At 36.1% G+C, this 86,432-nt stretch carries 88 protein-coding genes and 1 other RNA gene (1 of these 89 running past the window's edge); 41 read left to right on the top strand and 48 right to left on the bottom strand.

Going from position 1 to position 86,432, the window contains the following annotated elements:
* The first annotated feature begins 155 nt into the window (after positions 1-155).
* Positions 156-1,493, top strand: coding sequence for an amidohydrolase family protein (locus Q0874_RS11310; RefSeq protein WP_299163219.1), 1,338 nt, complete (start codon positions 156-158; stop codon positions 1,491-1,493).
* On the top strand, positions 1,493-2,119 hold the full coding sequence (locus tag Q0874_RS11305; RefSeq protein WP_367275438.1) for a hemolysin III family protein: 627 nt from the start codon (positions 1,493-1,495) through the stop codon (positions 2,117-2,119). The genes Q0874_RS11310 and Q0874_RS11305 overlap by 1 nt, the downstream gene beginning before the upstream one ends.
* On the opposite strand, the gene Q0874_RS11300 is transcribed toward Q0874_RS11305, so the two are convergent.
* The gene (locus Q0874_RS11300; RefSeq protein ID WP_299163216.1) at positions 2,116-2,787 is read right to left on the bottom strand and encodes a ZIP family metal transporter; all 672 of its coding nucleotides are present in this window, start codon (positions 2,785-2,787) and stop codon (positions 2,116-2,118) included. The two genes, Q0874_RS11305 and Q0874_RS11300, sit on opposite strands and share 4 nt — an antisense overlap.
* An 82-nt stretch (positions 2,788-2,869) precedes the next feature.
* Between Q0874_RS11300 and Q0874_RS11295 the strand changes: the two genes are divergently transcribed.
* Positions 2,870-4,036 carry a THUMP domain-containing protein gene (locus Q0874_RS11295; protein ID WP_299163214.1) on the top strand — a complete coding sequence of 389 codons (1,167 nt, stop codon included), beginning with the start codon at positions 2,870-2,872 and terminating at the stop codon, positions 4,034-4,036.
* A gap of 67 nt (positions 4,037-4,103) precedes the next feature.
* Here the strand turns inward: Q0874_RS11295 and Q0874_RS11290 are convergent, their stop codons facing one another.
* From Q0874_RS11290 to rlmD, 3 genes are read right to left on the bottom strand one after another with little or no spacing between them, the layout of a single operon-like run.
* Complete coding sequence (locus Q0874_RS11290; protein ID WP_299163212.1) at positions 4,104-4,889, bottom strand: DUF6048 family protein; 786 nt, start codon at positions 4,887-4,889, stop codon at positions 4,104-4,106.
* The gene (locus tag Q0874_RS11285) at positions 4,870-5,373 is read right to left on the bottom strand and encodes a DUF6452 family protein (RefSeq protein WP_299163209.1); all 504 of its coding nucleotides are present in this window, start codon (positions 5,371-5,373) and stop codon (positions 4,870-4,872) included. Before Q0874_RS11285 ends, Q0874_RS11290 begins: the two co-directional genes overlap by 20 nt.
* Positions 5,374-5,414: 41 nt before the next feature.
* The gene (rlmD, locus tag Q0874_RS11280) at positions 5,415-6,830 is read right to left on the bottom strand and encodes a 23S rRNA (uracil(1939)-C(5))-methyltransferase RlmD (protein ID WP_299163206.1); all 1,416 of its coding nucleotides are present in this window, start codon (positions 6,828-6,830) and stop codon (positions 5,415-5,417) included.
* 118 nt (positions 6,831-6,948) lie between these two features.
* Between rlmD and Q0874_RS11275 the strand changes: the two genes are divergently transcribed.
* The 3 genes from Q0874_RS11275 (at position 6,949) to rocD (ending at position 9,290) form a co-directional block, all read left to right on the top strand.
* Positions 6,949-7,497: an RNA polymerase sigma factor gene (locus Q0874_RS11275; protein WP_299163203.1), complete on the top strand. Its 549-nt coding sequence runs from the start codon at positions 6,949-6,951 to the stop codon at positions 7,495-7,497.
* Positions 7,490-7,873 carry a DUF6768 family protein gene (locus tag Q0874_RS11270; RefSeq protein WP_299163201.1) on the top strand — a complete coding sequence of 128 codons (384 nt, stop codon included), beginning with the start codon at positions 7,490-7,492 and terminating at the stop codon, positions 7,871-7,873. Before Q0874_RS11275 ends, Q0874_RS11270 begins: the two co-directional genes overlap by 8 nt.
* A gap of 124 nt (positions 7,874-7,997) precedes the next feature.
* Positions 7,998-9,290 (top strand): ornithine--oxo-acid transaminase, encoded by a 1,293-nt coding sequence (rocD, locus tag Q0874_RS11265; protein ID WP_299163198.1) that lies wholly within the window; start codon positions 7,998-8,000, stop codon positions 9,288-9,290.
* Between the two features lie 71 nt (positions 9,291-9,361).
* On the opposite strand, the gene rplS is transcribed toward rocD, so the two are convergent.
* From rplS to Q0874_RS11235, 6 genes are all read right to left on the bottom strand, one after another.
* Positions 9,362-9,712, bottom strand: a complete 351-nt coding sequence (rplS, locus tag Q0874_RS11260; RefSeq protein ID WP_299163195.1) for a 50S ribosomal protein L19 — start codon at positions 9,710-9,712, stop codon at positions 9,362-9,364.
* 137 nt (positions 9,713-9,849) lie between these two features.
* On the bottom strand, positions 9,850-10,527 hold the full coding sequence (trmD, locus tag Q0874_RS11255; RefSeq protein WP_299163192.1) for a tRNA (guanosine(37)-N1)-methyltransferase TrmD: 678 nt from the start codon (positions 10,525-10,527) through the stop codon (positions 9,850-9,852).
* Between the two features lie 30 nt (positions 10,528-10,557).
* The gene (locus Q0874_RS11250; protein WP_299163190.1) at positions 10,558-11,001 is read right to left on the bottom strand and encodes a GNAT family N-acetyltransferase; all 444 of its coding nucleotides are present in this window, start codon (positions 10,999-11,001) and stop codon (positions 10,558-10,560) included.
* Positions 11,002-11,042: 41 nt separating this feature from the next.
* Positions 11,043-11,663: a tRNA (guanine-N1)-methyltransferase gene (locus Q0874_RS11245; RefSeq protein WP_299163188.1), complete on the bottom strand. Its 621-nt coding sequence runs from the start codon at positions 11,661-11,663 to the stop codon at positions 11,043-11,045.
* Between the two features lie 139 nt (positions 11,664-11,802).
* Positions 11,803-13,251: a glyceraldehyde-3-phosphate dehydrogenase gene (locus Q0874_RS11240; RefSeq protein WP_299163185.1), complete on the bottom strand. Its 1,449-nt coding sequence runs from the start codon at positions 13,249-13,251 to the stop codon at positions 11,803-11,805.
* A 116-nt stretch (positions 13,252-13,367) separates the two neighbouring features.
* Positions 13,368-14,759: a trypsin-like peptidase domain-containing protein gene (locus Q0874_RS11235; RefSeq protein WP_299163183.1), complete on the bottom strand. Its 1,392-nt coding sequence runs from the start codon at positions 14,757-14,759 to the stop codon at positions 13,368-13,370.
* Positions 14,760-14,887: 128 nt separating this feature from the next.
* On the opposite strand from Q0874_RS11235, the gene dapF reads away from it, so the two are divergent.
* The 4 genes from dapF to Q0874_RS11215 all read left to right on the top strand — a co-directional run bounded on the left by dapF (position 14,888) and on the right by Q0874_RS11215 (position 18,008).
* Positions 14,888-15,664 carry a diaminopimelate epimerase gene (dapF, locus tag Q0874_RS11230; RefSeq protein ID WP_299163181.1) on the top strand — a complete coding sequence of 259 codons (777 nt, stop codon included), beginning with the start codon at positions 14,888-14,890 and terminating at the stop codon, positions 15,662-15,664.
* A complete protein-coding gene (locus tag Q0874_RS11225; RefSeq protein WP_299163178.1) occupies positions 15,661-16,182 on the top strand; it encodes a GNAT family N-acetyltransferase in 522 nt (173 codons plus the stop codon). The genes dapF and Q0874_RS11225 overlap by 4 nt, the downstream gene beginning before the upstream one ends.
* A complete protein-coding gene (gene mltG / locus Q0874_RS11220; protein WP_299163175.1) occupies positions 16,182-17,225 on the top strand; it encodes an endolytic transglycosylase MltG in 1,044 nt (347 codons plus the stop codon). The genes Q0874_RS11225 and mltG overlap by 1 nt, the downstream gene beginning before the upstream one ends.
* A 186-nt stretch (positions 17,226-17,411) precedes the next feature.
* Positions 17,412-18,008 carry a hypothetical protein gene (locus tag Q0874_RS11215; protein WP_299163173.1) on the top strand — a complete coding sequence of 199 codons (597 nt, stop codon included), beginning with the start codon at positions 17,412-17,414 and terminating at the stop codon, positions 18,006-18,008.
* 52 nt (positions 18,009-18,060) lie between these two features.
* Here Q0874_RS11215 and Q0874_RS11210 read toward each other — a convergent pair whose 3' ends face one another.
* Genes Q0874_RS11210 through dnaA form a run of 3 tightly spaced genes read right to left on the bottom strand, consistent with a single transcriptional unit; the run spans position 18,061 to position 20,681 of the window.
* Positions 18,061-18,780, bottom strand: coding sequence for an SAM-dependent methyltransferase (locus tag Q0874_RS11210; RefSeq protein WP_299163171.1), 720 nt, complete (start codon positions 18,778-18,780; stop codon positions 18,061-18,063).
* A complete protein-coding gene (locus Q0874_RS11205) occupies positions 18,770-19,249 on the bottom strand; it encodes a low molecular weight protein-tyrosine-phosphatase (protein WP_299163169.1) in 480 nt (159 codons plus the stop codon). Before Q0874_RS11205 ends, Q0874_RS11210 begins: the two co-directional genes overlap by 11 nt.
* Positions 19,250-19,256: 7 nt before the next feature.
* On the bottom strand, positions 19,257-20,681 hold the full coding sequence (dnaA, locus tag Q0874_RS11200) for a chromosomal replication initiator protein DnaA (protein ID WP_299163168.1): 1,425 nt from the start codon (positions 20,679-20,681) through the stop codon (positions 19,257-19,259).
* 208 nt (positions 20,682-20,889) lie between these two features.
* Between dnaA and Q0874_RS11195 the strand changes: the two genes are divergently transcribed.
* The gene (locus tag Q0874_RS11195; protein WP_299163165.1) at positions 20,890-21,318 is read left to right on the top strand and encodes a thioesterase family protein; all 429 of its coding nucleotides are present in this window, start codon (positions 20,890-20,892) and stop codon (positions 21,316-21,318) included.
* A 26-nt stretch (positions 21,319-21,344) separates the two neighbouring features.
* Here Q0874_RS11195 and Q0874_RS11190 read toward each other — a convergent pair whose 3' ends face one another.
* The 4 genes from Q0874_RS11190 to ribD are packed head-to-tail and all read right to left on the bottom strand — an operon-like array spanning position 21,345 to position 24,475.
* Positions 21,345-21,962: a YigZ family protein gene (locus Q0874_RS11190; protein ID WP_299163163.1), complete on the bottom strand. Its 618-nt coding sequence runs from the start codon at positions 21,960-21,962 to the stop codon at positions 21,345-21,347.
* Positions 21,962-22,825, bottom strand: a complete 864-nt coding sequence (locus Q0874_RS11185) for an EamA family transporter (protein WP_299163161.1) — start codon at positions 22,823-22,825, stop codon at positions 21,962-21,964. The genes Q0874_RS11190 and Q0874_RS11185 overlap by 1 nt, the downstream gene beginning before the upstream one ends.
* Complete coding sequence (locus Q0874_RS11180) at positions 22,819-23,430, bottom strand: HAD family phosphatase (protein WP_299163158.1); 612 nt, start codon at positions 23,428-23,430, stop codon at positions 22,819-22,821. The genes Q0874_RS11185 and Q0874_RS11180 overlap by 7 nt, the downstream gene beginning before the upstream one ends.
* Positions 23,423-24,475 carry a bifunctional diaminohydroxyphosphoribosylaminopyrimidine deaminase/5-amino-6-(5-phosphoribosylamino)uracil reductase RibD gene (ribD, locus tag Q0874_RS11175; protein WP_299163155.1) on the bottom strand — a complete coding sequence of 351 codons (1,053 nt, stop codon included), beginning with the start codon at positions 24,473-24,475 and terminating at the stop codon, positions 23,423-23,425. Before ribD ends, Q0874_RS11180 begins: the two co-directional genes overlap by 8 nt.
* Before the next feature lie 102 nt (positions 24,476-24,577).
* Here ribD and prmC point away from each other — a divergent pair, with 102 nt between their 5' ends.
* Genes prmC through ligA form a run of 3 tightly spaced genes read left to right on the top strand, consistent with a single transcriptional unit; the run spans position 24,578 to position 28,071 of the window.
* Complete coding sequence (prmC, locus tag Q0874_RS11170) at positions 24,578-25,432, top strand: peptide chain release factor N(5)-glutamine methyltransferase (protein WP_299163152.1); 855 nt, start codon at positions 24,578-24,580, stop codon at positions 25,430-25,432.
* Between the two features lie 60 nt (positions 25,433-25,492).
* Positions 25,493-26,074 carry a TIGR00730 family Rossman fold protein gene (locus Q0874_RS11165; protein WP_299163149.1) on the top strand — a complete coding sequence of 194 codons (582 nt, stop codon included), beginning with the start codon at positions 25,493-25,495 and terminating at the stop codon, positions 26,072-26,074.
* Positions 26,074-28,071: an NAD-dependent DNA ligase LigA gene (gene ligA / locus Q0874_RS11160; RefSeq protein WP_299163146.1), complete on the top strand. Its 1,998-nt coding sequence runs from the start codon at positions 26,074-26,076 to the stop codon at positions 28,069-28,071. Before Q0874_RS11165 ends, ligA begins: the two co-directional genes overlap by 1 nt.
* Positions 28,072-28,124: 53 nt before the next feature.
* Here ligA and Q0874_RS11155 read toward each other — a convergent pair whose 3' ends face one another.
* The gene (locus Q0874_RS11155) at positions 28,125-28,892 is read right to left on the bottom strand and encodes a hypothetical protein (RefSeq protein ID WP_299163143.1); all 768 of its coding nucleotides are present in this window, start codon (positions 28,890-28,892) and stop codon (positions 28,125-28,127) included.
* Between the two features lie 135 nt (positions 28,893-29,027).
* Here Q0874_RS11155 and Q0874_RS11150 point away from each other — a divergent pair, with 135 nt between their 5' ends.
* Positions 29,028-29,351, top strand: a complete 324-nt coding sequence (locus Q0874_RS11150; protein WP_299163141.1) for a hypothetical protein — start codon at positions 29,028-29,030, stop codon at positions 29,349-29,351.
* Between the two features lie 26 nt (positions 29,352-29,377).
* Here Q0874_RS11150 and Q0874_RS11145 read toward each other — a convergent pair whose 3' ends face one another.
* From Q0874_RS11145 to Q0874_RS11135, 3 genes are read right to left on the bottom strand one after another with little or no spacing between them, the layout of a single operon-like run.
* Positions 29,378-29,824, bottom strand: coding sequence for a hypothetical protein (locus tag Q0874_RS11145; RefSeq protein ID WP_299163138.1), 447 nt, complete (start codon positions 29,822-29,824; stop codon positions 29,378-29,380).
* A gap of 31 nt (positions 29,825-29,855) precedes the next feature.
* Positions 29,856-30,767: a bifunctional UDP-sugar hydrolase/5'-nucleotidase gene (locus Q0874_RS11140; protein ID WP_299163135.1), complete on the bottom strand. Its 912-nt coding sequence runs from the start codon at positions 30,765-30,767 to the stop codon at positions 29,856-29,858.
* 1 nt (position 30,768) lies between these two features.
* The gene (locus Q0874_RS11135) at positions 30,769-31,533 is read right to left on the bottom strand and encodes a 5'-nucleotidase C-terminal domain-containing protein (protein ID WP_299163132.1); all 765 of its coding nucleotides are present in this window, start codon (positions 31,531-31,533) and stop codon (positions 30,769-30,771) included.
* A 66-nt stretch (positions 31,534-31,599) separates the two neighbouring features.
* Between Q0874_RS11135 and Q0874_RS11130 the strand changes: the two genes are divergently transcribed.
* From Q0874_RS11130 to Q0874_RS11070, 13 genes are all read left to right on the top strand, one after another.
* Positions 31,600-32,139, top strand: coding sequence for a hypothetical protein (locus Q0874_RS11130; RefSeq protein WP_299163130.1), 540 nt, complete (start codon positions 31,600-31,602; stop codon positions 32,137-32,139).
* Positions 32,140-32,146: 7 nt separating this feature from the next.
* Positions 32,147-33,037, top strand: a complete 891-nt coding sequence (gene dapA, locus Q0874_RS11125) for a 4-hydroxy-tetrahydrodipicolinate synthase (protein ID WP_299163127.1) — start codon at positions 32,147-32,149, stop codon at positions 33,035-33,037.
* A 171-nt stretch (positions 33,038-33,208) separates the two neighbouring features.
* Positions 33,209-34,051, top strand: coding sequence for an outer membrane protein assembly factor BamD (locus Q0874_RS11120; RefSeq protein ID WP_299163124.1), 843 nt, complete (start codon positions 33,209-33,211; stop codon positions 34,049-34,051).
* On the top strand, positions 34,048-34,383 hold the full coding sequence (locus Q0874_RS11115; protein ID WP_299163122.1) for a DNA-directed RNA polymerase subunit omega: 336 nt from the start codon (positions 34,048-34,050) through the stop codon (positions 34,381-34,383). Before Q0874_RS11120 ends, Q0874_RS11115 begins: the two co-directional genes overlap by 4 nt.
* Before the next feature lies 1 nt (position 34,384).
* Positions 34,385-35,590: a bifunctional phosphopantothenoylcysteine decarboxylase/phosphopantothenate--cysteine ligase CoaBC gene (gene coaBC, locus Q0874_RS11110; protein ID WP_299163120.1), complete on the top strand. Its 1,206-nt coding sequence runs from the start codon at positions 34,385-34,387 to the stop codon at positions 35,588-35,590.
* Entirely contained in the window at positions 35,583-36,476 is an 894-nt protein-coding gene (locus Q0874_RS11105) for a DUF4835 family protein (protein WP_299163117.1), read from the top strand. Before coaBC ends, Q0874_RS11105 begins: the two co-directional genes overlap by 8 nt.
* Before the next feature lie 60 nt (positions 36,477-36,536).
* A complete protein-coding gene (gene recN / locus Q0874_RS11100) occupies positions 36,537-38,189 on the top strand; it encodes a DNA repair protein RecN (RefSeq protein ID WP_299163115.1) in 1,653 nt (550 codons plus the stop codon).
* Between the two features lie 126 nt (positions 38,190-38,315).
* Positions 38,316-39,128 (top strand): SDR family oxidoreductase, encoded by an 813-nt coding sequence (locus tag Q0874_RS11095; protein ID WP_299163112.1) that lies wholly within the window; start codon positions 38,316-38,318, stop codon positions 39,126-39,128.
* Positions 39,129-39,196: 68 nt separating this feature from the next.
* Positions 39,197-40,213, top strand: a complete 1,017-nt coding sequence (locus tag Q0874_RS11090) for a glycosyltransferase (protein ID WP_299163110.1) — start codon at positions 39,197-39,199, stop codon at positions 40,211-40,213.
* The gene (locus Q0874_RS11085) at positions 40,213-41,169 is read left to right on the top strand and encodes a YbbR-like domain-containing protein (RefSeq protein ID WP_299163109.1); all 957 of its coding nucleotides are present in this window, start codon (positions 40,213-40,215) and stop codon (positions 41,167-41,169) included. The genes Q0874_RS11090 and Q0874_RS11085 overlap by 1 nt, the downstream gene beginning before the upstream one ends.
* On the top strand, positions 41,166-41,753 hold the full coding sequence (coaE, locus tag Q0874_RS11080) for a dephospho-CoA kinase (protein WP_299163107.1): 588 nt from the start codon (positions 41,166-41,168) through the stop codon (positions 41,751-41,753). The genes Q0874_RS11085 and coaE overlap by 4 nt, the downstream gene beginning before the upstream one ends.
* Before the next feature lie 78 nt (positions 41,754-41,831).
* Positions 41,832-43,412 carry a sensor histidine kinase KdpD gene (locus tag Q0874_RS11075; RefSeq protein WP_299163104.1) on the top strand — a complete coding sequence of 527 codons (1,581 nt, stop codon included), beginning with the start codon at positions 41,832-41,834 and terminating at the stop codon, positions 43,410-43,412.
* Positions 43,413-43,418: 6 nt separating this feature from the next.
* Positions 43,419-44,126 carry a response regulator transcription factor gene (locus Q0874_RS11070; protein ID WP_299163102.1) on the top strand — a complete coding sequence of 236 codons (708 nt, stop codon included), beginning with the start codon at positions 43,419-43,421 and terminating at the stop codon, positions 44,124-44,126.
* Between the two features lie 50 nt (positions 44,127-44,176).
* Here Q0874_RS11070 and Q0874_RS11065 read toward each other — a convergent pair whose 3' ends face one another.
* From Q0874_RS11065 to Q0874_RS11030, 8 genes are all read right to left on the bottom strand, one after another.
* A complete protein-coding gene (locus Q0874_RS11065) occupies positions 44,177-44,677 on the bottom strand; it encodes a gluconokinase (RefSeq protein WP_299163099.1) in 501 nt (166 codons plus the stop codon).
* A 1-nt stretch (position 44,678) separates the two neighbouring features.
* Complete coding sequence (gene miaA / locus Q0874_RS11060) at positions 44,679-45,593, bottom strand: tRNA (adenosine(37)-N6)-dimethylallyltransferase MiaA (protein ID WP_299163097.1); 915 nt, start codon at positions 45,591-45,593, stop codon at positions 44,679-44,681.
* Complete coding sequence (locus tag Q0874_RS11055; RefSeq protein WP_299163094.1) at positions 45,593-46,429, bottom strand: ion transporter; 837 nt, start codon at positions 46,427-46,429, stop codon at positions 45,593-45,595. The genes miaA and Q0874_RS11055 overlap by 1 nt, the downstream gene beginning before the upstream one ends.
* A complete protein-coding gene (locus Q0874_RS11050) occupies positions 46,426-47,547 on the bottom strand; it encodes an exonuclease domain-containing protein (RefSeq protein ID WP_299163092.1) in 1,122 nt (373 codons plus the stop codon). Before Q0874_RS11050 ends, Q0874_RS11055 begins: the two co-directional genes overlap by 4 nt.
* Before the next feature lie 42 nt (positions 47,548-47,589).
* Positions 47,590-48,243 carry a YggS family pyridoxal phosphate-dependent enzyme gene (locus Q0874_RS11045; protein ID WP_299163090.1) on the bottom strand — a complete coding sequence of 218 codons (654 nt, stop codon included), beginning with the start codon at positions 48,241-48,243 and terminating at the stop codon, positions 47,590-47,592.
* Positions 48,244-48,339: 96 nt separating this feature from the next.
* Entirely contained in the window at positions 48,340-49,590 is a 1,251-nt protein-coding gene (locus tag Q0874_RS11040; protein ID WP_299163088.1) for a DUF1015 domain-containing protein, read from the bottom strand.
* Positions 49,591-49,594: 4 nt separating this feature from the next.
* On the bottom strand, positions 49,595-50,485 hold the full coding sequence (locus Q0874_RS11035) for a 3-hydroxyacyl-CoA dehydrogenase family protein (RefSeq protein ID WP_299163242.1): 891 nt from the start codon (positions 50,483-50,485) through the stop codon (positions 49,595-49,597).
* A 57-nt stretch (positions 50,486-50,542) separates the two neighbouring features.
* Positions 50,543-51,508 carry a Gfo/Idh/MocA family oxidoreductase gene (locus Q0874_RS11030; RefSeq protein ID WP_299163085.1) on the bottom strand — a complete coding sequence of 322 codons (966 nt, stop codon included), beginning with the start codon at positions 51,506-51,508 and terminating at the stop codon, positions 50,543-50,545.
* A 117-nt stretch (positions 51,509-51,625) separates the two neighbouring features.
* Here Q0874_RS11030 and Q0874_RS11025 point away from each other — a divergent pair, with 117 nt between their 5' ends.
* Positions 51,626-52,267, top strand: a complete 642-nt coding sequence (locus tag Q0874_RS11025; RefSeq protein WP_299163082.1) for a protein-L-isoaspartate(D-aspartate) O-methyltransferase — start codon at positions 51,626-51,628, stop codon at positions 52,265-52,267.
* Positions 52,268-52,302: 35 nt separating this feature from the next.
* Here the strand turns inward: Q0874_RS11025 and smpB are convergent, their stop codons facing one another.
* Positions 52,303-52,764, bottom strand: a complete 462-nt coding sequence (gene smpB, locus Q0874_RS11020) for an SsrA-binding protein SmpB (protein ID WP_299163080.1) — start codon at positions 52,762-52,764, stop codon at positions 52,303-52,305.
* A 112-nt stretch (positions 52,765-52,876) separates the two neighbouring features.
* Between smpB and Q0874_RS11015 the strand changes: the two genes are divergently transcribed.
* Positions 52,877-53,626, top strand: coding sequence for a DUF6503 family protein (locus Q0874_RS11015; RefSeq protein ID WP_299163077.1), 750 nt, complete (start codon positions 52,877-52,879; stop codon positions 53,624-53,626).
* Here the strand turns inward: Q0874_RS11015 and Q0874_RS11010 are convergent.
* A complete protein-coding gene (locus tag Q0874_RS11010) occupies positions 53,604-54,149 on the bottom strand; it encodes a histidine phosphatase family protein (protein WP_299163075.1) in 546 nt (181 codons plus the stop codon). The two genes, Q0874_RS11015 and Q0874_RS11010, sit on opposite strands and share 23 nt — an antisense overlap.
* A gap of 93 nt (positions 54,150-54,242) precedes the next feature.
* Here Q0874_RS11010 and Q0874_RS11005 point away from each other — a divergent pair, with 93 nt between their 5' ends.
* The gene (locus Q0874_RS11005; RefSeq protein ID WP_299163073.1) at positions 54,243-55,925 is read left to right on the top strand and encodes a PorP/SprF family type IX secretion system membrane protein; all 1,683 of its coding nucleotides are present in this window, start codon (positions 54,243-54,245) and stop codon (positions 55,923-55,925) included.
* Between the two features lie 4 nt (positions 55,926-55,929).
* Here the strand turns inward: Q0874_RS11005 and Q0874_RS11000 are convergent, their stop codons facing one another.
* Together Q0874_RS11000 and clpB are read right to left on the bottom strand one after the other, a co-directional pair.
* A complete protein-coding gene (locus tag Q0874_RS11000) occupies positions 55,930-56,526 on the bottom strand; it encodes a TetR/AcrR family transcriptional regulator (RefSeq protein ID WP_299163070.1) in 597 nt (198 codons plus the stop codon).
* A gap of 121 nt (positions 56,527-56,647) precedes the next feature.
* Entirely contained in the window at positions 56,648-59,248 is a 2,601-nt protein-coding gene (gene clpB, locus Q0874_RS10995) for an ATP-dependent chaperone ClpB (protein WP_299163068.1), read from the bottom strand.
* 163 nt (positions 59,249-59,411) lie between these two features.
* On the opposite strand from clpB, the gene ytxJ reads away from it, so the two are divergent.
* Positions 59,412-59,807 (top strand): bacillithiol system redox-active protein YtxJ, encoded by a 396-nt coding sequence (ytxJ, locus tag Q0874_RS10990; RefSeq protein ID WP_299163066.1) that lies wholly within the window; start codon positions 59,412-59,414, stop codon positions 59,805-59,807.
* 29 nt (positions 59,808-59,836) lie between these two features.
* Here ytxJ and Q0874_RS10985 read toward each other — a convergent pair whose 3' ends face one another.
* Both Q0874_RS10985 and fahA read right to left on the bottom strand, forming a co-directional pair.
* On the bottom strand, positions 59,837-61,024 hold the full coding sequence (locus Q0874_RS10985; RefSeq protein WP_299163064.1) for a hypothetical protein: 1,188 nt from the start codon (positions 61,022-61,024) through the stop codon (positions 59,837-59,839).
* A 123-nt stretch (positions 61,025-61,147) separates the two neighbouring features.
* Positions 61,148-62,434 (bottom strand): fumarylacetoacetase, encoded by a 1,287-nt coding sequence (gene fahA, locus Q0874_RS10980; RefSeq protein ID WP_299163062.1) that lies wholly within the window; start codon positions 62,432-62,434, stop codon positions 61,148-61,150.
* A 112-nt stretch (positions 62,435-62,546) separates the two neighbouring features.
* On the opposite strand from fahA, the gene glyA reads away from it, so the two are divergent.
* The gene (glyA, locus tag Q0874_RS10975; RefSeq protein WP_299163059.1) at positions 62,547-63,824 is read left to right on the top strand and encodes a serine hydroxymethyltransferase; all 1,278 of its coding nucleotides are present in this window, start codon (positions 62,547-62,549) and stop codon (positions 63,822-63,824) included.
* Positions 63,825-63,878: 54 nt separating this feature from the next.
* On the opposite strand, the gene Q0874_RS10970 is transcribed toward glyA, so the two are convergent.
* From Q0874_RS10970 to Q0874_RS10935, 8 genes are all read right to left on the bottom strand, one after another.
* Positions 63,879-64,550, bottom strand: coding sequence for a hypothetical protein (locus Q0874_RS10970; RefSeq protein ID WP_299163056.1), 672 nt, complete (start codon positions 64,548-64,550; stop codon positions 63,879-63,881).
* 164 nt (positions 64,551-64,714) lie between these two features.
* Complete coding sequence (locus tag Q0874_RS10965) at positions 64,715-65,386, bottom strand: response regulator (protein WP_299163029.1); 672 nt, start codon at positions 65,384-65,386, stop codon at positions 64,715-64,717.
* The gene (locus tag Q0874_RS10960; protein WP_299163026.1) at positions 65,383-67,485 is read right to left on the bottom strand and encodes an ATP-binding protein; all 2,103 of its coding nucleotides are present in this window, start codon (positions 67,483-67,485) and stop codon (positions 65,383-65,385) included. Before Q0874_RS10960 ends, Q0874_RS10965 begins: the two co-directional genes overlap by 4 nt.
* Before the next feature lie 119 nt (positions 67,486-67,604).
* Complete coding sequence (locus Q0874_RS10955; protein WP_299163023.1) at positions 67,605-67,751, bottom strand: hypothetical protein; 147 nt, start codon at positions 67,749-67,751, stop codon at positions 67,605-67,607.
* A gap of 147 nt (positions 67,752-67,898) precedes the next feature.
* On the bottom strand, positions 67,899-68,630 hold the full coding sequence (locus Q0874_RS10950) for a LytTR family DNA-binding domain-containing protein (RefSeq protein WP_299163021.1): 732 nt from the start codon (positions 68,628-68,630) through the stop codon (positions 67,899-67,901).
* A gap of 142 nt (positions 68,631-68,772) precedes the next feature.
* Positions 68,773-70,320, bottom strand: a complete 1,548-nt coding sequence (locus Q0874_RS10945; RefSeq protein ID WP_299163018.1) for a hypothetical protein — start codon at positions 70,318-70,320, stop codon at positions 68,773-68,775.
* A 6-nt stretch (positions 70,321-70,326) separates the two neighbouring features.
* Positions 70,327-70,737 (bottom strand): acyl-ACP thioesterase domain-containing protein, encoded by a 411-nt coding sequence (locus tag Q0874_RS10940; RefSeq protein ID WP_299163016.1) that lies wholly within the window; start codon positions 70,735-70,737, stop codon positions 70,327-70,329.
* Position 70,738: 1 nt separating this feature from the next.
* Entirely contained in the window at positions 70,739-71,785 is a 1,047-nt protein-coding gene (locus Q0874_RS10935) for a glutaminyl-peptide cyclotransferase (RefSeq protein ID WP_299163013.1), read from the bottom strand.
* Positions 71,786-71,931: 146 nt separating this feature from the next.
* Between Q0874_RS10935 and ffs the strand changes: the two genes are divergently transcribed.
* From ffs to fsa, 3 genes are all read left to right on the top strand, one after another.
* Positions 71,932-72,030: signal recognition particle sRNA small type (gene ffs, locus Q0874_RS10930), an RNA gene on the top strand.
* 124 nt (positions 72,031-72,154) lie between these two features.
* Entirely contained in the window at positions 72,155-72,964 is an 810-nt protein-coding gene (locus Q0874_RS10925; protein ID WP_299163010.1) for an SDR family oxidoreductase, read from the top strand.
* 65 nt (positions 72,965-73,029) lie between these two features.
* A complete protein-coding gene (gene fsa / locus Q0874_RS10920; RefSeq protein WP_299163007.1) occupies positions 73,030-73,683 on the top strand; it encodes a fructose-6-phosphate aldolase in 654 nt (217 codons plus the stop codon).
* A 73-nt stretch (positions 73,684-73,756) separates the two neighbouring features.
* On the opposite strand, the gene Q0874_RS10915 is transcribed toward fsa, so the two are convergent.
* Complete coding sequence (locus tag Q0874_RS10915; protein WP_299163004.1) at positions 73,757-75,136, bottom strand: transaldolase; 1,380 nt, start codon at positions 75,134-75,136, stop codon at positions 73,757-73,759.
* A 176-nt stretch (positions 75,137-75,312) separates the two neighbouring features.
* Between Q0874_RS10915 and Q0874_RS10910 the strand changes: the two genes are divergently transcribed.
* The gene (locus Q0874_RS10910) at positions 75,313-76,941 is read left to right on the top strand and encodes an ABC-F family ATP-binding cassette domain-containing protein (RefSeq protein ID WP_299163001.1); all 1,629 of its coding nucleotides are present in this window, start codon (positions 75,313-75,315) and stop codon (positions 76,939-76,941) included.
* 29 nt (positions 76,942-76,970) lie between these two features.
* A complete protein-coding gene (locus Q0874_RS10905) occupies positions 76,971-78,113 on the top strand; it encodes a hypothetical protein (RefSeq protein WP_299162998.1) in 1,143 nt (380 codons plus the stop codon).
* Between the two features lie 55 nt (positions 78,114-78,168).
* On the opposite strand, the gene Q0874_RS10900 is transcribed toward Q0874_RS10905, so the two are convergent.
* A complete protein-coding gene (locus Q0874_RS10900) occupies positions 78,169-78,885 on the bottom strand; it encodes a hypothetical protein (protein WP_299162995.1) in 717 nt (238 codons plus the stop codon).
* A 202-nt stretch (positions 78,886-79,087) separates the two neighbouring features.
* On the opposite strand from Q0874_RS10900, the gene Q0874_RS10895 reads away from it, so the two are divergent.
* Positions 79,088-79,639: a fasciclin domain-containing protein gene (locus Q0874_RS10895; protein ID WP_299162992.1), complete on the top strand. Its 552-nt coding sequence runs from the start codon at positions 79,088-79,090 to the stop codon at positions 79,637-79,639.
* 1 nt (position 79,640) lies between these two features.
* On the opposite strand, the gene pheT is transcribed toward Q0874_RS10895, so the two are convergent.
* Complete coding sequence (pheT, locus tag Q0874_RS10890; protein ID WP_299162989.1) at positions 79,641-82,067, bottom strand: phenylalanine--tRNA ligase subunit beta; 2,427 nt, start codon at positions 82,065-82,067, stop codon at positions 79,641-79,643.
* Positions 82,068-82,194: 127 nt separating this feature from the next.
* Here pheT and Q0874_RS10885 point away from each other — a divergent pair, with 127 nt between their 5' ends.
* Entirely contained in the window at positions 82,195-83,415 is a 1,221-nt protein-coding gene (locus Q0874_RS10885; protein WP_299162987.1) for a peroxiredoxin, read from the top strand.
* Between the two features lie 44 nt (positions 83,416-83,459).
* Here Q0874_RS10885 and leuB read toward each other — a convergent pair whose 3' ends face one another.
* Positions 83,460-84,578, bottom strand: a complete 1,119-nt coding sequence (leuB, locus tag Q0874_RS10880) for a 3-isopropylmalate dehydrogenase (RefSeq protein WP_299162984.1) — start codon at positions 84,576-84,578, stop codon at positions 83,460-83,462.
* The gene (locus Q0874_RS10875) at positions 84,579-85,751 is read right to left on the bottom strand and encodes a 2-isopropylmalate synthase (RefSeq protein ID WP_299162980.1); all 1,173 of its coding nucleotides are present in this window, start codon (positions 85,749-85,751) and stop codon (positions 84,579-84,581) included.
* Between the two features lie 145 nt (positions 85,752-85,896).
* Here Q0874_RS10875 and Q0874_RS10870 point away from each other — a divergent pair, with 145 nt between their 5' ends.
* On the top strand, positions 85,897-86,432 hold the beginning of the coding sequence (locus tag Q0874_RS10870) for a hypothetical protein (RefSeq protein ID WP_299162977.1). Its footprint extends 1,009 nt past the window's final position; 536 of the gene's 1,545 nt are visible here — the first part of the coding sequence; the start codon lies at positions 85,897-85,899; its stop codon lies off the right edge, out of view.

The following is an 86,432-nucleotide window of genomic DNA, read 5'->3' as shown; positions in this document are numbered from 1 at the left end:
AACTGGTGGGAGAGTAGGCCGCCGCCTTCTTCGAGGATCCCGATCATTCATTTGGTCGGGATCCTTTTTTTTGATCAATAATTTCTCTTCTGGCTCACCAAAAAAGTAAAAACACACTATATGTTTTTCCTATCTTTATAAAAAGAAACAAAACGATGCACAAACAAGCACTGACAATAATAATCTGCCTATTTACATTAATAATTTCTTCTCAAGAAAATAAAATTAAAGCCTTAGTTGGTGGAACTCTTATTGATGGGTTCGGTTCTGATCCAATTAAAAATAGTGTTATCATCATTGAAGGCCAAAAAATAAAGAACGTAGGAACAAAAGGTAACATCACCATACCGGCCAATGCAGAAATTATTTCTACAGAAGGAATGACAGTACTTCCTGGCCTATGGGATATGCATGTCCATACCATGATCAATGGCCACGCCGACTATGCCTATTGGGATAAAACCTATCCTCCACTATTTGGAGATGTTATTATGCCATCTTCTGCCCATCAATTACTCATGGCCGGAGTTACCAGTGCCAGGGATTTAGGAGCCCCTCTTAAAGAGAGTATAGCGGTAAGAGACGCGATTAATAACGGAGAAATCCCCGGTGCCACTCTTTATGTTTCGGGACCTTTTATTCAGCATAAACCCTATCCAGGGACAGAAGATTTTAGATGGGGGGTGGACAGCCCTGAGGATGGAAGAAAAAAAATTCGAAAGTTAGCCGATGCAGGGGTAGATGTCATCAAACTTATTGATCAGGACCAAATGACTATGGAAGAGCTAAGGGCTGTTGTGGATGAAGCCCATAAAAATAATTTAAAAGTTGTGGCACATGGGCATAGGCCGGAAGAAATTAGAAGAGGATTGGAGGTAAATGTGGATTGTTTTGAACATACCGGATTGTCTTCCGCACCCAAATACCCGGATGATATCATGGAAATGATTAAAGAGAGAACCGCTCAAATGAATATGGGACCCCTTTTCTGGTGTCCAACAGTTGAAGGTCTATATAATTATGAATATGTCCGTGATAACCCAGAAAAACTGGATAATGATTCCTGGCATCTTGGGCTACCAGATAGTATTGTAACCGATATTAAGAGAAGTCTGGCTCACCCGGATAGACTACCTTATTATCAATTGACACCTTCTAGAAAACCTACATTAAAAACTAAAATTAACCAATTACTTGATGCAGGTGTTGTTCTTCTCGTCGGTACTGATAGTGGAATACCAACAAAATTTCATAGTCAATCTACCTGGAATGAATTAGATGTTTGGGTTAATGAATTTGGAATAGACCCCATGTATGCTATTAGATCTGCAACTTACTGGCCGGCCTTATGGATGGGAGTGGCGGATGAAGTGGGGACCATAACCCCAGGTAAATACGCAGATATTATTGCTGTAAATGGAGACGTTTTGAGATATATTAGTTTATTGCAAGACGTGGATATGGTTATAAAGCGTGGAAAGCGCTATAAATAGTGAAGATAGATTATCACAAAGAAGAAAAGCTAAATGCCATATCCCACGGAATTGGGATTTTACTGGGTATAATTGGATTCTATTTGCTTTTAAAGTTTGATACTCAAAAAACTGAGTATTCAACTATCTCCCTAGTTGTTTATAGCATCTCAATAATCCTCCTGTTCCTTGCATCGACACTTTATCATTATGTTTCTACCCAATCAGTAAAGATGAAACTCAGGGTTTTGGATCATATATGTATCTACTACTTAATAGCAGGGACTTATACACCCGTGGCCCTAATCACTTTAGAGGATGGGAATGGATGGTTAATTTTTTATACTATTTGGGGAATTGCTATAGCAGGCACGATGCTCAAGCTATTTTTTACAGGAAAATTTGAGGTGTTGTCTCTTATACTATATCTTTTTATGGGTTGGTTGGTAGTTTTTGACCTTCAAAATCTGCTTTCAAATACCTCCAAAGCTGGCCTTTATTTACTGATGCTGGGAGGTTTTTTTTATACAACAGGTATTTTTTTCTATGCTTTTAAACGTATACCGTATAACCATCTCATATGGCATTTCATGGTATTGGGCGGTGCCATAAGTCATTGGCTGTATATTGCCTTTGCAGTAATCTAGATAAAATATGCTATCGCTGTTCCAAGTACAATGGCCGTTAACTTTCTAATATTGAAGGTGTGACCTTCAGAGCTCTCAAAAAGGATAACAGTAGAAATATGGAGAAATACACCTATAACTAATGCTGTAATTGGAGCGCTATAATCTGAGATAAAATCGAACTTTGAGGCTGCATAACTTCCCAGAGGTGTCATTATAGAAAAGAATACCATAAACAATGACCCATAGAAAATATTAATTTTGGAACCTACGAGGAAGATACTTAGAATAATGGCTATTGGTACTTTATGAACCAAAATGCCATATATTATATCATTGTTCTCGTTTATAGGAATACCTTCTAAGAATGCATGAAGGCAAAGACTTATAAAAAGTAACCAAGGAAAATTACTTTCTTGGCTATTTAGATGTACATGACCATGTTCCGCACCTTTTGAAAAGAACTCTAAAAAAATCTGAAGGAGAATCCCAAGCATAATAAATATCCCAATTATCTTAGGATCAGCTTGTTTGTAGACTTCCGGCAGAAGTTCAAAAAGTGTAAGCGCTAATAAAAATGAACCACTGAATGCCAGTAACAAGCGAAGGCCTTCTTTCTTTTTAGGTCTTGTAAGGACCACAAACCCAAAACTTAATAGAACAGCAATGATCAGTAAAATATAAGTCATGTTTAATTTAAGTGGTATTAGGTTTACTGAAAAACAATGTGGATAAAATTAATGTATTTTTGTGGCATTCTTTAAATGTACTATGGGTAATAATTTTAAAATGGTTGCCAAGACCATGTTTGGTTTTGAGGAAATATTAGCAAAGGAATTGCGAAACCTGGGAGCGGTAAATGTTGTTGAAGGCATAAGGATGGTTTCTTTTGAAGGCGATACCGGTTTTATGTATAAAGCCAATTTATGTCTTCGTACCGCAATAAAGATATTAAAGCCTATTCACTCATTCTATGTAAAAGATGAAACAGATCTTTATAAGAAGATATATGAGATGGAATGGTCCAAATACCTAAATCCGGAAATAACTTTTGCCATTGATGCGACGGTTAATTCAGAAAACTTTACACATTCACTTTATGTGTCTCAAAAAACAAAGGATGCCATAGTAGATAAATTTCGTGATACTGTTGGTAAGCGACCTGATGTGGATATTAAGTTTCCGGAATTACGTTTAAATATCCACATCCAAATGAACCAGTGTAATGTATCCCTTGATACTTCCGGTCGCTCATTGCATCAAAGAGGTTACAGAACAGCAACCAACATTGCTCCAATCAATGAAGTTTTGGCAGCGGGGCTTCTTCTCTTAAGCGGATGGGATGGGCAGTCTCATTTTTTAGATCCGATGTGCGGCAGTGGGACATTCTTAACAGAAGCGGCGATGATCGCATGCAATATACCGGCAAATATAAATCGCAAGGAATTTGCATTTGAAAAATGGCAGGATTTTGACAGTGAACTTTATGAGAAAATAGTTGAAAGTAGCCTAAATAAAACAAGGGAGTTTCATTATAAGATCACTGGTTATGATAAAGCACCTTCGGCAGTACAAAAGGCAATTGATAATGTAGAAAATGCCAATCTCTCAGAATACATTTCTATTGAACGTAAAAATTTCTTTGAATCAGAAAAATTCACAGAAAACCATTTACATATGGTGTTTAATCCTCCTTATGGAGAGCGGTTAAATATTGAAATGGAAGAATTTTATGGGAACATAGGGGATACTTTAAAGAAAAATTATCCCGGAACAGATGCATGGTTCATTACATCTAACCTTGAAGCTTTAAAATTTGTCGGGCTTCGTCCTTCACGGAAAATAAAAGTATTTAACAGTCATTTGGAATCTCGCCTGGTAAAGTATGTTATGTACAAGGGTAGTAAAAAAGCTAAATACAACAATCAGGTCGAGTAAATAAATCCTAAGATTAAAGCTTTTGTACTTAAGTATTTTGATTCAAAAGAAATCAGGAAAATTTGAATTATTCTTCCGGAGGGTTTTCATTCTTCTTTTTATTGGCCTTTTTCCTGTATAAAGGGATGAAGTAAGAAATGGAATAGTTATATCCTGCTCCAAATTTACTATTATCATTTACCTTATTGAAACCGGGTATCCATAAGTTTGGTAAGAAATCAGCTTCTTTATTCGTGAATAGATATGCGAGCCTAACACTGGCGCCAAGATATATATTTGCAAATAGTTCAACTTTAATTCCTAAAAGAAACTCTAACCAAGTAGCAGTTAAACCGCTGAATTCTTCTGACGAACCAGATCCCGGAGCAAAATTAGTTGGATTCCAATACCTGTTGCTGTCATAAATTGTATAATTATTTAAAGTCTGGCTAAAAGAGCTTCCCGCATATCTGGCGCCAAAAACTATAGCATTAGTCATGCCGAACCAATTCTCGTAGGTGTTAAAATCAACTCCAAGCTTAACATAACTTCCAGAGGTAGTATAGTTATATAACTCAACTCTATTAATGTCATCTATATTTTCAAGAGCTTCAAAACTCGTTTTTTCTTCGTTACCAAACTCAGCTGCAATGTAAAGTTTTTTAGTAATTCGATAGTCCGCTACGAATTCCAGGCCAGAATAATCACTATCTAAAAGTGCTCTAATCGGTTTGCTTAAATCAACACCAATGCGCAGTCCATAACGTTGGCCAAAACTTGTTGAATCTCTGGAACCTAATTGCAAAGAATCCGACTGTGCTTCACTTAAACAGAAGCTGAAAAGAAAAAAACAACTAATGAAATATCTTAACATGGGCGCTGTCTTGCTGTTGTATTAAAGGCGAAACTATTTCGATGTTTTGGATCCAGTTTTCACTGTCTGAAGTAAGTAATTCACCTAAGTCATCATAATTTGCAATATAACCACAGGCCCTCGAAATAAAAACTTCCAGCGTACTATAGTCAAAAGTGAGTGTATCATTGTTGCCTGTTTCCAGGTCGTCTTCATCAGCTGAATCAGAAATCAATATAAACCCGGTGTTGGCTTCATTTATTCTTAAAGGCAGCGCAATTGAATCTAAAGAAGTTCTATCAGCAAATGTGTTAACCGTGGAAGATTGACCTAAACCAACAACTCTTAAACTGGGTACGGCTTTCAATTCACCCGGGTTTTCACTATCATAAAATCGAATGATCAGTAGAGGTGTATTGCCATCCACGCAGATATCGTCTTTTTCACAGGCAGTAAAGGAAATAATCACTATTAGAACAAGTAGGAGAATCCTTATTTTTTCCATACCTAGTTGGTAAATTTATTAAGCATATCAGACTTTCTTTATCAATGGATCCGTTTTTCCAAAAGTACAACATTTTCTACGTGATGTGTTTGTGGAAACATGTCTACCGGCTGTATTTTTTTTATTTGATATGCCTCGTTCATAAGTTCCAGATCACGTGCCTGGGTGGCACTATTACAGCTAACATAAACAATTTTTTCCGGTGCAATTTCAAGTATTTGACTGACCACATCTTTATGCATCCCATCTCGCGGCGGATCAGTTATTATTATGTCTGGTCTTCCGTTAACGACCACAAACTCATCACTAAGTATGTTTTTCATATCTCCTGAGAAAAAAGTTACATTGTTAATGTTATTCTCCTGAGCATTTGTTTCGGCCGCTAAAATGGCTTCCGGTATTGCCTCAATTCCTATAACTTTATAAGCTTCAGCAGCAATAAATTGTGCAATAGTACCTATTCCAGTATAAAGGTCATAAACCAGCTCCGTTTTATTTAAACCTGCAAATTTTCTAACTACTTTGTAAAGCTCATAGGCCTGAAGAGAATTGGTCTGATAAAACGACTTTGCAGTGATCTTAAATTTAAGACCCTCCATTTGTTCGTAGATATATTCTTTACCGTAATGGCAGTTAATTTCCTGATCATAAATTGTGTCATTACCCTTGCGGTTAATAACATATAATAATGAGTTAATTTGTGGGAATTTAGTCTTCAGGTGATTTAACAATCCATTTCGTTTGTTCTCATCATCATCATAGAATTGGATGAGGACCATGACTTCTTTAGTAGATGACGTTCTTATCATCAGTGTTCGCAAAAGCCCCTTTTGATTTCTCGGATTAAAAAAGCTAAGTTCATTTGACAGAGCATATTTTTTTATTTCCAGGCGTATGTCATTGGAAGGATCTGATTGTAAATGACATTTTTTAATATCCAGTATCTTATCCCACATTCCCGGAATATGAAAACCAATTGCATTTTTATCTGTTATTTCATTTTTTGAATTGATCTCTTCCTGGGTTAGCCACCTGCTGTCAGAAAATGAGAATTCCATTTTATTACGGTAAAAATATTTTTGATCAGACCCAATTATTGGAGTAATATCTGGAATTTCCAAATGACCTATTCGTCTTAAATTGTTTTCAACTTCTTTTTGTTTGTAGAATAATTGGTGCTCGTAACCCATATGTTGCCATTTGCATCCTCCACAAGTTCCAAAATGCTCACATTCAGGTTTCGTACGCTTATCAGACAAGGTGTGAAAAGTTGTAGCTACGCCCTCAAAATAAGCCTTTCTTTTTTTTGTGGTACAAACATCCACAACATCCCCTGGTACAGCGTTGGAGATGAAAATAACTCTGCCATCTGGTGCTTTACCAATGGCTTTTCCCTTGGCACCTGCATCTATGACGGCTACATTCTCAAAAATCTGACGGGTCCTGCTTTTTCTCATGCCGCAAAAATACTATTTACGGCGAATCTTTAATCTTATCTTTAAGAGGAATTAAAGAAAAAAAGGCAAAAAAATTGAACCTTTTTAGAATTAATCGGTCTCTAGTGTAGAATAAGAAATGGGAAACGCTAAAAAAATATTCGAAGGATTATTGGTTTTGCAATATCGATCAGGGAATAAGAAGGCATTTTCCTTATTAGTGAAGCGATATAATTCAAAAATGTGTAACCACGCTTATTGGTTCACTTATGATATAGATATAGCTAAAGATATTGTTCAGGACAGCTGGGGATTAATTATAAAAAAACTACCCAATTTAAAAAAACCTGACAGTTTTGGTAGTTGGGCGATGCAGATTGTCACCAGAAAATCCATTGATTATTTAAACAAAAATCAAAGAGATAGAGAAAAATTAAAGGAGTACTATAAAGAGCCGAAAACGGATAATGATTTGGACCACAAAGAATCTGATCTTGCAAAAGTTTATACGGCTATTAAAGGTTTGCCTCAAGATCAACAAGTTGTTCTTCGGTTGTTTTATTTGGAGGAGTATTCCCTCAAGGAAATCAGTGAGATTTTGAACAAATCAGCAGGGACAGTAAAATCAAGACTATACCATGCCCGTGAAAAATTAAAAACAATTTTAAAAAACAGAAATCATGAATAAGAAGACAGAAAAAATTGACGAATTAATCAAAGAAACTTTATCTAAAGAAGAGGCTGCTTTTTACGATGAGCTGGAAGAACAAAATCTTATGGGTAAAATAGGAGAAGTTTATAAGGGAAAACTGGGATGGTTGGCAGCTATTATGAATGTGGTACACTTACTAATGTTTATGGCATTCGTTTATTGTATTGTCCGGTTTTTTAGTACAGAGAACACTAACGAACTCATAAAATGGGCATCTGCTGGTTTTTTGAGTATGATAGCTATGGGAATGCTTAAGCTGTTTGTTTGGATGCAAATGGATAAGAACGATATTCTTCGTGAACTCAAGCGATTGGAATTGCAAATTGCAACTCTTGCAAGGATAGAAAAATAAGGAATACAAGAAGGGATAGCTTATTTCATAAATAGCGTCATAATTTGTAATTTAGCGCTTCTGCATTGGATGATTTCTCTCCCAAAGAAGGAATAGCTAAAGTTTTATCTAAATTGTCCGAAAAATGTCAGTATTAGAAAAAATATCTTCCCAAAATGCCATAGCATTGGAAGCTAAATACGGAGCACAAAATTATCATCCATTACCAGTGGTTTTAAACAGGGGTGAGGGAGTATATGTATGGGATGTAGAAGGAAAGAAGTATTATGATTTTTTATCCGCATACTCAGCTGTTAATCAAGGGCACTGCCACCCACACATTATTTCTGCCTTAAAAGAACAGGCTGAAAAATTAACTCTTACTTCCAGAGCATTTTATAATGATATGCTCGGTAAATACGAGAAATACGTAACCGAATACTTTGGTTTTGATAGGGTATTACCTATGAATACAGGAGCGGAAGCGGTGGAAACTGCGATGAAACTAGCCAGAAAATGGGGGTATGAAAAAAAAGGGATTCATGCGAATCAGGCTAAAATAATTGTATGCCAAAATAATTTTCATGGTCGTACAATTTCCATTATTTCTGCCTCCAATGATCCAATAGCTACAGAGAATTTTGGTCCGTTTACTCCTGGGATTTTCTCAATCCGATATAATGATATAAATGCACTAGGGGAGGCATTGGAGGATGAAAATGTTGCCGCTTTTATGGTTGAACCAATACAGGGAGAGGCCGGTGTTTATGTTCCGGATGACGATTACCTAAAGGAAGCGTATAATCTATGCAAGCAAAAGAATGTTTTGTTTGTTGCGGATGAAGTGCAGACAGGTGTTGCAAGAACGGGCCGTTTACTGGCTACTTGTGGTAATTGTTCCTGTACTGATAAGCTATGTAACGGTACCCCGGAAGTGAAACCTGATATATTGATTTTAGGAAAAGCTTTGTCCGGAGGTGTTTTCCCTGTATCCGCTGTTCTGGCTGATAATGATATAATGGATGTCATTAGACCCGGTAATCACGGTTCTACATTTGGAGGAAACCCTTTGGCCTGTGCAGTTGCTATTGCAGCCTTAGAAGTGGTCAAAAACGAAAATCTGGCTGAAAATGCGTATTACCTAGGAAAAATATTCCGTTCCGAAATGAGAAAATTAATAGAAAAAAGCGCACTTGTGAAACTGGTACGTGGCAAAGGACTTTTAAATGCGATTGTCATTAATGACAATGAAGACAGCTCTACTGCCTGGGAAATATGTTTAGCATTGAAAGAAAATGGGTTACTTGCAAAACCTACTCACGGAAATATCATTCGTTTTGCACCACCCCTGGTCATTACAGAAGATCAACTCTTAGACTGCGTTTCTATAATTAATAAAACGATTTTGGCTTTCCAGAAAAAAAGCACTAAGAAATAGATTAAGCATTGTTTGAACAATAAAAAAACCCTGATATATTTATCAGGGTTTCTTTTTCTTTTGTGAACTTCTTATGAACGAATTTCTTTGATCCTGGCTTTTTTACCTGTAAGACCTCTAAAGTAAAATATACGAGCTCTTCGTACTTTACCTTTTTTGTTAATTTCAACTTTTTGTAAAGCTGGCATGTTTACAGGAAATATTCTTTCAACACCAATAGTGCCGGACATTTTACGAATAGTAAATGTTTCTGTAGCACCAGTCCCTCTTCTTTGGATTACTACTCCCTTAAAAAACTGGGTTCGCGTTTTTTCACCTTCCTTTATTTCGTAATAAACGGTAATTGTATCACCGGGAGTAAATTTTGGAAATTCTTTTTTTGGAACGAATTCGTTTTCAACAAATGTTATTAAGGATTCCATTGCTTTTTATTTTAATTAAGTCAAAAACAACATTCACGGACTTCGTCAGAGGTTGATTTCAAATCGATTGCAAAAATAGTCTTTAAATTATTACTTACAATATATTTTACGCAATATTTATACGGAAATACTATTTTTTACTCCTGTAGTAAATCAGGTCTGAGCTTTAAAGTTCTTTCCATTGCCTGGTCTTCCCGCCATTTTTCAATTTCAGGAAAGTTGCCGCTTAATAGAATATCAGGAACTTTCAGGCCTTTATATTCCCTGGGTCGGGTGTATACTGGCGGGGCCAATAAATTGTCCTGAAAAGTATCTGTTAGGGCAGAGGTTTCATCATTAAGTACGCCGGGAAGCAAACGAATAATGGAGTCGCACAGCACAGCTGCCCCCAATTCACCTCCTGATAATACATAATCTCCAATAGATATTTCCCTGGTGATTAAAGTATTTCTAACTCTTTGATCAACTCCTTTATAATGGCCACATAGGATGATAATGTTTTTTAATAAGGACAGACTATTTGAAATCTTTTGATTTAAGGTCTCACCATCAGGGGTCATATAAATAATCTCATCGTACTGTCGCTCTTTTTTAAGGGCACTGATACATTTATCAATAGGTTCAATCATTAAAACCATACCTGCTCCACCCCCGAATTGGTAATCATCAACTTGGTTATAGCTTTTATCTGTATAATCCCTTAAGTTATGCAGGTGTATTTCTACCAGTTTCTTATCTATTGCACGCTTCAATATAGACGCCTCAAAAGGGCTTTTTAATAATTCCGGTAAGACAGTAATAATATCTATTCTCATAAGAGTTATTCTTGTTCTAGTTTAATCTACCTATTTCGCCTCCCAAAAATAATGGAGAGAGGAGGTGTTTTTTTTCCAACCCAGACGCTCATATAAATTTTGTGCAGGATTGTTTATTGCAGTTTCCAGGGCCAATCCTTTATAATCAAACAACATGCAATAATCTTTGGCGCTGATCAATAATTCTGCCCCAACACCTTTTTTTCTAAATTCATTATATACATATAAATCATTTAAAATAAATATGGGTCTAAGGCTTACGGTGGAAAAAGAAGAATACAATTGGGTAAAACCAGCTGGAGAGCCGTCGTAAAATGCTATAAAAATGATAGAATCCTTATTCTTTATTCTTGCTTCCAAAAATTTTTGGGCACCCTGCTCGTCTGAATTCTGGCCGTAGAATATTCTGTATTTATCCAAAAGTGGAATCAATATTGGAATATGCTCTTCTTTAGCCTGAATAATATTGATCATGATGTATTATGCTAAAAAAAGCTCCCTAAAGGAGCTTTTTTTTATTTTGATTTTTTGTATTTATTAATTTCGTCCTGGAGTTGCCTGCTTATCCTTTGTTCTCTTTCCAGGGCCCTGCGCCTGTGATCCTCATATTCAGTTTCCAGTTCTCTTAAATTGCCCTTCGCCTCCTGAGTCAGGATATTGCTTCTTCGAAACTTATAAACAAACAAAAAGAATAACAGAAGTAAGCCAATAATTAAGGTCCACAGAATAACATTATAAGTACCCTTGGAAACCTGTGCCCCTAATAAGGACATACTGTCTTTTTCATTGGTTACCGCTGAAAGGTTATCAGTGGTTTCTTTTAATTTACTATTTAGGGAACTAATAGTGGCTTCGTGGTTACTTATAGTATTTTTTAGCTCAATTTCCTTTTTATTTAAGGCATTTAAGGAATCAAGAACATTTTTCTTGAGTTTATCGAGGTTGATAATACGAACAACCTCATATCTTTTTCCTTCGGCATTATAGTTACCAGATTTTTTGTATAAATATTCAAACTGACTTTCTATAGAACCACTATCTAAAGACAGTTCTTCCTGCTGGGCACTCTGTTGTGCATAATGTAGGTTACATGTCAGGAAAGCGATTACAATATAAATTTTGCTAAAACCTTTCATTAAAATAATTCTAAGTATTAATATATGATTCAGAGAGAGAACTAAAGTAATCTAATAATATTAATTAATAAAAAAAATTCGACTATCATAAATAATTATTCAAAATTCTAATAGCTGTATTAACTGTTTAGAAACCTTATTAATAGTACGTGTATCGTCTCACTTTTGCTATATATTTTGCTAATCTGATTACTTGATGAGAATACCCAAACTCATTATCATACCAGACATATAGCACAATATTTTTACCATCAGCGGATACTATAGTTGCATTACTGTCGTAAATAGAAGGTGCGGCTGTACCAACAATATCCGTCGAAACCAGTTCATTGCTTAGTGAATATTTGATTTGCTCTACCAAATCACCTTCCAAGGCATACTTTTTTATTATGGTATTTAGGGCTTCTTTCGATGTTCTATTTTTGATCTCCAGGTTCAGTATAGCCAGTGAACCATTCGGAACCGGCACTCTTATTGCATTTGATGTTAGTTTACCTTCCAGCGCTGGCAGAGCTTTTTCCACTGCACTTCCTGCCCCTGTTTCCGTTATTACCATGTTTAGTGCAGCCGCTCTTCCCCTTCTGTATTTACCGTGCAAATTATCAACCAGGTTTTGGTCATTTGTATATGCATGGATGGTTTCTAAATGTCCTTTTTTTATCCCTAGTGAATCATCAATAACCTTCAATATAGGTGTAATGGCATTAGTTGTGCATGAGGCAGCGGAATAGATATCAATAGTATCCGGATCATAATCATATTGATTAACACCATGTACAATATTTGGTATTTCTTTTCCTGGTGCGGTTAGCAGAACTTTACTGACCCCTGATGCTTTCAAATGCCGTTCCAATGATTTTTTATCCCTGAAGGCCCCTGAATTATCAATAATCAGAGCATCGTTAATTCCATATTTTGTATAGTCTATTTTTTCAGGATTATCAGAAGTAATAATATGCACCGTAGTACCATTTATAACTAATGCCTTTTTAGCTATATCATAATCTACGGTTCCCGTGAATTGACCATGAACAGAATCCGTTTTTAATAATGTGGCCCTTTTCTCCAGAATTTCCTCAGTTAGCTCTCCCCGGGTAACTATGGCCCTAAGTCTTAGCTGATTGCCTTTACCTGTTTTAGCCATGAGCTCTCTTGCTATTAGCCTTCCTATTCTGCCAAAACCGTAGAGTACTACATCCTTTGGTTTAATTTCTTTGGAATTATTGGCATCTTTTAATTTATAAAGAATAAATGTCTTAACGTCGTGAAAATTATTATTATCTGAATGGTACTCGTAGGTAAGTTTTCCTATATCTATCTTGGATGGGGGCAAATTAATATCATTAATAGCACGTAATAATTCTACTGAATCAAAGATAGAAATCGGTTTTTGTACAAATTCACCAGCGTATTCGTGAAGGTTTATTATATCACTTACATTTTTATCAATTACCTGGTTCTTAAAAAGCACTATTTCAATCGCTTTGTCATACCATAGATCACTTATAATTTTGATGAATTCCGTTGTGGCTTTTCTTCTATCAGCCTGAAAAGCAAGCTCTTTTTCATAAGATTTGATTGGGCTCATCTATGTTTTTTTATTTAAGGGCAAAATTATTGAATTCTGATGGCATCACATAAGGAAAATACAAATAAAAAAGCACTCAGTTTGGAGTGCTTTTTATGGTACTAAAAGTAACTTCTTTATTGAAAAACTATTCGTTCTTTCTCCCCATTTTTATCGATAAGGGTTATTACTGTTTTGTCATATCTGGAGATAGCGCCAAAGATGTTTTTCGCTTCATAAATATCATTTACTTTTTCATCATCAATTTCTAAAATAACTTTTCCATTTAGCCCGTATCCCCTGTAGGTCTCCGGTACCCCGGTAATCTTTACACCGACTTTGGTATTAAATATTTCTTTGTCTTTCTCTGATAAGTTTTTAACCCGGAGACCCATAACCGGAACAATAATAGATTGCCTTTCCTTTAGTTCAACCGGTATTACAATATCTTCTCCATTTCGATCAATTGTAACTTGAATTCTATCTCCCGGTCTTTTGGTGGATACATAACCGGTTAAATCGGCAAATTTCCGTACTTTAATATTATCTACCATCTTTATAATATCTCCTGACCTTAAATTAGCGTCATCTGCCCCGGAATCCTCTTCCACACCATTAATATATACACCATCAATTTCATTTATGCCATTATTTACCGCATAGGGAGTGCTAAGACGTGGAGTAGTTATACCGAGTATTCCTTTCTGAACGTTTCCGTATTCCATAATATCCTCAACTACCTTTTTGGCAATATTACTAGGAACTGCAAAAGAGTAGCCAACATAGGAGCCGGTTTGTGAAGTAATCGCAGTGTTTATGCCAATTAGATCACCATTGGTATTAACTAATGCGCCCCCGCTATTACCTGGATTAACCGCGGCGTCTGTTTGTATAAAAGATTGATCTCTGCCCAAATCTCTGGCTTTGGCGCTTACTATTCCTGCTGTTACTGTTGATGTTAGATTAAAAGGATTACCAACCGCTAAAACCCATTGCCCAATTTTGGCTTCATCCGAATCACCAAAAGCAAGATAAGGGAGGTTCTCATTCACATCAATTTTTAGTAATGCAATATCGGTATTAGGATCAGAGCCGATAATTTCCGCCTCATAGGTCTTATTATTGTTCAATGTAATTCTAATCTCATTAGCCTTGGCAATCACATGATTATTGGTTACTATATATCCATCTGGGGAAATAATAACCCCGGAACCAGTGCCGACCTGAGGAATTTGACGACTTTCAGAACCATAGAAAAAATCCAATAAGCTTCCCGGGCTGCTGTTTAAAGTAAGGTTTTTAACATGCACAACTGCGTTAACGGTATTTTCCGCGGCAATAGTGAAATCAACTTCATTAATACCATTTCCTTTAAAAGATGTAGGCTTGTTGCTAGTAGTTATTACTGGCATCTCTGAACTATCCGTAACAACCGTGTAATTTGTTTTTTCAAAAAACATCTTATAAGAAGTAAGGGTGATCACCCCAGCAAAAATGGCCACTACTAATAAACTTCCAAATCTTTTCATAAATAAATGATTTTTAAATTTATAAAGTAAAAGTACTTGATTTTTAAATCTAAATATTTCCATTTAACGACTTTTTAACTCATTAAAATTGCTCAAATAAAGTCATATCTTTGTTACTTGCATTCGCTATGACAGTTACATTTTATAAATATCAGGGAACGGGTAATGATTTTATCATGATTGATAATCGGATTGGAGAATTTCCCAAAGCTGACAACAAATTAATTTCATTTCTATGTGACAGACGTTTCGGTATCGGAGCAGATGGATTAATCTTGTTGGAAGAAGATAATTCATTGGATTTTAAGATGGTATATTATAATTCTGATGGAAATCCCGGGAGCATGTGCGGCAATGGGGGAAGATGTATTGTGGCATTTGCCCAATTCCTTGGCATTGTTGCTAAAAATGCAGAATTTAATGCAGCAGATGGTTTGCACCATGCCACCATTGATGATGGTATTATTAGCTTACAGATGCAAAATGTGACCGAAATTATGGCAAAACCTAATTGTCTTTTTTTAAATACCGGTTCTCCCCATCATGTTCAGATGGTTTCTAATTTAGATTCTTATAACGTAGTGGAAGAAGGAGCAAAGCTACGATATGGAATTTATGGAGAAGGCGGGAGCAATATAAATTTCGTTGAACAAACTTCAGACAACGATTTTTCGGTACGAACTTATGAAAGGGGAGTGGAAAATGAAACATTGTCCTGCGGAACAGGGGTCACTGCAGTAGCTTTGGGGATGCATTATTGGGGAAAGACAAATAGTGAGAAGTTAAATATTTTTACTAAGGGTGGAGATTTATCAATTAGATTTAACAAAGGCTCGGAGGGATATGAAAATATACGGCTGGATGGTCCGGCTAAACAGGTATTTAAAGGAACAATAGAGATTTGATTTTAAAGGGCAAACAAACCAAATTACGGGCATTGGAACCTGGAGATTTGGAATTTTTATACGAACTGGAAAATAATTCCGAGATCTGGGAAATTAGTGGCACTATAACACCATATTCCAGACATGTACTCAAATTATATCTGGATAATGCACACAGAGATATTTATGAAGTAAAACAGTTACGTCTTGCTATCTGCAACGAACTGAACAAAGTAATCGGGTTAATCGATCTATTTGATTTTGATCCCAAACACAGAAGAGCGGGAATTGGGATTGTAATTCTGGATGAGTCGGATCGCAACAATGGTTACGGTTCCGAAGCTGTCTCTTTACTATGTGATTATGCTTTTACTGTGCTGAATTTAAACCAGCTATATGCAAATGTAGGTGAAGAGAATGAGGCGAGTATACAACTATTCAAAAAGATGGGGTTTGAGCTCGCAGGAGTTAAAAAGGACTGGGTCCTTGTGGGAGGAAAATTTAAAAATGAATTACTTTTTCAAAAGTTTGGCCAATAATGTATATCAAAAAAATTTTATTGATCATTGTGCTTCTTGGCCTGATTGCCGGAGGAGCCTTTGCCTATTTAATATATAATGCTCTTTTTTCGCCTAATACAGCCTTTAATAATAAGGAAGCTTATATTTATGTTCCAACGGGCAGCTCATATGATGAGTTAAAGAGTCTGGTTGCACCGCTTTTATCTAATATAGAGACTTTCGAAGCGGTGGCAAAACGGAAAAATTATATTGACCATATAAAACCAGGAAAATATATTTTAAAGAAAGGAATGAACAACAATGAGATTGTTAATTCTTTAAGAAGTAATAATATTCCTGTCAATGTCTCTTTCAATAATCAAGAAACTTTGGAAAAATTGGCGGGAAGAATTTCTACCCAAATTGAGGCAGATAGTCTTTCTTTATTAAAAGCTTTCACCGACACTGGATTTCTGCAAGAGAATGGATTAACAGCAGATGCAGGGCTATCACTTTATATTCCCAACAGCTATGAATTTTTTTGGAATACGTCCGCGACGGATTTTCGTGTTAGAATGCGGAAGGAATATCTTCGTTTTTGGAATGACGACAGACTAAAGAAAGCAGGAGTATTGAATTTGACGCAAGAACAAGTAATTGCCCTGGCTTCAATTGTTCAAAAGGAAACAGCCAAGGTTAATGAGAGACCAAGGGTTGCGGGATTATATCTTAATAGGCTGAAAAAGAATATGTTACTGCAGGCAGACCCCACTGTAATCTACGCATTAAAGCGTGAACTTGGTAACTTTGATACGGTAATCAAACGAGTATTATACAAGGATTTAGAGCTTAATTCACCCTATAATACCTATAAATATGCGGGCATTCCTCCCGGCCCAATAACAATGCCCGATATCTCTTCTATAGATGCCGTTCTAAACCCGGAAAAACATGATTATTATTATATGGTTGCGAACGTTGAAGACTTTGGATACCATAAGTTTGCCAAAAACCTCGCGCAGCATAACCGGAATAAAACGCAATACATCCGATGGATAAACGAACAAAATATTAACCGGTAGGCAATTCACCCAAAATTTTGAGCAACTCATCAAATAAAGAGGTCTTTTAAGCTATTCTAAGGAATATTCGTACAAATCTGCTATATCTTTGTATTAGTAATTTAAGCATATCATCCTTTTTTTGGTAGTTAGTCTTAAGAAAACACAAATATGAAGAAGTGGCCATTTATAACTTGTCCACTTATCATGATTTTAGTTTTAGTTAGTTTTGGGTTTACAACGAAGTCTGAAGTTAATGTCCCCGAAACCCTAAAAGTAAAGGAACCTACGCTAGTTCTGTTCCCCAAAAACAGAACAACTTTCAAATCATCCTTTGTAACACCTCCCTTTTTAGGAAGTTGTTATATAGGATTCAAAGAGGCACTCGCGTTCAGAGAGTCTCGAGGAAATTACTTTATAATAAATACCCTGGGCTATCTGGGTAAGTATCAATTTGGTATAGGAACCCTGCAATTAATGGGTGTTTATAGTGCTACCAAATTTATTAACGACCCAAGTTTGCAGGAGAAAGTATTTTACACCAATATTTCTCGGAACAAATGGATATTACGTAAATACATCAAATATTTTGTGGGTAAAAAAGTCAAGGGCGTTGAAATAACAGAATCCGGAATATTAGCAGCTGCGCATTTAGCAGGTCCGGGTAACGTAATAAAGTATTTATACTCCAATGGCAGGGAGGATGTCAAGGATGCCTATGGGACGAGTCTTGCGGATTACCTACAGAAGTTTTCGGGATATGATATTTCTGAGATATCAGCAATTCGGAACCCTAGAGTATAATTGAGTTATAAAACCGAGATATACAAAATCCCTGGTGTTAAGGTGAGGGTTTTTAGGCCTGAATAATAAAAATTGTGGGCCTTTTATGAAGTTCAACGGATTCCGGTATCCAATTACCAGCTAATTTTGTTACAATAAACTCTGTGGGTAATGTAATATCAGTTGCTACACAAAGCCGGGTATTTTTTGAAAGTGTTTTAACAAACTCCTCCAGCAGATTATTATTTCTATATGGAGTTTCTATAAATAGCTGACTTTGATTATTTTCCCTGGAAATTTTTTCAAATCTCTTAATAGCTTTTTTACGTTCTGCGGTTTCAATAGGCAGATAACCGTTGAATGCAAAATTTTGACCATTTAGACCGCTTGCCATAAGAGCTAAGATTATAGAAGAGGGTCCAACGAGGGGCACTACTGCTATTCCTTTCTGGTGAGCAATTCGGACTACTTCAGACCCTGGATCAGCAATTCCCGGGCAGCCGGCTTCAGACAAAACCCCCACATTATTACCTTCTAAACAGGGATCAAGGAAAGAGGGAATGGTTGCTGCATCTGTAAATTTATTAAGAAGAGCGATGTTTAAATTGGGTTGTGATTTTCTGGGACTAATTTTTTTAATAAATCGTCTTGCAGTTTTTTCATTCTCTACGATATAATAATCAATCTCTTCTATTATTCTCTTAATAGAAATCGGCAACACTTCCAGAGGTTCATTTTCACCCAGAGTAGTTGGGATCATATATAACTTGCCTTGTGAAGTATTAATTTGCATTTTGTGAACTCCGTTTTGAATTTAATTTTTCAGCAATCACACTACAGGCTTCATTTATAAGATTATAAACCTCTTCAAAACCATCTGCTCCGCCATAATATGGATCGGGGACTTCTTTTACAGATGAACCTCCCTCTTCCAATAAAAGTTTTACCTTTTCAATTTCATTTTCATCATTAGTCAAAGCCATGATGTCATTGTAATTATTTAAGTCCATAGCATAAATAATGTCAAATTGAGCAAAATCGATATAACTGAATTTTCGGCATCTTTGTCCGGATATATCTATTCCATATTTTTTTGCAACGGCAATAGACCTTTGATCAGGATTATTTCCAATATGATATCCCGCGGTACCGGCAGAATCAACCAGCACAAACTGCGAATCGGTTTTTGATTTTAATATGCCTTCGGCTAATGGGGACCTGCAGATATTACCCAGGCATACCATAAGAACCTTTGTTTGCATAACTTGATCAGGAAAATTTCTTTGTTAGATCTTCGATGTATTTTCTAAACTGCTTATCCGTTTCGGCCAGATTATCCACCGTTTTGCATGCGTGAAGTACGGTTGCATGATCCCTTTTACCAATCTGTGAACCGATACTTGCCAACGAAGCTTTGGTGAATTTTTTGGCAAAAAACATAGCCAACTGTCGCGCTTGAACGATATGTCGTTTCCTTGTTTTGGATTGCAATGTGGCTACATCCATTTCAAAGTAATCAGAAACAACTTTTTGTATATAGTCTATGGAAACTTCCCTTTTTGTGTTTTTTACAAATTTTTCAACTACCTGTTGTGCCAATTCAAGAGTAACTTCTTTCTTATTGAAGGAAGATTGGGCAATAAGGGAAATTATAGCACCTTCTAATTCTCTAATATTTGTCTTTATATGTTTGGCAACATATTCAACTATGTCATCGGGCATTTCAACACCATCTCTGTATAGTTTGTTTCTTAAAATGGATATGCGGGTTTCATAATCAGGGTTTTGAAGCTCCGCGGATAATCCCCATTTAAATCGGGAAAGTAAACGCTGTTCAATATCCTGCATGTCTACAGGTGCCTTATCTGAAGTTAGAATAACTTGTTTTCCATTTTGGTGTAAATGATTGAAAATATGAAAGAAAACATCTTGTGTTCCCGATTTCCCTGATAAGAATTGCACATCATCAATTATGAGTACGTCGATTAACTGATAAAAATGAATGAAATCATTTCTAGTGTTTTTCTTTACAGATTCAATATACTGTTGTGTGAATTTTTCAGCAGATATATAGAGCACAGTGCGTTCCGGATATTTATCTTTAATTTCAACACCTATTGCATGTGCCAGATGTGTCTTGCCCAGCCCTACACCTCCAAATATTAAAAGAGGATTAAAAGAAGTTCCACCAGGTTTGTTGGCGACAGCCATACCGGCAGATCTTGCCAGCCTGTTGGAATCACCTTCCAGGAAATTATCAAAATTGTAATTAGGGTTAAGCTGAGATTCTATCTTTATATTTCGTATACCCGGGATTACAAAAGGATTTTTTAATTCCGGATTTTTAGATTTTATAGGAACATCCATTTCCTGAGGATTAACACTACCCCTGTTAGAACTTGGAATTTGTTCAGTAAAAGGTTCTCTGTTGCCATAGGTATTCTCCATCTTAATGATATACACCAGCTTTGCATTTTCTCCAAGTTCTTTGGTGAGTGCAACCTTAAGTAACTTTACATAGTGTTCTTCCAGCCATTCGTAGAAGAACTTACTGGGAACCTGAATACTTAATGCATTATCAGATAATTTCACTGGTTTGATAGGCTCAAACCATGTTTTGAATGCCTGCGGTTGGATATTATCTTGGATAAAAGCCAAGCAATTTTTCCAAACGGAATTAGCAGTAACACTCATATTAAAGATTATCTTATATTGTTGGTTAGAGATTTATCTAAGTTGGTCAAAGAAAATGCCTATTTTGGCATTCTTTAGAGCGAGACAAATATGTGAACAAATATTCTAAAAAAAAAATCATTTTGGGTTGAATTTTATCTTTTTTTTTTGCATGTTCGCCACCCGTTTTAGGCCTCATAATAAATATATAGTTTTTAGCTGATAAATTATGCTTTTTTATCGATTTTCTTTTAGGGTTCGTTACGGAGAAACTGATCAAATGGGTGTGGTGTATCATGGGAATTATCCGCAATACCTGGAGATGGGAAGAGTCGAATGGTTAAGGTCTTTGGGTATTTCTTACAAAAGCATGGAAGAAAACGGAATTATGTTACCAGTAATTTCCTTACAACTAAAATTTAATAAATCTGCGGTTTATGATGATCTTTTAACCGTGGTTACAAGACTAAAAAAAACACCCTCAGTTAGAATAGAATTTGACTATGAAATTTACAATGAAGCGGAAGAACTTTTAGTGGAGGCAAACACCGTTTTGGCATTTATAAATGCTAAGACCAAAAAACCGGTTAAATGCCCTGATTACCTGATGGATAAACTGCTAAATCATGATAATGATTCAATAGATGAACTAACTTAGTCTGGATGAAAATATCTGTTAAAATACTAGTCATCTAATTTCGATATGGAGACTCCGTGGATACCCTTAAATATGTTTTCAGTCTGAGCCGCATCCTTAAGTTTTACTGATATTTCAATAGTACAGTCCAGTGACATGTCCTGCTTAATGATCTCTATTGGGTTTTGTTTAATTACCCGCATTACTTTGCTCAGGAGCGGATAACTGAAACATAGTTTATAGTCAACTTTAACCGACTTTTCTATAATTGAAGAAGATTCTAAAGCTAATTGTGCTGCTGTCCGATAGGCTGATATCAGGCCACCAACCCCCAATTTAGTGCCTCCAAAAATACGTGCCACGGCTATCACAACATTGGTTAACCCAAAAGATTTTATTTGACCGTATATTGGAGCCCCTGCTGAATTAGTTGGTTCCCCATCGTCATTTGCTCTATGCCTTTGTTTTTCTACACCTATTCTCCATGCATAGCAAACATGATTCGCCGTTGGATGCTTTTTGCGAATGTTTTCTATAATTGGTTTTATATTCTTCTCATTTGTTACTGGAAAAGTATACGCATAAAATTTACTCTTACGGTCTTTATAAAGGATACCTTCTGATGCTTTGGATACTGTTTTATATAGACCAATTTTATTTTCCATCAAAAAAATGCTACTAGAATGATACTTATAACTGCCAACACAATACCTCCCCAGTTTTTAGGGCTGATCTTTTCTTTGAATAATACAATACCGAGCAAGGTAGAAAACATTACAATGGCAACATTATTCAGTGTAAAAATGGAGGCGCTGTTCAGCGTTTCATTTTGAAGTGCTCTTAATAAAAAGAAAATAGAGAAGAAGTTAGGAATTCCTAGTGCAATACCCCCTAAAATATTTTTGAAATTGAGTTTTATGGGTACTTTAAATGATCTTAAAAGAATAAACAACACTCCGGTACAAGCTGCAGCACCAAATACAGTCGCAGAAAATATTGGAAATTCATTGGTTGAAACATGATTTTCTTCCATGTATTTTATACTGGCGTCAATTATGCCGGAACCTAAAAACACCATCACAGGCAACAAAAGAGATCTTTTTTGAACTGCTCGGGGAGTATCTTTCACAGATGCAAAATATACTGCAGCCAGTGCCAGTGCAATACCGGATGTTTTAAAAAAGCCCAGTTTTTCGTTATATAATAACAGTCCTAATATCACAGGTATCACGAAAGACATTTTGGTGGCAACAGACGCTACCGATACTCCAAGGCGCTGTGAAGTCTTTGCCATAAGATTAAAGACCACGATAAACAGAACACCTAATAACAGCGTACCATAAAACCAGTCATTTTTTGGAATTTCATAAAGCTGAATGGGCTTGCTATAAAATAGAACTCCTACAAGACACGCGGTAATATAATTTATGATTATGGCATAAATAGTCTGGATCTTGTGTGTATCAAATAATTTAAAAATTACAAATATCAGACTTGAAAAAAGGATGCTTAAAGAAAGGTCTAACATTTTAATATTTGAGTATTTAGGTCTAAAATATCCTCTTTACCAACCTTAAGATGCCAACACCTAATACCTAATTTTGCGGCTGCAGAAGTATGTTCCTTACTGTCATCTACAAAAAACGTTTTATCCGCCTTGAGATTATTTGAGTTTAGTACATATTCGAAGATAGCTGGTTCGGGTTTTCTCAAATTAATCTCATGAGATAAATAGAATTTTTCAAAACAGTTTTTAAAACGTGCATACCTTTCTTTACCCATTCTCTGCTTTACAAATTCTATGTGCAATTCATTCGTATTACTTAAAAGAAAAAGACGGTAATCTTCCTCTTTGGCCAATTTTTCTATAAATTTTAATCGTTGTTCTGGGAAATCAAGAATTATGGAATTCCAGGCGTGAATTAAATCCAACCTGCTTGCTTTGGGAAACAAATGATTGGTTTGATTGAGAAAATGCTCAGTTGTTATTAATCCTTTTTCATAAGCTGTAAATAATTCTTCCAGTTCAGGGGTAAGGTTTTTAAAACCATATAGCTGCATTTCCCTGGCAGTTGCCAGTTTGTCCAGGTTTATGAAGACATCTCCAAAATCAAAGATGATATTCTCAATCATGTAAAAGTGTCTTTATGGTATTAGTACCCATGATTTCTGTATTAACTTGTTTGCCCTCAATATGTGGCGCTTTTGTGCCGGTACCAAAGGCAATATCCCCGGTAATTATTCTCGCTTCATCCCATAGGCCGGCATTGATAAAAGTAGCTAAGGTAAGAGCCCCCCCTTCAATCAGCACACTGGATATATTTTTTTTAAACAGTACCCTGCAGGTTTCTTTGGCTATATTCTTCTTAAAATCAATGATCTCGTATTCAACCCCTTCCTTAATCTTTGTTTTATCTTCCAGCTCAGTTAGAATTATAGTTCGGTTAGAATGGTCATAGATATTAAGATCCATTGGCAGTTTTAATGCTTTGTCAATAATTATTCGAATGGGCGAGGTCCCTTTCCATGAACGAACATCTAATCTGGGATTATCTAACAAAGCGGTGTTTGTCCCCACTAATATCGCCTGTTGTTCACTGCGCCATTGATGTACACGTTGCCTTGCATAGGAATTACTAATCCAATACGGTTCTGGCTTTGCTTTACGTTTGTCTGCATGTGGGGCAATAAATCCATCTTTAGACTCTGCCCATTTCAAAATAATATAGGGCCTCTGTTTTTCCTGAAAGGTTAAAAAACGCTTGTGGTGCTTCCTGCACTCATCTTCTAATACTCCCTGTAATACTTCACATCCGGCTTCCTTAAGCTTTTTTATGCCACGCCCTGATACTTTGATATTAGGATCCTGAATGCCTATAATCACTTTCTGTAAGTTGTTTTTGATTATAAGATCGGCACATGGTGGAGTTTTCCCATAATGGGAGCAGGGCTCCAGGGTAACATAAAGAGTAGCTTCTTTTAAAAGTGATTTGTCAGCAACGGAATTTATTGCATTTACTTCTGCATGTGGCCCCCCATATTGACTGGTGAAGCCTTCCCCGATTATTCTATCCTGATGGGTTATAAGGCTTCCAACCATTGGATTTGGAGGGGAAGAGCCCAAGGCTTTTTTGCCCAATTCAATGCATCGACGCATATATTTTTCGTGTATCTTCACTTGGCAAAAGTAGGATATTCCAGAAGAATACGGATACTATAGACATTCATGGAATACCTGATTTTTGTAGTTTTAATTTTGAAAGAATATAGCCTAAAAAAAATGCTGTTAAAGGAAATAAAGGAAATATTTCATAAGGAATTGGATGATAACTATCCCAAAGAGGAAGTAGACAGCATGTTTTATTTAATGATAGAACACTATTTTGGGTTAGAGCGATTTATTCTGGCGATAGATCCCGGAATTGTTATTACTAAGGAGGAAGAACAAATTATGTTTGAGGGTTTGTCAAAACTAAAGAATGAACAACCAATTCAGTATGTTTTGGGAGAGACTACTTTTATGGATTTGAAAATTATGGTAAATGAGTCTGTTCTGATTCCAAGACCGGAAACAGAAGAATTGATAAACTGGGTGCTTGAAGATTTTCAAAATATAGATAATAAACTTAAAGTCATTGATATTGGCACAGGAAGCGGTTGCATTGCAATTTCTCTTTCCAAACTAAAACCAAATATAGAGGCTACGGCAATGGATATTTCCAAATCCGCACTGGAAGTAGCCGAAAAAAATGCGCTAAAGAATGATGTGGATATTGAATTTATGCAAGGCGATATTTTAAAGATTACCTCCTTAAAGGAAAACTACGACATTATAATTTCTAATCCGCCTTATGTCAGAGAAATGGAGAAAGACAAAATGCATACCAATGTCCTCAAAAATGAACCTTATTTGGCATTGTTTGTTCCTGATGAGGATCCCTTACTTTTTTATAGACCAATCGCCAAACTGGCAAAAAATAGCTTAACTCCAAATGGTGTTCTTTATATGGAAATAAATCAATATTTAGGTGAAGCGGTAAAATTGCTTTTGGAAGAATTCAATTTTTCTGAAATTGAACTTAGAAAAGATATCTTTGGAAACGACAGAATGATTAAAGCTAAGAAAGCAGGATAAATTCAAAATGCATTTTAATTGTCTTTTTAATATTTTTAAAGTCCGGAGAACATTTAGGAAATGAATAGTATTGTAGTCTTTTGTGGTAGTAGTGAAGGAAATGACCCCCTAATATTGGATAGGGCGTATTCTTTGGGAAAGGAAATGGCAGAACGATCTATTAAACTCGTTTATGGAGCAGCGAGGATTGGTGTAATGGGTAAGTTGGCGCAGGGTGCATTGGATCATTCAGGAAACGTGATTGGAATTATCCCAGATTTCCTTAAACTCAAAGAAGTATTTCATACTGGTCTAACAAAATTGATCATAACAGATAATATGCATGAGCGTAAATTGAAAATGCATGAAATGTCCGAAGGCGTAATCATGCTGCCTGGAGGCTATGGTACTTTGGAGGAATTTTTTGAAATGATAACCTGGGCTCAATTGGGATTACATCACAAACCTATTGGTATTCTGAATATTAACGGATTTTACAATAGTTTAATGGGGATGCTAAAAACAATGGTTGATCAAGGATTTGTCAAACAGGAAAACTATGATATGATACTTATAGACCATTCAATTAATGGTTTATTGGATAAGATGATGCATTATCGTCCTCAGTATGTACCCAAATGGATAAATAAAGATCAACTTTAATGACTATCAAGGAAAAAATAGAAGCCTTACGCCGGGAACTAAGGGAACACAACCATAAATATTATGTACTCGCCAGTCCAACAATATCGGATTATGAGTTTGATATGAAATTAAAGGAGTTACAGGCATTAGAGGAGCAGCACCCTGAATTTATGGATGCAACTTCCCCGACTATGCGAGTGGGAGGTGCAGTGACAAAGAATTTTGAGACGGTAGTTCATGAGCATAGGATGTATTCATTGGATAACTCTTATTCCAAAGAAGAGTTATTGGATTGGGAAAAGCGAGTATTGCGTATTTTGGGAGATTCCGCAGTAAGTTTTACTTGTGAATTAAAGTATGATGGTGCTTCCATTAGCCTGACTTATGAAAATGGAGAACTTGTCAGAGGGGTTACAAGAGGTGATGGGTTTCAGGGCGATGACGTAACTGCAAACATAAGAACCATAAAGTCTGTGCCCCTAAAATTACGGGGAGATTTTCCGTCTAAATTTGATGTTCGTGGTGAAATTGTACTACCTATAGATGGTTTCGCTAAAATGAATGAAGAACGCATAAATAATGGGGAGGATCCTTATATGAATCCCCGGAACACTGCCGCCGGAAGCCTCAAATTACAGGACAGTTCACTGGTTGCCGAAAGACCTTTGGAATGCCTTCTTTACGGAATTACCGGAAGTAATCTAAATTTTTTATCCCAATTTGAAATGCTTCTAAAAGCGCGTGAATGGGGATTTAAAGTACCTTCTGCAGCTAAGCTTTGTAAAACTACTGAAGAAGTGATGGAGTTTTTGGAGTATTGGGACACTGAGCGCCATAACCTTCCTTATGAAACCGATGGTGTCGTCGTAAAGGTTAACAACCTCCAGCAACAGGAAGAATTGGGTTATACCGCAAAGTCGCCCCGGTGGGCTCTGGCCTATAAATTTAAGACAGAACAAGCAGTAACAATTCTTAATAAAATTAGCTATCAGGTAGGCAGAACCGGGGCTATTACACCTGTAGCAAATTTAGAACCAGTTCTCTTGGCAGGAACAACGGTTAAAAGAGCTTCATTGCATAATGCTGATCAAATAGCCAAGCTTGATATACGAGAAGGGGATACCGTTTATGTAGAAAAAGGGGGTGAAATTATCCCTAAAATTGTCGGTGTTGATTTGTCAAAACGGCCTTTACACTCCATACCCACCAGATATATTACAAACTGCCCTGAATGCGGTACAGAGTTAATTAGAAAAGCAGGGGAGGCCCAGCATTTTTGTCCTAATGAGAGCAGTTGTCCGCCCCAGATTACCGGGAGAATTCAACATTTCATTTCCAGAAAAGCACTGGATATTGAAGGTCTGGGAAGTGAAACAGTAGAATTGTTATATAATGAGGGCCTAATTAAAAATTATGCCGATCTGTATACACTAACAAAAGAGCAGCTAATGCCTTTGGAGCGTATGGCAGAAAAGTCTGCCGAAAATTTGATTAAAGGTGTAGCCGCATCTGTTAATATTCCTTTTGAACGCGTGTTATTTGGACTTGGTATTCGATATGTAGGGGAAACTGTGGCTAAGAAACTGGCCAAGGCTTATAAGAATATAGATGCATTAATGGCTGCCACCGCTAGTGAGCTGGAAATGGTGGATGAAATAGGGGAGAGAATTGCAGAAAGTACTGTGAATTTCTTTAGTGAGGAAAAGAACAGAGATATCATAAACCGACTTAAGGAGTATGGTTTACAGTTTTCCCTTACGGATGAACAGCTAGAAGGTCAAACTGAAAAACTTAAGGGTCAGATTTTTGTGGTTTCCGGGGTATTTGAAAAAATAAGTCGAACGGAATTGAAAAAGAATATTGAAGATAATGGGGGTAAAGTAAGTTCTTCCATTTCTTCAAAGACTTCTTACATAGTGGCAGGCGCGAATATGGGTCCCAGTAAAAAAGAGAAAGCAGATAAATTGGCGATTCCAATTATTTCAGAAGACGATTTTTTAGCAATGATCAAATAAAAACCCTCTTTTTAGAGGAAAAAGAGGGTTTAAAAAGTGTGTTTTACAGAAAATTAGTCTCCACTAAGCTCTTTATCGTATACCCATATTTCATCCCAACTATTATCCATTACCTGATCCATGTTTCGGACAAAGGCGTCCCATGAATCCTCTCCATGAACTTTAGAAAAAGTTTTCTTAAAGGTAGGCGCTTCATCGAACTCTGCCCAATTTTTATAAAAGCCTACAGTAGCAATGTGTCGGCCAATTTTTGACCCTTGTCTAAATTCGTTATAATAAACACCCCATGCATTGTTACCTTCCATAGCTTTAACAGTTTTGCTAATAATTGTTAACATACTCTCTGCGTTATGAGAGTGCTCAAGATTAACTTCCCAATATCTGATAAATTGAATAGGGTAGAGTGAAGGATCATCAGTTAACATATCTGTATTGGATAGTTTAACATCGCCTTTCCAATATTCTCCGTGTTCCATTTTCTTTACATAAGCCATTACGTTATCTCGCCAGTCTTCATCATGGCCTCCTGCAGCTGGTCTGGAATCAAGGTGTGCATATTTTAGTGGTCCCATCATCCATACAATTTTACCAATATCCGGGCCACTGGATATGTGGTAAACGGTAGCCTTGTAAGGACCTTCTTTATGGTATTTTTGATTGTGAGCCTTCATGTTTGCACTAAGAACTTTTAACTTGGTGTTATCTGGAGTTAATACAATAGTTTCCCACATCGGGGCGTCTGCCTCCTGTGCCGTTGTTATTACTACTGTACCCAGTAGGAACGCAGCTATTAATAAATAAGAAATTGATGTTTTTTTCATAATACTTGTGTTAAATTTTAGATTATTTTTATAGTAATTGTCAAGAACGGTTTATTCTCTTTTTAATTCAAATCAAAAAGGACCAAACAAGGGTAAAAATGTCCGAATTAACTATATAATTTATCAAGGCTCAATATGAATACCCCGGGAAGTTTCCAGGAATTTTTAAAAACCCAACAAAATGAACATCCATCTGAGTTATGGCCTTTACCATTACAAGCACTTTGGCATGATGCAAAAGGGGATTGGATTGCATCTCATAATATTGCTCAGGATATCCCTTCTGATTTAGGTTCTTGGATACATGCCTATCTGCATCGCAAGGAAGGGGATCGCTTCAACGCCGATTATTGGTACAGAAGAGCAAAAAAGCACTATCCAAACTCGACATTACTGGAAGAATTCAGAGTTTTGGTAGAATATGTCCTAAACAGCCAGGTACCGAATGGGTCAGGATAAGCCATAAGCCCGATGGGAATGGATTTCTATAACTTAAACAACTGCAGTTGTTCATCTACAATTTCAATAGAAACCTTCATACCATACGAAAGCCCGGAAATTCTTGGCAGAATTAACTCCAGGATTGTCAGTTCCTGAATATGATCAACCTTGGTAAGAGGATCAGGCATATAAATTAATCCTTTGTACTCCGTATCTCGGAAAAAAAGAATAACATCAAAAAAGTAAAAATTTTCTGGTGGGATATAATCAGACCATTGAACCCTTTCAAAATAATATTTTGGCTTTCCTATTTTATGATGATAAGGTGAAATATCCAGATTTAGGGTCCCTAAAAAATAGACAGACAGATCTAATCCTTTTTCTTTAAAATAAGGAAGTTGTTTACGCAATGTTCCCCTCGGGTATCTTTGATTATCAGATCTACCCGAAGCTACCCCATGTCCTTCACATATCAGGCCATTTACTTTCATGACATTCAGAAAAATAACGATTTAGTAAGGATTAGACCGTAATAGAAATCCCCTCTGAATGAATATTCCTTTCAGAATCAAAATAAAAATCGATTCTACCAAGATTTATTCCATAGCAGCCAACCTGATTCACCAAAACCGACTTATCTAAACGATTTTGTCTAATTACGGGTTTGTCTAAAAATGTATGCGTATGTCCGCCTATAATAAGATCAATATTATCTGTTTTTGCAGCTAGCTTTAAGTCACTTGGCCTTTGATCATCTTCGTATGAGTAACCTAAATGTGATAAACAAATAACCAAATCACATTGTTCTTCTTTTTTTAATAAAGCACTCATATCCTGTGCAATTTCAATAGGATTAAGATATACGGTCTCTTTAAAAAGTTCTTTACCCACAAGGCCTGCAAGTTTTATTCCCAATCCAAATACACCAATTTTAATGCCATTGACCATAAATGTATTGTAGGCTTCTACGAAGCCATTCATCACGGTATTAGTAAAGTCATAATTGGCCGAGAGTAATTTAAACCTGGCAAATGGCAGCTGGGCTAAAAGGCCTTCAATACCATTATCAAAGTCATGATTGCCAATTGTGGCCGCGTCATATTTAAGCATGCTCATCAATTTAAATTCCAATTCTCCACCATAAAAATTAAAATAAGGGGTGCCCTGGAAAATATCTCCGGCATCTAATAAAAGGGTATATGGATTTTCCTCTCGGATTTTTTGAATCAATGTGGCTCTTCTGGCAATACCACCCATATTCGGAAACGAATTATGCTCTTTGGGAAAAGGATCTATATGACTATGCACGTCATTGGTATGCAGTATCGTAATGCGTTTTGAACTCAGAAAATCACAACTATTCAAGCTAAGTCCACCCATGCCTATGTATGCGCTGCTGGCAAATGAATTTGTTACAAATTCCCGTCTCTTCATTTTATTCAATTTTTATAAATCGGTCGTCCACTTTGGCAGTAAGGGTATCTACTTTTTTAAAATAATCAATCATTGCATTCCTAATCAAATAATTTAAATCAACCGTGTTGAGACCATCCCTGAAAAATCCCATCTCGTCACCTCCGTCTGCCAGATAATTTGAAGTAGCCACGTAATAAGTTCTATTTTCATCAAAAGGTAACCCCTGAATATTTACATCCTTAAGGGTTTCGTTATTATTCAAAATAATTTGTATACCTGCTATTGGATGTGGATTTTTTGCGTTAATTAAAAAGGAAATCAAATCCCTGACAGACTTCCCTTTAATTGCAACAACCACTATTGAATTATCAAATGGCATTACTTCATAAGCCGTTCTCGCACTTACCTTGCCTTCAGAAATTATACTTCGAATACCGCCGTAATTTGATATTACAAAATCTATTTCATGTCCGGTTCTCGATTTGAAAACAGGATTAGCTTCGCTAAGCATAATATCAGCCATTAAGTTCCCTGCTGAGGTATTGTATTTACCATCTTTCTTTGTGATTTGAGAAGGAGCAAAGGCCAATGTACTATCCAAAACCTCATTCACACGCTTTCGATAGGGAGCTACAAAAATATCTATTGAATCTGTAACATTTATAGAATCTGTTATTGGCAGCTGCTTACCAGATATTTTACTAAGCTTTTTCGGTGCGTCATTGCAAGCGTAGAGACAAGCAATTGTTACAAAAATAACAAAATGTTGTATTTTTAAAATCATTATCCTTCTTATCTTAGCATCATAGTTGCTTGGATATTAATTACATTTGTCTAAAGGTAAAGGTACATGTTTTTAAAGGCACTCAAAGATAAATTTAAATACAAATCCGGGTTAAAATATTTAAAGGAACAATTTGTAAATCCGCCAGAAGCGGTTGTGCGCAAAAATGGTATTACGTCAATTGCCATTATTGTAGATCTGGATAAATTTGATAATGCGGAATTGTTTTATGAATTTGTAGAAGACTTTAAACTCAGGCCCAATGCGGTTAAAATTATTGGTTATAAAAGCTATTATGATAAGAATTCACCTTATGCAACTCCTGTTTTTTCAGATAAGGACCTTGGCTGGCATGGAGCCATAGAGAACAGTTATGCCCTGGAGTTTTTGAGCAGGGAATATGACATGTTGGTAAATTATTATAATCAGGAGAATTTAATGCTCCAGTTAATGTCTATAAAGACCAGAGCAAGAATTAATGTTGGTTTTGCGGAGATAGACGAAAGATATAATGATCTAATATTAGAGACATCGCTCACAGACTTTAATACTTTTAAGAAAGAGCTTAAAAAATATCTTAAAGTATTGGGCGAAATTGATGCTTGATTTAACTATGAAAAATTTATTAGGAACCGGGGTTGCATTAATTACTCCCTTTAATCTTGATTTATCTATTGACATTGACGCCTTAAAACGCGTCGTAAATTTTTGCATTGAAGGAAATATTGATTACCTCGTCGTATTAGGTACCACGGGCGAATCTGTAACACTTACCAGTGCTGAAAAACAATTGGTAATTGATGTGGTAGTTGAAGAAAACGCCGGAAGACTTCCGCTTGTTGTTGGTATAGGAGGCAATAATACACATCTTTTAACTGAGGAATTACTTCAAACCAATCTTAAGGATTTTGCGGCGGTTTTATCCGTATCACCTTACTACAATAAGCCTACTCAGGAGGGAATTTACCGCCATTATAAAACTTTGGCACAAGCCTCTGAAAAGCCCCTCATTTTATACAATGTGCCTGGCAGAACTGGAAGTAATATTGAACCGGATACGGTTCTCAGACTGGCGAATGATTGTTCCAATATTGTTGGAATAAAAGAAGCATCAGGGGATATGTCTCAGTTGAAAAGATTGATAAATATATTACCCTCAGATTTTTTGGTGATTTCAGGTGATGATTTTACAGCATTACCAACCGTTAGAGAAGGTGGAGTAGGGGTTATTTCCGTTTTGGGACAAGGTCTTCCAAATGAATTTTCCAGAATGATAAGGCTGGGATTACAGGGTAAGGAAAAAGAAGCCTATGCTTTGCACAATGCCATGATAGAGGGAATGAAATTAATTTTCCAGGAAGGAAATCCCGCAGGGATTAAATCGGTTTTGGAAACTCATGGTATTTGTGGACCAACAGTGCGTTTGCCATTGGTAGAAGCATCATCAAAACTAAAAGGGCATATAAATGAGTTTATGAGGACTTTTGCTAAAATCAGAGCTTAAGTTAATGGTCGAATTTTATCTCGAAACCGCAATTTGTCGTAGTACTGCAGAAATGAAAAAGCCAAAATTGGGTTAAAACTTCATTAAAATTCCTTTTTAATGGCCTTTCAGGTAGTATCTTAGTGCTTAATTAATGTTTTTTATTCCGCCAATTATTACTAATTTTGCAAAATGTTTTTTAGAACCAAGAATCTTTTCTACATACTCATAATCAGTATTAGCTTAAATGCATGTGGTGAATACCAGAAGGTATTAAAAAAGCCTGATACTAAGGCAAAGTATGAACTTGCAGAAAAGCTATATAATGAAGGGGATTTTAAAAAGGCCAATCGCTTATTAGAACAAATAGCTCCGGGATATGTGGGTAAACCACAGGGAGAGCGGGTAATGTTCTTTTTTGCTAAGAGTTACTATGAAATTGAGGATTACAACTTTGCAGGTTATCAGTTTGAACGTTTTTTAAAGTCCTATCCAAAAAGTGATAAGGCCTCTGAAGCTGCATTCCTTGGAGCTAAAAGTTATTATATGCTTTCACCCAGGTATTCTGTAGACCAGACTGATACAGACAAGGCCTTAACCAAATTGCAGTTGTTTATTAATCTTTACCCTGAATCTGAGTACTTTGCTGAGGCAAATATTATGGCAAAGGAATTAACAACTAAGAAAGAAAAGAAAACTTTTGAAGTTGCCAAACAATTTACAAAACTTGGAAAGTCATATATTTTAGATTATAGTGTTTCCGCAATAGCGGCCTTAGATAATTTTATTTCAGATAACCCCGGATCAATTTATCACGAGGAGGCGCTTTATCTTAAAATCGAGGCAACAACGAATATAGCTTTAAACAGTACAGAGAATCGCAAAAAAGAGCGTCTGGAGGCTGCAAAAATGGCATATAACAATTTGTTCAAATACTTTCCGGAAACCAAATATGCAGAAGATGCGAATGATTTGATTGAAGAAGTAGATGAACAATTAAACAATTATTCCGAACAAGAAAACCTTTCAAAATGAACATGAACGATTTGAAGAATTCCAAAGCCCCGGTATCTACCGTTACCATCAACAGAAATGAGTTTGATGAAAAGACGGATAACATTTATGAGGCTATATCCATAACTGCTAAAAGGGCAATCCAGATTAATTCTGAAATTAAAAAGGAACTTCTGGAAAAGCTTGAAGAATTTGCAACTTATAGCGATAGCCTTGAGGAGGTATTTGAAAATAAGGAGCAAATTGAAGTTTCAAAATTTTATGAAAAACTTCCCAAACCACATGCTTTAGCGGTATTGGAATGGCTGGAAGATAAAATTTACTATAGGAATACAGAGAAAGACCAGCAGTAATATGTTAGGCGGCAAAAAAATCCTTTTAGGTATTACCGGGGGTATCGCTGCTTACAAAACCACTTTTCTGGTTAGATTGTTTATAAAAGCAGGCGCTGAAGTTAAGGTTATCTTAACTGAAAGCGCTCTTTCATTTGTTACCCCTCTTACCTTAGCTACCTTATCAAAGAATCCTGTACTTACCAGTTTTATCAAAGAAGAGGAAGCGAGCATGGATTGGAACAACCATGTTGATCTTGGCTTGTGGGCTGATATAATGCTTATTGCTCCGGCTACAGCCAATACCCTGAGCAAAATGGCAAGTGGTACCTGCGATAATTTATTGCTGGCAACCTACCTCTCCGCTAAATGCCCGGTATTCTTTGCTCCGGCAATGGATCTTGATATGTATAAACATCCAACAACAATAGCGAGTCTGAAAAAATTACAGACTTTTGGTAATATCATGATTCCAGCAGGTAAAGGTGAATTGGCAAGCGGATTATTTGGGGAAGGACGTATGGCAGAACCAGAAGATATTGTGCAGTTTATGCAGGAATATCTTTCCAGTAACTTGCCACTAAAAGGGAAAAAGCTGTTGATTACAGCCGGACCCACATACGAAGCCATAGACCCTGTGCGGTTCGTAGGCAATTATTCCTCGGGTCTTATGGGGTTTGAATTAGCGAAAGCAGCTGCCAGACTTGGGGGAGAAATTGTGTTGGTATCAGGTCCTTCCCATTTAATACTGGATAACCCGGCCATAGAAATAATTCGGGTGGTATCTGCTCAGGAAATGTTTAATGCCGTTCATAAGTATTATAAAGAATGCGATATTGCTATATGTGCTGCTGCAGTATCTGATTACAGGCCAAGTAAGGTATCCGAACAAAAAATAAAAAAAGAATCTGAAACCCTTCAAATTGATTTTGTTAAAAATAAAGATATTCTATTATCAATGGGAGATCAGAAGAAGGATCAATATTTAGTGGGCTTTGCATTGGAGACTGAAAACGAGCTTGAGAATGCCAAAAAGAAATTAATAAAAAAGAACTTAGATGCCATTGTTCTGAATTCACTTAATGACGAAGATGCCGGGTTCGGGAAAACAACAAACAAAATAACATTTATAGATAAGAATTTAGAGATAAAAACGTTTGAAGTTAAGAATAAGGCTGAAGTAGCCTTAGACATATTGAACGAAATCATCAGCAAGGGTCATGCGTAATTTTTTAATTCTCCTATTTAGCCTTCTTTGTGCTAATTATATCAGTGCCCAGGAACTTAATTGTACAATTACAGTTAATGCAGATCAGGTAAACCAGACAAATAGACAAATATTTGGAACTTTGGAACGTGCATTGAATGATTTTGTCAATAAAAGCCAATGGACGAATAGGGTATACAATGAAAATGAGAAGGTTAATGCCAGGATGTTTATTACAGTAACGGACTACGCATCTGACAGATTTAGTGCAAATATTCAGATTCAGTCTTCTCGTCCCGTATTTAACACCTCTTATGAAAGCCCTATTTTTAATTATAAGGACAACCAGTTCAATTTTAGATATATAGAGTTTGAACCTTTGGTTTATAACCCGAATGTTTTTGATTCTAATTTGGTTGGCGTTATCTCCTATTATGTATACATAATACTCGGTCTGGACGCAGATACTTTTGCACTGGAGGGTGGCACCGAATTTTACAAAGAAGCACAGCAAATTGTGACCCAGGCCCAAGGCAGTAGTTTTTCGGGCTGGAGCCAAACAGCTTCGGATAACAGGACACGATTTGTGTTGGTAGATAACCTCTTATCAAATACTTTTAGAGAATATAGAATTGCCATGTACAATTATCACCGAAAGGGGCTAGATATTTTAGGGGACAATAATAGCACTGGCAAGCAAGTGATAGCAGGCTCTATGAGGTTGTTTGAGACTTTAACTCAAAGAAGACCTAACGCATTTTTAATACAAACTTTCTTTGATGCCAAATCTGAGGAAATACAAGACATATTTTCCGATGGGCCTAAAGTAGATATTGTTGCCCTAAAAGAGACCTTAAATAAAGTAGCTCCATTTTATTCCACCACCTGGGATGAAATAACATATTAACCACTTCAATTTCATTCCAATAATAATTTATCTTTACAGACCATATTATATAATATAGCTGTGCTGATAAATCTGTCTATAAAAAATTATGCATTAATAGATAATCTCAATGTAAACTTCACTGGGGGGTTTACTACTATTACGGGTGAAACGGGAGCTGGAAAGTCAATTCTTTTAGGTGGCCTTTCCCTGGTTTTAGGGAAACGGGCAGATATGACTTCTCTAAAAGATAAAGGAAGTAGATGTGTTATTGAAGCTGTTTTTGATATCAAAAATTATAATTTAGAATCATTTTTTAGTGAGCATGATTTGGAGTATGATTCCAATACTATTGTGCGCAGGGAAATTCATCCTGGTGGTAAATCGAGAGCATTTGTAAATGATTCTCCCCTTACACTGGATATATTAACACAACTGGGTAAACGACTTGTTGATATTCATTCACAGCACCAGACATTGCAGTTAACTGAGCACGATTTTCAGTTAAAATTGATTGATGCTTTTGCAGACAATACAAAGATCCTGAATTCATACAATACCAAACTGGTAAAATACAAAGCTACTTTACAAGAATTTGATGAGCTCATTGAGTTTCAAAAAAATGCTAACAAAGAACATGATTACAACACTTTCTTATTAAATGAATTGGATGCTGTGTATCTTGAAGATGGGCTTCAGGAAAAATTGGAGGATCAATACCAACAATTAAATAATGTTGAAGCTGTTCTAGAAAACCTATCCAAAGGAAATCACCTGTTGAGGGATGAACAAATAGGGATTGTAAGTTTGCTTCAGGAACTTAAACTTATATCAGGAAAGCTATCGGTAATTGGAAGCAAGTTTGCAAATCTTAAGGAACGAATTGATTCAGTTTTTATTGAATTAAAAGACATCGCCGAAGAAATACAAATTCTGCAGGAATCTATTGAACCTGATCCGGGGAAACTTGAGGAAATCAATACTAAATTACAGGTTATATATGACCTGCAAAGAAAACATGACGTATCCAATGTCTCTGAATTAATTGTTATAAGAGAATCACTTACAAACAAGGTTAGTGCCACACAAAATCTTGAAGACGAAATTCAAAATAAAAGAAATTTACTTGAGGCACAAAAGAATGCGTTGGATAAAGACGCCAATTTGTTATCTGTTCGACGAAAAACAGTAATTCCGGAAATAAAGGAAAAACTTGAACATTCTTTGCACTCCCTGGGTTTACCCAATGCTACTTTCAATATTGAGGTTATTCCAACTGAAGATTATAAAATTAATGGCATTGATACGCTAGTCTTTTTATTTTCCGCGAATAAAGGGTCGGATTATAATACTTTAAAAAAGGTTGCTTCCGGAGGAGAACTATCTCGTATTATGCTTGTAATTAAATCGATACTTGCCCGCTACGAGCAATTACCGACTCTAATGTTTGATGAGATAGACAGTGGTGTTTCCGGTGAAATATCAAACCGAATGGGCGATATTATGCAAGAAATGAGCCGGAACATGCAGGTTTTTTCTATAACGCATCTTCCTCAAATTGCTTCCAAAGGGGATCATCATTTTAAAGTATTTAAAACTGATAAGGGCGATAGTACTCAAACGCAAATGAAAGAATTGCTGGAGGATGAAAGAGTATTTGAATTGGCGGAAATGCTTGGAGGAAAGAGCCTGTCAGAATCAGCTCTTGCACATGCCCGGGAGCTTTTGAATTAAAAAGGTAAAACAAGCCTTTAGTTTTATTTTCCCCTTTCTTAGTGTGTTTCAAATATCCTAAAGGAGCGGTTTAGTTTCTACTTTTTTAGATATCTTTGACTTCAAATAAATACAAAGCACTTTAACATGGCATATAACTTATTGAAAGGGAAGAAGGGAATTATTTTTGGAGCACTTGATGAAAATTCAATTGCATGGAAAACGGCCGAACGTGTGCATGAAGAAGGAGGTATATTTGTTCTCACAAATGCTCCAATTGCCATGCGTATGGGTCAGATTAATGCTCTGGCAGAGAAAACGGGTTCACAAATAATTCCTGCAGATGCCACCAGTGAAGATGACTTGAATAATTTGGTTGCTAAGTCAATGGAAATTCTGGGGGGAAAACTGGATTTCGTTTTACATTCAATTGGTATGTCGGTTAATGTTCGTAAAGGTCGTTTATATACCGATGAAAAATATGATTTTACAACCAAAGGGTGGGATGTTTCTGCACTTTCATTCCATAAGGTAATGCAAAGTTTATACAAAGCAGATGCAATGAATTCATGGGGAAGTATAGTGGCATTGACCTATATGGCTGCGCAACGTACTTTTCCGGATTATAATGATATGGCAGACAATAAAGCTTATCTTGAATCTGTGGCCAGAAGTTTTGGCTACTTTTTTGGCAAAGAGAAAAAGGTAAGAGTAAATACAATTTCTCAATCTCCAACACCGACTACTGCTGGCCAGGGTGTAAAAGGTTTTGATGGCTTTATTAATTATGCGGAAAAGATGTCTCCCTTAGGTAATGCAACCGCTCAGGATTGTGCAGATTATACCGTATCTCTCTTCTCAGATCTTACAAGAAAAGTGACGATGCAGAATTTGTTTCATGATGGTGGTTTTTCAAATACAGGTGTAAGCCAGGAGGTAATTGATCATTTTACTAAATAGCAGCATCTAAAATATTAGAAAGCCATCCCAGTGCAGGATGGCTTTTATGTGTATATCCTTATTTAGATATGGAACTTTCTTTTTCTTTAATCATTCCTGTATTTAACAGACCTGATGAAATTCGCGAACTGCTGGAGAGTTTGTTGTATCAGTCTTATGATAAATCATATGAAATAGTCATTATTGAAGATGGCTCTGTTACAACGGCCAAATCTGTTATTGAAGATTATAATGGATCATTAAATATCACTTATCTTTTCAAAGATAATACAGGGCCCGGAGATTCCAGAAATTACGGTATGCAGCGAGCTAAAGGGAATTATTTTATAATATTGGATTCTGATTGCGTAATTCCTGTCAATTATCTGGAAAAGGTAGCAGTTTCCTTAAACAGCAAATACGTTGATTGTTTTGGTGGCCCTGATGCTGCACATGAGTCATTCTCAAACATCCAGAAGGCCATAAATTATGCCATGACTTCTATTTTCACTACTGGAGGTATCAGGGGGAATAAGAAAACTGTCGATAAATTTCAGCCCAGAAGTTTTAATATGGGGATTTCTAAAAAGGCTTTTGAAGATTCGGGAGGCTTTGGAAATATACATCCTGGAGAGGACCCGGACTTAAGTATGCGGTTATGGGAAAAAGGGTATGAAACCAAATTAATTAGAGAGGCTTTTGTTTACCATAAGCGAAGAATAAGTTTCAATAAATTCTTATTGCAGGTTAAAAAGTTTGGTATGGTACGTCCAATTCTTAATAGCTGGCATCCAGGTTCTTCCAGAATATTCTACTGGTTCCCTTCCCTTTTCTGTATTGGGTTTATAATATCTATAGCAGGGTTGTTCATTGGGTCGGGAAGATATCTATGGCCCATTATACTTTATGCCGCATATTTTTCGTTTATTTTTTTAGATGCCTTCATAAAGAATAAAAGCCTTGTAGTTGGCCTTTTGGCTATTATTGCCGTTATGATTCAATTTCTCGGCTATGGTTATGGTTTTCTAAAATCAGTAATCTTAGTTAATTTTACCAAAAGTAAACCACAGGAACTTTTTCCTGAATTGTTTTTTAAGCAAATTTAATGGAGCAGAAAGATATCAAAAGAAGTAATGACAAAAGAAAGATAAATATCTTTTTAATCTTCCTTCTGTGCTCTTTCCTGGCCTGGCTTGTAAGCAGATTATCTGAGACCTATGTTGACCGGACTACTTTTGACCTGGAGTATATCAATGTGCCGGACAGTCTCCTTTTAGCGGACAATTCTTTTAAAAATGTTGATGTAAGACTTAGAGCCAGTGGGTTTCAGTTCTTAGGGTTGTATTACAATAGAAAAAAAATTAAGATTGATCTATCTACTATGGCTAATAATCAATCAGGTTTTTACGTCACCCAACTTGATTTCAGGAAACAGATAGAGAGCCAATTATCTGCTTCTATGACCCTTTTAGAATTAGATAGGGATACACTGTTTATAGATTTTTACAAGGTTGAATCAAAAGAGGTTCCCATCACTCCAAATATTAGCTTAAACCCGGCCCAGAATTATCTTGTAGACGGGAAATTAAAGATAGAGCCTTCACTAATCTCAATAACAGGACCAAAAAAGGAGTTGGATATTATAAATTCAATCTCAACGACGGAAGTTGAACTCAATGAAATTAGTGAGGATTTTTCCATAGTAGTTGATTTGGTTTTGCCCGAAGAACTAAAGAATTCTGAACTTACCATAAAAAAGGTAAGAATCTCCGGGAATGTTTTTCGATTCTCTGAAAAGTTACTAGAAATTCCAGTTGAGGTTATTAATCTCCCGGAAGGAACTCAGATAAAAACTTTTCCCAGCACAATTGCAGTACTTTGTAAGGCCAGAATAGATCGATTAAAGGATATTAACCCTTTAGACTTTAAAGTTGTTGCTGATTTTCAGGAACATAGAGGTGATAATCAAGATCTTCAGGTAAGCCTAATTGAACAACCCAAGGATGTGTATAGTGTTCAACTAATGATGAATGAAGTAGAATTTATTCTGAAACGTCAATGAAGATTATAGGATTAACAGGTGGGATTGGCAGTGGAAAAACAACAGTGGCCAAAATGTTTAAAGAATTGGGTGTTCCTGTTTATAATTCAGATTTGAGAGCTAAAAAGTTAATGAATAATTCTAAAGAGATTAAAACTGCTGTTATTAATCTGTTGGGAAAGGATTCATATGAACTGGATAGCTTAAACAAAAAGTATATAGCTGATAAGGTTTTTAACAATAAGGAATTACTTCAAAAGCTGAACGCAATAGTGCATCCGGCTGTTAAAAATGACTTTATGGCGTGGGTAAAAAGAAAAAAAACTCCATATGTAATCCAGGAGGCAGCAATACTTTTTGAAAATAATTCCTATACTAATTTTGATAAGATAATACTTGTAAAGGCCCCAAAGGAGGTCCGTTTAGAAAGAATAATGGCAAGAGATAATGGTTCAAAGGAAGAGATCTTGGCACGCATGGAGAATCAATGGGACGATTCTAAAAAAATTCCTTTATCTGATTACGTTATCGAAAATATAGACTTAGATCAGACTAAATTACAAGTTGAGCAGATTCATCTCAAACTTACTAAAATAGTAGTCTAACGGTTTTTTAACATTTTTGTTAAGGTTAGGTTAAACAGGCGATTCGCTAAATGTTAAATTTTTAAATTTACTAAATAGATGAATAAGAGATTATTTGTTAGTCTGGTCATATTAATGAGCCTCTCTCTTATTGGGATTATCTCTGTACAACTGTATTGGATAAAAAGTTCTGTTGAAGATAAAGAAGAACAATTTTCAAATGCAGTTTCAGAAGTTCTTAATAAAGTAACGGACAAAATTGAAGACCGTGAAATGGACGACTATTCTGAGAGATTTTTAAATCTTAAGGATAGCGTAGGGGAGTTTAAAAGTTCCCATTTGAGTAACATATTTTTTATTGATCGTGATTTAAATTCTAACGAGATTCTATTTTACTCGCATGGAATTTTGGAAGAAGATTATAATATCGGATCTACGTTCTTTGACAATAGCAATGGTAATGATACCACAACAATAAAAAATTACACCAGTAAACGCACGAAAACAGTTTATAAGGAGGATTTTGGATTGGATGGTAAAAGCTATAAACTAAATCCGATCCAAAAATTGGAGAAAGTAGGTGGTTTATCATCCATAGACAAGGCAATTTTTGACGATGTCTATAGGGAATATGCAGAAAAAGTTCCAATTCATAAACGGGTTTCAAAACAGGAGATAGAATTATTACTGGATCGTGAGTTGGAAAACCGGAATATGGATATTGAATATGAGTATGGAGTCTATAGCAAGGGTCTGCCTACTAAAGTAAAGTCTAAAAGATTCAAATTTGGAGGCACAACAGTTTATAAAGCTCCATTCTTTAAGAACAGTGAGGGGATGAGTAATTTTACACTCTTGTTGTCTTTTCCCAAAAAGAAGAAGTTTTTACTTCAAAATATTATGGGAATGGCGATTTTATCTTTGGTTTTCACTCTTATAATAGTTGTGGCATATTCGGGGGCAATTTATCAGTTAATTAAACAAAAACAAATCTCAGAAATAAAGTCAGATTTCATTAATAATATGACACATGAGTTTAAAACACCCATTGCTACAATAAACTTGGCAATTGAAGCTATCAAGAATCCTAAAATTATTGGAGATCAGGAAAAGGTACAACGGTACCTGCAAATGATAAAGGAAGAAAACAAAAGAATGCATGCTCAGGTTGAAAATGTACTTAGGATCTCGAAACTGGAAAAAAATCAATTAGATATAAGTAAGGACAGGGTAGATATTCACGACATTATTAATAAATCAATTACTCATGTTCAACTTCTTGTAACGGATAGGGGAGGATATATTCACACCCATTTAGATGCTATAAGATCTGAAGTGTTGGCAAATGAAATGCATTTTGGAAATGTGATAGTAAACATCCTGGATAATGCTGTGAAATATTCACCGGAGGCACCTAAAATTGATATTTTCACCGAGATTGCCAATAATTATATTGTCATTAAAATACAAGATCAGGGTGCGGGAATGAGTAAAGCGGTGTTGAAAAAAGTATTTGAAAAATTTTATAGAGAACACACCGGAGATATACATAACGTTAAAGGACATGGGCTAGGGTTGGCTTATGTAAAAAAAATAGTAGAGGATCACCAAGGGGAAGTTTATGCTGAAAGTGAAAAAGATAAAGGAAGTAGCTTCTATATTAAACTACCATTAATTTAATAATTTATGGAAACAGCAAACAAAAAAATACTTTTAGTCGAAGACGATCCTAACTTTGGAATCGTGTTAAAGGATTACCTATCCATGAACGATTTTGATGTTACTTTGGCAAAAAACGGCATGGAAGGTTTTGAAAAGTTTAAAAAAGACAATTATGACGTCTGTATATTGGATGTGATGATGCCTTATAAGGATGGGTTTACCCTGGCAAGGGAAATTCGGGAGAAGAATGAGAACGTTCCAATTGTATTTCTCACAGCCAAAACTATGAAAGAAGACGTGCTTAAAGGTTATAAAGCAGGTGCTGACGATTATTTGAACAAACCATTTGATTCAGAAGTTTTGCTTATGAAATTAAGGGCTATTCTTCAGAGAAAGGCTTCTAATACCTTGGCTGACAGTAAACAATTTGAATTTAATATTGGAAATTTTCACTTAAATTCTAAGTTAAGGTTTCTAAAATATAAGGACGAAGAGCCAATAAAACTCTCGCCAAAGGAAAATGAATTATTAAGATTACTGGCTTTGCATGAGAATGATCTTATGCCCAGGGAGTTGGCCTTGACCAAGATATGGCGTGATGACAATTATTTTACATCCAGAAGTATGGATGTTTATATCGCCAAATTGCGAAAGTATCTTAAAAGAGATGATGTGGTGGAGATCCTTAATATTCATGGTGAAGGATTCAGGCTGGTAGTAAAAACGCAGTAATATAAAATAGATAAAGTGAATTAGGCATCCGATAATGGATGCCTTTTTTATTAGTACTTTATTAACTCTAAGATTCGGTTAACTATTTTCTCAGGAGGCATATTTATTGAAACATTTATGGCTTTTTGGGGAACCTCCAGAGTTTCAAACTGAGACTTAAGAAGTTCTGCAGGCATAAAATGACCTTTTCTTTGGCGCAAGCGATTCATTACATCTTCAAAAGAACCACTTAGATAAATCCACTTTGCATTTTCCTGAAGATTTGCGTCTAATATACGCCTGTAGGATTCTTTCAATGCAGAACAACCTATAATTGCACCTTCTTCACGCTTAGTAAGGGCTATTTCATTTAATCTTAATAACCAGCCCATTCGATCATTATCAGTTAACGGTTGTCCTGAGGCCATTTTTTTTACATTGGTTTTGGAATGAAAATCATCCCCATCATAAAAAGGTATTTTGAGTTCATTTGCCAGTAGACTCCCAATAGTGGATTTGCCACAGCCTGAAACCCCCATAATAAAATAAACTTTTGGATCGGCCTTTATCATTCTAGATGGTGTTTTTTAAATGCATAATTTTATCCAGTATCTCATCAAATGGAGTAGTGAGGTCTACCCAAATAATATCCTTATTTTTTCCATACCATGTCAATTGCCTTTTTGCAAACCGACGTGTATTTTTCTTTATTTCTGAAATAGCAAAATCAAGGTCCCATTTTCCATCAAAAAAGTTAAATAGTTCCTTGTAACCTACAGTCTGTAAGGCATTTAAATGTTTATGTTTATATAATGATCTGGCTTCCTCAATAAGTCCGTTTTCTATCATGGTATCCACACGCCTGTTTATTCTATCATAAAGTATGCTTCTTTCTGTCGAAAGGCCTACTACAATGGATTTGAATGGTCGAGGAGGCTTTTCTTTATTAATAAAAGAAGAATAGGTTTCACCGGTACCAAGGCATATTTCCAGAGCGCGAATGACTCTATGGGGGTTTTGAATATCTACTTTAGCATAATATTCTGCGTCCAGTTCTTTAAGTTGATTTTGTAAAACTTCGATTCCTTCCTGTTTAAGAATTGAATTTAATTTGCTTCTGATTTCCTTATCAACCTTGGGGAAAGCATCCAAACCATAAATAACCGCATCAACATATAAGCCGCTGCCACCCACCATTATGGCAATATTGTATTTCTTAAAAAGGATATCGAGCACATTTAAGGCATCCTTTTCAAAATCCCTTACATTGTATATTTCCTGAATACTTTTATGTTGAATAAAATGATGAGGTACGGATTCTAATTCATGTCTGGAAGGAACCGCAGTGCCAATGGACATTTCCTGGTAAAATTGTCTGGAGTCCGCGGAGATGATCTCAGTTTTGAAATATGTTGCCAGGTCTATAGCTAATTTTGTTTTCCCTATTGCAGTAGGTCCTACAACTGTAAGAAGGTATTTACCCGACATTATTCATCACCTAATTTATGACCACAGCTTCTGCAATATTCAGCATCTTTTCGTAGAATTTCAGTGCCACAGGAAACACAACTCCTTCCCATATCGGCCTCCTTAGCATCCTTGTGCATTGTAGTATATTCGGCTGATACAATACCTGTTGGAACAGCGATAATACCATAACCTATAATCATAATAAAGGTGGCTATTATCTGTCCCAGTCCGGTTTCCGGAGAAATATCACCGTAGCCAACCGTAGTTAAGGTAACGATGGTCCAATATACGCTATGTGGGATACTGTTGAACCCATGTTGTGGTCCTTCTACCAGATACATAATAGTACCCAGCAATATGGAAATTACCAAAACAAAAAATACAAAAACAAAGATCTTGGTCCTGCTGGCCCGCAAAGCCCGCATTAAATTATTAGACTCCCCGACAAATCTAACCAGTTTAAGAATTCTGAAGACACGCAATAATCGTAAAGCCCTAAATGCTGTAATATACTGGGAACCGCCTATGAAATAGGACAAGTATTTTGGAATTGTAGAAAGAAGGTCAATTATACCAAAAAAACTAAAAACATATTTTGTTGGCTTTTTTATACAGATAAGGCGAAGGATGTACTCTAAAGTAAATAAAATGGTAACTGTCCATTCCGAAATATTAAGAAATGAATGGTATTTCGTATCTATTCTGGGGATACTCTCCAGCATAACAATAATTACGCTATATACAATGACGATTAGTAGAACTATATCAAATAGCTTACCTGCCGGCGTATGAGTGCCATAAATTATTTCGTGAAGCTTATATTTCCAGCCTTTTTTTGGTTTGAATTCTGTCACGGGTTATTTTTCAATTCAATTATCTCAAGTACTTTTTTTTCTCCCAGGTATGATTCAATGATTTTTCTGGCATACCGGGAGTTATTCATAGGTGTAATAATAGATTCTAAGATATGAATATTATTAATTTGATAATTAAGGTTATAGAAACCCAAACCACAAAATTCACCATTCTTGATTAGTATAGCACTGCGTTCACCAATTTCCCTGCCCTTGTCAATAATGATTATATTATCTGATAAAACATTATAGCCATTTATTTGTACAAGATGTTTTTTATTTGAGGATGCAATTTGTTTCCCATGAATATTATATTTGGGTTTATTCTTAAGGAGTTCTTCATTTTCTTTTAGCAATGCCACTAATTCATTGCCAGTTTTTTCATAGGTAACCTTTTTGGTCTCTTTTTGAATTTGTCTGGCCAGGTCTCCACTTTTTAAAAAGTGACGGTTCACCCGTTTTTTAATATTGTTACTTTTTCCCAGGAAAATTATATCACCATCTTTATTGTGCATGTAATAGACACCGACCTCTGTTGGCATACTTTCCACAATATCCAACTGCCTTTGTGAGAGTTCACCCAATGACTCTTCACGCACAATTTCTTTGATTATGGACTTATCACTGTCTTTAGTAAGTAAAAGTTTGAATAATTTTAATGTAGCGAGTGCATCGCCGTTAGCCCTATGGCGGTCACTAACCGGAATGCCTAATGAGCGTACCAATTTACCCAGGCTATGCGATTCCGCATCCGGGATCAATCTTTTTGACAAATCCACAGTGCACAGGGTCTTCCTCTCGAAATCAAAACCTAATCTTCGAAATTCTGTACGCAAGATTCTATAATCAAATTGAGCATTGTGAGCGACAATGACGGTATCTTTGGTTATTTCAACAATGCGCTTTGCCACTTCATAAAATTTAGGAGCAGTACGCAACATTTTGTTATTAATGCCCGTGAGATTAACTACAAAGGGTTGAATTTCTTTTTCTGGATTTACAAGGCTAATGAATTTATCTACAACCTTATGCCCGTCAAATTTATGAATGGCAATTTCGGTTATCCCTTCTTCATTATATTTTCCTCCCGTAGTTTCTATGTCAAGTATAGCGTACATACACTGTTTTAGAACCAAATTGTGGTATTCCTATTTACATTATTAATTTCTAATACCAAAGATACTACTTCCTATGCGTACCATTGTGCTGCCCTGTCGAATTGCAATTTTATAATCTCCACTCATACCCATGGACAGAACATTTACATCGGGTATTCTATTTTTTAATTTTGAGTAGATTGAATATAAGTATGAAAATTCCTTAGCTATTTGTTCTTCGTTATCGGTAAAAGTAGCCATACCCATCAAGCCCTTTATTTTCACATTTTTGAGATTTCCAAACTCCTCTGAACCAATTAATTCAAATAACTCTGTTTCATTAAGCCCAAATTTTGTCTGTTCCTGAGCGATATGCACCTGAAGTAAGCAATTAATCTTACGATTATGTTTTATGGCTTGTTTGTTAATCTCCTTTAGCAGTTTCAGGCTATCCACGCCATGAATTAATGAGACAAACTCACCCATGTATTTTACCTTATTGGTTTGTACATGGCCTATCATATGCCATTCTATATCTTTAGGTAATTCACTCCATTTAAGAGCCATTTCCTGAATTTTGTTTTCCCCAAAAATACGTTGACCAGCTTCATAAGCTTCCATTATTTCTTCATTGCTTTTTGTTTTGGATACGGCAACAAGGCTTATCTCTTTGGGAAGATCATCAAGGATTTTAAGTAGATTTTTTTTTATGGACACTTATTTTTTATTTGAAATTAGTCAATTATATATTTTAAATAATTGTTCTGTGCTTTTTCCTTTCCTGGCAATATGAGATGGTGTTAAGCTGCATCTTTAACCTACTGATGAACCTAAATCGTAGATAGCGAGTGCGCTTCTGAGCTTTGGTTCTATGTACGTACTTTTTGGAGGCATAACCAATCCTGCATCAGCTATTGCCTTTATCTCTTCAACGTCCAAAGGGACTAAACCAAAACCTACTGCAAAATTCCCACGGTCAATTTCATCTTTCATTTTAAGGACATTGCGTTTGCCATAGCCATATTGAATTCGTTTATCATTTCTTAAATCGTTTATTTGAAGGATGGGTTCAAGGATAGTCTTGTATAAAATCTGAGTATCGAGCTTACTAAGGGCATCCGTAAATTCATATCTGTTTTTCCGTAGGTATAAGGAATAAAATAAACCGTTAAGGTACATGCTAAAATGATGCTTTTTGCTTGGTCTGTACAATTGATCACCATGATTCGTGATTCTAAAAAATTTATCCAGTTTTACAAGAAATTCTTTTGGCGTAAGTCCGTTCAAATCACGTACCATTCTGTTAAACTCAAATATTCTAATCTCCGATTCGGGGATTAAGTAACTCATGATGAAATTATAAGGTTCTTTACCAGTATGACCTGGGTTTTTCTTTTGCGACATAAGAGATAATAGATTCGAAGATGCACTTCTATGATGCCCATCAGCTATATATAAGGAATTTACCTTACCAAATTCATTCTGCAGTTGTGTTAAAGTACTTTTTTCTGAAATTTTCCATAGGGTATGAGTCGTCTTATCAGGTGTTGTAAAATGACATTGCGGATTGTTTTTGATCTCTGAATTTATTATCATAGATATTTCATCGATATCCGGATAAATCATCAAAACCGGCTCTGCCTTAAACTGAACTAATTGGAGATAATTCGCAAATAATTTTTCCCGGTGTTCAAGTGTGTTTTCGTGTTTTTTAATTACAGAATTCCTGTAATCTTCGGTACTGGTTGCACATATAATTCCGCAGCAATTAAGATTGTCTTTTTCTATTTTATAAATATAAAAGCTTACTTCATTGTCCTTTAAAAGGATTTCGTCTTCTAAAAACTCCAAATAACGGTTATGAATTAGTTTAAAACGTTCCTTGCCGGAGACCTTTTTATTAAGCCTGTTACCGGGATTAATTATATGTAAAAAAGAAAATGGGTTGTAGTTTAAGACACAGTCTAATTCTTTTTTTGAATATTCTTCGTAAGAACGTGAAGCTACGAATGACACTTTATCCTCTGCTGGTCGTATTGCTTTAAATGGTTTTATAACTGCCATAGAATTATTGGGCAAATTGATTGGCTACTTTTTCAGCCTTACGCGATTCAGAATAGTCGTAAAATCCTTCTCCAGACTTAACTCCTGTTTTACCCGCCATTACCATATTCACGAGAAGTGGACATGGAGCGTATTTAGGGTTTTTAAACCCGTCATGCATAACATTTAGAATTGAAAGGCATACGTCAAGTCCAATAAAGTCCGCTAACTGCAAAGGTCCCATGGGATGTGCCATACCTAATTTCATTACCGTATCTATTTCAGATACACCCGCTACATTATTGTAAAGGGTTTCTATTGCTTCATTTATCATGGGCATTAGGATTCTATTTGATACAAAACCGGGATAATCATTTACTTCCGTGGCTATTTTACCCAATTTTTCAGAAATTTCCATCACGGTTAGAGTAACCTGATCGCTCGTATTATAACCTCTGATGATCTCTACCAATTTCATTATAGGTACAGGATTCATAAAATGCATTCCAATTACTTTGTCTGGTCTTTTGGTAGCTGCGGCAATTTGCGTTATGGAAATGGAAGATGTATTAGTCGCCAGAATAGTGTTTTCGGGGCAATGGATATCCAATTCTTTGAAGATGGCCAATTTTAACTCCACATTTTCGGTTGCAGCTTCAATTACCAGGCCTACTTCATTTACCCCTTCCTTCAGTGAGGTATATGTAGCAATATTCTTTAATGTATTTGTCTTTTCATTTTCAGTAATAACATTCTTTAACAGCATCCTATCCAGATTTTTGGAAATTGTTAAAGTCCCTTTGTCGAGGGATTCCTGAGAGATGTCAACCAAGTGAACTTTATAACCATTTTGCGCAAATACATGCGCAATTCCGTTACCCATTGTACCTGCTCCTATTACTGCAATTGTTGTTATCATTATATGCTGATTAATCAGTGAAAATTACTTAATGTCTTTTTTACTCTAAACCCATTAGTTTTTGAAAGACGAGATTACCTGTAAAGCTACATTCAAAGCCTGAGTTCCCTGTTTTAAGGTTACTACAGGGGTGCTATTATTATTTATAGCCTCTGCAAAGGTTTCCAGTTCATCCTGGATTGCATTGGTGTTCAGAATTTCAGGGTTTTCAAAATATATCTGTTTTTTATCTCCTTCTGCGTTCTGAAGTACCATATCAAATTCACCGGGTTTTTCAGGTGCGTCTTTCATTCTAACAACTTCCACTTGTTTTTCAAGGAAATCAACAGATATATAGGCGTCTCGCTGAAAAAACCTTGATTTCCTCATGTTTTTTAATGAGATTCTACTTGCAGTAAGATTAGCAACGCATCCATTTTCAAATTCAATTCTGGCATTGGCAATATCCGGGGATTTACTAATTACGGATACACCACTTGCATTAATTCTTTTCACTTCGGAATTTACAACACTAAGAATTACATCGATATCATGAATCATTAAATCTAATACCACGGGTACATCAGTTCCTCTGGGATTGAACTCTGCCAGCCGGTGAGTTTCAATAAACATAGGATCCTTAATATTATTTTTAACCGCTATAAAAGCCGGGTTAAAACGTTCTACATGCCCCACCTGTCCTTTCACCTTATTCGCATCCTCAATTATCAGAAGTTCCTCTGCTTCCTTCAAAGTGTTGGTAATGGGTTTTTCGATAAAAACGTGTTTTCCTTTTTCCATCGCTTTCTTCGCACACTCGTAATGCGATAAGGTAGGTGTGACAATATCTACAACGTCTACCTCGTCCATAAGGGAATCTATATTTTCAAAATAGGTATATCCAAATTCTGCAGCAACCTTTTCACCGTTCTCAGCATCCGGGTCGAAAAATCCAATTAAATCATATTCAGTTGATTCATTAAGAAGGCGCAAATGAATTTTACCTAAATGTCCTGCGCCTAATACGCCAACTTTGAGCATAAGTTTATGTTTTTTCAAAAATAAGGAGATTAATTCTAAAATATGTCAATGTATCACTTGTAAAACACACCTATTTCCAATTTGATTTTCTAATTTTAGCAGCACAAAACCAAACTATTGAAAGATACTTTCAAACATAAGGGAATGCGCAATAAACTTGTAGACATTATTGCCGCCAAGAATATAAAAAATAAAAGTGTTTTAGACGCTATCAGAGGGGTTCCAAGACATTTATTTATGGATAGTAGTTTTGAAGATCACGCCTACCAGGATAAAGCCTTTCCCATTGCTGCAGAGCAAACCATATCACAACCATACACTGTAGCCTTCCAAACGGAATTGTTAGAAATAAACCCTGGGGATAAAATATTAGAAATTGGAACAGGAAGTGGTTATCAGACCGCCGTGCTTCTGCGATTGAAGGCCAAGGTATTCACTATTGAACGACAACTGGAATTATTCAAAAAAACCTCTATATTTTTTAAGAAAATGGGCTACAGACCCAAAAAATTTATTTTTGGAGATGGATATAAAGGTCTTCCTGAGGAAGCTCCTTTTGAAGGAATTATAGTAACTGCCGGGGCTCCGGAAATTCCTAAGGCGCTGTTATCTCAATTAAAAATTGGAGGTAAATTGGTAATCCCGGTTGGTCTGGATGATCAGATTATGACACGTATAATTAGAAAATCAGAGAAGGAATTTGAACGGCAGGAATTTGGCTCTTTTCGATTCGTTCCGCTTTTGGAAGATAAAAATTGATTAAAACACGAGGAGCTTACTGAATTATTCAGCGCTTAGGCATTAAAATTCTTTTTAAGACGATCCAGATTTCTTTTGTTGTCTCTATCCTTAATGCTTTCCCTTTTGTCATATAATTTCTTACCCTTTGCCAGAACAATTTTAAGTTTAGCCAATCCCTTATCGTTTACAAAAAGATTCAGGGGAATAATAGTAAGCCCTGTATTTTTTACTTCTTTTTCCAGTTTTTTTAATTCTTGTTTTTTTAGCAGAAGTTTGCGGGCAGCTTTAGGTTTGTGATTAAAATGCGTGGCATGTGAATATTCATCAACTTGCATATTTATAACAAAAAGTTCTCCCTGTTCATTGAACTCACAAAAACTTTCTGTGATAGAAGCTTTACCCAGTCGAATAGATTTTATTTCGGATCCTGAAAGTACAATTCCGGCTATATAGGTATCCAGGAATTCAAATTCAAAACGGGCTTTTTTGTTTTTTATATTTATGGTTTTCTGCATAAGTGACAAAAGTAAGAACAAATACCAGAGTACGATATATTGGAAAACGAATTTATTTTTGTGAAAAGTGTAAAGAAAGCAAGACTTTTACGATTACTATAAAAACTTACCCATGTTGAGATTTACCGTTATCATTTTCATCTTTATAGCAATAGGTTGCAGGAACAAGAACTCAGGTACAATTGATGTTCAGGATATTATAGACAAATCCATAGAAGTCTCAGGGGGTAATCTGTACTCATCTTGTAATATATCTTTCACCTTGCGTGATATTAGGTATGAATTAGAAAACAATACAGGAAGAAAAATCTTAAAGCGAATTATAAATAATGATTCTACCACCATTTTGGATATTCTGAAGCATAATGGTTTTGAAAGAACCATAAATGGGAACCCTGTAATTGTAGCCGACTCCATGGCCGCCAAATATTCAAATTCAATAAATTCTGTTCATTATTTCGCGTATCTTCCATATGGCTTAAATGACCCTGCGGTGAATAAAAAGCTTCTTGGTGAAACTCAATTAGGGGATAAGCAATACTATAAAGTGGAAGTTACTTTTGATGAAGAAGGTGGAGGCGAAGATTTTGATGACATTTATATCTATTGGTTTAATAAAGAGACTTTTAAGCCAGATTACTTAGCATATGAATTTAATGTCGATGGAGGAGGAACAAGATTTCGTGAAGCGTTTAATGAAAGGATAATTAATGGAATTCGGTTTGTTGATTACAATAATTATAAAGCCTCAAAGAATATTTCAGTATATGAGCTGGAAGCACTTTTTAAAACCAAAGAATTAGAACTTCTATCAACCATTCGCCTGGAAGATATAGAAGTTAATCCGGACAATTGCAATTGAAATTCAAACGATTCGCTGATACATTTTTACCAGTTACCTGGACTATAAAAAGACTCCCGTTGTCATAGTCATCCATGGCGTCATATTTATCTTCTCCTAGCATCTTATTTACTAAATCTGGTGTTGAATTACTGTGCCCAACTATAAGAACATTTTTTCCTAAATTATCCATTTTAAATTGCTTAATATCGATATTAGAAGGGTCATAATATTGAACAGTTATTTCCTGCTTAACAGAAGTTGGGGCAGCGGTCATAGTAGTTCTCTCGAAATCTGTAGAATAAATGGCATCTAGTTCAACATCATTCAATATTTCTGCCCAGTGCATAGCTCTTCCAAGTCCTTTTTGGCTTAGTTCAGGATCAATGTCTTCTGAATTACTTCTTATCTTTTCTGCATGTCGTATGAAATAATAAGTAGAAACCGCAGGCTCAACATAGGCATCTGATAATTTTTGGTCATCTTTGCATGAGATTATGCCTGTAAATAAAAAGGCAAAGATTAGAAGTTTAATTGCTTTCATACTGGATTAGTTTATTTAACTTTAATGGTATGCTTAAATGTAACTGAATTTCGTTAAAATTAGTATGTTTAACCCTTTGTTTTTTCTTTAGTTATGTTGAAAAAAGCACTGTTCTTTTTTATGGTTTTGACCGTGCTATCTGTAAAATCTCAGGAGCCGGAATTACCATATGATTTCCGACAGCATAACCTTACAGAATTTAACAGTAGTCTGTTAAGTCCGGTATTTTCATTGGACAGGAATAATCCGCAATCAGTAGCATTGTGGACCAGATGGCAATGGCAAACTATGGATAGTAGCCCCACAACCTTATTTTTAAATTATTCCAGAAAACTTAACGAAGAATCTGCCATTGGAGGAGGGTTTCTTCAACATAATACAGGTGTTTTTGTCAATACAGGAGGAGTATTGAATTATGCATATAATTTTGTATTGAATTCCAAAGCCCAAATAACCCTGGGGATAAATGCCATTGGTTACCAGCGAAAACTGGCCGAGGAGTTTATTATGGATCCGGGTTTGCCAATATTTGAAGAAAAAAGCAACTTTATTCTTCAAATAGCACCTGCTGTTAAACTTCAGTTGAACGCTTTTAGTTTTGGTATCGCTATGGAAAATTTGTTGGATCGAAACCTTACAACCAATGAAGGTAATGCCAGTGCTACGGGTTTAATTTATATGGGTCTGGCCAGTTATGATTTCCCTGTAACTATTTTTGGTGATTCCTCCACATCTTATATAAGACCAACTCTTTACTATAAGCGTTTGCCTGATTTTGATAATCAAATAGGATTGAACACCTTTTTTTCTACACCAAAATTCTGGGCTCAAGTGGGATATAATAATTTTTACGGCATCTCAACCGGAATAGGGGGACACTTCTTTAAAAAACTTTCCCTTGGGGCTTTGGTTGAATTTGGAACCAGTGCTGATATTAAAGGTGAGGACCCGAGTTTTGAAATTGTGACCGCCTTTAGTTTTGGGCAACAAGTCTTTGAAGTTGAGGAGTTAGAAGATTTGGAGACAGAACAGCAACAGATAAACGAAGAATTAGCAGTGTTGGAAGCCCAAAGAAAACAAGATTCTCTGGCGGCTGTTAAGGCAGCAGAAATATTAGCGCTGGAACAACTTCAGAATCAGAAAAGTAAAGATTCAATTGCCATTGTACGCCAGCAAATTGAATTGGCAAAAGCCCAAGAACTGGCAGAAACAAAAAGAAAAGACTCAATTGCACTCGTAAACCAACAAATTGAATTGGCAAAAGCCCAAGAACTGGCAGAAACCAAAAGAAAAGACTCCATCAGGATGGCTAAAGAGGCAATCGCGATTGCTGCCATAAAAGCGGGTCAGGAGAAAAGCAGGATAGACTCCCTAAATGCTGTTAAACAAGCAGAAGCATTGGCAGAGGCCAGAAAACTTAGGGAAAAGAATATGCAGGATTCTATTAATGCGCTTGAAGAAGAAAAAGCTATAGAAGAAGTAGTAGTATTGAAAAAAGGTGAAGTATACGAGGAAGTGGCTTCTGAGGAGGGCTTAGAACCCGGTTATTATTTAATAGCTAACGTCTTTGGCACCAAAAAATACTTCGAAGCTTTTGTCAAGAAGTTGTCGGCTGAAGGGTTACAGCCTAAATCATTCTATCGTGCGAAGAATAAATATAACTATGTATATTTAAAAAGGTATGATTCTATGCAGGAAGCAAGAAATGCAAGGGATTCTAAATATGGAGGGCGTTACGACGGTAAAACCTGGATTTATAGAGTTATAGGTAAGTAAATAGCTATTTTTTGATTTCTTTTTTAACCAGAACATCAAGGTACGCGATGGTATTAATAAGATATTTCCTGTCACCTGTAATTGTTGCCATGGCTGTAGCTCCTTGAATCATTGTGTATAATTGTTTTGCAAATTGCAAAGGGGTAACAGGAAGTTTCAACTCATTGTTCTTTACCCCATTTTCCAGAACCAAAGCAATTTTCCCTTCAATTGTTCGTATTGTTTCATTCGCTGCTGCCTTTAAAATAGCATTGTTATATTTGGCATCTACACCCACATTTAAAACGGGACAACCTCCCATGCTTGCTGTGAAAGAGTCATAATGGCGATAAAAATCAGTAAGGGAAAATAGTTTTTCCAGGGCTGTACCTTCGACATTCAACTTATCATCAATGGCCTTCAGAAGTTGTTTGCTGTTATATTCAAAAGCGGCAATGGCAAGGGCCTCTTTATTTTCAAAATTACCATATAACGCTCCCTTTGTAAGACCGGTTGCTTCAGTAAGGTCATTCATGCTGGTTCCCACATAGCCATGCTTATTGAAGATAGGGGCTACAGTTTCAATAATATATGCAGTAGTTCTTTCAGCTTTAGTTGGCATGGGTCTTCTATTTTGTACGAAGATAAAAAATCTATATACTGTATGGTATTTTAATGCATAAAAAAAATGTACCCTATGCCGATGTAAATCGGAAGGGTACACTTTTCAATTATTAACAGGATTAATTAACTAATTCACTTTGATTTCTAAAAACCAGACCATCATTAAAAGAATCTATTAGCACAACACTATCTGCCTTAACTTTACCGCTGAGTAATTCTTTTGAGAGGCTGTTTAACACCTCTTTCTGAATCACTCTTTTTATTGGCCTGGCCCCGTATTGTGGGTCATAACCACGTTGTGCAAGGTAAGCAATGGCTTCATCTGTTGCATCAATTGTGATATGTTGCTTAGAGAGCATTTTTTTAAGCTGATCCAGTTGCAGTTTAACAATCTGTGTAATATCCTCTTTGTTAAGGGGAGTAAACATAATAATATCATCTATTCTGTTAAGGAATTCAGGTCGAATAGTTTTTCTAAGAAGTCCCATAACCTCAATTCGGGCAGACTCCATTGCCGAATATATGTCGTCCAAGACCTCAAATTTCTCCTGAATAATATGGCTGCCCATATTACTGGTCATTATGATTATAGTATTTTTGAAATCAGCAACTCTTCCCTTGTTGTCTGTAAGCCTTCCTTCATCCAGTACTTGCAATAGGATATTAAATGTATCCGGATGTGCTTTTTCTATCTCATCTAAAAGTATCACAGAATAGGGTTTACGGCGCACGGCTTCGGTAAGTTGACCACCTTCATCGTAACCGATATACCCCGGAGGAGCCCCTATCAATCTACTTACTGAGTGACGCTCCTGATATTCGCTCATATCAATTCTGGTAAGTGCATTTTCATCATCAAACAGATAAGCTGCTAAAGTTTTTGCCAATTCGGTTTTTCCAACCCCGGTGGTGCCGAGGAATAAGAATGAGCCGATAGGGCGTTTGGTGTCCTGCAAACCTGCTCTGCTTCTTCTGATAGCATCAGATACGGCCTGAATGGCCTCTTCCTGCCCAACAACACGCTTGTGTAACACATCTTCCAGCTTTAATAGTTTTTCGCGTTCACTTTGTAACATCTTTTTAACTGGAATACCCGTCCATTTAGCGACCACCTCTGCAATATCTTCGGTAGTTACTTCTTCTTTGATAAGGGTTCCTTTTTTCTGTTCATTGCTAAGATCCTTTTGAAGTGATTCTAAGCGCGCATGAGCTTCTTTTATTTTTCCATATCGCAATTCCGCTACTTTACCGTAGTCCCCATTTCGCTCTGCCCTTTCAGCCTCTTGTTTGAAATTTTCAATATCCAGTTTTGTTTTTTGGATATTATCAATTACCGTTTTTTCGCTTTCCCACTTAGCAAAAATTTCATTTCTATCTTCTTTGATATTGGCCAGATCTACATTAAGTACTTTAAGTTTAGCCTGATCATCTTCTCTTTTGATTGCTTCAATTTCAATCTCCAATTGCATGATCTTTCTGTCCAGTACATCCAATTCTTCTGGTTTGGAATTTATCTCCATTCGAAGTTTAGCCGCGGCTTCATCCATTAAGTCAATAGCTTTATCCGGCAAAAATCTATTGGTAATATATCGCTGTGATAATTCGACTGCAGAAATAACAGCTTCGTCCATAATTCTTACTTTATGGTGTGCCTCATATTTTTCCTTAATACCACGTAATATTGAAATTGCACTTTCCGTATCAGGTTCGTTTACCGTAACTTTTTGAAACCTTCGCTCGAGTGCTTTATCTTTTTCGAAGTATTTTTGATATTCATCCAATGTTGTGGCACCAATAGCGCGTAAATCTCCTCTTGCCAAAGCGGGTTTTAGAATATTTGCCGCATCCATTGCTCCCTGACCACCACCGGCACCAACAAGGGTGTGTATTTCGTCGATAAAGAGTACAATATTGCCATCTGAACTGGTCACCTCTTTAATAACTGATTTTAGCCGTTCCTCAAATTCTCCTTTATATTTTGCACCTGCTATAAGCGCCCCCATATCCAGGGAATAAATAACTTTATCTTTTAAGTTTTCCGGGATATCCCCTTGGACAATTCTATGGGCAAGTCCTTCTGCTATTGCAGTTTTACCAGTTCCTGGTTCCCCAACCAACATAGGGTTATTCTTGGTTCGCCTGGAAAGAATTTGAAGTATTCTTCTTATTTCCTCATCACGTCCAATAACAGGATCCAGTTTACCTTTATCTGCGAGGTCATTCAGGTTTCTCGCATATTTATTCAATGAATTATAAGTTTCTTCGGCGCTTTGCGAAGTAACTTTACCTCCTTTTCGCAATTCTTCAATCGCGGCCAAAAGATCTTTTTCCTGAATACCCTGATCCTTTAATATTTTTGAAATTTTACTATTAGATTTAAAAAGAGCAACTATTAGATGTTCGATGGAAACATATTCATCCTCCATCTTTCTTGCAATAACGTTAGCTTCATTCAATGTTTTACCCGCTTCTTTAGAAAAGAGTATTTCTCCTCCAGAGACCTTTGGTAAACTTTCCAGATCTTTTTCAAGTATTTGGTTTACCAGAGAGATATTAATATTTAATTTTTTTAAGACAAACGGGAGTACATTCTCATCAATCTCCACGATTGCTTTATAAATATGTTCATTTTCAATTTGCGGATTTTCCATACTCTGTGCAAGTATTTGCGCATGCTGTATGACTTCCTGAGATTTTATGGTAAAATTATTAATGTTCATTATATATGTTTTTTGCCGTTAATGTTTAATTTTGAATTATAAAGGACAACAATCTTACCACGAAGAATAAACAGACAAAATGTCGGAAAAATCATCTTTTCGCAGGACATTTCGACAGATTGTATGGAAATAAAAAAATCGACTAATTAGCTTTAAAAGAAAAATGGGAGTATTTAATAACTTGTTCAGTAGTAAAAATGTAAACCCTGAGGAACAAAAGGATAAAATAGCATGGATACCTTTAACATCTGTGGATCAGCTTATTGAGATTAAACAAAACTCTTCTAAAAGGCCTCAGATTATTTTTAAACACTCCACTTCCTGTGGTATCAGCAGTATGGTTCTCAGATCTTTCAGGAATTCATATTCCCTAGAGGGAAATCAGGCTGATTTGTATTTTTTGGATTTGCACAGATACAGGGAAGTTTCTAATGAAGTTGCAAAAAAATTTCAGGTATACCACCAATCACCTCAGGTTTTAATAATAAAAAACGGTTTTGCTGTAGCTCATGAATCTCATGGGGGAATTACATCACTGAATTTATCAAGCTATATATAAAAAAACCCCGAAATTTCGGGGTTCTGATTTTAATTAAACTTGTGTCTTACCACGATGTCCTTCAATCTTGATTTTAAATCCTCCCCGGCATCGTAAACCATTTGCTCATTGGAAGGAAATGGTACCGCAACTCTTTCTAATAGCGGGACAAGATCGTTATCAAGCGCTCTTTTATCACCGTTATAATTTGCATAAACATGCTCAAATACAAATTCACTGCTAATAGGGTATGAATTGAGTTGTTGTTTTCTTTGCAAATCTATATAACTTACATTACCGGTAACTTGCGCCGATTTATGCTGGGTAAACTGATAGAAATTGCAACTTACCGTCCTGAATCTATCCACCTTTATTTCATTACCCAGACTGTCTTTTACTACTCTGCCATCTGCATCAACAAGTACTTCAACTCCGTCTTTAATCTGTCTTTCCTTAATAATTTGTTTTTCCTGGATTTGTTCAGGAGATATGTTAATGGCTCTGAAGGCGACTTCCATTTCATAGTCATAGTCTACTTCAGCCAGCGGATTGGTATGATACTGTGTCCATTGGTCGTTTAATCCGTAAGTGTTGAAGTTCAAAAGCTCTTCTTCTAAACGCTCAGGCACTATTTGCTCTGTATCATTAACCATGTTTACTTTAACATAGTCCAACCCTTTCATATAGGCCTCGTCCATTTTTTCTCTGCTATCAGCAAATCCAGGACTTAATTCATTCAGATATTCAAAATCCCTATAAGCATTTCTATAGTCCTCCTTGTATTTTGCATTCTGTAACAACTCTGAAGCGTTATCATATAAATAATCAGATAAATTGTCTTTTGCTACAAGGATCTCATTATCGTAATTGGTAAAAGAAAATCTGGCATTCCGGTCTTCCTCATATACCTGCAGGGGTAGAAGTGGTTTTATTTGCTGCTGAACATTTTTCAAGCGGCTATAGCCATTAAATATCGCGTTGTAATTGGCAGGGTTACCTTCTTTTTTTAAGTATGCAATATTTTCTAATTCCCTTTGCGTATATTTTTTGAAGGCTTCTTCCAGAAGCAACACATAGGGTTGGTTGCCTTTTTTAGTTTTATTATCGGCCAGATTTCTAATAGACTTATTTATGGCAGCGGAATAATTACCAGTATTTATGGCCTCCTGGGTTTTTTTAACACCTCCGCATGCTATTAAAAGAACCAAAATTGTTGTAAAGAGTATCGTTTTTTTCATGATATTATATTTAAGGGTTTTAACAGCAGTTTTCAATAGCTGTGCCAAAACACATATAACTCATAACGAAAAACGATATTATATCGTATATATTCGGTAAAATGATCTTTTAATATTCTGAATTTAGAGATTATCTTTTAGTGCAGGAAGCAATTTTGTCTCTACCGTACCAAACCCAATGCGCACACCATCTTTTTCACAAAATCCTTTTAAAGTTACGGTGTCGAAATCTTGAATTGATGTCCTTTTTTCCCCATTCTGCAGGCTAACAGGCTTTGTTCCCTGCCACGCCAATTCCAGCATTGAGCCATAAGAATCAGGGGTTGCACCTGAAATTGTACCACTGCCCATAAGATCACCACTAAGTATCTTACAACCATTGGAAGTATGATGTGCCAGCTGTTGCGCCATAGTCCAGTACATATACTTAAAGTTTGATCTGGTAATCGTTGTAGGGACCCCTTCCTCTGGGGTTATTGAAACTTCTAAATGAATATCAAAGCTATTTTTTCCCTCTTGTTGCAAATAGGGTAGTGGTTTAGGGTCTTGTTTCGGGCTTTCAACCCTAAAGGGTTCAAGAGCTTCCAGTGTAACAATCCAGGGAGAAATAGAAGAGGCAAAGTTCTTTGCCATAAATGGCCCAAGGGGCACATATTCCCATTTTTGGATGTCCCTGGCACTCCAGTCATTTAGTAAAACCAGTCCAAAAATATACTTTTCAGCCTCGTCAATTGGGATAGATTCTCCTAATTTATTAGCATCTGTTGTTATAAAGGCCATTTCCAATTCAAAGTCAACCATTTTAGAAGGTCCAAACTCTGGTTTGTTAGCCCCTTTAGGTAACGTCTGTCCCTTTGGTCTTCGAATATTATTCCCACTGGGAATTATTGTGGAGCTTCTGCCATGATACCCAATTGGAATATGCAACCAATTTGGTAACAATGCATTTTCAGGGTCGCGGAACATACTACCAATATTAGTGGCATGCTCTTTACTTGAATAAAAATCCGTATAATCTCCAATCTGGACAGGAAGCTGCATTTCTATCTCGTCCATTGTGAATAAAACAATTTTGCAGTGTTCCTGGTTTTCTTTTAGAATAGGGTTGTTAATGTCAAAAATTTCGCTAATCCTATTTCGGACTAAACGCCAGGTTTTATGACCATCAGAAATAAAATCGTTCAAGGTATCCTGAAGGAATATATCATCCGTAAGCGGAATTCCATTGAAATAACCCAGTTGATGGAGTGCTCCAAGATCAATTGCATGATCCCCGATTCTAGTACCAATTGTTATGACATCATCCCTTGTCAGGAAAACACCAAAAGGAATATTCTGAATTGGAAAATCAGAATTAGGGGCTACTTGTAGCCAGGTTTGCTTGGATGGATCATTTGTTTTTAATGACATGATATAATTGTTGATTTATGTTTGATAAATTCCTGATCAAATATATTATTTTCTTCTTATTAAAGTCTGGCAATTTGTACTTTTACGCCTCATTTAACACAAGATTATTGTTATGCAACGCGACCATCAAATATTTGACTTAATTGCCGAGGAAAAAGAACGGCAATTAAATGGGATAGAGCTTATTGCTTCTGAAAATTTTACAAGTCCACAAGTTATGGAAGCTGCCGGATCTGTTCTAACCAACAAATACGCAGAGGGTTATCCCGGAAAGCGCTATTACGGGGGGTGTGAAGTAGTTGATAAGATTGAACAACTGGCAATAGACAGGGCTAAAGAATTATTTGGCGCGGAATACGCAAATGTTCAACCGCATTCGGGTTCTCAGGCAAATGCAGCGGTATACCAGGCATGTTTAAATCCCGGGGATACAATTTTAGGTTTTGATCTTTCACATGGAGGTCATCTTACTCACGGTTCACCGGTTAATTTTTCCGGAAAGCTTTACCGACCGGTGTTTTACGGTGTAGATGAAGAAACCGGTGTGATAAACTACGATAAAATAGAGGAAATAGCTAAAAAGGAGCGTCCGAAGTTAATTATCGCGGGAGCTTCTGCGTATTCCCGGGATATGGATTTTAAAAGATTTAGGGAAATTGCAGATAGTGTAGATGCACTTTTACTGGCAGATATTGCACATCCTGCAGGACTAATTGCAAAAGGGATATTAAATGATCCCATACCACACTGTCATTTTGTTACCACAACAACACATAAAACCCTTAGAGGCCCCAGAGGTGGGTTAATTTTAATGGGGCAGGATTTTGATAATCCTTTTGGGATTAAGCTGAAAAACGGAAATTTAAGAAAAATGTCTGCCTTGATTAATCTAGCCGTTTTTCCTGGTAACCAGGGAGGGCCTTTAGAGCATATTATAGCAGCCAAGGCAATAGCTTTTGGTGAAGCCCTTTCAGATGAATTTTTGCATTATATGTTGCAGGTAAAGAAAAATGCCGCAGCTATGGCTGCAGCTTTTGTTGCCAAAGATTATAACATAATTTCCGGCGGTACCGATAATCATATGATGCTCATAGATCTGCGAAATAAAAATATTACCGGAAAGGATGCTGAAAACATTCTGGTCAAAGCTGATATTACCGCAAATAAAAATATGGTTCCATTTGATGATAAATCACCCTTTATAACTTCAGGAATTAGATTTGGTACTGCTGCGATAACTACCAGAGGTCTTAAAGAGCAGGATATGGTCAAAATTGTAGACTTAATAGATGAAGTTATTACTCATCCGGAAGAGGAGGATGTCGTTTTGAAGGTAAAAGAAAAGGTTAATAAGTTGATGAAAAACCTTCCGTTATTTAACAATGGATAGCAAACGCCGTTTTATGGAAAACCAATAGCCCTATTTATTGGTTTTCCATTTTAATCAATGATTTAACATAAATAAGTCGCCAAAAATGATTGATTTATTCTTCAAGTCATAGATTACGGCATCTTTTTCAGAATCGAAATAAAGACCCCAATATTCAAAATAATCTTTCTTATCATTATTTCCAGCCCTAATATTCTTTAGTTTGGTATCATTTTCAAAGAGGTCTTCCTCAAAGACTGGAATATATATTTCATAGGGAGTTTCAGTAAGTTTTTTGGTAAAATACACATAGTGTTCTGCAATAGTTTGAAGAATTTGCCGAAGTTGTTCTTCAATACTATTTTCAAATATATTCTTAATGATAATAGAGGAATCTTTTAAAAAAATAGAAAGTTCTTCAATATCTATTCTCCTGCGATTCAATTCATTTAAGCTTCTCAATGCCTTAGAAAATGGGGAACTTTTAGACCAGCTATTCTGTGTAGAGTATATTCTGCCCCAGGTACCTTTTTGTAAATGTGACAGAACTTCAACCAGTTTAAAATTGCAATCCATTTCAATTACTAAATTTTCCCGGGTATTATCCGTGGAACAGTTTCGTATGGCTACATTAGAAAAATAATCTTTTTCCAAACTCTTTCTAAAAGCAGTCAATCCCTTTATTTGAGGGTTGTCATCCAGCTTAAGCTTAAGATTATCTCTAAAATTATCCTGTTTGTTTGACATTATAACAAAAAAACTTATTGGTATATATCAAAATTAATTTTAAAAAATAATAGTAGGCTATATAAAAACCATAGAATAAATAAGGTTTTACATGCATTTTGTATTTAACTGACAAGTTTGAAGAAAGAAACGGGACTAGTTTTGCTTAGAAGGAGGGAGTATATTCAGATGAATCCTCTGTTTCTGGATTCGGTAATCAAGGCCTGATCATTCTGTTTTTCAACCCCAAAAACTGCTTTCAGATTCCGTTTTCTATTTTCAATACTGGGAAGTGATAAGGATACATAATTAACCATATCTTTAGTTTTAGTACCTATAGAGAGATAATGAAGTATCTTTTTATCTTTCTCATCCAGGACAATATCATCATTAGCCATCTTTTTCCGAATAGCTGCAAGGGCCTTCTGTGTATAATAGGGGGGATTGGATATTACAGTTAGGACCATAGCCTGTAATGATTTTTGATCTATTTCTGTTTTTACCATATAACCTTCGGGATCAACAGTCTTAAGAATACTGTTTATTCTGTAATTATCACTAAATGAAGACATAAAAACAATTTTTGTCCTGGGAATCACCTTTCGTGCAAAAACCCCTATATCTTCGCCGGTTTTCGCAGGTCCTTCAACAGCTTGTGATAATTGTATGTCTAATAAAAGAATGTCATAATTAAATGAAGTGACAGAATTTTCTATTTTTTGTATCGCCCCTTCATAGGTTTTGGCAGTATCTACATGTACTCTAAATTCTTTAAATTCTGTGTCCTCCAGGATAAATTTATATCCCATTGTGGTCATTTCATGATCATCTACCGCTAAAATCCGAATCGTTTTCATGATGAAGTTTTTTCTACTGTCTTAAATTTTTCTTTTCCATTAATCTGACTTACACTTTCAGATTCCTTTAATTGGTATGGCACTTGTACGGTTACCAGGGTGCCTTTTCCTGGTTTGCTCTCTAAACTCCAGTCCCCGTTTAATTTATTTACCCTGGAAGTAATATTTTTATGACCAATCCCTTTCTTACCTTTTTTGGTATCAAAGCCCCGGCCGTTATCTTTTAGTGTTACTTTTAATTCACTATCTGTTGAGTCCATTTCAAGATTAATCCTTGTAGCAGCGGAGTGTTTAATGCTATTTTGAAGACTTTCCTGGATAACTCTGTAAAGATTAATTTTAATATCGCCACTTAAGGCATCCCAATCAAGACCTTCATCATATTTAAAATGGTACTCCAGATTAGCTGCGTTACATATATTTCTTAATAAATCTTCAATGGATATTATAAAGTTATGGAATTTCTGATAAGAAGCATCGTTTAATTGGTGAGAAATTGTTCGTATCTCTTCCTGCACACCTTGTAACTTTTCAATAGCCGCACCGCGCATGCTAATGGCATTATCATCTATTTTTTTGTTCAATCCCAACAACATCATCCGAATACCATTCATTTCACCCAGTATGCCATCGTGAAGTTCCTCTGAAATTCGTTTCTGTTCAGATTGTTTTCCTTCCTCCAGTTTTTGGTTCTGGGCGAGCATCAGTTCAAATATTTCCTGGTTGGCCTGCTGTTGTTGTTGTTGGAACCGCAGATTTCGATTTTTAGCGCGCTGAGTAATAATAATAAGAACGGAAATAGCCAATAAAAAAAGGCCTATAGCAATACCTATCCATAGCTGCCTTTGTCTTGCCAAAAGTTGGTTTTCCGCTATAAACTCATCGGTTTCAAAACGGATACGGGCAAATTTGTTTCTGATCTTGCGATCTTCTTCCTGGAGACTGTCATTTAAAACCAGGTATTCCTTCAGATAGGACGGTGCATTTTCTGGGTCTAATAAAGGGTATAGCTTTAATGTTTCAAGAACAAGCTGGTTATCACTACCTTCTTTTGCAATTTCAAGAGCCACCTGAGCATTGGCCATTGCCATTGTAGTATCTCTTTCAGCCAAAAAATACTCCGCCAGATGGTAGCGACTCATGGCAATTTGATCAAGGTAGTTCTCCTGGATATTAATTTGCAAAGCCTCTTTTAAATTGGCTTCGGAAATTTTCATTTGGCCCGTTTTGAACTGACTATAAGCCAAATTATCAAGGGCAAGAGCGTAGCTTTTTGAATTCTTAATCAGCAAACTATCTGTGCTTACTACCTTTTCGAAATATGGAATAGCTTTTAAATAATCTCCTTGTTCCTTATAAGAATTCCCAATATTATTGTTCAGTATGTTTTGTTTTTCATTAATTGATTCTTTTGGTAGTTTGTTGAGGTATTCCGCTGCTTTAGAAAAATAGTTTCGTGATAGCTCAAATTCATTCAAGCTTTTGGCAAGAGTTCCCCATAAATTATAACAGAGGAACAATTGTTCATTATTTTCCACAGTTTGAAGCAGTTCAATGGCTTTTATGAGGTTAATTTCTGCCCCGGTAAAGTCCTTTATATCTTTTTGTATTAAAGACATTCTATAAAGTACTCGGCCTCTTCTGGACTTATCATTTAAGGCGGTATAAATTTTTTCTGCCTGGGCGTATTCGTAATAGGCGCTGTCTTTAATAAAATTATACTGATAAAAATAGCCCAGATCCCAATGTAAGGCCGCTAAGATTAAAGAATCTTTAGTTTCTTGTGAGATAAGCTGCCCACTTTTGTTAATCTTCCTGAAATTAATAGAATCTGTTAGTAGATACGCCAGCGAAAGTTCGGAATAATACTTCAGCCTTATGGAATCATTTGGTTCACTGGTAGCACTCTCATAGGCCTTTTGTAAAAAATCCTTTTGGGCCTTTAAAGGTAGATTTGCGTCTGTTCCATTTTTGATCCACACTTGGGTGCTATCTAGACTGAGAAGTTCACTATTTAAATGGGTAGATTGATTTTCTTTTTTGCAGGAAAAAAAAAGAAGTAAGAGCGATATTAGAACTATATGTTTTTTAGTTACCATAACACTTAGAAACTAATTGCTTCCAATACAAGATAATTAAAAAGCCCTAAATACACTATTTAAGGCTTTTTAATTATTTATAAAAATTGTGAGGGTTGAATATATTCTTAAAATTTAATTTAGCTTCTACCTCCTCCAATCGGTGTATCATCTCCATCAGTTCCCTGCTCATATAAGGTTTGATCTTCGGCGCTGTTATCTGCGTCACAGGAATATAATCCCATACTAAATACTACTATTGCGACAATGCTTAAAACTTTTTTCATCTTTATCGTTTTTTTTAAGGGGTTATTTATTATTGACTAGCATGGGACTAATCTAAAAGGATAACCAAAAGTTTATTGTTTTAAAATAAAAGTATTAGCAGATGTACCTATTCTATGAGTATTTGAAAGGTTTTTGAGAGTATTCCTTTAATTGGAGGGTGATATGGTGTTTTTTGATAAAATCTTTTTTAAACCATCTATATTTTCTTTATAAGATTTGGAGAAAGGCAGTTGTGTTTTCCTAATCTTTAAGAAGCATGTAGATTTTCCATAATTAATTCCCGAGACATAATGCGTGTTCAGGATATAACTTTGGTGAACACGTATAAAATTGGAGGGTAACTGATTTTCAAAAGTCTTAAGGGTTTTATAAGCGCTTATTTTGCTGCCGTCTTTCATGATAAAATCTGTAGCATTATTGTCTGCTCTTAAATAAAGTATTTCATTGGTATCCAGATATTGGTAATCATTGTAAGATTTAAGACAAAGCGTATGAGAAACATCTTCTTTTGGCAATTGTTTTTTAAGCCGTAATAACGTCTTACGAATATCAAATTCATTATAAGGCATCAGCCAGTAGTCAAAGAAATTATTTTTAATAGCATTATAGGCGTACTCCTTGCTTTTTGAGATTCCAATAAGAATGGGAATATTTTTAACATACTGATACAATTCAGTGACCATGTGAAAATATTCAAAAGCCTTGTCGTTTAGGTTAATAAAAACAACATCCGGAGTGTATTTAAGAATAGCATTTAAGCCATCTTCACAGTTTCTGGCCTGACTGGTGCATACAAAATCCCCATAGTCCTCCAAATAGTGCTGCAACTGCAAATTTGAGGTGGCGTCGGAATCAATTATAGTATAAGAATACTCCATGCCAAGCTATTTGGGTACAAAGTAGTAAACCTATTCGAAAAGACACCCTACTTTTACCATAGAATAATTAAGGTTTTTCTACATAAAGTGTTGGAAATCAAAAATATTGAAAGAAAATTCCTTCAAATAATATTGCTAAAGCTTAATTCTGATCGAAAGCTACAAATTCATAGGCCCCAATATCGGGTTCAGAACTGCGATCTGTTCCCAGAAGATCTGAGGGTACCAGCAATGCTGTGTCAGGATCTGCTTTGCCAATTGCCGAAGAAGAAATGCCAAGCCTGAAATCGTTTTTTGCAGTATTCCAAAAATCAGCATTCTCATTCAGAAAAACATTGTTGTAGTAGGTATCATTATCAAAATCATACAAAGGATCTGAATCAAACTGATTATTTGTATCCTTAAATTTAATCAGGCAATTCTTGAAAGAAAAGTCAAATGCATTTGTCTCATCAGAATTTAAGGAGAGTTCAAGAGACATATTGCCATCTGCAATACAGTTTATAAAACTAGCTGCAAGGTCCTGTCCGCTTGCACTTGTATCCTCCACGAGATCATAATTACTGATTTGCAATGCAGCACCTGATCTGAAACCATTACTCCAATAATTGGCTATTGAACAGTGCACAAAAGAATAACTACCCCCATTGGAAAGGATTAATGAGCCATTTCCCGCATTACCCAGCACCAAATTTTCTCCATTAATTGAGGAAGATTTTGCCCAAATATTTATCGCCAGGCTGTTATAAATCTGAGAATTACTGACCGAAAGTTTTGGCGGATTTAAGTCCGAATTACCTTCAACCAATAGTCCCACAGAAGCATTCCTGATGGTAAGATGGTTTATGATATTGTTACTACTGCCGGGAGCCAGCCAAATGGTTCCCCACTGCCCGGGCACCTCGGAGAACTCAGTTTCCAGGCGGTCACCCTCAAAAATTACTTCATTTTCCAAAAGAAGCGTATCCATGCTTAAAGTCCCATTAACCTTAAGGGAAGCCCCTTCTCCTACCAATATTCCCGAATCTTTGTGAAAGTGTACTCTGCTGCCTGCAGCAATATTAAGGATTTTATCGGATGCTACTCCGGCATAACCATAGATAACATAAGGTTTTTCATTGCTAAAGCTCAGTTGCTCATCGGTAAGAAGAAATCCTTCTATTCTAATTTCATTTCCATCTTTGTCCAGTCCCAAAAGTAAAGTTTCCTTAGTTCCATCAGCATTTTCTGCAGGATAAAGGAATATAGCATCTTTTATTAAAGTCACTAATTGAACTTCCCGCTGTTTGGGGCCTGCATCAAAAAGGATGGCATCCGTATACAAAAATTCATTCCCGCTTATTGTCGAAATATCAAAAGTTGTTTCGATAAAAATAAATAAGCTGTCTTTGGCCATTAATGGGACATTTTCAAATTCTTTCCCGGCCACACCATCTACATTTAATCTGTAGCTGCTATTATTTCCTTGTGCCAGACGAACACTAGGGATTTGTATATCGTTATTTGATCGGTTATAGACCTTTAGAGAATAAGTACTACTGCCAATATTGGTAAAGACCGTATCTAAATAGACTGTATCCTTTGAAAACTCCAAATTGCCACTGCTCGTATCGTACTGAAAATCCTTCCTGCAAGAACACCAGAGAAGTGTTATCAATAGAATTGGTATAATAAAAAGACTTTGGCGCATATCATATCAGCTATGATTCTTTGTCACATCTGCAAAAATAGAACGAATTTCTTCTGAAATTCGTATTGGTTTGAGTGTTTCGGGATTAAGAAGGCACCATGTTGTTTTTGAATGTAGCAAAAGAGTATTCGTTGCCGCGTTATACATCTCAACAACCCTTGTAGAAATTGCTCCTTTGGAATTTTCAATATATGTTTTCAATAGAATAACATCACCCAAACCGGCGGCGCTTTTATAGGTTATGTTATGATTAAGAACTACCCAAATAAAACGCTCCTGAAGCTCTTTTGAAGTCAGGTGCTGCCAATGTTCTTTGGAAATGTCCTGAATCCATTGTACATAGCGGACATTGTTTACATGATTTAGGTCATCAAGATCATCAGGTTGTACAACTAACGTTTTTTCAAAAGCCTCCATCTTATTTTTTCTTGATCCTAATTTCAAAGAGTTTATCCCAGTTTTTTCCTGTGACAAAGAATGTGTCAGTTGTTGGGTTGTAGGCCACGCCGTTTAAAACATCAAGATTTTCATGTTTTTTAACTTTATTCTTCAATCCGGCCATATTAATCACCCCAACGATGGCTCCACTTTCCGCATCAATAATCATCATACTTTCCTTTTGCCATACATTGGCGTATATTTTTCCATCCACATATTCCAATTCATTGGCTTTGTTGAAAATGGATTTATTGGTTACTGTTTCAATATAACTTACTTCCGTTAGTGTCTCCGGATCTAATAACCAAATTTTTTCAGTACCGTCGCTTTTGTAAATCATTTTTCCGTCATTACAGAGTCCCCAACCTTCTTTGCTCTCCCCATATTGAAAACTATTAAGTTCTTTAAAATCAGAAAGTTGGTAAACAAATCCGATGCTGCTTCGCCATGTAAGTTGATAAAGTTTGTCATTTAAAATGGTAATACCTTCTCCAAAATAATTTTTGGCAAGGTCCTTTTGTTGCAATACTTTACCGGTTTTATAATCTATTTTCCTGATGAACGATTTAGCATTTCCTCCACTACCGGTACTCTCATATAAGGTATCATTGTAAAATTCTAATCCCTGAGTGAATGCGTTTAAATCGTGTGGGTATTCATTGACAATTTCATAAGTGTAAATTTCAGGCGCTGTGCCCGACAAAACCTTTATTTTTTTAGTTATTTCCGCTGTATTCCCTTCATATTCAATAACAGCTTTGAGTTCTTTTTGCCCCAAACGTGTTATATCCAGACTTAGTTTGTCTCCTTTTAGCTCCAATACTTTCCCGTCGATGGAATAGCTTATTTTATCTATTGTTTTTCCTTTTTTGTTGTTTATGGATACAGCTACGGACTCCTGATTGCTAAGCTCATTGGTATTGCCGGCTAACTCAATTTCAAATAACTGTTTGGGTTTTGGATCCCCTTCGCAGGCTAAGAACAGCATGGTTATTATTACAGGGACGAAAAACTTAATGAAATTCATATACGATTTTACTTCTATAGTTTAAGATTAGATAGCCTAATATTGGAAGTTACTCTTAGCAAAAGTATTATTTATTAAATGCTTTGGGGCTAAAATAAGAATGTAAAACGATTGTCCCAAATTTAAATTGGTCGTATATTTGCATGAGGCAAGTCCTACACGACCAGCTCCCTCTGAATCCCCCAGGGTGGGAACGCAGCAAGGGTACGAGGTTGTAGCGGTGCGATGTAGGTAGCTTGCCTTTTTTTTATGCAGTTAATTTTGTGTTTTTGACACCTGCCAGGGATTAATATAATTCTTCACTTCCGTTCTGAATTAAGATTTCAGTATTTTCTTTCTCTTCTTTTTATTTGTTTATTTGCAAGGTATATGAGACAAAAAATTGTTTTAATTACTGGCGGTTCCTCAGGTATTGGCAGATCTATTGGTTTGCATCTTCAATCCAAAGGATATAAGGTTTATGGTACTACTCGTAACTTGGAGAACTATCCTGAATTCTCAGATTTTCAACTCATAGAATTAGATGTCAGGGATGATGACAGTATTGCACGGGCTATAGATAATTTAATTGCCGCTGAGGGGTATTTAGACGTACTTATAAATAATGCGGGAATTGGAATAACGGGGCCAATTGAGGAAACACCGGAAGCTGAAATAAAAAAAGTATTTACCACTAATTTCCACGGACCAATTAATACGGCCAAAGCCGTATTACCGCAGATGAGAAAGCAAAATTCAGGACTAATCATAAATATCACCTCAATAGCCGGATATATGGGATTGCCTTATAGGGGGATTTATTCAGCCAGTAAAGGTGCTTTGGAATTACTTACAGAAGCCCTGAGAATGGAGACCAAAGACTTTGGTATTAAGATAACTAACCTGGCACCTGGTGATTTTGCAACGAATATAGCAGCCGGCCGTTACCACGCACCCGCAAATAGTGATTCGCCATATTACCAATCCTACAGCAAATCATTAGCCATAATCGATGATCATGTACAGGAAGGTCAGGATCCTATAAAGGTTGCAGAAATGGTATTTAGAATCATTAATACTAAAAATCCAAAAGTTCATTATAAAGTTGGAAGTACAATGCAGAAATTTTCATTGGTTTTAAAGAAAATTTTGCCTGATAAACTTTATGAACGCTTGTTATTGAATCATTATAAATTGTAGTTTTGTAGGCGCGTTTTTAAAGTAGATACGCAGCTTTCAAAGGTTATTAAAACAAAAGAAAACACATGAAATTTTTTATTGATACTGCTAATTTAGATCAAATTAAAGATGCTCAGGAGCTTGGCGTTTTGGATGGGGTTACTACAAACCCTTCATTAATGGCAAAGGAGGGGATCACAGGAAGAAATAATATCTTAAAACACTATGTGGATATATGTAACATTGTTGATGGTGATGTATCTGCTGAGGTAATTGCGACAGATTTGCAGGGAATGATCAGAGAAGGGGAGGTGCTGGCAGATTTACATGAACAAATTGTTGTCAAGGTTCCTATGATCCGGGATGGAGTAAAAGCACTTAAATACTTTGCAGACAAAGGCATTAGAACAAATTGTACGTTGGTTTTTTCACCGGGACAGGCCCTTTTAGCGGCTAAGGCAGGAGCAACTTATGTTTCACCGTTTATAGGAAGATTAGACGATATATCTACAGATGGATTAAATCTTATTTCTGAAATAAGGCACATTTATGACAATTATGGATATGAAACGGAAATTCTGGCTGCTTCAATAAGACATACGATGCATATTATCGACTGTGCTAAAGTGGGGGCTGATGTTATGACCGGGCCTTTATCTGCTATTGAAGGACTGTTAAAACATCCCTTAACAGATATAGGGTTAGAAAAGTTTTTAGCGGATTATAATAAGGGAAATTAACTCAGTAACTTATTTTGGGCCAAGCGGTTAGGATTATCCATAATCGTTTGTTCTGTCAATCAAACCTGGTATCCTAGAAAGAGGTATAAACGTTAGCAAAAGCATCTACAATTATGCCGTCATTTGTAATAATCCCTCTATTTGGGTCATAGACGATTAAGGTATGCGCAACATCTTCAAAATTATCTGTCCAAAATTGTTCGTTTTTATCCAGTTGTGAAACTTCGAGCATATTATTCCATCGGGAATGTTCAGTTCTTACATTTAGACCAATAAAAGTATACTCCGGATATTTTTCTTTTAATAGATTAATACGTGTAATCATATTGGTAAAATGCCTTTTTTCGGGCGCTGACCAAAAGTAAAATACAACCTTTCTGTCTTTTCCTAAGTCCTTTATGGAAACCTTGTTGCCTTCAGAATCAAATACCATGAGTTCAGGCAGTTCTTTCTGCGGTTGTAAATTTTTTATCCCGTCATATAGTCCGTTAATTTCATGTATGTGCCTATTGTTCCCTGACATTTGATGAAATTCCTTAATGAAAATTTCAATATTTTCCTCTTTGTCATATTTAAGCAAATAATCCATTGCAACATTCCTGAATAGATTATCTCTAAGTTCCTTTTGCATTATTAGACTATCTATTAACTTTAATTTGTGTTGATTAAAATGGAGTTTGTTTTTTGCCAATTTAATCTGACTTCCACAGCCATTTTTACAGTCCATGTATGAAAGGTTCCCTAAATGATATTTCATGAAATTATAATACGGCCGGTAATAACCTAGACCTTTGTTATCATAATTGATATCGGCGCGATAGTCATAAAAGTCAGGGGGAAGATCATGAATAGATTTCTCACCTTTTTTCCTTTTATGATAAAACGGATAGGCCTCTTTGAAGATATAGGAAGTATACATAATACCCGCCTGGGCTATTTCCTTAGCACCATCTGAAAGTTCAGCCTCCATTGAAAGGTTGTTTAACGATTCAAGTTTTACATTTTTTAAGGAGTCTATTTTTGATATAAATGCTTCAGGTTCCAGGCTATAGTATTGATAAATCAACTCTTCCTCCTGTTCATTGGCCAGAAACATCTCCAATAGAAAGTTATTTACCTGTTCATTGGTACCAGAAAAAACCAGTGATTCATCAAAATCAACTGTATTTAGCCTTAATTGTAAACTATCACCTCGCTCTAAAAACACGTACTGCTCTTCCGGAAAGTGGTAAAAATGATGAAGACCCTCGTCTACTGAATCCAACTGAAAGGAAAATCTATTATTCTCATCAAGACGTGCTGTATCTAAAACCACGTCTCCTTTAAACAGGACAACATACTCGCTTGAAGGGTTTACAATTTCCCCGCCAAAATAAACCGCTGTAGATTTTTTTTCTGCGGTATTACAAGCTGCCAGTAAGATTATAATAAAATATAGTAAAGTTTTATTCATATAATTTTCGCTGCCTATAGGATACAAAACTAGTTAAACCAATAGCCTGAAGCTGTTAAGGCTCAGTTAAAAGTTCACAATCATTGTTAATTGGGAAAGCCGGCTATTCGCGTCGAGGATTATTGCCACTTAGGATTATTTTTCCGTATTTTTGCAAAAATTTTAAAAAGACAAGTATGTTATCTGTTTCCAATTTATCAGTTCAATTTGGTAAAAGAATACTTTTTGATGAAGTAAATGTTAGTTTCACACAAGGCAACTGTTATGGGATCATTGGTGCCAATGGAGCAGGGAAATCTACTTTTTTGAAAATACTCTCAGGTGAAATTGACCCAACCTCAGGTAAGGTACACCTTGAACCGGGCCGGCGTATGTCTGTTTTAGAACAAAATCACAATGCCTATGACGAAATAACAGTTCTTGAGACTGTGGTTATGGGTAACAAACCCTTATATAAAATCAAAAAAGAGATAGATGCTCTTTATGCAGACTATAGTGATGAAAATGCAGATAGAATTGGAGAACTGCAGGTAACCTTTGAAGAAATGAATGGCTGGAACGCGGATAGTGATGCGGCTACCTTATTATCAAATTTGGGAATTCCGGAAGTATTTCATTTTACCTTAATGTCTGAACTGGATTCAAAATTAAAAGTTCGTGTTCTCTTGGCTCAGGCGTTATTTGGTAATCCGGATGTTTTAATTATGGATGAGCCCACGAATGATTTGGATTATGAAACCATTACGTGGTTAGAAAATTTCCTGGCTTCTTACGATAATACGGTAATTGTAGTGTCTCATGACCGTCATTTTCTGGATGCGGTTTGTACCAATATTGCCGATATAGATTTTGGTAAAATCAATTCCTTTTCCGGTAATTACACCTTTTGGTATGAGAGCAGTCAATTAGCAGCCAGGCAAAGGGCACAACAAAACAAAAAAGCAGAAGATAAGGCCAAAGAATTACAAGAATTTATCCTGCGCTTTAGTGCTAATGTCGCTAAAAGCAAGCAGGCAACATCAAGAAAGAAGATGTTGGAAAAACTTAAGATTGAGGACATTAAGCCGTCGAGTAGGAGATACCCTGCAATAATTTTTGAACAGGAAAGGGAAGCCGGTGACCAAATTTTAAATATTGAAAATTTGGCTGCGAGATCTGAGGATGGGGAATTATTGTTCCAAAACTTAAATCTGAATCTAGCTAAAGGAGATAAAGTGACAATTTTATCCAGAGATTCAAGGGCGACAACTGCTTTTTATGAAATTATCAATGGCAAAAGAAAAGCTGATAGTGGCACATATCACTGGGGAATTACAACTGTGCAATCCTATTTGCCAGCTGATAATTCTGACTATTTCAACGAAAATTTGAATTTAGTGGATTGGTTACGACAGTGGGCCAAAACCGAAGAGGAAAGAGAGGAAGTATATATTCGTGGTTTTTTAGGTAAAATGTTGTTTAGTGGGGAGGAGGCATTAAAAAAGTGTACGGTTCTCTCTGGTGGTGAAAAGGTGCGATGTATGCTTAGCAGAATGATGATGATCAGGGCTAATGTACTAATGTTAGACGAACCTACTAACCATCTTGATCTTGAAAGTATAACAGCCTTTAACAATTCGCTGAACAATTTTAAGGGCACAGTTATATTTACTACTCATGATCATCAATTTGCTCAAACCGTGGCAAATAGGATCGTAGAATTGACTCCAAAAGATACTATAGACAGATATTTAACGTTTGATGAATATATGTCTGACAAGGCTATAAGGGAACAACGAGATAAAATGTATGCAATACCCGTATAGCTGAATAGGACCTCCCAAATCCTAATGCTATGCAAACCTACAGAATTTACTTTCTTTTGCTGGCCCTTTTTATGCTGGGGTGCAGCGATGATACCGGAGACCTTCAGAATACAAAAGAAGACTTTCCCAATGTTGATGCTAATTATTCATTGTTGGTGCAATCTAATGAAGTCCTATCACTTATTAATTTAGATGCTGATGCTGAAACTATTTTTTTAGATCCGGGGATAAGTGAATTTGAAGGTATTTCTTTTCCTTCGGTTACTTACAGAGACGGAAACGAAATAAGTATTTTTAATGCTCAAACGGATTGTTCAGGGAGAATTTCTTTATATGATTTTAAAAATGACGCCTTACAAAAAACAATTGTCTTTGATGATTTGGGAAATTGTGATCTTATTGTTCGGGCACTTGCTCATTCCGAAAATACCTTCTACGTTGGTTATGAGGTACCCGGAGGAGGAGCCAAAGAGACACTTTATTATATTCGAATAATTGACACCTCAACATCAGTAGCTGAATTTGTTGATATTGAGTTGGCTAAAAGACCCTTACAGGCAGTTTTTTCAAATAATCACGTATATATTTTATCAGAGGATATAGAAGATGAAAATAAAAATGCCTTGATAGTCTTTGATACCGGGATGGGAGAGTTAGTAGCCGATATAAATCTCGGATTTGACGTACAAAGACTTTTTAAATCCGATGATGAGAATATCATAGTCAGTTATCCTGAGTTACATCATATTATTAGCAGTACTACAATGGCAATAAGCGCAACGATTCGTTATGGCGATGGTAAGGAACCTGGATTCGGAGATTCTGAATCCTCCTTTTATGATGATGTAGGGAATTTGTATTATTCAATGCCCACGAATTTTTCCGGGACTTCATATCCAAATATTCCGGCTGTTTATGATTTTGAAACTAATACTGCATTTCTTTATTACTACGAGAATTTTTTATCGGAACAGGAACAATTAGTTGAATTCGAAATTGGCGATACCAGCATGGTTTCATACGATGCCAAAAACAACCTTATTTTAATTGGATATCAGAAATCAGGAGATCCTGGTAAAGGTGGCCTATTGCGTGTCAGACCTATTCCCAACCCTGCATTTATCGATAATATAGATCTGAATGGCGTGCCTTTTCAGATGTATACCAACTAATTTAACACCGCATGAAAAAAGCGAAGTACAATATGAAATTCGCTAGTCTATATGCTCAGGCATTAAAATATTTACTATTCCAGATAGCAGGATTAAAATTCTTACCCAAAGCGAACCCGTAGAAAATAACTACCGCGGCTATAGATTTGAACATAAAAAAGAATATTATCATAAATTCCATTTGCGAATTTGATTTTGAAAAAAGTCCGTTTGGAATAAAAAGTGTAGTTAGATAACTGATTAAAACTACAAGTAATGTAAGGTTGATAATATTCTTAAATGGCCAAACCAGAATCCTGCGTAAAGGATGCAGATCATTACCCCATTTATCAATTAAATAAAAATATCCATTACCAATAGGGGCAAACAATAGGGGATCATCTTTATCTGCTAATTTGAACAGTTTTGAAGGGGCAACTATTTTAAAACCTTCAATTTCAATATTATGCTTTTTCTCCAGCAGTTTTATCTTATCAATTGTTTTATCCGGAATCTGACCTTTAAAATATTTGGAGTCCAGAAAACGAAGTCTGTAGTTAATGCAGATTTCCTTTATTTGATCAATGTGAAAAATTCTATCTGTTTCTAAAAGATCAAATTTGAAATTATTTTGTGAACGATTAGTACTGCCGGATATTTTTTTCAGAATTTTTTCTTCTTTTTCGGAAGATTTCTGTAAGAGTAAATATACCTCATTAATAAGCTGTTCTTCGGAGAACTGACGTTTTGCTTTATTGAGTTGCTCCTGGATATTTGTGTTTTTTAATAACATGGGTTTCTTTTTCTAGCAATTGAGTCAAAAATAATGAATTGACTTTATGAAACAAATTCTGTTTAAGATTTCAGCAACGTTAATATTTTGTTAAATTCTTTCAAATGCATTTTCACTTATATGACTGTGTCCACCATAATTGTATCTTGTCGGCTTAGCTATACCGTTCATCGATAATTTCGAATAATTTAAATTAGATACCATGAAATATTTGGCAACCCCCCTAAGCCTACTTGCCTTATTGACCTCTTTAACAACTTTTTCTCAAACTTCCCTGGCTTCCGTAAATAATGATCTATTAAAAAAAACAATTATTCGGAGCACGGAGGAATCTCAAATTCACAAAACGCTTCTTGCTGCTGTAAAAGCTGCAGATCTTGAAGAAACTCTCGCTGGTGATGGTCCATTCACAATTTTTGCTCCATCAGACGGAGCCTTTAAGAAGATGTCTGAGGATAAGATAGCTGCATTGTTAAGACCTGAAAATAAAAGGGCCTTACAATCTTTTGTTACCTATCACATCGTTGCTGGTAATCTTACGGCTTCAAAAATATTAAAGGCAATGTGCAGGGGTAAAGGTATTGCGAGTTTAACTACTGTTCAGGGTAATGAGTTATTAGCCACTATGGATGGCCTGGATATTGTTCTAACTGATTGTTTTGGAAATATAGCAAGGATAACTTCTGCAGATGCCAATCAGAGTAATGGTGTTATCCACGTAATTGACAGTGTAATTTTGCCAAATCAATTGTAACCTATCGTAACTCTGCACCCAACTCTTTTTCAAAGCGTTGCTGCAGTTTTTTCATAATCTTATCGATCTGCTTATCCGTTAATGTTTTCCGGGCATCCCCTATGGTAAATCCTACAGCATATGATTTTTTTTCCGGTGGGAGATTCTTTCCGGTATAGACGTCAAAAAGAGTAATATTTTTCAGTAGATTTCTTTCTGTATCGAATGCAATGGTTTTGATTTCATCAAATGAGATATCCATGTCCAACAATAAAGCCAGATCTCTTTTTACCTCAGGAAATCTTGGAATTTTCTCAAAAATTATTTTATTCTTGGGGATGTTCTTTGATAATGCGTCCCACTTAAAATCGGCATAAAAAACATCTTGTTTAATATCAAATTCTTTCAAAATAGCCTTTTGAACAATTCCAAAGGTTACCAATTCAGTATTATTCTTTTTCAGGCATAGGCCTTCATGGAAAATGTCATTCTGCTCGGAAAATGAGTTATAATCAGCAATACCAAGTCGCTCTAAAACCAGTTCAACTGCTGCTTTTAGGAAATAAAAATCTGTAGGCCTGGAAGGAAAGATCCAGCTGTTTTCATTTCGGGTTCCCGTAATAATTAAGGTTAAGTGCTTAGATTCTAAATAATCTGATTTGGTGTTCTGGTATGTTTTTCCAAATTCGAAAAAATTTAGGTTCTGTTTTTTTCTGTTAATATTATAAGCCACTGTTTCTAATGCCGAAAATAGCATGGTTTGTCTTAAAACTGATAAATCTGCACTTAACGGATTTAATATGGCAACTCTCGTTTCTTCAGAATTAGTAGCTAGAAATTTATCATAATTGGGACTGGTAAGACTATTGGTCATAATTTCATAAAAACCTCTCGAAGCCAGCATCTCGCCAATTAGTTTTTCAAGTTTATGATCTTCAAATCTTGTACTGGTAGCAATGGAAGCATTCAGCTTTTCTTTAAAATCAATATTGTTATATCCGTAAATTCTCAAAATTTCTTCAATTACATCCACTTCTCTTTGTACATCTACTCTGTAAAATGGAATAAGAAGCCCTAAGCCCGATTCGGTAGAATTTTTAACCTGGATATCTAAGGATGCCAATATAGACTTAATCGTATCTGCGGGTATTTTTTGCCCTATTAAGGTATTGATTCTTTCGAAAGAAAGAAATACCTGATAATCATCTTTCTTCCGGGGATAAAGATCTACAACGTCCGAAGTAACATCTCCCCCTGTGATCTCCTTTATCAATAAAGCTGCCCTGCGCAGGCAATATTCGGTGTTATTTATATCTACACCTCTTTCAAAACGAAAAGATGCATCAGTATTTAACCCGTGGCGTTTGGCGGTTTTCCTAATTGAAACGGGGTCAAAATAGGCGCTTTCAAGAAATATTGATCTGGTATTTTCCGTCACACCTGTATTAATTCCCCCAAAAACTCCGGCAATACACATGGGCTTCTCATCATCACATATCATTAAATCTTCTTCATTCAAAATGCGTTCCTCACCGTCCAGGGTCATAAATTTAGTGCCGGATGGTAAAGTCTTTACAACTATCTTTTTGCCGCTAATTCTATCGGCATCAAATGCGTGCAAGGGCTGCCCCAATTCATGCAGGACGTAATTAGTAGCGTCTACCACATTATTAATAGGGCTCAGGCCGATGGCGCGCAATCTGTTTTTTAACCAATCCGGAGAAGGCTGCACAATAAGATTACTAAGTGTTACTCCGCAATACCTCGGTGCGAGGTTGTTATTTTCAACCGCAACATCTATTTTTAACGATCTGTTTTCAATATTGAAATTACTTACGGAGGGAGTAATAAGTTCTGTATGAATATCTCTCTGCTTAAGCCCTGCTTTTAGATCTCTGGCTACTCCATGATGGCTCATAGCGTCCGCTCTGTTTGGTGTTAAGCCGATTTCAAAGATTTCATCTTTTTCTATTTTAAAGATTTCGGAACAAGCCGTTCCCGGTATGAGTGTCTCGCTTAAAACCATTATACCCTCATGGCTTTCACCTAAACCTAACTCATCTTCTGCGCAAATCATTCCATGACTCTCAACGCCTCTTATCTTTCCTTTCTTAATTAGCAGGGTCTTTCCATCATTGGCGTATAACGTAGAACCTATCGTGGCCACAGGTACCATTTGTCCCTCGGCGACATTTGGCGCACCACAAACTATCTGAACAGGGTTTTCTAAACCAATATCAACCGTAGTCAGCTTTAACCTATCGGCATTCGGATGCTTTTCACAACTTAGGACATGGCCTACTACTACACCCTCTAAAGAACCGGGAATAGACTCGAATTGGGAGATGCCTTCTACTTCAAGCCCTAAATTGGTTAGAAGTTCCCCTGTTTTTTCTGCTTCCCAATCGAGCTTAAGAAACTGTTTTAACCAGTTATAGGAAATTTTCATTGGCTAGTTTTAGCCTTCAAAGATAAAACAAAGGTCTTATACATTCAATATAGTAGAGGCTGAATAGCTTTATTTTTTATTAAAGGATTTTAATCGTTATTTCGCACCTTATTAAATAACTTTTAAGATGCAAAGATTTTATTGTTTTTTCTTGCTGTTTTTAACTTTATTGTCTTGCAAGAAGCAGGAAAGTGAGTCCCTTAGGGAAGGGATGTGGTTAGCTCAATTGGAAGCCATGAATAATGAGCTTCTTCCCTTTAATTTTAATTTAAAAAAATCTGAATCAGGATATATAATGGACGTTTATAATGCTGGGGAAACTGTTCGGGTTGATGAGATTGAAATCCGTAATGACAGCATAAAAATTAAAATGCCTGCATTTGAGGGCTATATCTCAGGAACTTTTAATGATTCGGTTATTAAGGGCAGATTTATAAAAGAAAGCCTGGATAGAATTGTGCCATTTTACGCAGTATATGGAGATAGCATTAGATTTCATAGTTCAGCAAATGCAAGGGTAGATGTTTCCGGGATATGGGAAACCAAATTTAGTCCGGATTCTGAAGATGAGTATTTGGCCAAGGGTATTTTTACACAACAAATCAACAAGGTTAGTGGTACTTTCAGAACAAACACGGGTGATTATAGGTATTTAGAAGGGATAGTAGATGGCGATAGTTTGAGACTCTCCACTTTTGACGGGGCTCACGCTTTTTTGTTTACTGCAAAGGTGACAGACAGTACTTTAAACGGCACTTTTTATTCAGGAAATCATTTTAAAGAGCCTTTTATTGGCCGCAGGAATGAAGGATTTCAATTAGCTGATGAAGAATCGCTAACCTTTATGAAGGAGGGCTATGATAAATTACAGTTTTCGTTTCCAAATACTGAAGACATCTTAATTTCACTAGAAGACTCCAGATTTAAGGAAAAAGTTGTAGTGGTACAAATTATGGGTACCTGGTGCCCGAATTGCCTTGATGAAACCAGATTTTTATCAGATTACGTAAAAACCAAAAAACCGGACAATTTTGAAGTGGTTGCCCTGGCTTTCGAGTATGCCAAGACCAAAGAACTGGCTTTTAAGGGAATTGAAAGGCTAAAAAATAGGGTAGGGGTAACTTATCCAATTCTTCTGGCTCAATATGCCAGTTCCAGCAAAACCAAAGCGAATGAAAAACTACCCATGTTAAATCATATTATTTCATACCCTACAACTATCTTTATTGACAAGAAGGGAAAGGTAAGGAAGATTCATACCGGATTCAACGGGCCGGCCACAGGCCAAAAGTATATTGATTTTAAAGAAGATTTTGATCAATATATTGAATTGTTGCTAAGCGAATAATGCAAACTTCAAATTTGAAAGTCTGAGACAAAGTAAAAGCTCCTTCAAATTATGGTAGATTTACCTAACCAAATATTTTCCCGGTTGATAGTAAGATGATCATCTGATTCCCGGATATTACTCGAAATAAAATCGCCCACAGAATTTGTACCGTACTTGCTGTTTTTATCCAAATCCGGAGTGACAATTTCATTTTTCATTGATTTCAGGACTGCTATTACAAGAGCTCTGGACTCTTCATCCAGGCCAAAATGGTCTAATAGCATTGCCGCAGATAATATGGATGCAATAGGGTTGGCAATATCTTTATCTTTTGCCTGAGGGTAAGATCCATGTATTGGTTCAAATAGTGCATTGTGCTCTCCCACAGAAGCAGAAGGTAGCAGGCCTATAGAGCCACCAATTACACTTCCCTCATCGGATAATATATCACCAAACATATTTTCGGTAAGAATCACGTCAAACTGGCTGGGATTAAGTATTAGTTGCATTGCGGCATTATCAATAAACAAAAATTCCAAAGTAATCTCAGGATAACTTTCTGCAATTTTTGTGACCACTTTTCGCCACAGCCTTGATGATTCAAGGACATTTGCCTTGTCTACCAGGGTTAATTTCTTTCGTCTCGTTTTAGCTGCTTTGAATGCCATGTGCGCAATACGGCTAATTTCTGCCTCAGAATAGGTGCATAAATCTGAAGCCACAGTGCCATCTTCGTTCAAGTTCTTCTCACCAAAATAAATCCCTCCAATTAGTTCTCGGTAGATTACGAAATCAGTACCCCGAATAATTCTTTTCTTTAATGGAGATTTATCAATAAGCGTAGGAAAAACTTTGACCGGTCGAATATTGCTAAATAGTCCCAGTTCTTTCCTAAGCTTTAATAGCCCTTGTTCAGGTCTGATTTTAGCATCTGGGTCATTGTCATACTTAGGGTCACCTATTGCCCCAAACAATACGGCATCTGAATTTTTACATAATTCAAGAGTGGAATCAGGAAGCGGGTTTCCGGTTTTATCTATTGCTTTTGCACCAACTATTGCTTCAGTAAACTCAAATTGGTGACCAAAAGTCTCCCCAACAGCCTGAAGGCACTTAACAGCTTGAGCAGTAACCTCGGGTCCAATTCCGTCACCAGGTAAAAGAGCAATTGTAAGATTCATTTAAGCGACACTTTCAATATTAATTGGGCTTGATTCAATTATTTGGTGGATATCATCATCAAGGATTTCTTTTTTCTGGTCAGCAAATTTCAAAAATTCAGTATAAACACTATCCAATTGTACTTTTGTGAGTTCATAACCTACTTTTTTAGCCCGATAGGCCAATGCCGCTCTACCACTTCTTGCGGTAAGCACAATGGAGGATTCGTTAACACCAACATCCTCGGGGTCCATAATTTCGTATGTTTCTCGTTTTTTAATCACTCCATCCTGATGAATACCTGAACTATGCGCAAATGCATTTGATCCAACAATAGCCTTATTTGGCTGCACCACCATCCCCATTTTATCTGAAACCATTTGGCTGGTACTGTATAATAATTTACTGTTAATATTCGTATCCAAATTGAGATCCGGGTGTTGTCTTAATATCATCACAACTTCCTCAAGTGAAGTATTTCCCGCCCTCTCGCCAATACCATTAATTGTACATTCTATCTGTCTTGCTCCATTGATTACCCCTGCTATTGAATTTGCCGTAGCCAGTCCCAAATCATTATGACAGTGACAAGAAAGTTTGGCTTTTTCAATTCCTTTTACATTTTCTTTCAAATATTTCATTTTTGCGCCATATTCCTCGGGAAGACAATATCCTGTCGTATCCGGAATATTTAGTACGGTAGCCCCAGCCTTAATAACGGCTTCACATACACGTGCCAGGTATTCATTATCTGTTCTGCCTGCATCCTCTGCGTAAAATTCAATATCTTCTACAAAAGTTTTTGCATATTTAACTGCATCAACTGCTCTCTCCAGTATTTTATCCCTTGTAGAATTAAATTTGTATTTTATATGTGAATCAGAAGTGCCAATTCCAGTGTGAATTCGAGGTTTTCTTGCATACTTCAGAGCCTCTGCAGCTACTTCGATATCTTTTTTAACAGATCTCGTCAATCCACAAACCGTTGCTTCCTTTACAATTTTTGCAATTTCATTGACAGATTTGAAATCACCCGGGCTCGAAATCGGAAATCCTGCTTCAATAACATCAACCCCCAATAGGTCGAGGCGCTCTGCAATTACAAGCTTCTGTTTGGAATCCAGTTTACAACCCGGAACTTGTTCACCATCCCTGAGTGTCGTATCAAAAATGTCTACCTTATCTTTACTCATTATTTTTGCATAATTTTAGTCACTATACGAATATATAGTTAGGAAAGTGAATAGCTTAATTGCCTATGATTCATTTACAACGTTAATTTACTTTTTAGTATTCGTAAAGTGCTGTAAAACAACTATATAAATTATATTTTTTACGATGACAAATGCCCATAAAGATGCATTGTTTGTTTTAGTTAAATCTCTTTCTAAATCTGAAAAGCGACAATTTAAGCTTTATGTGGGTCGTCTTGGAGTAAATACAGATGCCAAATTTCTTGCGCTTTTTAATTTACTTGATAAACTTAAGACTTATGATGAAAGGGTAATTTTAGAGAGCGGGATCGTTAAAAAAACACAGCTATCTAACCTAAAAGCGCATTTGTACAAACAGATTTTGGTTAGTTTAAGATTAAATCCAGTAAATCAGAATATTAGAGTTCAGATAAGGGAACAATTGGACTTTGCCACTATACTTTATCAAAAGGGGCTGTATAAGCAAAGTCTAAAAATATTAGATAAAGTAAAAAGTATAGCAATAGATAATGAAGAGAAAAACATTGCCTATGAAATTGTGGAATTAGAAAAAATTATTGAAACACAATATATTACAAGGAGTATTCCGGATAGAGCTGATGAACTGGTTAGGCAAGCCAAGAAATTGTCAGAGCAAAACGTTTTGACCAGCAAACTTTC

This window comes from uncultured Eudoraea sp. (genome assembly GCF_947490415.1).
Lineage (GTDB): Bacteria > Bacteroidota > Bacteroidia > Flavobacteriales > Flavobacteriaceae > Eudoraea.
This window is presented reverse-complemented; position numbering and strand designations above follow the sequence as displayed.

Bases quoted from the DNA above. Each gene is read 5' to 3' on its own strand.
- Q0874_RS11310 (WP_299163219.1), top strand. From the start codon at position 156: ATGCACAAACAAGCACTGACAATAATAATCTGCCTATTTACATTAATA.
- Q0874_RS11300 (WP_299163216.1), bottom strand. From the start codon at position 2,787: ATGACTTATATTTTACTGATCATTGCTGTTCTATTAAGTTTTGGGTTT.
- Q0874_RS11295 (WP_299163214.1), top strand. From the start codon at position 2,870: ATGGGTAATAATTTTAAAATGGTTGCCAAGACCATGTTTGGTTTTGAG.
- Q0874_RS11290 (WP_299163212.1), bottom strand. From the start codon at position 4,889: ATGTTAAGATATTTCATTAGTTGTTTTTTTCTTTTCAGCTTCTGTTTA.
- Q0874_RS11285 (WP_299163209.1), bottom strand. From the start codon at position 5,373: ATGGAAAAAATAAGGATTCTCCTACTTGTTCTAATAGTGATTATTTCC.
- rlmD (WP_299163206.1), bottom strand. From the start codon at position 6,830: ATGAGAAAAAGCAGGACCCGTCAGATTTTTGAGAATGTAGCCGTCATA.
- Q0874_RS11275 (WP_299163203.1), top strand. From the start codon at position 6,949: ATGGGAAACGCTAAAAAAATATTCGAAGGATTATTGGTTTTGCAATAT.
- Q0874_RS11270 (WP_299163201.1), top strand. From the start codon at position 7,490: ATGAATAAGAAGACAGAAAAAATTGACGAATTAATCAAAGAAACTTTA.
- rocD (WP_299163198.1), top strand. From the start codon at position 7,998: ATGTCAGTATTAGAAAAAATATCTTCCCAAAATGCCATAGCATTGGAA.
- rplS (WP_299163195.1), bottom strand. From the start codon at position 9,712: ATGGAATCCTTAATAACATTTGTTGAAAACGAATTCGTTCCAAAAAAA.
- trmD (WP_299163192.1), bottom strand. From the start codon at position 10,527: ATGAGAATAGATATTATTACTGTCTTACCGGAATTATTAAAAAGCCCT.
- Q0874_RS11250 (WP_299163190.1), bottom strand. From the start codon at position 11,001: ATGATCAATATTATTCAGGCTAAAGAAGAGCATATTCCAATATTGATT.
- Q0874_RS11245 (WP_299163188.1), bottom strand. From the start codon at position 11,663: ATGAAAGGTTTTAGCAAAATTTATATTGTAATCGCTTTCCTGACATGT.
- Q0874_RS11240 (WP_299163185.1), bottom strand. From the start codon at position 13,251: ATGAGCCCAATCAAATCTTATGAAAAAGAGCTTGCTTTTCAGGCTGAT.
- Q0874_RS11235 (WP_299163183.1), bottom strand. From the start codon at position 14,759: ATGAAAAGATTTGGAAGTTTATTAGTAGTGGCCATTTTTGCTGGGGTG.
- dapF (WP_299163181.1), top strand. From the start codon at position 14,888: ATGACAGTTACATTTTATAAATATCAGGGAACGGGTAATGATTTTATC.
- mltG (WP_299163175.1), top strand. From the start codon at position 16,182: ATGTATATCAAAAAAATTTTATTGATCATTGTGCTTCTTGGCCTGATT.
- Q0874_RS11215 (WP_299163173.1), top strand. From the start codon at position 17,412: ATGATTTTAGTTTTAGTTAGTTTTGGGTTTACAACGAAGTCTGAAGTT.
- Q0874_RS11210 (WP_299163171.1), bottom strand. From the start codon at position 18,780: ATGCAAATTAATACTTCACAAGGCAAGTTATATATGATCCCAACTACT.
- Q0874_RS11205 (WP_299163169.1), bottom strand. From the start codon at position 19,249: ATGCAAACAAAGGTTCTTATGGTATGCCTGGGTAATATCTGCAGGTCC.
- dnaA (WP_299163168.1), bottom strand. From the start codon at position 20,681: ATGAGTGTTACTGCTAATTCCGTTTGGAAAAATTGCTTGGCTTTTATC.
- Q0874_RS11195 (WP_299163165.1), top strand. From the start codon at position 20,890: ATGCTTTTTTATCGATTTTCTTTTAGGGTTCGTTACGGAGAAACTGAT.
- Q0874_RS11190 (WP_299163163.1), bottom strand. From the start codon at position 21,962: ATGGAAAATAAAATTGGTCTATATAAAACAGTATCCAAAGCATCAGAA.
- Q0874_RS11185 (WP_299163161.1), bottom strand. From the start codon at position 22,825: ATGTTAGACCTTTCTTTAAGCATCCTTTTTTCAAGTCTGATATTTGTA.
- Q0874_RS11180 (WP_299163158.1), bottom strand. From the start codon at position 23,430: ATGATTGAGAATATCATCTTTGATTTTGGAGATGTCTTCATAAACCTG.
- prmC (WP_299163152.1), top strand. From the start codon at position 24,578: ATGCTGTTAAAGGAAATAAAGGAAATATTTCATAAGGAATTGGATGAT.
- Q0874_RS11165 (WP_299163149.1), top strand. From the start codon at position 25,493: ATGAATAGTATTGTAGTCTTTTGTGGTAGTAGTGAAGGAAATGACCCC.
- ligA (WP_299163146.1), top strand. From the start codon at position 26,074: ATGACTATCAAGGAAAAAATAGAAGCCTTACGCCGGGAACTAAGGGAA.
- Q0874_RS11155 (WP_299163143.1), bottom strand. From the start codon at position 28,892: ATGAAAAAAACATCAATTTCTTATTTATTAATAGCTGCGTTCCTACTG.
- Q0874_RS11150 (WP_299163141.1), top strand. From the start codon at position 29,028: ATGAATACCCCGGGAAGTTTCCAGGAATTTTTAAAAACCCAACAAAAT.
- Q0874_RS11145 (WP_299163138.1), bottom strand. From the start codon at position 29,824: ATGAAAGTAAATGGCCTGATATGTGAAGGACATGGGGTAGCTTCGGGT.
- Q0874_RS11140 (WP_299163135.1), bottom strand. From the start codon at position 30,767: ATGAAGAGACGGGAATTTGTAACAAATTCATTTGCCAGCAGCGCATAC.
- Q0874_RS11135 (WP_299163132.1), bottom strand. From the start codon at position 31,533: ATGATTTTAAAAATACAACATTTTGTTATTTTTGTAACAATTGCTTGT.
- Q0874_RS11130 (WP_299163130.1), top strand. From the start codon at position 31,600: ATGTTTTTAAAGGCACTCAAAGATAAATTTAAATACAAATCCGGGTTA.
- dapA (WP_299163127.1), top strand. From the start codon at position 32,147: ATGAAAAATTTATTAGGAACCGGGGTTGCATTAATTACTCCCTTTAAT.
- Q0874_RS11120 (WP_299163124.1), top strand. From the start codon at position 33,209: ATGTTTTTTAGAACCAAGAATCTTTTCTACATACTCATAATCAGTATT.
- Q0874_RS11115 (WP_299163122.1), top strand. From the start codon at position 34,048: ATGAACATGAACGATTTGAAGAATTCCAAAGCCCCGGTATCTACCGTT.
- coaBC (WP_299163120.1), top strand. From the start codon at position 34,385: ATGTTAGGCGGCAAAAAAATCCTTTTAGGTATTACCGGGGGTATCGCT.
- Q0874_RS11105 (WP_299163117.1), top strand. From the start codon at position 35,583: ATGCGTAATTTTTTAATTCTCCTATTTAGCCTTCTTTGTGCTAATTAT.
- Q0874_RS11095 (WP_299163112.1), top strand. From the start codon at position 38,316: ATGGCATATAACTTATTGAAAGGGAAGAAGGGAATTATTTTTGGAGCA.
- Q0874_RS11090 (WP_299163110.1), top strand. From the start codon at position 39,197: ATGGAACTTTCTTTTTCTTTAATCATTCCTGTATTTAACAGACCTGAT.
- Q0874_RS11085 (WP_299163109.1), top strand. From the start codon at position 40,213: ATGGAGCAGAAAGATATCAAAAGAAGTAATGACAAAAGAAAGATAAAT.
- coaE (WP_299163107.1), top strand. From the start codon at position 41,166: ATGAAGATTATAGGATTAACAGGTGGGATTGGCAGTGGAAAAACAACA.
- Q0874_RS11075 (WP_299163104.1), top strand. From the start codon at position 41,832: ATGAATAAGAGATTATTTGTTAGTCTGGTCATATTAATGAGCCTCTCT.
- Q0874_RS11070 (WP_299163102.1), top strand. From the start codon at position 43,419: ATGGAAACAGCAAACAAAAAAATACTTTTAGTCGAAGACGATCCTAAC.
- Q0874_RS11065 (WP_299163099.1), bottom strand. From the start codon at position 44,677: ATGATAAAGGCCGATCCAAAAGTTTATTTTATTATGGGGGTTTCAGGC.
- miaA (WP_299163097.1), bottom strand. From the start codon at position 45,593: ATGTCGGGTAAATACCTTCTTACAGTTGTAGGACCTACTGCAATAGGG.
- Q0874_RS11050 (WP_299163092.1), bottom strand. From the start codon at position 47,547: ATGTACGCTATACTTGACATAGAAACTACGGGAGGAAAATATAATGAA.
- Q0874_RS11040 (WP_299163088.1), bottom strand. From the start codon at position 49,590: ATGGCAGTTATAAAACCATTTAAAGCAATACGACCAGCAGAGGATAAA.
- Q0874_RS11030 (WP_299163085.1), bottom strand. From the start codon at position 51,508: ATGCTCAAAGTTGGCGTATTAGGCGCAGGACATTTAGGTAAAATTCAT.
- smpB (WP_299163080.1), bottom strand. From the start codon at position 52,764: ATGCAGAAAACCATAAATATAAAAAACAAAAAAGCCCGTTTTGAATTT.
- Q0874_RS11015 (WP_299163077.1), top strand. From the start codon at position 52,877: ATGTTGAGATTTACCGTTATCATTTTCATCTTTATAGCAATAGGTTGC.
- Q0874_RS11010 (WP_299163075.1), bottom strand. From the start codon at position 54,149: ATGAAAGCAATTAAACTTCTAATCTTTGCCTTTTTATTTACAGGCATA.
- Q0874_RS11005 (WP_299163073.1), top strand. From the start codon at position 54,243: ATGTTGAAAAAAGCACTGTTCTTTTTTATGGTTTTGACCGTGCTATCT.
- Q0874_RS11000 (WP_299163070.1), bottom strand. From the start codon at position 56,526: ATGCCAACTAAAGCTGAAAGAACTACTGCATATATTATTGAAACTGTA.
- clpB (WP_299163068.1), bottom strand. From the start codon at position 59,248: ATGAACATTAATAATTTTACCATAAAATCTCAGGAAGTCATACAGCAT.
- ytxJ (WP_299163066.1), top strand. From the start codon at position 59,412: ATGGGAGTATTTAATAACTTGTTCAGTAGTAAAAATGTAAACCCTGAG.
- Q0874_RS10985 (WP_299163064.1), bottom strand. From the start codon at position 61,024: ATGAAAAAAACGATACTCTTTACAACAATTTTGGTTCTTTTAATAGCA.
- fahA (WP_299163062.1), bottom strand. From the start codon at position 62,434: ATGTCATTAAAAACAAATGATCCATCCAAGCAAACCTGGCTACAAGTA.
- glyA (WP_299163059.1), top strand. From the start codon at position 62,547: ATGCAACGCGACCATCAAATATTTGACTTAATTGCCGAGGAAAAAGAA.
- Q0874_RS10970 (WP_299163056.1), bottom strand. From the start codon at position 64,550: ATGTCAAACAAACAGGATAATTTTAGAGATAATCTTAAGCTTAAGCTG.
- Q0874_RS10965 (WP_299163029.1), bottom strand. From the start codon at position 65,386: ATGAAAACGATTCGGATTTTAGCGGTAGATGATCATGAAATGACCACA.
- Q0874_RS10960 (WP_299163026.1), bottom strand. From the start codon at position 67,485: ATGGTAACTAAAAAACATATAGTTCTAATATCGCTCTTACTTCTTTTT.
- Q0874_RS10955 (WP_299163023.1), bottom strand. From the start codon at position 67,751: ATGAAAAAAGTTTTAAGCATTGTCGCAATAGTAGTATTTAGTATGGGA.
- Q0874_RS10950 (WP_299163021.1), bottom strand. From the start codon at position 68,630: ATGGAGTATTCTTATACTATAATTGATTCCGACGCCACCTCAAATTTG.
- Q0874_RS10945 (WP_299163018.1), bottom strand. From the start codon at position 70,320: ATGCGCCAAAGTCTTTTTATTATACCAATTCTATTGATAACACTTCTC.
- Q0874_RS10940 (WP_299163016.1), bottom strand. From the start codon at position 70,737: ATGGAGGCTTTTGAAAAAACGTTAGTTGTACAACCTGATGATCTTGAT.
- Q0874_RS10935 (WP_299163013.1), bottom strand. From the start codon at position 71,785: ATGAATTTCATTAAGTTTTTCGTCCCTGTAATAATAACCATGCTGTTC.
- Q0874_RS10925 (WP_299163010.1), top strand. From the start codon at position 72,155: ATGAGACAAAAAATTGTTTTAATTACTGGCGGTTCCTCAGGTATTGGC.
- fsa (WP_299163007.1), top strand. From the start codon at position 73,030: ATGAAATTTTTTATTGATACTGCTAATTTAGATCAAATTAAAGATGCT.
- Q0874_RS10915 (WP_299163004.1), bottom strand. From the start codon at position 75,136: ATGAATAAAACTTTACTATATTTTATTATAATCTTACTGGCAGCTTGT.
- Q0874_RS10910 (WP_299163001.1), top strand. From the start codon at position 75,313: ATGTTATCTGTTTCCAATTTATCAGTTCAATTTGGTAAAAGAATACTT.
- Q0874_RS10905 (WP_299162998.1), top strand. From the start codon at position 76,971: ATGCAAACCTACAGAATTTACTTTCTTTTGCTGGCCCTTTTTATGCTG.
- Q0874_RS10900 (WP_299162995.1), bottom strand. From the start codon at position 78,885: ATGTTATTAAAAAACACAAATATCCAGGAGCAACTCAATAAAGCAAAA.
- Q0874_RS10895 (WP_299162992.1), top strand. From the start codon at position 79,088: ATGAAATATTTGGCAACCCCCCTAAGCCTACTTGCCTTATTGACCTCT.
- pheT (WP_299162989.1), bottom strand. From the start codon at position 82,067: ATGAAAATTTCCTATAACTGGTTAAAACAGTTTCTTAAGCTCGATTGG.
- Q0874_RS10885 (WP_299162987.1), top strand. From the start codon at position 82,195: ATGCAAAGATTTTATTGTTTTTTCTTGCTGTTTTTAACTTTATTGTCT.
- leuB (WP_299162984.1), bottom strand. From the start codon at position 84,578: ATGAATCTTACAATTGCTCTTTTACCTGGTGACGGAATTGGACCCGAG.
- Q0874_RS10875 (WP_299162980.1), bottom strand. From the start codon at position 85,751: ATGAGTAAAGATAAGGTAGACATTTTTGATACGACACTCAGGGATGGT.